Raw genomic sequence first — 111,917 nt, forward strand, 5'->3', positions numbered from 1 at the left:
TTCGCCCCCGACGGCCGCTTCCACCGCATCGAGGAGACCACCCTCATGCTCGAAGGCACCGCCGCCGACCGCGACCTCGGCAGCGCCCGCTGAACACCCACCCCGAACCGACCACCCCGAGGAGAAGCGCGTGTCCGTGTACCAGGAGATCGTCCGGCAGGACGCCGCGATCCCGGAGCTGCTCGGCGGTCTGCCCGCCGAACACAGCGTGACGTTCACCTCCCCCGACGAGACCGACCTGATGCGGCTCCAGGTCCAGGGCGCCCTGCCGCTGCCGGCCGTCGGCGACGTGATCGAACTGCACCGCAGCGAGGTCGTGGTCACGGACCTGACGACGCGCTACAGCCGCGACGGGACGACCGGCCGGCCCCTGGTGCACACCGCGGTCGCGGTCAGGGAACTCGACGTCCCCTGAAGCGCCGCCGGGGGCAGCCATGCTCAGCCGGCGCCCTCGGGCCGGGGCGGCGGGCGGTGGTCCAGGAGGGTGGCGACGGTGTCGCGGACGCCGACGGCGCGCCCGCTCCTGGGGACCAGGCGACCGGGGTCGGCGGGGTCGCGGGTGAACGCGTGCAGCTTCCCGTCCCGGGCGGCCAGGATCAGGTCGGTGGTCTCGCCGGCGATCTCCGCCGAGCCGACGGTCGTGTAGCGGACGGTGGTGAGCAGGGCGGAGCGCTCGGCCGCCTCGAGCACCGCGTCCGGGTCACCCGTCCGCTCGGAGGACGCCCATGGCCCTTGCGGCAGCCACTCGGCGACGATCCGCAGGGTCTCCTCCAGGGTGTGCAGCGACAGCTCGTGGACGCCCAGCGCGTCGATCCGGACGAGCAGGCAGGCCTCTTCCGGCTGCGGCAGGACGAGCGTGCGCCACGGTTCTCCGGGCCCGGCGCCGGTGATCCGCGCGTCCAGGACCGACCGGGCGCGCCGCTGGAAGGCCACCGCGATGCCGAGGTCGCCCCGGACCTGGATCCGGTCCGCGCCGGCGCCGGGCACCAGGAGCTGGCGGGCGGCCAGCGAGCGGACGGCCTCGGCCAGCACCTCGTCCGAGGGGCGGGCCTCCAGGAAGTCCACGACCGCGTCCACGACCGTCAGTTCGGCCACCGTGTACGCGCCGAGCGGCACCGCCCCGGTCCGGACCAGCTCGACCACGGTGTCCACCAGCCCCTCCGGGACGGACGCGGCCCCCGCCTCGGGCTGCGGAGCATCGCCTTCGCTCACCGGTCGTCCTCCGTCCATCGGGTCCCCGGCGGCGGGCCGCCGTCCGGGGCGGAGAGCACGCGGGCCGCGGGCGGCAGCGGTGCCTCGCTGATCCACACCTGGGAGTTGCCGAACAGTCCCCGCCCGGAGCGACCGGACAGCGTCCCGCCCAGCTCGTCGGACGGCTCGCCCCGCTCGGGCGGCGGGAAGCGCCCGGCGAGGTCGGCGGAGGCCGAGGTGGCGTCGTCGTCGGCCTCGATCCGCCCGAGCGCCTCGGCCAGCGAGCGGGAGACCGGCGCGCTCAGCGCGGTGGGCACGGCGACCGCGGGCGAGAGGTACATCGGCCGCCGCTCGGTGACCCGGGACAGCCCCCACGGGCCGACGTTGCTGCGGGTGATCCGGTAGACGACGTAGTCCATCAGATGGCGCAGGTCGTTCAGGCTGGGCAGCTTGCGGGCGCCGAACGCGGCCGGCGTCTTCTCCAGCTGCAGCCAGGTGCCGTTCGCGGTGCGGCCGTGCAGCTTCTCGCGCACCACCTGGCCGCGCATGCCGATGTCCGGGTAGCGGGACTTGTCGATGTCGCGGTGATGGCTCGACAGCCGGTGGTGGCTCACCTCGGGGAACCGCCACGCCTCGTAGAGCTGCGGTTCGTCGACCAGCACGTGCCCGCCGCACAGCACGTCGTGCAGCTGCGGGACCTGCAGCCCGTGCCGTTCCAGGTCGGCGAGGATCGCCGCCTCCTGCGGGCTGAGCCCCTTCACGGCGGCGAGCAGCCCTTTGCGGTAGGCCGCGTTGCGGGCGGTCAGCTCGATCAGCAGCTGCACCCGGGTGCGGGTCTCCTGCGCGGCACGTTCCTGCTCCGCCCGCGCCGCGCGCCGCCTGCGGCGGCGTGCCTGTCCACTGACCATACGCACCAGTACAGCACCGGACGCAGCAGGACAAAAGCGGACGGATCTCCGCCCCCGGTGAGCCTCCGGGCCGGCCTGCCCGCCGTCCCCTCCGGGACGCCCGGCTCAGTACTCGTTCTTGATGACGAAGTACGACCCGCGGATGGTCCCGGCGAGCTTCGACTTCTGCCGGGCGAACTTGAACCGGTCGGCCAGCTCCGCCGGGACCTCCATCCCGTCCGAGAGCTTGAACCCGACCGCCCGCTTCTTCGGGTCGTCGACCGTGTACATCACGTTGATCGACAGGCCGCTCTCGTAGAAGACGTACGCCATGCTGATGTTCTCGACCTGGAAGGCGGTGGCCTCGAGCGGCCGGGAGGCGATGACGAGGTCGCGTTCCTCCTTCAGGATCCGGTGCACCCGCTCGACGACCTCGGCCGCCTCGGCCGCCGGCTCCACCGTGAAGGTGTGGTCGTACTTGTTCTTGAGGTACCGGGCCTCGTTCGCCCGCAGCCCGGCGAGTGCCTCCGCCACGGGTGACGACTCGAGACCGACGGTCGAGACGGTCTGGAAATCCACGGTGTAGCTCATGGCCGATCCCCTTCTCGGTGACACGGAGTGAACGCCCGGCCCCGGGCCCGGGGTACCAGGCGATCCTATGTCCGGTCGCCGCCGCTGCGGGTGACGCCGTGGGCGTAACCGCCGCCGGACGGCGGGCGGCCGTGCGAGCCTGTGGTCGCCGGTCCGTTCCGGACGGTGGTGGCCGACGTGGAGGTGGCGATGAGGGTCGTGTTCGTGCACGGGGCGTGCGTGCGGGACGGCGCGTGGTGGTGGCGCCGCACCGCCGAGCTGCTGCGGGAGCGGGGCGTGGCGAGCGAGGCCCCGGCGCTGCCGAGCTGCGGCGAGGCGGGCCCGCCCGCTGGCGCCGACGGCCCGGGGCTGGCGGAGGACGTGGCCGCGGTGCGGCGGGTGCTGGAGGCAGGCGACGGGCCGACCGTCGTGGTCGCGCACAGTTACGGCGGCATCGTCACCGCGGAGGCCGCCGCGGGCGTCGGATCGGTGCGCCATCTGCTGCTGGTCTCCAGCTACCTGCCGGAGGTCGGGCAGAGCCTGTCGGACTTCGGCGACGGCGGCCCGGCCCCGTTCCTGGACGTCGACCCCGGCGCCGGTACCTTCGGCGTCCGCCCCGAGCTGCTCGTGGACACCTTCCTGCAGGACTGCGCCCCCGAGGACCAGGCGCAGGCGGCCGACCACCTCGCCCGGCAGAGCGTACGGGTGACCGGGCAGCCGGTCGGGGCGGCCGCCTGGCAGCAGGTGCCCTCGACGTACCTGGTCTGCGCGCAGGACCGGGGCACCCCGGCGCGGCTGCAGCGCGAATACGCCCGCCGGGCCGGCGCCGTCGTCGAACTCGACACCGGTCACCACCCGTTCCTGTCCCGGCCGGCGGCGGTCCGGGACCTGCTGACGAGCCTGTGAGGGCCGGGCCGGGAGCCTCGACCGGGTGCGGTTGAGGCCTGCCGGCGCCGGTCGGATACTTCCGGTATGAGCACCGCGTACCGGCGGCCGACCACCGGGGCCGCACCATGACCAGGGTCGTCGCGGACATCACGATCTCCCTCGACGGCTTCGTCACCGGCCCCGACCCCGGGCCGGACAGCGGCCTGGGGACCGGCGGCAAGGCGCTGCACACCTGGGCGTTCTCCGACGACCCCGAGGACCGCCGGGTGCTGCGGGAGGCGACCGGCCGCTCGGGCGCCGTCGTCCTCGGCCGCAGGCTCTTCGACGTGGTCGACGGGCCGAACGGCTGGGACGACGAGACCGGCTACGGCGCCGCCGAGGTCGGCCGGCCCGCCTTCGTCGTGGTGACGAGCGCGGAGCCGGAGTCGGTGCGGCTGGACGAACTCGACTGGACCTTCGTCACCACCGGCCTGCCCGACGCCGTCGCCGCCGCGCGCGAACGCGCCGAAGCGGCCTCGGCCCGCACCGGCACGGACCTGGACGCCGTCCTGATGGGCGGCGGCGCCCTGGTCCGCTCGGCACTGGACGCAGGCCTGGTCGACGCCCTCACACTGCACCTGTCCCCCGTCATCCTGGGAGCCGGCACCCCCCTGTTCACCGGCGCGGTACCACGCACCCTGGTCCAACGGAGCGTCATCGTGACCTCGACCGCGACACACCTCACCTACGACGTGCTCTGAGGGCCGCTCCGCGGACTGCCCCCGGGGGTTCAGGCCGCTCAGGCCGCGACGGAGCTGAGCGGGTGCAGTTCGCCGTGACCGTCCGCGACGTAGGCGTAGGAGGACTCGGGGACCTCGTGCCAGGCGCCCTCCAGGTCGCCGAGCGGCTCGGAGACCACGATCCGCGTCCCGTCGGCGACCTCCTTGAGGGCCGCCACCTCCGGGTGCAGGGTGCGCAGCGTACGCACGTCGGTGCTGAAGAACAGCGAGCGTGAGCGGTGCTCGGTGGAGTAGCGGAAGGCCCACAGCCGGCTCCCGTCGCTGACCGCCACCGTCATCTGCAGCGGGGCGGGGACGCCGTGGCGCTGCCCCGCCTCCTCGATCGTGCGGATCATGCGCTCGACGGCGCGCGGGGCGTCGTCCCGCAGCCCGAGGGAGAGCGCCAGGTAGAACATCAGCTCCGAGTCGGTGGACCCCTCGACGTACGGGTAGAGCGACGGGTCGATCAGCAGCGCCAGGTCGCGCTTGAGCTCCGGGAAGCCGTGGATCGCCCCGTTGTGCATCCACAGCCAGTGGCCGTACCGGAAGGGGTGGCAGTTGCTCTGCTGGACGGCGGTGCCGGTGGAGGCGCGGATGTGCGCCAGGAAGAGCGGCGAGCGGACGCAGCGGGCGAGTTCGAGCAGGTTGCGTTCGCTCCAGGCCGGGCCGGTGGCGCGGAATACCGCGGGCTCGGCCGGTGACGCGCGGTCGGCGAGGTCCGGGTACCAGCCGACGCCGCAGCCGTCACCGTTGGTGGTCTCGACGCCCATCCGGGCGTGCCGGCTCTGGTCGATCAGCGAGTGCTGCGGTTTGTAGAGCAGTTCCGCCAGCGCGATCGGCGACCCGGAGTAGGCCAGCCACCTGCACATGTCCTCACCGTCCCTGTCGGCGCACCGGGCAGCCGGGCGGACCGGCCGCGGACCCGTCACCGCTTTCCACCGTAGGCCGGGCCGGGTGACCGGGCCCACCGGACGGACGGGAGGACGACGCTCCCCGGACACCCTGCTGCTCTAGGGTGCGCCCGGAACCCGTGCCCGTGCTCGGGAGGAAGAAGGTGGATCGTGACGGTGTCCGCACCGCCGCCGGCGGGGCCGGACGCGCTGGAGCGACGGCTCGGTGTCTTCGACGCGGTGCTGATCGGGCTCGGGGCGATGGTCGGTGCGGGCATCTTCGCCGCGCTCGGCCCGGCCGCGGCGGCGGCCGGTTCCGGGCTGTTGCCGGGCCTGGCGGTGGCCGCCGTGGTGGCGTACTGCAACGCCACCTCCTCCGCCCGCCTCGCCGCCCGTCATCCGGCCTCCGGCGGGACCTACGTGTACGGCCGGGAGCGGCTCGGCGAGTTCTGGGGGTACCTCGCCGGCTGGGGCTTCGTGGTCGGCAAGACCGCGTCCTGCGCGGCGATGGCGCTGACCGCCGGGACCTACCTGTGGCCGGCCCGGGCGCACGCGGCGGCGGTCGCCGCCGTGGTGGCGCTGACCGCGCTGAACTACGCCGGGGTGCAGAAGGCGGCCCGGCTGACGCGGGCGATCGTCGCCGCCGTCCTGGCGGTGCTCGCCGCGGTGGTCGTCGCCTGCCTCACCGGCCCGGGCGCCGAGGCGGCGCGCTGGGCCGTCGGCGCGGACGCCGGCCCCCTCGGCATCCTCCGGGCGGCCGGCCTCCTGTTCTTCGCCTTCGCGGGCTACGCCCGGATCGCCACGCTCGGCGAGGAGGTCCGCGACCCCGGGCGCACCATCCCCCGCGCCGTCCCGACGGCGCTCGGCATCGCCCTGGTCGTGTACGCCGTGGTCGCGCTCGCCGTCCTGGCGGTGCTCGGCCCGGACCGGCTGGCGGGTGCGGCGGCTCCGCTGGTCGAGGCGGTGCGGGCGGCCGGGGTGCCCGGCCTGGCCCCGGTGGTGCGCGCCGGGGCGGCGGTCGCCGCGCTCGGCTCGCTGCTCGCGCTGATCCTGGGCGTCTCCCGCACCACGCTCGCGATGGCCCGCGACCGGCACCTGCCGCACGCCCTGGCCGCCGTGCACCCCCGCTACCGGGTGCCGCACCGGGCCGAGCTCGCGGTCGGGGCCGTGGTCGCGGTCCTCGCGGCCACCACGGACCTGCGCGGCGCGATCGGCTTCTCCTCGTTCGGCGCGATCGCCTACTACGCGGTGGCCAACGCCGCCGCCCTGACCCTGACCCCTGAGGAGGGGCGCCCGCCGCGCGTGCTGCCCGTCGTGGGGGTGGCCGGGTGCCTGGTCCTGGCGTTCACGCTGCCCGCCGCCTCGGTGCTCGCGGGGGCGGCGGTGCTCGCGCTGGGCGCGGGGCTGTACGGCGTCCGCAGGCTGCCGGCCCGCTCCTGACCACCGGTCACGGCGGCGCCGGGGCCCGCCGGGAGCCCGGCCGGCCCCGGCGGCGGCCCGGCTACGCGGGGAGCGTGGTGGCGCCGCCGTGCGCCTCGTACAGCTTCATCGCCTGGAGGCCGTGGGCGAGCGAGCCGCCGGCCCGGACCGCGGCGGCCACGAAGACGACCTCGGCGAGTTCCTGGGCGGTGACGCCGTGCCGGCGGGCCTGGCCGGTGTGGACGTCCAGGCAGTAGGAGCACTGCGTGGTGAGCGCGACCGCGATCGAGAGCAGTTCGCGGGTCCTGCGGTCCAGCGCGCCGTCGCCGCGGTCCACCGCCTCCTGGAACGAGCGCCAGGCCGCGAACTCCTCAGGGGCGAGCGCTCCGACCTCGCGGGCCCGGGCCAGGTCGGACGGGTCGTGGTACGGGTGGTGGTGGTCGTGCGGCATCGGTGCTCCCAGCTGGTCGGTTCCACCCGCCGATCGTCCGAGGCCGGCCGGCGGGCTCGGTGGATCAAGCTCACCAGCAGGCGACCGGGCCGGTCCAAGACCGTTTCGCTCCGGTGCCCAGCGTCTCGCTATCGTGCCTGCCATGGACCACCGCCGTCTGCGCTACTTCGTCGCCGTCGCCGAGGAGCAACACTTCGGCCGGGCCGCGGCGCGCCTGCACATGTCGCAGCCGCCGTTGAGCCAGCGGATCCGTGAGCTCGAGGACGAGTTGGACTGCCGGCTGTTCGAGCGCTCGGCGCGGGGCGTGCGGCTGACCGAGGCGGGTGCGGTGCTGCTGGTCGAGGCGCGGCGGCTGCTGGAGGCGGCCGAGCTGGTCGGCGAGCGGGTCCGCGCGGTGGGGCGGCGGCGTCCGGTCGTGGTGGGCACCGTCTCCGGTGCCGGGCTCGGATTCGGTCCGCGGATCGTCGCCGCGTTCCGGCGCACGCACCCGGACACCGAGGTGCGGCTGAGCGAGAGCGGGATCGACGATCCGACCGCCGGTCTGCGGTCCGGGCGCGTCGACCTGGCGCTGACCAGGCTCCCGTTCGACCTGGCGGGGCTGAGCGTCCGCCACCTCGGCGAGGAGTCCGTGGTGGCGGCCCTCGCGGTGGACGATCCGCTGGCGGGCCGGGGCACGGTCGCGGTCGGGGAGCTGCGCGACCGCCCGTGGATCCGGCTGCCCGAGGAGGCCGATCCCGCCTGGCGCGGTTACTGGTCGGCCGGTGCGGACGGCGCGGCGTCCGGTCCGGTGGTCCGCTCGGTGGCGGAGTGCCTGCACGCGGTGCTCTGGCAGGGTGCGGTCGGGGTCCTGCCCGCCGCGGCGGCGCACCGTCACCGTACCGAGGGCATCGCCTTCGTCCCGGTCACCGGCCACCCGCCGAGCCGGGTCGTCCTGGCCTGGCCGTCGGCCGACCCCGACCCGCTGGTACTCGCCTTCGCCGAGGCCGCCGCAACCGCCACCGCGACGGCGACGGTGACGGCGTCGGGTGGGCCGGACGGCTGCTGAGGCGGTACGGCGGGCGGGTGCGCGCCGGGCCGCTCAGCAGTGCTGCGGGGCCGTCGCCAGGGAGCGCAGGTGGACGTGGACGGTCGCGGGCTCGGTGCCGGTCACGGCCGCGACCGCGACCGGTGGAAGGTCGAGGACCAGGTGGAGCAGCAGGACGTCCTGCTGCGGGGCGGTGAGGTGGGCGACGGGGCCGAGCGGGCGGGGGCCGGCCAGCGCGCAGACCCGCCTGCGCAGTGCCTGCCAGGCACAGGCGGCCGGGCTGGCTGCGGCGAGGACGTCGTGCCAGTGTCCGGCGAGTTCGTGGAAGGCCTCGCGGACGACCCTGCTCGCGTCGTCGGGGGTGAGCAGCAGGGCGGCGTAGCGGAGGTAGTTCTCGCGGTGGAGGTCGTGCAGGGCCCACAGGTCGAGTTGGGGTGCGGGGCTGGGCGGTATGGGCATGGTGTTCCCGAGGTAGCCGGTGGGCGGATGGGACGGTCTGCGGACAGGGCCAGGGATGCGACCCTGTCCGCAGGACCTGGTCACCGCACGAGCGCCGGGGCCTCCCCGCTGCCGTCGCGACCCGGCGGGGCCTGGAGGTGCGGGTCGGCCTTGTCGGCGTTCACGCTGCTCTTCAGTGCGACCCACAGCCTGAACAGGGTCTCGGTCGGAATGCTGCCGGCGGAGGTCTTCATCGCGCGGGCGAATTCGCGCTGGTAGGTCTTGGCGGTCATCGGCACCCGGGTGCGGGCGTTGTGCGTCCGTTCCCAGGCCGCCGACCACAGGGCGCGACGGCTCTCCTTGACGCCGCAGGCCTCCATATAGGTCGTGAGCAGGGTCCGGTGCAGCGGGGCCTCGCCCTTGAGGACCAGTGCCAGGGTGCTGGACGGCAGGCGGTTGCCGCGTGCCCGCGCCCGGCGGTCCAGTTCCTCGAGGGAGGGCCAGTCCGCCTTGCGGCGCATCTCGTGCATCGCCCGGCGCAGGTCGGCGAAGGAGTCCACCTGCTCCGGGTTGAGCCGCCGTGGTGCACGACGGCGCTGCCCGCCGGAGGGTCTGGGCACGTGGGCCCAGTAGTTGGCCTGGGTCCACTTCCTGCGGGCGGTCCTGAGGTCGGCGTCGCAGGCGCGGGCCATGGCCTCGACGACCTCCCAACTCGGCAGCGAGCGACCGCTGGTGGCCCGTTGCAGGGTGGTCGGGTGGAAGTTCGTCCGATCGGCGAGCTGGCGGTAGGTCAATTCGGCCCGGTCACGTTGCTCGCGGAGCCAGCAGGCCAGGCGGCGCAGCGCCGGTTCGCCGGCCGCGACCGGGTTCTCTCTGCGTCCCATCGCGGGTGGGCCTCGTCGCTCAGACCCGCTCCGATCGCAGCCGCTGTCCCACCAGCCAGCCGCCGCCGGCCAGTTCGAGCGCCGCGCCGGCCGACATGCCCGCCATGACCAGGGCCGCCGCGACGGCGATGACGACCACGATCACGATCGCCTCGGCCCGGCCCGGCAGCCAGGACGGGACCGGGCGCGGCGGGCCGGCCTCGGCGCAGCGGGCGGGAGCAGGGGTGGACTTCACACGCTTCCTCGTCATCGAGGACACCTCCGATAGCACTGTCTACTCCAACGGGTCGAACCTTCGATGGTTGGCGTCACCGAAGCATTCGTTCGAGTGACACTCTGTCAGGCGGGCCCCCGATTCCCAATCCGTTCGGTGAACGCAGCGCGGATTGATGCGCCGTTGTCCAGGTCGGTGCCGGGACTTCGGGAACACTTCCGGTGGAGATCCGCAGGCCGAGCGGACGAAACCGAAAATTGATGCGCATTCGCGCAGCGTCCCCTTGTTCCTGCCATGTCCGGGTGTGACGATTGCTGCGGCGTCGTCCAGACCTCTCGGTCGGGTACCCGGGGCGCTGTTCACTCCAACGAATTCGGGAACAGCCGGAGTGGGCCGTGTTGGCGCATGGGCCCGCCCGGACAGCAGAGACCGCCCGGCCGTGAGGCCCGAGCGGTCTCTGTGCGTTCGCGGCGGGGCAGCAACGAGTACGGCCCGGCCCGGTCAGGGGTGCTGGGGTCCGCCGGACAGCCAGCGGCGCGCCGTCACGGCGAGCGCGAGGGCGAGGACGGTCGAGGTGGCCAGCCAGGCGACGCCCACCCCGGTCAGGCCGTGGCGGGGCATCAGCACCAGGACGAGCAGCAGGAGCAGCGCGGCGAAGGCCAGCTGGAGGCCGGTCAGGAAGACCAGGGCCTGCCGGACCCGGGCGACGTGGACGGCGACGCCGAACAGCACGTTGGGCAGCGCGGACAGGGCCATCAGCCGGAGCACGGTGGTGCCGTGCTCGGCGTAGTCGGCCCCGAACAGGCGCAGGATCCACGGCGCCGCCGCGACCGTGACCAGGGCGGCGGGGGTGATCAGCGCGGCGGTGTGCCGCAGCATCCGGCGGGCGTGCTCGGCGAGCCGGCCGGGTTCGGCGGCGCCCTCCACCGTGAGCGACTGGCCCATGCTGTACGCCGCCTGGTAGAGGGTGTCGGTGACCAGGTAGGCCAGCGAGTAGTAGGCGGTCTGCTCGGCGCCGAGGCGGGCGAGCACCAGGAGCGGGAGCGATTTGGCGACGGCGGTCTGCCCGAGCTGTCCGACGTAGTCCGCGGCCGCGTAGCGCGCCATCCGCTGCGGCTGGCCGCCGGGCCGGTCGTCGTCGCGGGCGGCTGTGCGGGTGGCGGCACGGTCGTCGTCGCGGGAGGGGCGGACGGGGCGGGCCTCGGGCAGGGCCCGGGCGAACAGCACCGAGTTCGCCAGCAGCACGGCGAGCACCAGGCCCACCGCCCAGGACAGCAGGATGCCCGAGGCGACCGCCAGGGCCGCGCACACCGCCAGCACCAGCACCTTCGCCACGGCGAACACGAAGTTCTCGGCCAGCACCCAACCCGGCCGGCGCAGGCCGGTCAACGCCCCGTCCTGGAGGACGAAGACCGCGTAGCCACCGGTCGCCACGATGAACAGCACCGCCGACCACGGCTCGCGCAGTTCGGTGAGGCCGGGTGAGATCCACTTGGCCAGCAGGACGAACCCGACCGCCACCGCGGCGCTGGTCCCGGCCGCGATGGCGTAGCAGCGCACCACCAGCCACCGGCCGCGCTCGCCGGCGGTCGGCAGGAACCGGATCAGCACGTCGCCCAGGTTCAGCGATCCGAGGGTGGCCAGCAGCATCGCCGCGGACAGCAGCGCGTAGCTGCGGCCGACCGTGGCGGCGGAGAACCACCGGGCCGCCAGCAGCCAGAACAGCGCGCCGAGCCCCGCGGCCAGCACCGCGCTCGCCGCCAGGATCCGGCCGTTGCGCAGCAGCGCCGAACCACCCGGGGGACGTTCGGCCGGGCGCAGCCGCTCCCGCCACCGCACCAGCGGCCCGGGCCCGCCCGTACCGCCGGTCACGCGGCGTCCCGGCACGGGACGACCAGGACCGGGGGCGGCGGCGCGAGGAGGGAAGGCATGCAACGAACCGTGCCAGACCCACCGCCCCGCATCTCGGAGCACACGCGGGCCCGGTCCTCCGCCCCCGAAACGACGGCACGTGCACCGAGCGCGGCCGGAACGTCGCCGGAGGCGGGCCCTACATCCCCAAACGGCGATCGAAATCCGCAGAGTTGGGGCCCAGTTCCGACCCGTCGGCGGGCTCGTTCCCGGCCGCATCCGCAAGCCCGTCCATGAACCCGGCGGCGTACATCATTGCTTCCGCCACGGCTTCCATGTCCGCCCTGTCAAGGTCCGGCAGAATATAGCGCAGAGAGGTTCTGGCGCCGGAAATGTTCGCCGCAACACAAATGACGGCGTATTCCGACCTGGTGAGCCCTGGAATCCCCTCGTGCCTGGCAATGCAGCCGTCCACATATTCCATCGCCCGATCGAGCAGAATAACTGCACACCGCCCGTCAGGCTTTTCGACGAGATCGACAAAACCATTTTCGATCATCCACTCCCGCACCCTCAAAGAGTTGAAGATGAGCCTGCGGGCGGCCTCCATCTGAGGCTTGAGCGCTGCCGAATTCATGAGCAGCTCGTACAGTTCGCCCTCCTCGACCTGACCCGCCCTCAAGGGAACGCCACGGCGCTCGATCACGGCGCCACCCCGCCTTCGACACCGAAGTCGAGTCGACCTCGCAACGGATCCGGCTCGACATTGCCAGGCTTGTCCTTCATGCAGCTCATTTCCTCCGAGGGGATGACACGGGGCCGTGGCCTTCCCGGGGCTTCGGCGTAGTCGCGTGGCGTCCGGCTTGTGGCGATCTGTCGGGTGGACGATTCATCGAGGCCCTGCACCAAGCGACCACTCCGAAGCCCCGACCGCGGAGGCCAGGGCTTCTCACCCAACGCCCCGGCCCGGAAAATCCTGACGGCGGACACGCACCGCAGCCCTCCGGTGTGTCGGAGCGCGCCTACGAAGCCCTCCCTCGACTCCGCAACCGCCGAGGCGTCGCGCCCGTCCTGTCGGTCGAGGATAGATCATCGATCGGGGAGCGGTTCGTGCGCAAGACAGTGTCGGGGTTCGCGGCGGCGGCCCTGTGGAGCGAGGCGCTGTACACGCTCTTCATCTGCGCCGGTATCACGATGGAGTGGGTGGTCGGAAGATCGGAGTTCGAGGGCCTGCACCTGCGGGAGTTCGCCCTCTGCATCGGCTGGACGGCCGTGTGCGTCCGGGTCGGGCGCAGCGCCGTACGGCTGCCCAGGAACCCCTCGGTCGCATCCCGGTGGGGCCTGCTCACGATGGCTGCGGTCCACCTCTTGCTGGCGGTACCTCTCTTCTCCTACCGGAACCCGCTGATCGCGTACGGGCTGATCGCGGTCGGAGCCCTGCTCGTGGTGGTCGGCGTGCAGCGGGCACCGCGAACGTAGTGGGCACGGGTCGGCCCGGCGGCAGACGCCCTCGACCCACGACGCCCGCTCGCCCTCCTCGACCTCGCGCGGGATTCGGCAACGAGCGTGGCCTGCTGTCCGGGCCGTCCGGACAGCAGGCCAACGAGAAACTCCCTCAGTGGACGAAGTGGTGGCGGTGTTCCTGCAGGAAGGCGTGCAGGGTGCGGGGTGGGCGGCCGAGGAGGTGGGCCACGGTGCCGGTGGGGTGTTCGGGGCGGGTCCGGGCGAGTTGCTGGATCTCGGTGACGTGGTCGGCGAGCCAGCCGGGCATCCGGGCCTGGCGGACGAGGTGGTCGCGCAGTGCCTCCGGGGGCAGGTCGACGTAGCGGACCGGGGTGCCGGTCAGAGCAGTCAGTCGGTCGGCCAGTTCGGGGTGGCTGACGGCTTCGGGGCCGGTCAGGGTGTAGGTGCCGCCGGCGAGGTCCGGCCGGGTGAGTACGGCTGCGGCGACGTCGCCGATGTCACGGCCGTCGATGTAGTTGCAGGGCGCGTCGCCCATCGCGCCGAGGAGCACCGATCCGGCCGCGACGCCCGGGGCCTGGCGCAGCAGGTTCTGCATGAAGGCGTACGGCCGCAGCACGGTGTGGGTGACCGGGGCGACCCGGAGGTGCTGTTCGACGGCGTGGTGCCCGCGGGAGACGGCGACCGGCGAATCGGCCTCGGCGGCCGGGGCGGAGATCTTGACGATGTGCCGCACACCGCTGTCCGCGGCGATGTCGATCACCCGGGTCTCGAGTTCGACCTGCTCGGGGCCGTTGGCCATGGCGAGGAACAGCTGACTGGTGCCCTCGAAGGCGGCGTGGAGGGAGGCGGGGCGGGCGGCGTCGGCGTGGCGGACCTCCAGGAGCGGTGTCCGCTCGTCCTGCTGAGGGGTCCGGGTCAGTGCGCGGGCCGGCACGCCGAGCGCGTGCAGGCTCCGGAGCAACGCCGTGCCGGTGGTTCCGGTGGCGCCGATGACGGTGATCATGTCGTTTCCTGTTCCTGAGGCTGTCGGGATCGGGTCGTCGGGAGCGGTTGTCAGGAGTGGGTCAGGCGTGCCGGGGGCGGACGGTGGCCCGCCAGCGCAGGGTCACGATGGTGGTGGCGAGGGCGGCGGAGAGCGGGAGGTCGATCCGCAGGCGCTCCAGCCACCCGGCGGCCGGGACGGCGGTGTGGGCGGGGAGCCAGTGGGCCGCGGACCAGCCCAGCAGGGCACCTGCGGTGGTCGTGGCGGCGACGAGCACGGCCGTCAGCACCACCCGAGGCAGCCTCGTGGTCCAGCGCCGCGGGCGTCCCCCGTGTCGCAGCCAGGCGCCGAGCAGGTACGCGACCACCGCGGAGGTGCCGGCGATGGAGGTGCACGCGGCGATCGCCAGGTCCCGCTGCCCGGTGGCGATTCCGGCCGCACCGGCGGTCAGCGCGGGAGCTGCGTACGCGGTCAGGACCTCGCGCCAGAGGATGAACGGGCGTGCGGGGGTGGCGACTTCCAGGGTTCTCGGCATGGTGGTCCTCTCGGGGTCGGGCAGCAGTGTAATTAGGTGGCTAACTATGTGGGCGAAAAACAGGCCCCGCCGCCGGGCGGGGCACGGTGCATCGCGACTCGGGTCAGTCGGCGGTCAGGGCCGCACTCCCCCGGACGACGCGCGCGAGCAGGTCGAGGAAGACCGTGCGCTCCTGGACGCTCAGGCCGCCCACCATCTCCTCGAGCCGCCCGAAGTGCTCGGGCGCCATGTCACGCAGCCGCTGCGCGCCACGGGCGGTCAGCACCACCACCGCGCCGCGCCCGTCATCGACGCTCGCGCGGCGGGCCACCAGGCCGTCCCGCTCGAGGCCGTCCACCAGGCCGGTGACCGTGGCCCGGGAGACGCCGAGGTCGGCGGCCAGCCCCGACGGCGACTTCTCCCCGCCGCAGCCCTCCAGGTCGGCGAGCAACCGGTAGCGCCCGGTCGACAGGCCGAACCGGGAGAAGTGCACCTCGGCCGCCCGGCCGACCCGCGCGCCGGCGGAGATCAGCCGCACCGCGACCAGCACCGCCTGCGGATCGACCGCGAGGCCGTAGCCCTCGACCTGCTGCCTGGCCTGCTCCAGCGTGGGAGCCTCGACGCCCTCCCCGTCCTTCGTCATGCAGATAATATGGCGCCTAATCAGATGCACCGTCAAGCCCGCTCCCGTACGGCGGGACGGACATCGGACCGCCGGAGCGCGATCCCGGCCGCCCGCCGGGCGATTCTCGGCCTCCTTCGGATACGCACCGGACCGGACCGGGAGGGCCGGGTACCGTGGCGGTTGACGGACCGCCGACATGCGCTCCGCTCAGCGTGCTCCCCGCCGGCCGCCGGGGATCATCGGGTCGGCCGGCGCGCGGTCGAACGTCGGGGAGGACGGCTGTGTCGGAGCTCGACGTACGGGGCGGCGCCTGGGCCGGCCCGGGGGTCACGGTCGCGCGGATCGGCGGTCGCCGGCGGGTGACCCGGCCCTGGCACCCCGGGCTGCGGCCCTACCTGCGCAGCTACGCCGGATACTGGGAGCCGGGGTCGTCGCCGTACCGGGTGCGGGTGGTGCCGACCGGACGCGCCGTCGTGGTGATCAACCTGGCGGCGCCCTTCAGCCAGGTCACCCGGCTGGGGCTGCCCGGGGCCGGCAGCGGGCGGATCGGCTCGCTGGTCGTCGGCCTGGAGGACCGACCGGCGCTGTGCGAGCACCCCGGCGGGCAGGAGGCGATCCGGCTGGAACTGACACCGCTCGGCGCCTACCGGCTGTTCGCCGTGCCGATGCGCGAGTTGACCAACCACACGGTCGAGCTGCAGGACGTGCTCGGCCCCGGCGCCGTGGCGCTGGTCGAGCAGCTCGCGGCCACCGGCGACTGGGCGGGCCGCTTCGACCTGCTCGACGCCGCCCTGCTGGCCCGGCTCGGACGCGGCCCGCAGCCGGCACCCGAGGTCGGCCGGGCCTGGCAGCTGCTGGCCGGCACCGGCGGTACCGTCCCGATCGCCCTGGTCGCCGCCGAAGTGGGCTGGAGCCAGGGGCACTTGATCCGCCGGTTCACCGAACAGGTCGGGCTGGCACCCAAGGCGTCCGCCCGGGTGCTGCGGTTCCACCGCGCGATCACCATGCTGGCACGGGACGGGAGCAGCCCCGCGGCGGTCGCCGCCGCCTGCGGCTTCTACGACCAGGCCCACCTGAACCGGGAGTTCCGGGCGCTGGCCGCCGCGACCCCGGGCCAGCTGGTGGCCGCGCGCCGGGTGGAAGGGGCGCTCCCGCAGTAGGGCCGCCTTCGCGGCGCACGGGCGGGGCCCACGGCGGGGCCCGCGGCGGCGGGCGAGCGCAAATTTGTCCAAGCCGGGTTCGGCGGGCGGGCGTTAGCTTCCTGGTGTCCGGGGCGCGCCCACGCCGCGCGTGCCGGACCTGTGGGGCGGGCCGGCGGAGGCTCGGGGGCCCGCCGGCCTGCGCGGGGGTGCCGGCGGTCGCCCCGGGCCCGCCGGCGGTTCGCTCCACGGCGATCGGTCGCAGCGCACCTGCTCGGGGAGTCGATCCGTCCGTGCGCCCGAACGCGCGCGGCACGGGCCAAGGGGGGACACCATGGCATTGGAACTACCGCCGGAACTGGCCGGCGTGCTCGGCCTGTTGGGCCTGGAATGGCCGCAGGTGGACGAGGACGAGGTGGTCAGGCTCGCGGACGAGCTCAGGAAGCTCGCGCTGACCCTCGACTCCGTACAGATGGACGCCGACAAGGCGCTGACCGCGCTGCAGGAGGCTTACCACGGCGCGTCCGCGGACCGGCTGGCCGAGGTGTGGGGCTCGGTCTCCGGGTACTCGCGCCTGGTGGTCGAGGCCTGCGGCGTCGCCGCGAACGCGCTCAACGCCGCGGCGCTGGTCATCGAGGGCTGCAAGGCTGCCACTCTCGCCCAACTCATCGTCACCCAGGGTGAGTTGGCGGCAGCCACGGCGACCGGGCCGTGGAGCACGGCGGCCATCGTCGCCGCCGCCGAGCAGATCGCCTCGACCATCCTGGACGAGGCGGTGTCGGCGCTCGGCCAAGCCCTGGCCCAGCCGGTGGGCGACCTGGTCGAGGCCGTGGTCGGCGGCCTGATCGGCGGCGGCCCGGGGTCGTCGCAGAGCACCGGATTCGGGGTGGATCTGGAGCAGTTGGCCTCCTGCGCAGCGCAGTTGCGCAAGCACGCCGACGGGATCGACGCGCACGGCAGCTCGTTCCGGCGGATCCTGGAGGGCCTGGACCTGGCCCGGCCGGGCGACGCGCTCGGCCGGCTGCTGCTCGCCGCCGCCGAGCAGATCGCCGTCGCGGTCGGCACCGAGGTGCTCGAGCGCCTGCTCGGCTGCTTCCGGGGCACCGCCGACCGGATGGACCAGGTGGCGCGGAACCTCACCGAGAACGAGGACGCCCACAGCCGCGAGATGCAGGGGATCCTGACCGCACCGGCGTCGCCCTCCGGGGCCGGTCCGCTGAAGCTGGCGGGCGGGGTCGGCGGCGGCTTCGGTACCACCCACCACGCGGGCCGGCGGACGACGGAGGACGGACCGGACCTGGTGACCGCCGCCGCCGCGCCGAGCGGGGGTGGCCCGCTCCCGTCGACGGTCGCCCAGCCCGTAGCGCGCTCCCCCCGGGCCGGTCGCCCGGCGGGCCCGTACGCGCCGGACCGGCACGCCGTATCGGCCGAGCGCGCCACCGTCGGCACCACGCCGCAGTCGAGGACCGCGGCGGCCGGCGAGCCGCAGCAGGCTTTCGGCCACCAGGGCGGCCAGGCCCCGGCGCGCACCGGGAGCGGTTCCGCCGGTGGGCACTCCACTGCGGCGCCGGGACCGTACGGCCGCTCCCGGCTCGCCCGTCAGCAGGGCCAGGACCGGACGCACGGGGAGGAGAGCCCCGCCGAGCCCGCCGAGCCGGCCGAGGCTGCGGAGGAGCGGGAGCCTGCGGCCACCGGCCGGGAGGTCCGCGCCGCCCAGGGTTCCTGACGCCCGACCGGCACCGGTGATCGGGCCCGTGCCCTCGCGCGGCCTCACCGTCGGCCCGCGTCCGCCATCGGGTGGACCGGCGGCGGTGGGGCCGCCCTCACCCGGGGTTCACCCGGCCGGGTAGGTCACCGTGGTGGTGGTGCCGCCCGGGCACCCGTCGCCAGCCGTTGGAGGCACCGGATGGACGAGGTCGAGCACGGGAGCGGGCTGCCGGACCGTCGGAGCGTGCTGCGGGCCGGGATGGCCGCCGGGGTGGTGGCCTCCTTCACGGAAGCGGCCGCGGCACCGGCGGCGCGGGCCGCCGACGGCGGGGCGCGGACCGTCGTCCTCACCGGCCATCTGGACACCGGCGCCCCCGACTTCGTCCTCCTGCCGGTCGAAGTCCCGTCCGGTGCAAGGGAGATCGCGGTCGCGTACTCCTATGACCGCCCACCCGTCCCGCCCGGCACGCCGGGCAACTCGTGCGACATCGGCATCTTCGACGAGCGCGGCACGGCGCTCGGCGGCCGCGGCTTCCGGGGCTGGTCGGGCGGCTTCCGGCAGGAGTTCGCGATCAGCCGGTCGGCAGCGACGCCCGGGTACCTGCCCGGTCCGGTCGGGCCCGGTACCTGGCACGTGGTGCTGGGCCCGTACCAGGTGGCGCCGGCGGGCATGGACTACCGGGTCGAGGTCACCCTGCGGTTCGGCGCGCCGGGCCCGGCGTTCGTGCCCGCGTACCCGCCGGAGCGGGCGCGCGGGCGGGGCCGGGCCTGGTACCGCGGTGACTGCCACCTGCACACGGTGCACTCGGACGGCCGCCGGCTGCCCGAGGAGGTGGCCGCGGGAGCGCGGGCCGCCGGCCTCGACTTCATCGTGTCGACCGACCACAACACGTCCTCCGCGCACGCGGTCTGGGGGCCGCTGGCCGGCCCCGACCTGCTGATCGTCCTCGGCGAGGAGGTCACCACCCGCAACGGGCACTGGCTGGCGCTCGGCCTGCCGCCCGGCGAGTTCGTCGACTGGCGGTACCGCGCCCGCGACGGCGCCTTCCCCCGGATGGCCCGCCAGGTCCAGGCGCACGGCGGCCTGGTGGTCCCGGCGCACCCGTTCTGCCCGTACGTCGCCTGCCTGTGGAAGTTCGGCTACGAGAACGCGGACGCGGTCGAGGTGTGGAACGGGCCGTGGACCTACGACGACGAGTCGGCCGTGGACGGCTGGGACGCCCGGCTGGTGGAGGCGGTGCGCGACGGCCGCCGGTGGCTGCCCGCGGTCGGCAACAGCGACGCGCACAGCGCCCCGCAGGTGATCGGCTCGCCGCACACGGTGGTGCTGGCCGAGGACCTGAGCCGGGCCGAGGTCCTGGCCGGGATCCGGGCCGGGCGCAGCTGGATCGCCGAATCCGCCTCCGTGCAGCTGGAGTTGACCGCGACCGGGGGTGGCCGGCAGGCCGGGATCGGCGAGGTGCTGACCGTCCGGGGACAGGCACCGGTGGACGTCCGGGTCACCGTGTCGGGCGTGCCGGGCGGGACCGTCCGGTTGATCACCGACGAGGGGCAGCTGCACCAGGAGTCGCTGCCGGCGGACGGCGCCGGCACGGTGGTGTGGCGGACCACCGCCTCGCTCGCCGCGTACGTCCGCGCCGAGGTGCGCCACCCGAAGGCCGACGGGACGCCCGGGAAGGGCAACAGCATGGGCCCCGACCTGCCGTGGGGGCCGATGGCCGCGCTCAGCAACCCGGTCTTCCTGCGGAGCCAGTGAGTCCCCGGGGTTTCAGCTGGTCTCGCGGCGCTGTTTCATCTCGGCCTCGGCGATGTGGTCGCGGTCGCCGGCCAGCGCCTCGCGGACCTGCCGCTCGACCTCGGTGAAGCGCCGGTGGTAGCCGTCGTCGTAGGTCTCGACGATCTCGAAGGTCCACATGCCCGGCAGTACGTCGGCGCCCCGGACCTCGCGCTCGACCAGGTCCGCCTGCTCGTGGTGGCCGGCCGCGCGCAGGGCCCGCACCGCCTCGCCGACCACCCGGTCCGCTCCGCCGGTCAGCTGGTGGAAGTCGTAGAGGCGGCCGCGGGCCCGCTCGGTCGTCTCCAACGCCTCGGACAGCAGGCCGAGCGCCTCGACGGTCGCGTCGTCCATGCCCGGCGGGCGGGTGTGCCGCCGCGGCCGCCCCGCGCGCTGCTCCTGATCGTCCATCCGTCCGCCTCTCGCCCGCGCCCGCCCTGCCGGGCGCGCCGCCGTTCCTGTCCCGGCCCGGTCGGTCACCGGGCGGGCCGGTCAGTCGCCGTCCGTCGCGGGATCCGGCAGCTGGCCGTGCGCGCCGAGCCACTCCCGCAGCGCGGCGAGGCGCCGGCGGCCCGCCTCGGCGACGGCGGGACCGGCGGACGTGGCCTCGGCCTCGACCGCCTCCCGCGCGGCGTTCTGCTCGGCGGCCGCCAGGATGTCCTGGACGGTCCGGCCGGGCAGTTCGCCGTTCTCCCGCCGGCGGGTCAGCCGGTCCTGGACCGCGCGCAGGACGGCCTGCGGCTGCGGCGCGTGGGTATCGATAGCGAGTTGCCGCCGGTGCTCGGCGCGGGCAGTCAGGTGCGCGTCGATCATCTCGCGGGCCACCGCAGCGGCCGGCTCGGCATCCGTACCGTGACGTCCGGTCATGCGTCACACCGTAGGCGCCGGGGTCGCCGCTGCGGCGGAGGCGGCCCGGCGCGCTCGCGGCCGGTATCGTGGACGACGGGGAGAGACGGCTCATGATCACGGCTGGTGGAGCGGGAGCTTGAACCCCTCGTGGCTGCGGGCGAAGCCGAGTGCGGCGTAGAAGCGGTGCGCGTCCTCGCGCTGCTTGTTGCTGGTCAGCTGGACCAGCGCGCAGCCGCGCGAGCGCGCCCTCGCGATCACCTGCGCCATCAGGCTCCGGCCGAGGCCGTCCCCCCGCCGGTCGGCGCGGATCCGTACCGCCTCGACCAGGGCGCGCTCGGCGCCGCCCCTGCCGAGCCCCGGGACGTAGGTCACCTGGACGCAGCCGACGACGGCGCTGCCGTCCACCAGGATCAGCATCTCGTTCCGCGGGTCCGTGTCGATCGCCTCGAAGGCGCGCTCGTACGCCTCGGTGACCACGACGGTCGCCGGGTCCACCACCCGGTCCTCGTCGGCGAGCAGCGCCAGGACCGCGGGCAGGTCGGCCCTGCTGGCGAGGCGGAGGGTACGAGCGGGCCGGGGCCCGGTGGCAGCAGGCATGAACCCGACCCTAACCAGGGCCGCACGGCCCGAGCACGGGTCCTATCGCCCCAGCAGGCCCTGGACGAGCCGGTGCGCGGCGCGCACCCTCCGGTGCTCCCGGCTCCTGACGGCCGAGGCGTCGTCCGGCACCTCGGCGAGGTGCTCGGCCGGGGTGCGGCGCGGCGGCCGGGCACCGTGGCGCGGCTGGGGAACGCTCGGGGCTGGACGGCGGCCGGGACTCCCGGCGGGCGAGTTGCTCACACCCCTTCAACGAGCGGACGGCCCATCCCGCACGGGTCGCACCGACAGTTGTGCGCCGGCCGCGGTGGCGTCCCGGAGCGGCGGCGGTGTCGGTGCCGGGCGCGACGGTGCCCGGGTCGGGCCGGACGGAGATCGTGAGGGACTCGCGGCCACGGGGGGTGGGTGGTAGGTCCCCGGCCGAGGCTCGGGACCGAGGTGTCCGGATCTCACCCCCCATCACCGCTCCCGCACCGGCACCGGGGCCGCAGGACCCCGCGATGGCGGGGGGTCGCTGCGGCCCGGGTGGTGCGGTGGTCGGTGAGGGGGTGCGGTCAGTGGCCGGCCGTGAGCTGTCCGGCCAGTCGGCCGTGCAGGTCGGCGCTCGGCTCGTTGAGGCCGGTGATCTCGACGGTCTTGCCGCGCTGGGCGTACTTGCTCTCGATCGCGTCGAGCGTGGCGACCGAGGAGGCGTCCCAGATGTGCGCCTTGCTGAGGTCGATGACGACCTTGTCGGGGTCGCCCGCGTAGTCGAACCGGGTGGTGAGGTCGTTGCTGGAGGCGAAGAAGAGCTCGCCGGTGACCGAGTAGACGACCTGGTCGCCGTCGGCGTCGGTGACGGCGGTGACATCGGCGAGGTGGGCCACCCGCTTGGCGAAGATGACCATGGCGATGACCGAGCCGACCACCACGCCGATCGCCAGGTTGGAGGTGGCGACGACCACGGCGACGGTGATCACCATGACGGCGATCTCGCCGGCGGGCAGCCGCTTGAGCGTCCTCGGGGCGATCGAGTGCCGGTCGAAGGTCGCGACGGACACCATCACCATCACGGCGACCAGGGCGGCCATCGGGATGTCGGAGACGACGGGCCCGAAGACGATGCAGAGCACCATCAGGAACGCCCCGGCCAGGAAGGTCGACAGGCGGGTGCGCGCGCCGGACACCTTCGTGTTGATCATGGTCTGGCCGATCATCGCGCAGCCGCCCATGCCGCCGAAGAACCCCGTGACGATGTTGGCGACGCCCTGGCCGATGGACTCGCGGGTCTTGTCGGAGCGGGTGTCGGTGAGCTCGTCGACCAGCTTGGCGGTCATCAGCGACTCCATCAGCCCCACCAGCGCCATCGCGAGCGCGTACGGGGCGATGATCCGCAGGGTGTCGAGGTCGAACGGGACGTCCGGCAGGCCCGGTACGGGCAGCGAGGACGGCAGCGTGCCCTTGTCACCGACCGTGGGCACCGCGATCCCCGCACCGAGGGTGATCGCGGTCAGGATCACGATCGACACCAGCGGCGCCGGGACGACGGTGGTGAGCCTCGGGAAGAACACCATCAGCGCGAGGCCGCCGGCGATCAGCGGGTAGACCGCCCACGGCACGTGCGTCAGCTCGGGCAGCTGGGCCAGGAAGATCAGGATCGCCAGCGCGTTGACGAATCCGACCATCACCGAGCGGGGCACGAAGCGCATCAGCTTCGCGACCCCGAGCGCGCCCAGCACGATCTGGAAGACACCGGCCAGGATCACCGCCGCGACCAGGTAGCCGAAGCCGTGCTCGCGGTTGAGCGGGCCGATCACCAGCGCGACGGCGCCGGTGGCGGCCGAGATCATCGCGCGCCGGCCGCCCACGATCGAGATGGTGACCGCCATGGTGAACGAGGCGAACAGCCCGATCTTCGGATCGACCCCGGCGATGACCGAGAACGAGATCGCCTCCGGGATCAGCGCGAGCGCGACGACCAGACCGGCCAGCACCTCGGTGCGCCAGACCTTCGGGTCGGACAGCCAGTCGGGCTTCAGACCGCGCAGGCGCGCGGCCGGGGACACAGCAGGAGCGGACAAGGAGCGGAACCCGTCGTGATCGGGCAGGCCCTGGCGGTGCACCGGGCATGCGGGGGGCGCACGGAGGCCGGGGCGGCATCCGTAGTCGGCCCGGCGGCGTGCCGGGGCCGGAAGCGTGGGGGTACGGGACCGCGGGGCCACGCGGCCACCGGCGTCACGTACCGGGGCGGAGGTTCGCGGCGGGCGGACGGTGGTGCCGGGCGCCGCGGGCTCACCCGTACGGCGGGCAGCCGCCTCGGCCGCCGGCAACTCTACCCTAACGTTAGGGTAGGGATCGGTGGCCGTCCCCGGCGGCACCGCACGGCATGCGAAGGGCGGACGAGGTAGGCCATGAACGGCGAGCACATGCAGATCGGCGAGGTCGCCGCCCGGACCGAGCTCTCGCTGCGCACCATCCGGCACTACGAGGAGACCGGCCTGGTCACCCCGTCCGCGCGCTCGCAGGGCGGCTTCCGGCTCTACACCGAGATCGATGTCGCCCGTCTGATGGTCATCCGCCGGATGAAGCCGCTCGGTTTCAGCCTCGACCGGATGCGCGACCTGCTGGCGGCCACCGACCGGCTCGACGCCGCCGATGCGCCGGCCGGCGCGGAGCCGGGCACCGGGACGCCGGGCACCGGGACGCTGGACCCCGAGGAGCGCCAGGCGCTGCTGGCCCGGATCCGCGACTACGAGGACGCCGCCGTCGAGCAGATCGCCAAGCTCCGCACCCAGCTCGCCCGCGCCGAGGACTTCGCGGCCACCCTGCATGAGCGGCTCGCCCGGGCGACGCCCGCAACGCGGCCCTGAGGCTCCGGCGAGCCTGCCGGCGCCCGCGCAGCCGCGCCCTGACGGAGGGACATATGCCATATTTCAGAGATGCTCCCGACGAAAGGCACATCATGAAGGTCGCAGTCTTCGGTGGCACCGGGCTGATCGGGTCGCAGGTCGTCGCGGATCTGAGGGCTGCCGGCCACGAGGCGGTGCCGCACTCCAGGTCCAGCGGGGTCGACCTGCTCGGGGGCGGCGGCGTGGACGAGGCGGTGGCGGGGGCCGACGTCGTCGTCGACGTGACGAACTCCCCCACCTTCGACGAAGCCTCCCTGGACTTCTTCCGCACCTCGATGGGCACCCTGCTGGCCGCCGCCGCGAAGGGCGGCGTCGGGCACGTCGTGGTCCTGTCGATCGTCGGCGTGGACCAGGTGCCGGAGCTCGACTACTACCGCGCGAAGGTGCTCCAGGAGGAGCTCCTGGCGGCCGGGCCGCTCCCCTGGTCGGTCGTCCGGGCCACCCAGTTCATGGAGTTCGTCGACGCGATCCTGTCCTGGACCTCCGACGGGGACACCGTCCGGCTGCCCGCCACGCCGATCCAGCCGATCGCCGCCGCGGACGTGGCCCGCGCGGTCGCCGAGGTCGCGGCCGGCGCGCCGCTGCGCGGCATCCGCAACGTGGCCGGCCCCGAGGTCTTCCCCCTGGACGAGCTGGGCCGCATCACCCTCTCCCACCGGGGCGACCGCCGCACGGTCGTCACCGACCCGACCGCCGGCATGTTCGCCGTCGTCCGGGGCGACGCCCTCACCGACCGGGCCGCCCAACTCGCTCCGACCCGCTACGCGGAATGGCTCGCCTGACCGGCGCTCCCCCACGATCCACGGACGGTCGGACGGTCGGACGGCGGCGCGAAGCCGTGCCGCACGATGATCGGCGCCTGCGCCGCAGCAGGGAACCGGGCCGGACCACCCGGCGTGCTGATGTGGTGTGACGAGTACGCAGGAGACGACCAGGGCCCGCAGGCGGTCGGGGTGCGGCGTGGCGGCGGGCGCGGTGCTGCTGGCGACCGTGGCGTGGGTGGTGGAGGCCTGGGTGGCGGCGGTGCCGGCGCCGTGCGAGCCGCAGGACCACGAGTTCACGCCCGACCCGTGGGCGTTCGTGCTGGTGCTGCTGCCGTGGCCGGTGCTGCTGGTGGCGCTGCTGTGGACCGGCAGGTGGGTGGGCCGCCGGTACCGGAACCCGTGGGCGACCGCGACGACGCTGCTCGTCGTCACGGTCGCCCTGACGGTCCCGCTCACGGGCGCCGAGCACCGCCTGCACTCCGCGCAGCGCGATCGCGCTGCCGCCGCCTGTCCGTGAGGCCGTGAGGCCGCCGCTGCGCCCGAGGGCCCGCTACGGCAGGGGGATCGCGAGCAGCAGGCCGCCGTCGAGGCGTTCCTGCATGTGGCGGCCGTGGGCGGCGCAGACGACGACCGTGCCGCCCTGCGCGTCCATCGCCAGGTAGGTCGCCGGTTCGCCGCAGGGGCCCTGGGAACGGTCGTAGCCCCAGCCGGTGCCGCACTCCGTGCACCAGGAGCGGCCGTCCTCCGTCCGCAGGGTCGGCCCGCAGCGCGGGCACAACCCCCACCAGGCCGAGCAGGATCCCGGCCCCTGGGCGGCCCGCACCCGGGCCAGCTTCTCGGCCGCGCCGCCGATCCGCTGCGCGGCCTGCGCGAGCGCGTCGTCCACCGCCCCCGGCAGTGCCCCCCGGACGCCGCGGGGCAGCCCCGGCTGGCGGCTGAGCCGCTCCCGCATCGCGATGACGTCCCGCGCCAGCGCGTCCGCGCGTGCCTGCAGGTCCCGCAGCTCCGCGGGTGTCGGCTCGGCACCGCTCGCGGCGCATTCCGTGTCCCTGAACAAACCCCTCACCCCCCACCATGCCGCCGGGAGGACCGCCGAACACGGTCCGGCACCCCGCCACCGGCGGCCGTCGACCGGAAATGTCGTGATCAAACCATGACAGTCACGTGTCGACAAGAGACGGAGGTCACGCCGCCGGGCGACTGCCCCGGCCGGCGCCGGGCCCACAGCCGGGGACGGTCGTGGCCCGGCCGGCCGGGCCCTCGCCGGACGGGTCAGTGCTGTTCCCGTGCGGCGGCGGCGAGTTCGAGCCGGCTGGTCAGCCCGAGCTTGGCGAGCGCGTGGGAGACGTGCGTCTGGACGGTGCGCGGCGAGATGTGCAGGCTGCGGGCGATGCCGGCGCCGGAGAGCCCGGCGGCGACCAGCTCGGCGACCTTGGCCTCGGTCGGGGTCAGCGCGGCCCAGCCGGTCACCGGACGGCGGCGGCCCGCCTTCGCGCCCAGTCGCACTCCCGCCGACCGCAGCCGGCCGGTGATCCGTCGGGCGGCGCCGCTCGCGCCGCACTCCTCCGCGCACCGCAGCGCCTCCCGGCCGTGCCGGCGCGCCTGGTCGGCCAGGCCGGCCTGCGCCGCGGCGACCGCCGCTTCCTCCCGGGCCGCCAGCTCGGTCAGCGCCTCACCGATCCGGGCCGCCTCCCGCGCCGCGGAGCAGGCCGCAGCCAGGGTTTCCTGCGGGTCCGCGCCGAGCATCCCGCGGGCCAGTTCGACGGCGGGGGCGAGGGCCGGGCTCAGCGGGGCCGGCAGCCGCGCCAGGTCGGCGGTGATCCGCGCCCGCAGGTCCCGGTCGCCCGCGCGCAGCGCGACCCGGGTCAGCTCGGGTGCCATCAGGGCCAGCCAGGTGAAGGCGTGGTGGTCCGCCGTGGCCTGCCAGACCCGGTCGGCCAGGCGGGCGGCCTCGCGGTGGCGCCGCCGGGCCTCCAGCAGGGCCACCTCCGCCCGGTCCGGCTGCGGCAGCCCGAACTGCAGCACCGTGGGCGCCGCCCGCCAGGCGCGTAGGCGGGTCTCGGCCTCGTCCAGCCGGTCGCGCAGCACGTCGACCATCACCCGGTTCCCGACGGCCGCCGAGATCCAGGCGAACTCCTCGCCGGCGGCCAGTTCGAGGCCGTCGTCGTAGGCCGCGGCGGCGTCGTCCAGCCGCCCGGCAGCGGTGTCGATCGCGGCGCGCAGCAGCTGGTGCGGGGCGCTCTGCCACGGGGCGGCGCGGTCCTCGCGCAGCTGCTGGACGTCGCGCAGGGCCTGCTCGGCGCTCCGGGGGCCGCCGGCCAGCAGTTCGACGAACGGCGGCCAGACGTCGCTGGACGCGCCCTCGTACGGGTCCACGGCCGTGGACATGTGCCGCCGCGAGGCCTCCCAGGCCAGCTCGACCGCCGGCTGCGGGTGGCCGGTGAGGCACAGGCGGACGGCCTCCGCGGTCAGGCCGGTCAGGGTCAGGGTGCGGGGGTCGCCGGCGGGCGGGTGCAGCGACAGCGGTTCCAGGCCGCCGAGTTGCACCAGCTGGCCGCGGTGCTGGCCGAGGATGTCGCGCACCCGTCCCGGGGGTTGGGCGGCGTGGGCCTCGTCCAGCAGGGCGATGGCCGCCCGGGTGTCGCCCTGGAGCGTCGTCACGAAGATCAGGATCCGGTGCAGCTCGGTGGTGAGGGCCGGGCTGCCGGCGTGCCGGAGCGCCTCCCGGGCGACGGACCGGGCCCGGTCCAGCTGCCCTGAGCGGGCCAGTGCCCGGGCGCGTCCGGTGGCCAGCTCGACCGCGGCCGCGGAGGGGCCGGTCCACGCCCCGGGGCCGGCGAGCAGGTCGGCCTCGACGGCCGGGGCGTGGGCCAGGTCCTGCTGGGCGGCGCGGACGGCGGCGAGCACCTCCTCGGCGGGGGCGCCGGAGGCGATCACGTGCCGGACCCGGTCGGTGGAGTCCTCGTTCCGGGCCGCGGCGGCGTGCAGCACGTGCAGCAGCGGGTCGGGGGTGGCGCGGTGGACCGCGTCCCGGTAGCTCTCGTGGGTGAAGGCGAGTCTGCCGTCCGGCCGGAACGTCCCGATCCTGCCGTCCAGCAGGGTCTGCACCGGCTCGACCAGGGTGACGGCCGGGCGCCCGGCGACGGCCGCGATCTCCTCGACGGTCGCCGGGCGGCCGATCACGGCCAGGATCCGGGCGACGTCGCGGGCCGGACCCCGGAGCTGCCCCACCACGGCCGCCGCGGCCTCCTCGATGCCGCCGCTCAGGGCGCCGGCCGCGGGCTCGCCGGGGAGCAGTTCGAGCCGGTGTCCCGCCGGGCCCAGGGCGCCGAGGTGCTGCAGGTCGTCCAGCAGGGTCAGCACGCGCAGGGCGTTGGCGCGGTGCGGCGACACCGCCGCCCGCAGCCGGTCGCCGGGCCACCGGCCGGTGTGCTGGTGCACCAGGGCGTCCAGGTCGAGGTCGTCCAGCGGCGGCAGCGGCACCTCGCGCACCCAGGGCGCCCGCAACAGGCGTGCCAGGGGCTCGCGTTCGGGGCGGGAGCGGCGGGCGACGAGCAGGGCGAGGGGCAGGTCGCGGGCGGCGGAGGCGACGGTGTTCAGTACGGCGAGCGAGGCGGCGTCGGCTTCCTGGGCGTCGTCGAGGACGAGCAGGGTGGGGCCGGCGGCGCAGAGGTCGTCCAGCCGCTCCAGCAGCAGGTCCGCCGCGTGCGCCGGCACCGGGCGGCCGAGGTCCACGCCGAGCAGTTCCGCCAGCACCGCGTACGGGCCCCGGCCGGCGGCCGCGGACCCCGCGACCTGCCGGACGGCGGCCGGCACGCCGTCCGGCACCGTGCGCAGCGTGTGGCTCTTGCCCGCCCCGGCCTCGCCGGTGACCACGAACGCCGAGGGCCCGTCCGCTCCGGGCACCAGCGCCCGTGCCAGCCCGCGCGACAGGTACGCCCCCAGGTCACGCCGGTCGGCCGGCGGCGCATCGCTCATGGTCGCCAGCCTAGAGCGGGCCCGGTCCGGAGCCGCTCGCGCGGGTGGCGGGGCGGCCTGATGACCTGGAACGCGCCCGGTGGCACGGAAATCTCTGTCGTGCGACGGATGGCCGCGCGGGCGGCGCGGCGCAGGCTGGGTGCTGTTCTGCTCCTTCGATGTCGGAGATACGCCGTGAAAGCCTCCACCCTCCTGCTCGGGCTGATCCCCTGGGTCCTGTTCTCGATGATCGCCGACCGGGTCGGCACCGGGGCGGTCGGATTCGCCGCCCTGGCGGCCTGCCTCGGCTCGCTGGTCCTCGCGGTGCGCGGGGCCGTCGGGGACGGGCTGAAGCTGATCGACGCGGCGGGCGTGGTGACCTTCGGCGCCCTCGCCGCCGTCGGTCTCACCAGCGGCCACCACGTCCAGCAGTGGCTGGTCGACTACGGCCGGGGCGGGGCCGCGCTGCTGCTGGCGGCGGTGATGCTGGTCTCGGCGTTCACCGTGCCGTTCACCGAGCAGTACGCGCGGGCCGGGATCGACCGCCGCTACTGGGGCAGCCCGGCGTTCCGCGCCGTCAACCGGCGGATCTCGCTGCTCTGGGCGGGTGTCCTGTTCGTGATGGCGCTCTGCCACCTGCTGGCCGGCGCGCTGGGCAGCGGCACCCTCCTGCTCAACTGGGTGGTGCCGGTGCTGGTGGTGCTCGCCGGTCTCAAGCGAACCGAGGCGATCGCGAACGCCAACGGGGTCGGGCACCGGGCCGAGGTGCGGTCGTGAGCGTCCTCGCCGGGCCCCGGACGGAGACCGGGCGGCCGCAGCGCGCGGCCTGGCTGGTGCTGGCCGCGATGACCGGCGGCCTGGCCATGATCATGCTCGACCAGACCGTGGTGACGGTGGCGCTGCCGACCATGGCCCGCGACCTGGGGCTCTCGGCGAGCGGCCAGCAGTGGGTGGTCAACGCCTACGTGCTGGCGATGGCCGCCTGCGTGGCGCTCGGCGGCCGGCTCGGCAGCAAGCTCGGCCCGGTCACCACCTTCCGCGCCGGCATCCTGGTCTTCTTCGTCGCCTCGGCGCTCTGCGGCCTGGCACCCACCGGCGCGGCCGGCGAGCCGTGGATCGTCGCGGCCCGGGCGGCGCAGGGCTGCGGCGCCGCCCTGATGATGCCCGTCAGCGCCAGCATCGTGATGGCCGCGTTCCCCGCCCCGGTCCGGGGCCGGGCGATGGGCCTGTACGTCGGGATCAGCCAACTCTTCCTCGCGCTCGGGCCGTTGGTCGGCGGCACGCTCACCGAGTGGGTGAGCTGGCGGGCGGTCTTCTGGATCAACATCCCGGTGGGCCTGGTCGCGCTGCTGCTGGTCCGCCGCGCCGCACCGGCCAACCCGGCCCGCCCGGGCCTCGGCGTCCCGGTACCGCACACCGTGCTCCTGATGTCCGGGATCGCCACCACCGTGTACGCGCTCCAGCAGTCCTCGCAGTGGGGCTGGACCTCGACCCGCACCCTGGCCGTGCTGGGCGCCGGGCTGCTGCTGACGGGCGTCTTCGTGGTCACCCAGCTGCGGTCGCGCGATCCGCTGGTCCAGCTCGGGCTGCTGCGCCACCGCGCCTTCAACGGCAGCCTGGTCGTGCTGCTCGCCACCCAGTTCAGCATGCTGGGCATCGTGCTGTTCTCGTCCCTGTACGCGCAGAACCTGCTGGGGTACGGCCCGGTGCGGGCGGGCTGCGCCTCGCTGGCGTTCATCCTCCCGCTGATGCTGGGTGCCCAGCTCGCCGGGCGCTGGTACGACCGGTCCGGGCCCCGGCCGCCGCTGCTGACCGGCCTGGCCGTGGCCACCGCGGGCACGGTGCTCTGGGCCGCGACGCTCCCCCGCGTCGACTACCTGGCGAACGTCCCGGGCATGGCCCTGGTCGGGCTCGGTCTCGGGCTGGTCTTCGCGCCCGTCAACACCGACGCACTGAGCCGGGTGCCGGCCGCGGACCGGCCGCAGGCCTCCGGAATCGTGCAGACCGTACGGCAGTTGGGCGGCACGCTCGGTGTCGCGGTGATCGGGTCGGTGATCCTCGCGCAGGAGCACGCCGTCGCGCCGACCGACCGGTTGCACGACGTGGCGCGGGCGATGCAGGCCGGCTTCCTGGTGGCCGCCGCCGTGTTCGCGGCCGGCTGGGCCGCGGGCGCCGTCCTGCTCGCCCGGGGCAGGCCCCGCACGACCGACTGACCGGCCGACCGCCGGTGTCAGACGCCGCCGGCGCGCCAGGAGCGCCGGTACGCCCCCGGGCTGGTCCCCTGCCAGCGGGTGAAGGCGTGGCCCAGCGCCGCCGCACCGCTGAGGCCCACCGCACGGGCGATCCGGTCGGTGGTCAGGTCCGTGCTCTCCAGGAGGTGCCGGGCCCGGGCGTGCCGGGCCTCGTCCAGCAGGGCGCGCCACGAGGTGCCGTCCTCGCGCAGCGCCCGGCGCAGCGCCCGCTCGCCCAGGCACAGCGCCGCCCGGACGTCGGCGGGGGTCACCTGGTCCAGCGGTGCGGCCGCCAGCCACCGCCGGACCTGGTCGGCGACCGTGACCGCGCCGATCAGGTCCGCCAGGAGCCCGTCCGCGTACCGGCGTTGGAGTGCGGTCAGGCCCGGATCGGGCACCGCGCGGCGGCGGTCCAGCTCGGCGGTCGGCACGATCAGCGCGTTCTCGGGTGCGCCGAACGCCACCGGGCAGCCGAGCACCCGCACGTACAGCGGCTCGTCGCCGCCGCAGGTGTGAGTGAACGAGACCCCCGCCGGCGCCCAGCCGGGGCCGGCCAGCCACCGTGCCGCGCTCACCATCCCCGCCACCACCGCCTCGACCTGCTGCGGGTGCATGCTCTGCGGCGCGACCACCGGCCGGTACACCAGCCGGGACAGCGCCGCGCCCCGCACCAGCGCGATCTCGCCCGCCTCGCTCACCAGCCGGTGGTAGCGCTCCGCCGCCTCGGCCGCCTCCCCCAGGCTCACGCTGCCGAGCACCAGGTGGCCCAGCACCTCCAGGGCGGCCGGCCGCAGGTCCGCGCCCATCCGCAGCCCGACCCCGGGGTCGGCGCCCTCCCCCAGTGCCAGGTCCCAGACACCGCGGACCTGCTCGAACGACAGCCGGCCGCCCGCCGCGTCGAGCAGCGCCGGATCGCCGCCACCGGCGCCCGCGGCGGCGCCGGCCACCGCCAGCGCGTAGCCGAGCGACACCGAGACGCCCGATCCGCCCGACGTGGGCGGGGTCGTCGCGGGCAGGGCTCCCGGCGACGCCGCATCGGCAGCGGCCCGGGTCGGCGAAACGTTCATGACCGCCAGTCAAGGCAACGCGCACCGCCACCGTCAACACCCGGGCCGGGCCCCGCGACCGTCCACGATCAACAATCCGGCCGCGCGGATCAACGACAGCGCCCCCGCCGCGCCCCTACGGTCGGTGCCACCCTGCCCGGAAGCGGCCCACCGCACCCGCCGGCCGTCCTGCCCCGTTCCACCGCCCCGGAGACCACGTGATCCTGTTCCTGCTGCCCGAAGCCGACTACGACCCCACCGAAGCCGCGCTCCCCTGGGCCGCACTGCACGACGCCGGGTTCGAGGTCCGCTTCGCCACCCCCGAGGGGCGCATCGCCCACGCCGACCAGCGCCTCACCGAGCTCGGCTTCTCGTGGCTCTCCCCCTGGCTGATGACCCGCCGGGGCCCGCTCGCCACCTACCGGCGGATGACCCGCGACCCGCACTTCGCCGCTCCGCTGTCCTACCGCGAGGTGGACCCCGAGGCGGTCACCGCCCTGTTCGTCCCCGGCGGCCACGCACCCCGGGTGCGCAGCCTGATCGACAGCGGCCCGGCCCAGCAGATCGCGGCCCGGGCGATGGCCCGGCAGATCCCGGTCGGCGCCGTCTGCCACGGCGTGCTGCTGCTGGCCCGCGCCCAGGACCCGGCGACCGGGCGACCGGTCCTGCACGGCCGGCGCACCACCGCCCTGACCTCCCGGATGGAGCTGACAGCCTGGCAGCTGACCCGACTGTGGCTCGGCCGCTACTACCGCACCTACCCGACCACCGTGCAGACCGAGGTCACCGCCGCGCTCGCCGACCGCTCGCACTTCGCGCCCGGACCGGTGCTGCCGCTGCGCGACCGGCCCGACCGGCTCGGGCGCGGATTCACCGTCCAGGACGGCACGTACCTCTCGGCCCGCTGGCCGGGCGACTGCCACCGCCTGGCCGACGAGTACCGCGCCCTGGTCGCGGCCACCCGCACGCCCGCGGACCTGATCGAGGCACCCTCGCCCACCCCGTCCCCGGAGATCCGATGACCGACCACGCCCGCGCCGCGCTCGAACACCTGCGGGACCCGAGTCAGTTCCGGTGGTACGTCATACCGCTGCTGCTCCTGGTGCTCCACGTGTACGCCGTCGAGGTCGAGCGGCGGAACTGGAACGCCGTGCTGGCCGGGCTCGCGCTGTGGGGCATGGACTGGTTCAACGAAATCTGGAACGCGCTCGTCCTGCACGCCACCGGCCGCGCCCCGGTCTGGGGCGCCACCGGCCCCACCGCGTACCAGATCCTGGTCGGGCTCAACATCGAGATCTGCCTGATGTTCGCCGTCATGGGGGTCGTCGCGGTCAAGCTCCTCCCCGCCGACCCGGCCCTGCGGATCGCCGGCATCCCCAACCGCTGGCTGTTCGCGGGCGTCAACTCCGCCCTCGCCGTCGGCATCGAGATCTTCCTCCACCGGGCCGGCGTCCTGACCTGGGACTGGCCCTGGTGGCAGGCGAGTTGCCCCGTCCTCATCTGGCTGCTCGGCTACCTCCCGTTCTTCCTGGTCGCCTTCCACGTCCACGACCAGCCCCGGATCCGCACCAAGGTCCGCACCGTCGCCACCATCCTCGCCGTCGACGCCGCGGCCCTCACCGTCTTCGGCACCCTCGGCTGGCTCTGATCCCGCGCGGCCCGACGGTGCTGGTCGTGATCTCGGCGGGTCGGCCCGTCACAGGAAGTGGCGGATGGGGGCGGTGGCCGCCTCCAGGGCGCGGCGGGTCGGGCCGCGGCGGCGCCAGCGGGTCCGGGTGATCCGTTCGCTGCGCGTCAGGTCCTCGTCGAAGTGGCGGTCGAGCCGGGCCGTGAACTCCTCGTCCACGGTGGCGAGGACGACCTCCTCGTCGTGGTCGAGGGAGCGGCGGTTGAAGTTCGCGGAGCCGATCACCGCGGCGACCCCGTCGACGGTCAGCACCTTGGCGTGCATCATGGTCGGCCCGTACCGCCATACCTTGATGCCGCAGGCCGCCATCCGCTCGAAGTACCGCTCGCCGGCCAGCTGGCAGACCCGCTTGTCGGTGTGCCGGCCGGGCACCAGTAGTTCGACCTCGACGCCGCGCCGGGCGGCCGCGCACAGCAGGTCGACGAAGTAGGCGTCCGGGGCGAAGTAGGCGGTGGCCAGCCGCAGCCGCTGCTCGGCCGAGGAGATGACCACCCGCATCAGTGTCTGGAGGTCCTGCCACCCCACGCTCGCGGAACCGCGGACCACCTGGACGACTGCTTGGCCGGGCTGTTCGTGCTCCTCGAAGCGGTCCGCCTCGTCGTACAGCGCGTCCGGCCGGCACTCCGCCCAGTTCTGGGCGAACGCCGCCGCGATGCCGTCCACCGCCGGCCCGCGCACCTGGACGTGGGTGTCCCGCCACTCGGCCGGGTTGCGGGCGTCGCCGCACCACTCCTCGGCGATTCCCACGCCGCCGGTGTAGGCCGTGCGGCCGTCGACGACCAGCACCTTGCGGTGGCAGCGGTGGTTCTGCTTGAGCGGCGACAGCCGGACCGGGCGCCGGAACCAGGCGACCTGCACACCGGAGGACGTCATCAGGTCGAGCAGTTCCGGCTCGATCAGCCGGCTGCCGAAGCCGTCCAGCAGCAGCCGCACCCGCAGGCCCTCCGCGGCCTTGCGGGCCAGCAGCAGCGCGAAGCGGCGGGCGATGTCGCCCCGCCAGTAGACGAAGGTCATCATGTCGACGGTGCGGCGGGCGTCCTCGATGGCCCCCAGCATGGCGGGGAAGATCTCGTCGCCGTTGCGCAGCGGCACGAGCTCGTTGCCCTCGGTCGCGGCGATCCCGATCAGGCCCTCCAGCCGGCGCCGCAGCGCCCGGCCACGGACGCCCGGGTCGGTCGGGTCGGCCCCGGCGGGCGCAGCAGGCACGGCGGGCGCGACGGGCACGGTCGGCGCGGACTTCGGTACGACGGACTCGGACAGCACGGTTCCCCCTCGGAACGCAGCGGTGGTCAGCGGCCGTCGGCTACCCCGTCCACGCCGTTCGACTCCCCCCGGTCCGTCGAACAGTGACCGCCCGCGCGGGGTCCGGGCCGACCGGGATCCGGAGTTCGACCGCGCTGTCGGCGCAGGCTGGCATCGTGTGCGCGGTACGTCCACCTGACAGAGACCGGAGTCCGAGGATGCTGCCCGCCATTTCCGACCGCGACGAGTACGCCGCGCTGATCATCAGAACCGACTTCGGCGACGAGGAAGGCTGGCAGGCCGTACTGGCGGAGCTGTCGGAACCGTGGCAGTTCCCCGACGGGGACATCGAGCCCCACCTGCACATTGTCGACGATCCGGCCTGGGCGGGGGCCGCGCCCGACGACGTGATCGCCGCTCTCGCCGGGGACGAGGACCTGAGCGTCGTCTACCTGGCGGACCGCCTGACGATGGACGGCCGCGACCACGCGCTGCTGGCGGTGGCCGTGCTGACCCGGGAGGAGTGCGGGAGCGACGAGGAGTTCGAGGCGTACCGCGGGGCGGTCCGGACGGTTCCCGCCGGTATCGGCGACATCCACGCGAACCTGTCGATCGCCAACCTGGACTTCGCGGACGTCGTCGACGCTGCCCGGGCCGACCCCGCCGGTGTCTTCCGGTCCTTCTGAAGCCCTTCGGTCTGCCGGGTCCCCTACCACCAGTACGCCGGGTAGGCGACGGAGCGCCGCAGCCGGGCGGCGAGGACGCCGGCGCCGACCAGCAGGACGGCGGCGGCGCCGAGGGTACCGAGGAAGCGGGCCGGGGCCGGGCCCTGGAGCACCGCGATCACGGCGGTGGCGCAGGCCGGGGAGTGCGGCGTGCGGGCGAGCATCGTCGTGCCGAGGGCGAGGCCGGCGGCCGCGGCGGCCGTCCACAGCGAGTTGCCGAACGCGGCGTGGACGGCCAGGCCCACCGCGGCGCAGAGCAGGTGGCCGCCGATGACGCTGCGGGGCTGCGCCAGCGGGAGCGCGGGCACGCTGTGGATGAGCGCGGCGCTGGCGGCGAGCGGGGGGATCAGCAGCGGTTCGTGGATCGCCGTGCCGATCGCGACCAGCAGGAGCAGCACGGAGGTCGCGGACGCCAGCGTGTGGGCCGCGGCGGCCGGGGTGGGACGGGCCGGCGCCCGGCTGGTGGTCAGTGCTTGGAGGCGGGAGACCGGTCGGGTCGGGGCGGGGCCGGGGGCCGCAGCAGGTGCGTGCTGCTGGTCGATGCTCACGATCACTTCTTCTCGCCGGCGCCGGGAGGGCGCGGCGGGCCGGGGACGGGGGCGGACGGGGACCTTCACCGGCGCAGGGAGCGGGTCACGCGAGCACGGCCGTACGTGGCGCCCCGATCGGGAGCGCCGCGATCCGATGATCACCCTAACCCCGGCCCAGCGGTGCCCGGTCTCGGCAGTCCGGTCGAAAACACGGCTCTGAACCGGGACGATCCTCCAGGCGACGCGCGGCCGGTGTGGGCGAGGTCACGGGTGGCGGGCGGGGCGCGCGGGGCCGGCGGGGGCGGAGAGGGCAGGATTCGAACCTGCGTGGGCGCCAGCAGCACCCGATCGGGACCCCGAAGGGTCACGGTCCCCGTTCAACCGCTCCGGGCACCTCTCCCAGCCGTGCCCGGCCCCGGTCGGGGGCGTTCCCCGGGGCCGTTCACGACCACCAGGCTGCCCGGGGCGGCTGACCCGGCACTGATCACGCCCTGACCCCGGGGCGGCACGCGCCGGGCGACGCACGGCCGGCCCCGGCAACAAACCCTTCGACCTGCGCCCCGACAGCCTCGTAGCATCGGGCACGCGACCTGCCTCGGATCGCAGTCGGCCCCGGCCGACCAGGGCGACAGCCTGGAGCGGGGCGGTTGGCTCGTAAGCTCAGTTGGCCAGAGCTCCCGGCTGCTCGTCGGGGCGCGCAGGTTCGAATCCTGCCGAGTCCACGAACTGCGAGGCGAATGCGCCCGGTGTCCACCTCCCACGGCGAGGCGCCCGGCAGCGTCCAGGCCCGCGGCCCGTGGGAGGTCAGCGGTCGTCGAGCCGGGGGAAGACGAACTCGTCGAGCGTGAGGCCGACCGCGACGGCGGCCGGGACGGCGACCAGGGCGCCGACGATGCCGAGCACGGCGCCGCCGACCAGGACCGCGACGATGGTGACGAACGGGTGCACGTCGACGGCGTAGGTCATCGCCCGGGGCATGATCAGGTAGTCCTCCAGCAGGCGGAACCCGATGTAGAAGGCCGCGGTGGCGGCGGCGATCGGCCAGGAGAGGGTCAGCGCGACCAGGCTGACCACGATGCCCGCGATGGTCGATCCGACCATCGGCACCAGGTCCATCAGGGCGACGAAGACGCCGAGCGCGGCCGCGTACGGCACCCCGACCGCGGCGCACCACACGAAGGTGGCCGCCCCGGCGATGGCGGAGGTCACCAGGTTGCCCAGCATGTAGCGGCCGGTCCGGCCGAGGATCTCCTCGGTCAGCCGCCGGGCGTCCGCGCGCCGGCTCGCCGGGACGAAGCGGTAGCAGAACGAGGTGATCGCGGGCAGCCCGGCCATCAGGTAGAGGGTGAGCGTGACCACCACGACCAGGGACGTCACCGTGCCGAGCAGGAGCCGGCCGGCGCCGAAGACCATGCCGGGGGCGGTGTCGCCGCCGAGCTGCTCCCTGGCCCGGGCCACCAGGTGGTAGTGGTCCTCGATCCGGCCGAGGGTGGACTGGTGGTCGTGGAGTTGCTGGAGCCAGCCCGGCACCGCGTCCACCAGGACGGTGACCTCGCGGCCGACCGGCGGGATGACCAGGGCGAGGAAGCCGGCGGCGAGGGCGACGAACCCCGCGAGCACCACTGCCACCGCCCACCCGCGCCGTAGCCGGCGGCGGGTCAGCGCCACCACGACCGGGTCGAGGCTGACCGCGATGAACAGCGCCAGCAGGCCGAGCGTCAACAGGTCGGCCAGGCGCACGAGTTGCTCGAAGATCAGCCAGCCGAGGAGGGCACCGAGCGAGAGCCGCAGGCCGATGGAGAACCACGGCCGGCCCGACGGGGGCGACTGCGGCGCACGGGGAGCGGGTGGGCCGGCCGCCCGTGTCCCGCCGTCCGCCGGTCCGGCCGTTCCGGTGGGGTCGGGTACCAGCAGTTGGCGCCGGACCCCGCCGGCGGCCGCCCGGGTGATCAGCTTCCACCGCGCCGGTGCGGTCATGCGCCCTCCCTCGATCGACCCGACCGGCTGGACCCCTCCGGTCGGCGGGCGGGCTCCGCGGCACACTCCGCGGGCCGGCCGGCACCCCGTCGGCTGCCCCCTGGCCGCCGGTCCATGCACGCCCGCAGGGCTCGATCTCCCGCGCTTCGCCGTACCGGCCGCCCGGCGCCGGGCGGGGCCTCAGCGGGGCTCGTTCACCAGGCCGGTCGGCCCGTCGTCGCCGGGCAGGGCGGTGAACACGCAGTCCCAGCGCGCCCCCAGGTCGCGCAGCGCGCTGACGCTCGGACGGCCGCCGGTGGCGGCGTTCAGGTCGGCCAGCTCGGCGAAGAAGCCGTCCAGCGCGGGCGAGGTGATGAACAGGAACCGGACCTCCGCCGTCCCCGTGTTGTAGGGGCGGTGCACGGCGCCGCGGGGCACCACCGCGTACTCGCCCGGGCCGAGCGTGACGGTCCGTCCGTCGATGTCCAGCGTCAGTTCGCCCGCGAGCACCCGGAACGCCTCCTCGTGCCGGCGGTGCACGTGCGGCGGTGGACCCTCGGCGCCCGGGGCGTGCGAGTACTCGATCAGCGAGTAGGCCCCGCCGGTCGCCGCGCCGTCGATCTTCACCGTCATCGCGGGCCCCGTCGGACCGGGGAACCGCCGCCCCTGCCCCGCCGCGACCACCACGGGATCGCTCACGTCCACCACCTCCGCTCGGGCCCGCCCCTCCCCCACGCCATGGTCCCGCCGGGCCGCCGCAGGCGCACGACGAACCGCCCCCGCCGGGGCGCGGGCCCGACGGGTGATGTTCGCGCGGGTCGGAGGGCCGCGCGGCCGGTGACCGGGCGCCGCCTGCCGATACTGCGGGCATGACACTCCCCGGCAAGAAGGCGCTGCTGCGCCTCGTGGCGGTCGCCGCCCTCCTCACCCTCGGCCTTCCGGCCGCCGGCGCGAACGGGTCGGTGAGCGGCGCCGGCGGGCACGGCCACCGCTGCGTCGCCTCCGCACGGCCGGACGGCGGGCCGGCGCTCGACGTCCTGCGGATCGCCGAGCAGGCCAGGACGGAGCTGGACCTCGGGTCGGTGATCCTGCGGGTCACCGTCGACGGCCACGAGCTGGTCACCGGCGCGCTCGGCGAATCGATGACGGGGGTCCCGGCCGAGCCCGCCATGCACTTCCGCAACGGCAACATCGCGATCAGCTACCTGGGTACGGCGCTGCTGCGCCTGGTCGACCGGGGCACGGTGGCGCTGGACGACCCCGTCACCCGCTGGCTGCCCGACCTGCCGCACGGGGACGGCATCACCCTGCGCATGCTCGGCGCGTCCAGCAGCGGTCTGGTCGACTACGTCAAGTCGCCCGGGTTCGTGCAGGCCGTCGGCGCGGACCCGTTCCGCCGGTGGACGGCCGACGAGCTGGTGGCGATCTCGACCGACCAGGACCGGCTGTACGACCCGGGCACCAACTGGAACTACTCGCACGCCAACTTCGTCATCCTCGGCGCCGCCCTGGAGAAGATCACCGGCACCCGGCTGGACGAGCTGCTCCAGCGCGAGGTGCTGGACCCCCTGGGGCTGGCCGAGACCCGCAACAGCTTCACGCCCGACATCCCGACGCCGGTGCTGCACGCCTTCACCACCGACCGCGGGACGTACGAGGAGTCGACCTTCTGGAACCCCTCGTGGACCACCGCGCCCGGCGCCGTGGAGACCACCGACATCTGCGACCTGGCCCGCTCGGCCGCCGGCATCGGCTCCGGCGAGCTGCTCTCCGCGTCGGCCCGCCAGGAACTCCTGAACCCGCGGACGGTGGGCCTCGGCACGCCGACCGCGACCTGCCCGGCGACGCTGTGCCTCGCGAACACCGAGGCCACCCACTACGGCATGGGTGTCCTGGCGCTGGGTGACTGGATCGGCCAACACCCCTTGTTCTTCGGCTACTCCGCCGCCCAGGCCTACCTCCCGTGCGAGCACCTGGCGATCGCCGTGTCGACCACCCGGGGCCGCAACGCGCCGGACGGCCACACCGCCCAGCTCGTGACCCAGCGGATCGCGGCGGCGCTCGCCCCCGACCACCCGATCCCCGACTTCGGCTGAACCCGGCGCCCGGCCCGGCCCCGGGGCCCGGCGGGACGGGCCGCCGGGGTCAGAGGCGGCGCCAGCGGGCGGACGCGAACGAGAACACGCCGAACAGCACCAGCCCCACGGCCACCGCGACCAGCAGCCACGGCCCGGCGGCGCTGCCCGCGAACGACCGGAGGGTGTCGTCCATGCCCTTGGCCTGCCCCGGGTCGAACCGCACCGCCGCCACCAGGACGAAGACTCCCGCGCCCGCGAACACCGCACCGCGCGCCACGTTCCCGGACACGCCGGAGGCGGTCACCGCGCTCCGGGTCCGCCGCCCCATCGCCCCGGTGTCCAGCTTCCGCAGGAAGCGCCGCTGCACCGCGCGCACCGCGACGCCGATGCCCACGCCCAGCAGCACCAGGCCGCCCGCGCCCACCAGGAACCGCCCCGCGGGGAGCCCGAGCGCGGAGGCCGTCCAGTCCCGTGACGCGGCGTCACTGTCCGAACCGCCGCCGCTGCCGGCCGCGTAGGCGGCCGTGCCCCAGCACACCGAGGCGTAGAACACGGCGCGCGCCGCGCAGAGCAGCCGGTGGCCGGTCTTCTTGCTCCCCGCCTCGCCGAACACCGCGGTGGACGCCCGCCACAGCGTCATCCCGGCGAAGCCCGCGGCCAGCACCCACAGCAGCACGGAACCGAACGGCTGCGCCGCGATCCGGTGCAGCGCGCCCTGCCGGTCCGCCTCCTCCCCGCCGTCGCCGAACGCGATCCGCAGGGCGAGCACCCCGACCAGGACGTACACCACACCGCGCGCCGTGAACCCCGAACGGCCGGCCGCACGCAGGACGCCGGCGCCCGTACCGTGCGGGGCCCGACCGTCGACGGACGTCGTCACCATCGCCTCCACCCTTCACCCGCCCGGCCCGCACGGCCCGGCCCCGAACCCTGCCGCTCCCCGCCTGCCCCGCCGCGCCGCCGCCATGCGCAGCCGTACCCGGCAAGGCCGGTGGGCCCCGGGGAACGGCCTGGACGGCAGGTGGGGCGGTTCGGGAGAATGCCCGTCATGACGACGTGAAGAGCACCGGCCGGCCGATCGAGGTGGCGGAACCGGGGCAACGGCTGGGCGGTTCGCGACGGCGAGCGCTGGTCGACGTGCTCGACCGGCGGGGGCTCGGCCGAGGGTGAACGGACTGCCGGTGGACCCGGTGCCGCCGTCGGTGTGCCCAGCGTCGGCGGCGACCGGGCGGGCCCGGGGTCTAGGCGGTGACCACGTTGGCGGCCGGGTAGATCTTGGGCGGTACGTCGGGCATGCCGGCCTCGGCGAGGGCAGGCATCAGCTGCTCGGCGAAGCTGCGGAAGGCCTCCTCGGACTCCCACACGTCGACCACGATCCACCCGTCGTCGGTGGGCCCGGCGGCGTGCGAGATCAGGCCCGGCACCGGCCAGTCGGCGCGCGAGCGCACCATCCCCTTGCCACCGCTGAGCACATCGGTGACCCGCTCGTACTGCTCCCGGGTCACGCCCGGCGTCTCGTGCACGATGATGACCGCCATCGGGGCGACACCTCCTCGTTCGGCTGCCGCCAGTTCACGCCGGTCGCGGTCCGGCCGCCCACCGGGTGGGCCGAATGCGGCAGCGCGGGCCGCCGGCCGACGCCTCGGTCACGGGCGGCTGCGGGCCTTGCAGGCGGGCTCGTGCCAGGTCGTCCGGACGACCGAGCCGCTGAGCGACAGGTGCTCGCTGGACCAGGTACGGCAGCAGCCCGCGCCGCCGCGCGGCCGGGACGGCGCCGGGCCGCGGGCGCCGCGGGCCGGCACGGTGGGGAGGGGAACGGCGGGGGCGGCGGGGCGGCGGCCGCGGCGGCGCGTGGTGGGAGTGGTCACCCCTCCGCTCTGCCCGCCCGAGCGCCCCGCCGAACCTCGCCACCCCCCGGACGGAGCAGCCGGCCCACGGGCCGGGCCGGTACGGTGGGCCCGCGCGTGCGGTGCGACGGCCGAGATCGAAGAGGACCGGTGGGACCGGCATGGTCGAGTTCAGCTACCGGGAGGTCGGCGCCACGGCGGAGGGCGGCGAGCTGCCGGCCGGCTACCGCCACCTGCGGCACCGGACCCGGCTCGGGGCCGGGCGGGAGGTGTTCGCGGCGGCGGGCAGGACCGTGCTGACCTGGCGGATGCACCGAGCGGTCGGGGTCGGGATACGGGCGGACGCGGAGCGGGCCGCGCCCGGGGTGGTGGTGCGGGTGGTGCTCGGCGCCGGGCGGTTCGCGCTGGTCGCGCCGTGCGCGGTGGTGTGGGCGGTCGAGGAGCCGGCCCGGGCCGGCTTCGCGTACGGGACGCTGCCCGGGCACCCGGAGTGCGGCGAGGAGGCGTTCGTGGTGGAGCTGGCCCCGGACGGGCAGGTCTGGTTCACCGTCACCGCCTTCAGCCGCCCGGCCCGCTGGTACACCCGCCTCGGCCTCCCGCTGGCGCTGGCGTTCCAGCACCTCTACGCCCGGCGCTGCGGCCGGGTGCTGCGCCGGGCGGCCGTCCGCGGCGCGGCGTAGCGGGCGTATCGAGCCGACCCGGCGGCGCGGTCCCGGCCGGGAGGCCGGGGCGGTGACCCAGCAGGTCCGGGGCACGATCACGGTCGCGGCGGGTCAGGGCGGGACGGCCGGCGTCAGGCCGCTTCGAGGGCGTCCGCGCGGTGGCGCAGGTCTGCCGCGATGTCGTCCCGGTCCGGTCCGAACAGCTCGAGGCAGTCCGCGGCCTCCCGCATCAGCACCAGCTCGTCGGGGCGTTGCAGCAGCACCAGGCGGTAGGCCAGGTGCCGGATCCAGACCGGAAGGTGGCCGCTGACCGGGGGCGGGCACAGCTCGTGCAGCATGGCGAGGATCGTGTCCGGGCCCGCGAAGGTGAGCTCCTGGACGAAGTGGTGCTCGCGGTGCGGCAGGTCGCAGGGCGGCGTCGGCCGGAACTCGTCGCCGTAGAGGCACCGGGCTTGCTCCGTCAGGGTGCTGTGCATGCGGAGAGCCTAGGACGGCTCCGGGGCTGGCCGGAAGTCCTGGCGGGCGCCGAGGAAGTAGTCCACGCCGGCCTCGAACCGGGCCGACGCGACCACCTGCTGCAGCCGGCTGCGGGCCGCGAGGGGCAAGGGGTGGTCGCCGACGATCATCCACTCGTCGGCGCTGAGGTCGAACACGTCCCGGATCGCCAGGAACTGGTCCCGTGTCAGCTCTACGACCGAGTGGAGCCGGTCGTCGGCGCCGAACCCCTCCAGCACCCAGCACATGTTCCGGCCGTCGGCGAACGGATCCTCCTCGCCGGCCGCACCCCGGGCCGCGGCGGCCGTCTCGTGGCCGAAGGGCAGGGCGCGGGCCCTGGTGCGGTGGGCGAGGCGGCCGTCGAGGAGCCGGACCAGGCCGAACTGCATGGTGACGAGGTCGCGCTCGAGCAGGGCGCGGAGGGTGGAGCGGGCGCCGCGGGTGCTCCACCCGGCGACTCGGAGGCCGTCGAGGATGGTGGCGCCGGCCGGCCCGTCCGGTGCCGGGTCGAGGGAGAACAGCATCCAGCCGCCGTCCCCGGCCGGGAGCCGGGCCTCGACGACGGCGAGCAGGAACGCCTGCTGGCGCGCGTTGAGCCCGCGCCACACCGTGGCCGCGCTCCGGCGGCCCGCCGTCGACCTGCCCATTCATCTACCCCGTTCCGTGCGACGCGGCGAAACCTAGCACCGGCCACCGACACCCAGGCGGGCGGAGGGGTCAGCCGGTGAGGACGGCCGGGGCGAACGCGGCCAGCCAGACCAGGACGAACGCCGCCGTCGTCATCAGCGGGACCAGGAAGCGGGTCTCCACCCGGTTGCCGGTGCGCCGGATCAGCACGAGTTCGTAGCGCCGCCGGTGCGGCCACAGCAGTGGCGCCCCCTGCTTGGTCAGGCAGTCGCCGAGGAGGTGGGCCAGTGCCCCGAGGGTCACCGTGTACGGGAGCAGGTCGGCGGTGGCCGGGACCCAGGTGTCCAGCCCGGCCGTGCCGACCGCCGCCAGCCCGAGGGTGGTGAGCCGGCCGGTCGGCCCGGCGCCGCCCGGGTGCAGGTGCAGGGCCTGGACGGCCAGCGCGATCAGGACGAAGCCCAGGCCGAGCGCGAAGCCGCGCCCCCAGCGGGCCAGCGCCGCCCAGGTGCCCCAGCCCGCCAGGGCGACGAACAGCAGGGAGTGGGTGGCGTGGCGGTGGCCGCCGGAGATCCGGGCGACCAGACGGCAGAGCGTCCGGGTGACCGGGCCGAGGAGGTGCGCCACCGTGCCGTCGTGGTGGTCGAGGTCGGGCAGCAGCGCCGCGCCGGCGCACAGCACCGTCCCCATCAGCACCTCGCCGGGCGACAGCGGCCGGCCGAACAGCGCCTGCGGCAGGAAGGGGGCGGCGGCCGCGTACAGCAGGGCCCCGCTCACCGCGTGGGAGTGGCCCATCATGGCGTGCTCGACATGGAGTTGTTCGGTCCTCCTGCTCCGGGGCGGCGTCGCGACCGGGCGACGCCCGACGGCCGGTCGGCTACCCGGGGGCGGCCGATCCACGCCTCCGGGCGCGGCGGCCCGCGGGCGGTCCGGAGCGAGAGGCGGCCGAAGCCGAGCTGCTGGTGGGCCTGATGACCCGCATCTCGGGCGCCGAGGCCTGAGCCCGGTGGTCGCCGGTCAGGGCAACGGGACCTCGCCGTAGGGAGGTTCACGCCCGGCCGGCCCGGCGCCGCCGGCCGCCGCGGAGCCGTTGAGCGGAGCGGTGAACAGGGCGGTCGTCTCGGTGAGGCTGAGCAGTTTGGCCAGCTGCGGACCGGCGTGGACGATGACCAGCGTGCGCCCGCTGCGCAGCGCGCTCAGGCGCAGCCGCAGCAGCGTGTTGAGGCCGAAGCTGTCGCAGAAGGTGACGCCCGACATGTCGAGGTCCAGGCCCGTACCGGCGTCCGCCAGGGCCCGCTCCAGGGTCTCCCGCAGGTCGGCGGCCACGTCCATGTCGATCTCGCCGACCAGCCGGGCCAGGTGCCGCGAGAGTCCCGGGACCACCGCGACGGACAGGCGGCCCGCCGGGCCGGACGGGTGCGAGGGGCCGGGCGGGGTGGTGGACGGATCCTCGGTCATGGCCAGGTCCTTGAACGTGGGAGGTGGCGGACGGAAGGCACTTCCCATGGTGGTACGAACACGTTTTCACGTCAAGATATACCGGAACCGCGATTCACATGTAGCGAAGAGGGAATCGCTCGTCCTACGGTGGAGGCATGGCGATCGACGAACCCGCGAGGACGAACTGGACCTTCGTCACCAATCACGCCCGCGTCCTGGCCGCGATCGCACGCGACCCCGGCGTCCGGCTGCGCGACGTGGCCCAGGAGGCCCAGCTGACCGAACGCGCCGTGCAGGCGATCGTGACCGACCTCGAACAGGCCGGGTACCTCGCCCGCACCCGCACCGGACGCCGCAACCACTACGAGATCGCCACCGGTACCTGGCTCAGACATCCGGCCGAGGCCGGTCTGAGCGTCAGTGCGCTGCTCGACCTGCTCGCACCCTCGCGCGAACCCGACGGCACCGAAAGCGCCGTCGGATCCCAGGAGCACCCCGGCTCGGGCCACGCGATGCCCGACCACCGACTGCCCGAGCACCCTCTGCCCGACCACCCGCTGCCCGAGCAGCCCGGCGCGCCCAGCGACGAGTCCTGACACCCGCCGCGCCCGGGGCACCGGTCAGCCGGGCGGCTCCGGTACCGGCTCGGCCGGGTCGCACAGCCCCATGGCCCGGTCCTGCGCGTGCGGGTCGTTCTCGCCCGGCGGATGGAAGCAGGCGCTGACCGTCTTCCCCCGCTGCTGGCGGCGCACCTCCCACTCGTCGGCGAGGGCGGCCACGATGGCCATCCCCCGCCCGCCGAGCGCCTCGCCGTCCGCGGCGCGGGGCACCGGCAGCGTGGCGCTGGCGTCGTGCACGGACACGTGCAGGCACCGCCCGTCCCACACCAGCACCAGTTCCGCGTTGCTGTGCGCGTGCACGTGGGCGTTGGTCAGCAGCTCGGAGACGGTGATCAGGACCGCGTCCACGGTGTCCGGCGCGCTCGCCGTCCAGCCGAGGGAGTCCAGGTGGATCCGGGTCCACCGCCGCCCCGCCCTGATGCCTCCCGCGATCGGGAACGAGCGGGCCCACCCGGTGGCCCGCACCGACGCCTCACCCATGTCCGGGCCTCCGTTCCTGGTCCATGACGGACACCTGCCCCGGACGGACGCCCGCATTCCGCCCGGTTCGCGGCCGGCCGCGAAGCGAGCACCTCGCGGCGGCCCACCGGGCGGCCCCGCGCGGCTCACCAGCGGATGCGCCGGTGGGGAGGCACCCGGCAGGCTGGGGGGGTGGGATCCGCAGCACCGCGAGAGGAGCCGACCATGGCCAGGCCGGTATGGACCGGAGTCCTCACCTTCGGGCTGGTGACCGTGCCGGTGTCGCTGTACACCGCCACCGACAGCCACACGGTCCGCTTCCACCAACTGGAGCGCGGCACCTCCGACCGGGTGCGCAACAAGCGGTTCAACGAGCGCACCGGCGAGGAGGTGGAGTTCGGCAACATCGTGAAGGGCTTCGACACCGGCGCCGGCGAGTACGTCGTGGTCGAGCCCGAGGAGCTGGACCAGATCTCCCCCGGACGCTCCCGCACCATCGACGTCTCCGGGTTCGTCGACCTGACCCAGGTCGACCCGATCTACTTCGACAAGACGTACTACCTCGGTCCCAAGGGCAAGGAGTACGCCAAGGTCTACCAGCTGCTCACCGACGCCCTGGCCCGGAGCAACCGGGCCGGGCTCGCGATGTTCTCCATGCGCGGCAAGGAGTACCTGACGGCGGTCCGCGCCGAGAACGGCCTGCTGGAGCTGCACACCATGCACTTCGCCGACGAGGTCCGCGACCCCCGCCAGGAGGTCGGCGACCTCCCCAGCGGCGAGGCCGCCTACAGCACGCAGGAGTTGAAGACCGCCGAGCAACTCATCGACATGCTCGCGGTGGACTGGAAGCCCGAGGACTACCACGACACCTTCGAGGAGCAGGTCCGCAAGCTGATCGAGGACAAGGCGGCCGGCCGCGAGATCGTCATCTCCGAGGGCCCGCCGCAGGAGGCCACCAACGTGGTGGACCTGATGGACGTCCTGCGGCGCAGCCTCGCCGACGCGCACGGCGGGAAGGCGGGGGCGGCCGACGAGGCGAAGGACGAGCCCCGCGGCCGCCGCGCCGGGCCGAAGGCCGCCGCCGCCCCCAAGGCTGCGGGCGGGAAGAAGAGCACCGCGGGCAAGCCGGCGGCCGGCACCGACAGGCCGGCCTCCAAGAAGCGGGTCTCCGCCGCCGGCGCGCAGGAGGACCTGTCCGCGCTGACCAAGGCCCAGCTGTACGAGAAGGCGACAGAGCTCGGGATCGCGCACCGCTCGACCATGACCCGCGACGAACTGCAGCAGGCCGTCCGGAAGGCCACGACCGGGCGGGGCCGCCTGCGCTCGGTCTCCTGAGGGCTCAGGGCAGGAGCCGGCCCACGGTGCCCTGGCCCGCGGCGCGGCCGTGGTGGCGGTACGCGAAGCGCCGGCCCGGTTCGAGGGCGACGGGGGATTCGAGCGCGATCGTCACCGTGCCCTGGTGCACGGGGTGCAGGACGTCGGTTCCCTCCGGGAGGGTCACGGTGCCGAGGACGACGGCCGTGAGGACGTGGAACCGGAGGACCGTGCCGGTGCGGATCTCGGCGCCGCCGTGTTCCTCGGGCATCGGCGTCAGGTCCGCCGTGAAGCCGGTGCAGGAGCGGACGGAGCCGGGCGCCGCGAGCACCTGACCCCGCGCAACCGATCCGGACACCGAGGCCGGCAGCTGCACCGCCACGTTCGTGCCCGCACCCGCCTCACGGACGGGCACCCGGCCCACCTCGACGGCGACGACCGCGACGGTCGCCCCACCACCGGCTCCGACGAGCTGCACCTCGTCGCCCGGGCGGACGCGGCCGCGCTCGACGCACCCGGTCGCCAGGACCTGCCGGCCGGGCTTGCGCGGGAAGACGTCCTCGACCGCCATCAGGAACGGCTCCGGCACCGGATCAGGCTTCCTGGCCGGTGAGGAACGGGCCGAGCACCGCGGCGAGTTCGGCAGGTGCGTCCAGGGCGATGAGGTGGGCGGCGTCGGCGAACTCGACCAGGGTGGCGCCGGGGATCCCGGTGGCGTAGCGGCGGGCGATGGCCTGGAAGTCGGGGACGTCGAGGGTGCCGACGCCGACCAGGGTGGGGACGGCGATGGCGGTGATGTCGGCGGGGGTCGCGCCCTGCGCGTGCTCCCCCACCACGCCCTGGTTCACCAGTGAGGTGCGCAGCGGGTCACGGAGCCGGTCGGCCGCGCCGGACGCGACCTCGTCCCACTCCCGGGCGGGCCCGCGCAGCCACATGTCCAGGTTGACCTCGACCGCGGCGTCCAGATCGCCCGCCGCCAGGGCCGCCGTCTCCGCCTCGTCGTAGGCGATCATGTCGGCGGACCACTCGTACCGCGGCCAGGGCGCCGCGAGCAGGGTCAGCGACCGCACCCGGCCCGGGTGGGCGAGGGTGAACTCGGCCGCCACCCGGCCGCCCCAGGACGCGCCGACCAGATGGACGGCGTCGAGGCCGAGGTGGTCCAGCAGGCGCAGCAGGTCGTCGGTCTCGCCGAACGGTCCGGTGGGCACCGCGGAGGCGCCGAAGCCCCGCAGGTCGTACCGGATGACGGTGTGTCGCTCTGCGAGGACGGGCGCGACCTGGTCCCACATGCGGTGGTCGGCGACGCCGGCGTGCACGAGGACCACCGGCGGGCCGTCGCCGGTGACGAGGTAGGAGAGGTGGCCGCGATCATCACTGAGGGTGAGCATGCGCCGATGATCGCAGGTGACGGTACGTCTGCCAACCGGATTCCGGGGTCTCGTCGCAGGTCACCCGAGGGCGAGCAGGGTGACGGCCGCGGCAGCGGTGGCCAGGCCCAGGATCTGGGTGCGGTGGATGCGTTCGCCGAGCACGGTGCGGGCGAGCAGCACGGTGCCGGCGGGGTAGAGGGCGGTGATGACGGCGACCGCGGTGAGGCTGCCGCTGCGGGCGGCGAGCAGGAAGAGCAGGTTCGCCACCGAGTCCAGGACGCCCGCGGCGGCGGACATCGCGTAGGCGGGCCGCTCGGAGCCCAGCCGGTGGCGGAGCAGACCGGCCGCGGCCAGGGTGACCGCCGAGGAGACCGCGCGGCCGACGATCAGGGGGGCCACGCCGCTGTCGTTCGGGGCCTGGTGCAGGAAGACCAGCTGGAGGGCGATCGCGGCGCCCGCGCCGAAGGCGAGCAGCAGGGCCGTGCGGGAGGGCCGCGCCGCGCCGGTGCCGGGCCCGGCGCTGACCAGCACCACCGCGGCCAGCGCGAGCGGCAGGCCGAGCACCGCGGCGGTGCCCAGGTGCTCGCCCTGGAGCAGCCCGACCGCGACCGGCAGGGCGGCCGACACCAGGGCGGTGACCGGCGACAGGACGTTCATCGGCCCGATCGCCAGGGTGCGGTAGAGCAGCACGAACGCCACCGCGGAGGCGGCGCCCGAGGCGGCGCCCCAGCCGACGGCGCCGGCACTGAACGAGGCGCCGAGCACCGGCCACAGCAGCAGTTCGACCGCGAGGCTGGCCGGGGCGGCGATCAGCACGGTGCGCAGCACGTGGGCCTTGCGGGAGCCGAGGCCGCCGAGGAAGTCGGCGCACCCGTAGGCGAGAGAACTGCCCAGGGCCAGCAGCAGAGCGGTCACGGCACATCCCCTACCATGTCAGTGGAACGACCGCACGGTACAACGGATCGACCGACGGATGCCAACGGACCGACCGCGTGGCCCCGTCGACCGGTCGAAGCAGGAGGAGGGTGGTCAGGTGACCGAGACGGCCGCGGCCCTGCGGACGGTCGCGCACAACGTCCGGGCGGCCCGCACCCGCGCCGGCCTGTCCCTGGAGGAGCTGAGCCGGCGCGCCCAGGTCAGCAAGGGCGCGCTGGTGGGGCTGGAGAAGGCGCAGGGCAACCCGAACCTGGCCACCCTGGTCCGGCTGGCCGACACGCTGGGCATCTCGGTGTCCGCCCTGATGCAGGGGCCGGCCGAGGGCCGGGTCCGGGTGGTGGCCGCCGACGCGGTGGAACCGCTGTGGACCGGGCCGCACGGCGGCGAGGCCCGGCTGATGCTGACCACGGCGGGCCCGGCGCCGGTGGAGGTCTGGCGCTGGCGGCTGGAGCCCGGCGAGGAGTACCCCAGCCACCCCCACCGGCCCGGGGTGGTGGAGACCGTCAGCGTGACGGCCGGCCGGATGACGCTGGTCGTGGACGGCGCCGAGCACGCCCTCGACGCCGGGCGCACCGCCACCTTCGAGGGCGACGTGGCCCACAGCTACCGCGGGGCGGGCACCGGCACCTGCCACCTGATCATGACCGTCCACCTACCGCCCGGCCCGGCCACGGGGGCCTGACCGCAGGACGGGGCCCGATCACCGCACCGGCGGCGAGCAGCCGGGCGGTCCGACCGGACCCCGAACGCGACCCACGACGGCGCGGTGATCAGCAGGGGCCGGAGATCAGCGTCCCGGTCGGCTGGGTGACGGTCACGTAGACGGTGTCGCTCAGGCCGCCGAGAGCCGTGGTGGTGATGGCGTACTCGACGGTCTGGTACTCCACTCCGAGCGCCCAGGTGCCGTGCGGCGGGATCTCCACGGAGACCTCGGTGGATGCGGTGTCCACGGTGTTGAGCTCGTGCCCGACGGTGAGCTTCAGCGCGTTCATGGCCTCCAGCCCGAGCTGCATGCTCACCTTGTACGACACGGAGTAGGTGGCCGTGGACTTGATCGTGGCCGGGTGGTCGTACGGGTTCAGCAGGCAGTCCTTGCGGATCACCTTCTTGTTGACGAGCCGCACCGGGGTGGCCCGGGTGCCGGGGGCCGAGGCGCTGGAACCGCCGCCGACCGGGAACCACTCCGGCTGGATCGGCTCCGGGTCCGGCTGCGGGTGCCCGATCACCCGGATCACGTCGTCGTCGGGCAGTGGCGTGCCGTCCGCCGGGACGGTGTCGAGGTCGAGCACGAAGTCGTCGCCGGAGTAGTCGTAGTCCCAGGGGTCGCACGAGGTGTAGCAGTCGGCCGCGGACGCGGCCTGCGGCAGGACGGCCGCGGGAACGGCGGTCAGGACGGTGACGCCGAGCGCGACGGCACTCAGGGCGGTCCGGAGCTTCACGAGGGTCTCCACAGGGGCGGATCGGGGAAGGACGGAGGATCGCGACGGCCGGGCGCGTGCGGTCGCGGCGCGCGGGCGGCGGCCGGCCGTCCGGCGTCGAGTCTGGCCGGGCCGGCCTGGGCGGACATCGGTAGATCTACGCAACTCGGCTACCGGGACGCAGCCGGGGTCGCGGCGGACCGACCGAGGGGGCAACCGGGCCTCCCCGCCGGTTGTCGGCGTCGATTCAGCCCTTCGATCCCCGTCGGACCTTCGATTAACAGGAGGTGAACCGCAATCGGGCCTTTAATGGAAGGCGTTCACCCGCGTCTTGGTGTAGAATCAGAAGCGTCAGGGCGGCCGTGGAACGGGCATCAGGTCGATGCCGACGGCACCCGTCACGCAGGGGGAGATCCACCATGAGTTACCACTTCGACGCCATCCGGGCGACCATCGACGAGCGCCTGCGGACCGCCGAGCAGGACCGCCTGGTCCGCGCACTGCGGCTCAAGAACCGCGCCGAGCGCGTGCAGAAGCGGGCGCGCCAGGCCCTCGACAGCCTGGCCGCGTGAGCACCCCGCTCGGAACGGGCCGTCACCGAACCATCGGTGACGGCCCGTTCCGCTTTCCCGGCGCACCGGCCTGAACGACCGGCCACCGGGCCCGCGTGGTGCCGCACCGGCGGGGACGCCGCTCCAGCAGACTGGGGCCATGACGCCACCCAGTGACCCGGTCGACCTCCTCGCACGCGCCCTCAACCAGGCCGGATCGGCCGTCGCGGACGTGCGGGACGACGAGTTGGGCAACCCGACACCGTGCCGGTCCTGGACCGCCACCGAGCTGATCGACCATCTGCTCGACGACCTGCGGCAGTTCACCGCCCGGGCCACCGGCGCCACCCCGGGCGACGGGCCCGCGTCCGGGCCCGCGGACGACGACCGGGCCGAGGCCTTCCGCAGCGGGGCCGACGCGCTGGTGGCGGCCTGGCGGCAGGCCGGCGACCTCGGCGGGACGGTCGAACTCCCGGGGATGGGCACCCTGCCCGCACGCTTCCCCGTGGACCAGCAGATCGCCGAATTCGCCGTCCACGCCTGGGACCTGGCCCGCGCCACCGGCCGCACCCCCGCGTTCGACCAGGAGGTCGGGCGCTCCTCGCTCGACTGGGCCCGGACGGCACTGCGGCCCGAGTTCCGGGGCGACGAGAGCGCCGGCAAGGCTTTCGGCCCGGAGGTCCCGGCCGGGCCGGACGCACCGCTGTACGACCAGCTGGCGGCCTTCCTCGGGCGGGACCCGGCCTGACCGTCGGACGGGCCGGACGGCACGGGGTGGCGCACAGCCGCGGCCGGCCCGGCTGGTGGATGCCGGGCCGGCCGCGGGTCGCGGGAGCGGGCCGGGTCAGCCGGTGTCGATGCCGGTGACCGCCGGGGTGCCGATGGCCGCCGTGTCCCCGTCGTACCCGGCCGCCGCGAGTGCCCGCCGGGCCAGGTCGGAGGCGGCCTCCCCGGCGGCGCCGCGGTCGGCCGCTTCCACCTCCAGCCGGAGCACGAAGGTCCCCTCGGGTTCATCAAGGGTCAGCACATCCAGGTCGGGCACCTCGGCGCCGACCTCCTCCGGGTCCGCCCCGTGCACCACGGCGAGCAGCGCGCGGCGCGCCCGCTCGTCCATCGGCCGCCGGACCGTCCCGGGAACAGTGATCACATAGTTGCCCATGCTCCGCGTCTCACCCGGTCGGGGCGCCGGAAAACCTCGGCGGGCCGCATCGGGCCCGGTCGGGTGACGGGACGACGCCTGGCGGCGGCATCGGATCCGGGCGGGGCGCGGTGGCGCCCGGGGGCCGGACCGGGCTTGACGCGGCAGGGCCGCGCCGCGAAGGTGAGCGCGAACAATGCCATGTCACGCATGCCATGGCACCAGGTCGACGGCGGCCGCTCGGCGCAACCGGCGGGGAGAGCACGCCGCCGGTTGAGGAGGGGCCCATGGAGTTGGAGCTTCGGCACCTGCGGGTGCTGTGCGCGATCGCCGACACCGGCAGCGTCGGCCGCGCGGCGGCGCTGCTCGGGGCCTCGCAGCCGGCGACCAGCACGCAACTGCGCCGGATCGAGCGGTACTTGGGAGCCCCGCTGTTCGAACGCGCGGCCTCGGGCGTGCTGCCGACCTGCTTCGGCCTCGAGGTGCTCGCGGACGCGCGCGAGGTGCTGGCCCGCGCCGACCGGCTGGGCCGCCGGGGCTCGGCGGGAGACGCCCCCGCCCCCCGGATGCTGCGGCTGGCGGCCACCCTCTCCCCCGTCCTGCCCGGCCTGCTCACCCGGGCCCGGCGCCAGCGGCCGGCCCTGCGGCTCTCGGTGAGCAGCGTCTACCGGTCCTCGGACATCCTCGACCTGCTGGAACAGGGCGGGGCGGACGCCGGTCTGGCGGTGGACTACCCCGGGCGCGAGGTGCGGCACTCCCCCGCGGTCGCGCACCGCAGCATCGCCACCGAGCCGACCTTCGTGGCGTTGCCGGCCGGGCACCGGCTCCGCCACCGGACCGAGATCGCCCTGGCCGATCTGGCGGCCGAGACCTGGCTGCTGACGCCGGACGACGGGGCGGGGTGGCACGCGGTGTTCCACGGCGCCTGTGCGGCGGCCGGTTTCGCGCCCACGACGGTGCACGAATTCCTGGGCGGGCGGCTGGAGTTGCAGGAGCTGATCGCGACCGGTCTGGGCATCTCGGTCGTCCAGGCGACCACCCGCCCGCTGCTCGACGTGGTGGTGAAGCCGCTGGCGGGAACGCCGATCTGGTTCCGCCAACTGCTGGTCTGGCGCCGGGAGGCGGTGGACGAGGAGGAGGTGGAGACGCTGTTCGGCTCCGCCGCCTCCGCCTACCGGGCCCTGGTGGCCGTGTCGCCGCACTACCGGGCCTGGGCCGCCCGCACCTACCGGCCGGGCCCCGGCGGCGCCTGAGCGCAGGCGGCCGGCCGGGTGCGCTCGGGCGCAGGGAACGGGTGCGCCATGGCGCCGTGAGCGGGTGCGCCATGGCGCCGTAAAGGTGTTATGCCGCGCCGACACGATGTCATATGACCTGTGACATTGTTCTGATGCCCGACCCGGTGCCAGGATTCACGTCGTCACCCCCCAGGCTTCATCTCCGACGCCCGGTGAGCTCCCCCCACAGGAGAAGGTCCCGCAGTGCGCATACGCATACCGCTCCCCACCCTCGTGGCCGGCGTCGTCGCCGGCTGTGCGACCGCCGCCACCCTGATGCCGGCCACGGCCGTGGCCGCCCCTTCCCCCGTCCGGGCCGGTGGCGCCCCCGCCGCCGTGGCACCCGCCACCGCGTCGAGCGCCGTCCCCGAGCCGCTCGGCCAGCTGGTCGCGACCGACGACGACGAGCACGCGCCGGCCGCCGCCCCGCTGCCGCCCGCCCTGCTCGGCCAGGCGGTGATGGGCCAGCCGGCCGGCACCGCGTACCAGACCGCGCCCCGCCCGGGCCGCTCGGACGCCGCCCCGGTCAAGCCCTCGGCCGGTGCCCCCGCCGCGGCCCCGGGCGCCAGGTCGGCGCTCGCCGCGCAGACCTGCACCCCGGCCGACTTCGGCAGCCGCAGCGGCGCCGACCTGGTCGCCTTCCTCAAGTCCTCGACCACCGACTGCGTCAACACGCTGTTCAACGTCACCGGCACCGACGCGGGTGCCATCTTCAAGCAGGCCAAGATGGTGACCGTCGCCAACGCCTTCCAGAGCCTGGCGGGCGGCTACGGCGGGGACAACTCGTCCTCGATCCTGCAGCTGGTGCTGTTCCTGCGGGCCGGCTACTACGTCCAGTCCAACAACAGCGGCGCGGTCGGCGGGTACGACTCCACCCTCACCAACGCCACCAAGGCCGCGCTGGACGCGTTCTTCGCCGGCGGCCACTGGCGCGACGTCACGGACGCCAACGGCACGGTGCTCAAGGAGGTGCTGATCCTCACCGACAGCGCCAACCTGCAGGGCCAGTACCTGAAGGTCTACCAGCAGGTGCTGAGCGGCTACGACAACTCGTACAACGCCTTCCCCAAGATGGTGAACGCGGTCAACTCGGTGCTGTCCGCGCCGCTGTGGCGGGCCAACTGGAACCCGGACTTCGTCGCCGCGGTCGGCGCCGACCCGGCCATCGTCGGCGTGCTCGGCAAGTTCGCGCTCGACCACCAGGACCTGCTCGGCGGCCCGAACGCCTTCCTGGACACCAACGCGGGCAACGACCTGGCCCGGATGGCCGGCGACGGCGCCACCGTCGAGGCGGTGGCCAAACCGCTGGTCAAGCAGATCCTGGACGCCACCCAGATCCTCGGCCGGACCGGGCCGCTGTACGTCCACACCGCCTACCAGGCCAACGCCTACGACCCCGGGCAGTGTTCGTACTACAAGACCTGCGACCTGACCGCCAAGCTCACCGCGACCGTGCTGCCCAACCAACTGGTCTGCGACAACCGCACCATCGTGACCGAGGCGCTCTCCCCCGCCGACCTGGCCGCCGTCTGCACCAGCCTGCGCGGTGAGGACACCTTCTTCCACAACCTGGTCAAGGACAGCGGCCCGGTCAATCCGTACAACAAGACCATCACGCTGGCCGTCTTCGCCAACCAGGCCGACTACCTCACCTACTCCTGGGCGATCTACGGCAACTCCACCGACAACGGCGGCCAGACCGTGATGGACCCGACCGACCCCAACAACCAGGCCGTGTCGGTGATGTACCAGAAGTCCTGGAACGACAGCTTCCCCGCCAACGTGTGGAACCTCAACCACGAGTACACCCACTACCTCGACGGCATCTACGACATGAAGGGCAACTTCGGCACCGAGATCTCCGTCCCGGACATCTGGTGGATCGAAGGGGTCGCCGAGTACGAGTCCTACGCCTACCGGGGTCTGACCGACACCCAGGCGATGACCGAGGCGGGCAACCACACCTACAAGCTCAGCACCATCTTCCAGAACACGTACGGCAACTCCGACTCGACCCGGGTCTACCCGTGGGGCTACCTCGCCGTCCGGTACATGGTCGAGAAGCACCCGGCCGACGTCCAGGCCATGCTGGGCCACTTCCGCACCGGTGACTACGCCGGCGGCTACGCGGTCTACAACTCCCTCGGCACCCGCTACGACGCCGACTTCGACAGCTGGCTGACCGCCTGCGCCGGGGGCGCCTGCTTCGCCGCCGGCCCCACCGCCCTGTTCAACCAGTCGGTGAGCGGCGGCACCGTCACGCTGTCCGACACCTCGGTGCAGACCGGCCCCGGCCGGATCACCTCCTGGCACTGGACCTTCGGCGACGGCAGCTCCTCCGACCTGCGCAACCCGAGCCACACCTACGCGGCCGCCGGCACCTACACCGTCGCCCTGACCGTCACCGACGACACCGGCCGCAGCGCCTCCACCCCGACCTCGGTCACCGTCACCACCGCCGGCCCGGTCACCCTGCCGACCTGCACCGACCAGCGCGCCGACGCGATGGGCCAGAACTGCTCCCGCAGCGGCCGGGCCGCCACCGCCGGCAACCTCGACTACCTGTACATCTACCTGCCGGCCGGCACCAGCACGCTGAAGGTCACCGCCTCCGGCGGCACCGGCACCGCGTACCTGTACTACAACGCGGACAACTGGGCCTCGCCGAAGGCCTTCACCGCCTCCTCGACCGCCGCCGGCACCACCCAGTCCCTCACCGTCACCAACCCGACCGCCGGCTACCGCTACCTCAGCCTGTACGCGGTCACCGACTTCAGCGGAGTCACCCTCAGCACCCAGTTCTGAGCCGGCCCCCGCTCCACCCGGGCGGTCCCCGGGGCGATCCCTCGCCCCGGGGACCGCCCGTCCGCCGTTCCCGGCTCAGCGGCGCGACGGCGGGGCCTGGTCCGCAGGGGGGAGGGTGACGGTGAAGGCGGCGCCGCCCTCCGGGCCGTGGGCGCGGGCGGTGATGGTGCCGCCGAGGCGGGTGGTGAGGCGGTGGGCGATGGCAAGTCCGATGCCGCTGCCGACGGGGCGGGTGGTGCGGTAGCGCTCGTGCAGGGCGCCGCTGTCGAAGGCGACCAGGAGGTCGTCCTCGTCCAGGCCGGGGCCACTGTCGCGGACCTCGAGTTCGGCGCCGCCAGCCGGGGTCGTACGCACGGCCAGCACCACCGTCCCGCCGTCCGGGGCGGCCCGCAGCGCGTTGCGGATCAGGCCGTCGACCAGCTGGCGGACCCGGAAGGCGTCGGTACGGGCCGGCGCCGTACCGGGTGGCCGCTCGGTGCGCAGCTCGACCCCCGCGCGCTCGCAGGGTTCGGCCCAGAAGGCGGCCGCGTCGGCGGTGAGCGCGGCGAGGTCGGTGGTGGCGAGGTCGAGGCGGAAGTCCTCGGCCTCCAGCCGGGCGAGGGCGAGCAGGTCCTCCAGGAAGCGGTCCAGCCGGCGGGTCTCCTCGGCCAGGGTGCGCCCGACCTCGGGCAGCCGGTCCGGTTCGACCATCCCGTCGGCGAGCGCCTCGGCGTACCCCTGGAGCGCCGTGAGCGGGGTGCGCAGCTCGTGCGAGACGGAGAGCAGGAACCGGTGCCGCTGCTGCTCGCCGCGGGCGAGGGCGGTGTCGAGGACGACCAGCGCGCGGCCGATCTCGGCGGCCTCGCGCGGCCCGTCGGCGGGGGCCGGCACACCGCGCTCGCCCTCGGCGAGGCGGTGCGCCGCGGCGGCGGCCGCGCCCAGCGGCCGGGCGATCCGGCGGGCCAGCACGGCGCCGGCGAGGGCGGCGCCGAGCATGCCGGCGATCAGCGGCAGCAGGGTGTTGCGGCGGATCCGGTCGGTGTTGCGGGCGACCACGGCGGCCGGCTCGGTGAGCACCACGGCGCCGCCGCGCACGTCGGGCCGCCCGATCAGCAGCACCTCCTGGCCGCCGAGGACACTGTCGGTGGAGACCGGCCGGCCGGCCAGCAGCGCGGCCTTGGAGGCGGTGTCGACGGCCGGGGTGGCGGTGCCGCGGACGGCGCCGTCGGGGGTGATGACGGCGAGTTGCACGCCGTTGGGGCCGGAGAGCTCCTGGGCCCGGTCGAAGACCAGCTCGGAGAGGCCGGGCAGGTGGCTGAGCCCGGTGGCCTGGCGGGCCAGGGACTCCCGTTCGCGCTGCTCGGCGCCGTCGGCGGCGGTCTGCCAGGCGATCAGGCCGGTGAGGGCGACCGCCAGGGCGGCGACGGCGGTGGTGAGCAGGACCAGGCTGCGGGCCAGCGGGCCGGGCCGGCGGGGCGGGTGCGGGCGGCTCACCGGGCCGGGTCCGTGGCGCTGTAGCCGACCCCGCGGACGGTGCGGATGCAGCCGGCCTCGCCGAGTTTGGCGCGCAGCTGGGAGACGAACACGTCGACCATCCGGGTGTCGCGGTAGCGGGGGTAGCCCCAGACCTGGGCGAGCAGTTGCTCGCGGGTGAAGACCTGGCCGGGGTGGCGCAGCAGGTGGGCGAGGAGGTTGAACTCGGTGGCGGTGAGGTCGACCGGCACGCCGTCGCATCGCACGGTCCGGGTGGCGGGGTCGAGGGCGATCCGGCCGTGGCCGCCGACCGCCCGGCGGGGCGGCCCGTAGGCGCGGCGCAGCACGGTCCTGACCCGGGCGACCAGTTCGCGCGGGGAGAACGGTTTGGTGAGGTAGTCGTCGGCGCCGAGTTCCAGGCCGAGGATCCGGTCGGCCTCCTCGCCGCGGGCGGTGACCAGCAGGACGGGGGTCCAGTCGTCGGCCTCGCGCAGGGCCCGGCAGAACGCGATGCCGTCCAGGCCCGGGAGCCCGATGTCCAGCACGATGGCGACCGGGCTCATCCGCCGGGCGGCGGCGAGGCCCGCGGCGCCGTCGCTCTCCACGTGCACGCCGAAGCCTTCGCGGGTCAGGTAGAGCCGCTGGACGTCGGCGATGTGCCGTTCGTCCTCGACGATCAGGACCAGGCCCTTGGCTTCGGTCACCGCTGCTCCTCGGGTCTCGACATCCGTGCGTGTGCGTCCGGTGCGGGCCGGGCCCGGGCGGCCGGGTCGGGCGGGTCGGCCGGCGGCCACGGAGCGGGTTCGATGCTAACCGGGCCGCGGGGTCGGGCCGGGCGGGGGCCGCCGGCCCGTACATTCCCCGAACACGGCGCCGACACCGCCCTTACCGGGGTGGCGGACGGTGGGGCCATGACTTCGCCTTCGAACACCGGGACCCGCGCCGCGGACCCGGACCTCCCCGTGGCCGGCCCGCCCGGTCTGCTGCACCGGGCCGGCCGCTGGTGCGCCCGGCGTGCCTGGTACGTCGTGCTCCTCTGGGTCGCCCTGCTGGCTGCCGTGGGGGTGGCCGACGCCCGCTGGGGCGGCACCTTCGCGGACAGCTTCTCGCTGCCGGGGACCAGCTCCGCCACCGGCGCCGACCTGCTGGCGGCGCACGGCGGCCCGGGCGGCGCCGGGGTGGCCGCACCGGTGGTGCTGCGCACGCAGCCGGGGCAGGCGCCGCTGGTGGCCCACCGGGCCGAGGTCGCGGCCGCCGTCGAGGGCCTCGGCCGGCTGCCGGCGGTGCTGTCGGTCGCGGAGCCGTTCGGGACGCCGGGCGCGGTGTCGGCGGACGGGGCGACCGCCACCGTGACCGTACGGTTCGACGGGAACCCGGCCGGGTTCGACCGCGGCTACCTGGCCGGGGTGGACGCCGCGGTGGCGCCGCTGCGGGCGGCCGGGGTCCAGGTCGAGTACGGCAATCCGCTGGGGCAGCTCGCCTTGGCAGGGTCGGCGGACCGGGTGTCGGAGGCGATCGGGCTGGCGGTCGCCGTGCTGGTGCTGCTGGTGGGATTCGGCAGCGTCGCCGCGACGGGATTGCCGCTGCTGACGGCGGTGGCCGGGCTGGCGGTCGGCCTGGGCGGGCTCGGCCTGCTGGCGGCGGGGGTCGACTTCGGGCAGGCCGCGCCGACGCTGGCGGCGATGATGGGCCTGGGGGTCGGCATCGACTACGCGCTCTTCCTGACCACCCGGTACCGGGCACTGCTGGCGGCGGGGTCGGCGCCGGCGGAGGCGGTGGGGCGGGCGGTGGCGACCAGTGGCCGTGCGGTGATCGTCGCGGCCGTCACGGTGGCCATCGCGCTGGCCGGGCTGGCCGCCTCCGGGGTCGGTCTCATCGGGTCGCTGGGCGCGGCGGCGGCGCTCACCGTGCTGGTCGCGGCCGCCGCCTCGCTCACCCTGGCCCCCGCCCTGCTCGGGCTGCTGGGCCACCGGATCGACCGGCTGCGGGTGCGCCGGCCGGTGGCCGAGCCGACCGGGGAGGCGGATCTGTGGCACCGCTGGGCAGGAACGGTCGGGCGGCGCCCGTGGGTGTTCCTCACCGGTGGGCTGCTGGTGCTGGGCCTGCTCACCGTCCCGGTCGCCTCGCTGCGGCTCGGCCACCTGGACGGCGGTTCGCAGCCGCCGACCAACACCGCCCGGCGGGCGCACGACCTGGTCGCGGCCGCGTTCGGGCCCGGCGCCAACGGCCCGCTGACCGTGGTGACCCAGCTCGACAGCGGGCAGATCGCGGACCCGGCCCGGCAGCAGGCGCTCGCCGGGGCGCTGCGCGATCGGCTGGCCGCCGTGCCCGGGGTCGCCTCGGTGGGCGGGCCGGTGCCGAGCGAGGACCGTGCGCTGCTGGTCACCACCGTCACCCCGGCGTCCGAGCCGCGGAGCGGCGCCACCGCCGATCTGGTCCACCGGCTCCAGGACGACGTGCTGCCCGAGGCGCTGGCCGGGACCGGCGCGACCGGCTACCTGACCGGGCCGACCGCCACCGGGCAGGCGTTCACCGACACCCTGTCCGCCCGGCTGCCGCTGGTCATGGGCGTGGTGGTGGCGGCGGCCTTCCTGCTGCTGCTCACCGTCTTCCGCAGCGTCCTGGTCGCGGTGCAGGCCGCGGCGCTGAACCTGCTCTCGATCACCGCCTCGTACGGCGTCGTGGTGGCGGTGTTCCAGTGGGGCTGGGGCGCGGGGCTGCTGGGCGTCGCCGAGCGGGGGCCGGTCGAGTCGTACGTCCCGACGATGATGTTCGCGATCGTGTTCGGGCTGTCGATGGACTACGAGGTCTTCCTGCTCTCCCGGATCCGCGAGAACTGGCTGCGCGGCGGGGACAACCGGTCGGCCGTCGCCTCCGGACTGGCCGCCACGGCCCGGGTGATCACCTGCGCGGCCGTCATCATGACCAGCGTCTTCCTCGCCTTCCTGCTGTCCACCAACACGGTGGTCAAGATGCTCGCGCTCGGGCTGGGCGTCAGCGTGGTGATCGACGCCACGGTGGTGCGGCTGCTGCTGGTGCCCTCGGCGATGTACCTGTTCGGGCGGGCCAACTGGTGGATCCCCGCCCGGCTGGACCGGCTGCTGCCGCACCTGGATCCGGAGGGCCCGGCGGACGCTGCGGTGGCGGACGCCGCGGCGGCGGAGGTGGAGCGGTGACGGCGGCGCTGCTGCGGCGGGCACCCGGACGCCGTACCGGTCCGCGCCGTACGGGCCCGCGCCGGCGGCGCGCCGTGCTGGCCGCGGCGGTGGCCGGACTGCTGCTGGTGGCAGCCTGCGGGATCGGGGAGTTGACGGCCCGCCGGGTGCTGCGCGGTCGGGTGCTCGCGGCGGCCCCGGCACTCGGTGACGGCGCCACGGTCGGTACCGGCGGCGGTCCGGTGCTCTGGGACGTGGTGCGGCGCCGGATCCCGCACCTGGACATCGGCAGCGACCGGGCGCGGTTCGGCCGGCTGGCCGGGCTGTCGGTCCGGGCCCGGCTGGACGACGTCCGGCTCGGTGCGGTGACCGGCGTGGGCGGCATCCGGGCCGAGGTGACCGTGCCGCTGGCCTCGATCGGCGCGGCGGTGCAGGCGGCGGTGCCCTCGCTGCCGGTCGGGCAGGTCACGGCCGACCCCGGGAGCGGCGTGATCGAGGTCCCGCTGGGCCGCGGCGGGCTGGGGACGGTGACACTGCGTCCGGAGCTGACCGCCGGCAAGGTCACGCTGCCGGTCGTCTCGACGACCGTCCTCGGACGCCCGGTCTCGCCCGAGGCGCTCGGCGGCCTCGGCGGCGCCGGCGGCGGGACCGGTGGCGGGGTCGGTGGCGCGGCCGGTTTCGGCGAGGAGAGCGCGAAGGCCGAACGCCTCGGGTTGACCGCCACCGCCCTGCGCCTGGACCCGGACGCGCTCCGGATCACCCTGACCGGCGGGCCCACCACGCTGCCGGGGCACTGAGCCCGGCGCCCCTGAGCCCGGCCGGGGCCGGGCTCAGGGGCGCCAGTAGCCCTGGGCGTGCACCTGCGACCTGGGGACGGCGAGGTCCCGGCGGACGAACTGGGCCAAGGTGCGGGTGGTGGCGGTGTCGCAGGCGATCCAGACGTAGGCGGTCGCCGGGTCGCCGAGGAGGGCGGGCAGGTCGGCGCGGACCCGGGCGGCGAGGTGCGCGCCGCCGTCCTGGCGGGGCAGGCGGTGCACCTGGTGGCGGGCCGGGCGGATCCGGAGGGGCAGCTGCCGGTCGCTGTCGTGCTGGGTCTCCAGCCAGACGGTGGCCGGCACCTCGGGCGCGGCGGTCAGCAGGGAGTTGATCGCCGGGGCGGAGGCGCGGTCGCCGATCAGGAACATCCGCCCGGGCGCCGGCTCGGGGAGCGCGAAGGCGGAGCCCTGCACGGTGGCCGCGACGGTGTCACCGGGCTTCGCCGCGCTCGCCCACCGGCTGGCCGGGCCTTCGTGGAGGGCGAACTCCAGGGCGAAGGTCCCGGCGGCCGGGTCCGGGTCGACCAGGGTGTAGGCGCGCTGGTGCGGGCGGCCCGCGTCCGGGAACCACACCCGCACCCACATGGTGGGGTGGGCCCCGGTGGCCGCGAGCATGCCCCCGTCCGTGAAGTGCACCCGCCGGCAGTGCGCGGTGACGTCCTGCGCACCGGTGACGGTGAACACGAAGTCCTTCCCGCGCATCAGCTTGAGGACGACTCCCTCCCAGCCATGCCCCACAACAGCCCCCACTCATAGAAGTTAGGGCAGCCTAACCTATGTTCAGGGGTGCGTCGACCCGCTGCCGGACGGGGTGTCAGCCGGCGGCGAGCAGCTCCAGGGTGTCGATCACCCGGTTGGAGAAGCCCCACTCGTTGTCGTACCAGGCGACCACCTTGACGTGGCGGCCGTCGACCCGGGTGAGCTCCGAGTCGAAGATCGAGGAGGCCGGGTTGCCGACGATGTCGGCCGACACCAGCGGGTCCTCCGAGTACTCCAGCACGCCGGCCAGCGGGCCCTGCGCGGCGGCGCGGTAGGCGGCCAGCACGTCCTCGCGCGACACCTCGCGGGCGACCGTGGCGTTGAGCTCGACGATCGAGCCCACCGGCACCGGCACCCGGATCGAGTCGCCCGACAGCTTGCCCGCCAGGTTCGGCAGCACCAGGCCGATGGCCTTGGCGGCGCCCGTGCTGGTCGGCACGATGTTGACCGCGGCGGCGCGGGCGCGGCGCGGGTCGCGGTGCGGACCGTCCTGGAGGTTCTGCTCCTGGGTGTAGGCGTGCACCGTGGTCATGAAGCCGTGCTCGATCCCGGCGAGGTCGTCCAGCACCGCGGCCAGCGGGGCCAGCGCGTTGGTGGTGCAGGAGGCGTTCGAGACGACGGTGTGCAGCGCCGGGTCGTATTCGCCGGTGTTGACCCCGAACGCGAGCGTGACGTCGGCGCCGTCCGAGGGCGCGCTGACCAGCACCCGGGCGGCGCCCGCGGCGAGGTGGGCGCGGGCGTCCTTGGCCGAGGTGAACCGGCCGGTCGCCTCCAGCACGATGTCGACGCCCAGCTCGGCCCAGGGCAGCTGCGCGGGATCGCGCTCGGCGAGCACGGTGATCCGGCGGCCGTCGACCACCAGCACGTCGCCGTCCACGGTGACCGGACGGCCGAGCCGGCCCCCCGTGGTGTCGTAGGCGAGCAGCCGCGCGAGGGTGGCGGGCTCGGTGAGGTCGTTGACGGCGACCACCTCGAGGGCGCTGTCGCGCTCCAGCAGCGCGCGCAGCACGTTGCGTCCGATGCGGCCGAATCCGTTGATGGCGATGCGAGTCATGAAGGCGTCCTTTCGGGTTCGCCACCAGGTTCGCGCGCGCCGCCCGCCGGTGACAGCGGGGTGATCGCCACGGTCCGAAAGGATCGCGCCACGCCCGGCCGGGGAGCGCCACCGGCCGGTCTCGGCTCACTCGCCCTGGGCGAAGGTGCGCCGGTACTCGCTCGGGGTGGTGTCCAGGATGCGCTGGAAGTGCAGCCGCAGGTTGGTGCCGGTGCCGAGGCCGACATCGGCGGCGATCTGCTCGACACTGCGCTGCGAGCGCTCCAGCAGCTCGCGGGCCAGGTCGATCCGGGCCCGCATCACCCACTGCATCGGGGTGTACCCCGTGTCCTCCACGAACCGGCGGGAGAACGTGCGCGGCGACACCGCCGCGTGCCGCGCGAGCGCCTCCAGGGTGAGCGGCTCGGCGAGCCGGTGCAGCGCCCACTCCCGGGTGGCGGCGAACCGCTCGCCGAGCGGCTCGGGCACGCTGCGCGGCACGTACTGGGCCTGGCCGCCGCTGCGGTACGGCGCCGCGACCAGCCGCCGGGCCGCGTGGTTGGAGGCCGCCACCCCGAGGTCGCCGCGCAGGATGTGCAGGCACAGGTCGATGCCGGAGGCCGCACCCGCCGAGGTGAGCACGCTGCCCTCGTCCACGAACAGCACGTTCTCGTCGACCCGCACCAGCGGGCGCTGCGCCGCGAGCGCGCGGGTGTAGTGCCAGTGCGTGGTGGCGCGCTTGCCGTCGAGCAGACCGGTGGCGGCCAGCGCGAAGGCGCCCGTGGAGATGGCGGCGAGCCGCGCGCCCCGCGCGTGCGCGGCGATCAGCGCCTCGACCACCGCCGGCGGCGGATCCTCGCGGTCCGGGTGGCGGTAGCCGGGCACGAAGACGATGTCGGCCCACGCCAGCGCCTCCAGCCCGTGCGCGACGGCGTACGACAGCCCGTCCCCGCCCGCCACCAGGCCGGGCGCCGCACCGCAGACCCGGACCTCGTACGGCATGCTCGCGCGGGTGGTGAACACCTGCGCGGGGATCCCGACGTCGAGGGGTTTCGCCCCCTCCAGCACGAGGACGGCGACGCGGTGCAGGGGCGAGGCGGACACGGGAACGAGGGTACGCGGAAGATCGGCGGGCGGGCGCCCGGCTCAGCCCAGGTCGGGGAAGCCCACGCCGGTGAGCCGCTCGGACGCCTCCCACAGCCGGCGGGCCCGCCCGTCGTCCTGGGCGTGCGGGCTCAGCCGCGCGGGCGCCGGGTACCCGCGCAGCTCGCCGCGGCCGCCGGGGCCGGTGTAGCTGCCGCCCGGAAGGGGCTGGGTCACCGCGTACAGGGTGGGCAGCGCCCCCATCGCGTCGGACTGGGCGACCAGCCGGTTGGCCACCGCCATCATCGCCCGCTGCGCGGCGCCGGCGGAGCCGCTCTGCAGGTTGGTGGCGGCGTAGCCCGGGTGGGCGGCGTGCGCGGTGACCGGTGACCCGGCCTCGGTGAGCCTGCGCTGCAGCTCGCGGACGAACAGCAGGTCGGCCAGTTTGGACTGCTGGTAGGCCCGCCACGGGCGGTAGTCGCGCTCGGAGTTGAGGTCCTCGAAGTCGATGTCCACGCCCGGACGCCGGTGTGCGTTGGAGGCGACGCTGACGACCCGGTCGGTGATCCGCGGGAGCAGCAGGTTGGTGAGGGCGAACGGCCCGAGGTGGTTGGTGGCGAGCTGCATCTCGAAGCCGTCGGCGGTGCGCCGCTCGGGGATGGCCATCACGCCGGCGTTGTTGACCAGGACGTCCAGCGGGCCGTCCCATCCCGCGGCGAACGCCCGGACCGAGGACAGGTCCGCCAGGTCGAGGTGGCGCACCTCGGTGCTGCCCGGCAGGCTGCGCGCCAGGCGCTCGCCGCGCGCGGTGTCGCGCACCGCCAGCACCACGTGGGCGCCCGCCCCGGCGAGTTCGCGGGCGGTGATCGCGCCCAGGCCGCTGGTGGCGCCGGTGACCACGATCGTGCGGCCGGCCTGCGGGGGAAGGTCGGCGGCGGTCCACTTCCGGTTCGGTGTGTTCATGGGACCAGGGTGGCGCGCCGAAACGATGTTGTCAACGACAACATCGGGGCGACTATCCTTCGATCATGCAGGAACGGACCTATCACCACGGCAGCCTTCGGACGGCACTGCTGGACGCGGCCGAGGAGGCGGTGCTGGCCGGCGGAGCGCACTCACTCTCGCTGCGCGAGCTGGCCCGCGCGGTCGGCGTCAGCCACGCCGCACCGCGGCGGCACTTCGCCGACCGGGCGGCGCTGCTCGACGCGCTCGGCCGACGCGGCTTCGACCTGCTGGCGCACCGCCTGGACGAGGCGATCCGCGCGGCGCCCGAGGAGTTCGGCGCCCGGCTGCGGGCGATCACGCACGCCTACGTCGACTTCGCGGACGAGCGGATGCCCCTGCTGGAACTGATGTACGCCCGGAAGCACCGCGAGGGTGCGGACGACACCCTGACGGCAGCCCGGGCCGCCTACGCCGTGCCGTTCGCCGTCGTCGAATCCGCTTGCCGCAGCGGGGAGTTAGCGCAGCAGGACACCGAGGCCGCGGGCCGGCTGGTGTTCGCCACCGTGCACGGGCTGGCCGTCCTGCTGAACAGCGGCATGATCGCGCGGGCGGACCTGGACGGCACGGTGGACGCCGTGGTGGACGGCCTGCTCGCGGGGGTCGCGGCGCGCGGGTAACCGCGGATGCGGCGCCCCCGGACCGACCGCCGCAGCAGTCCGCTCCGGACGCGCGGCCCGGGCCCCGGCCTCGGGAGGCCCCCGCCGCCCGGCGGCTGCCCTGCGCCAGGGCGTGTTGGCACAGTCGCGTCGGATCAGGCCGCGGCTCCCCCAGCCTCCGGCCGGGCGTCCGCCCGGATCGCCCTCGTACCGGTTCGTACTCGGGTGATTCGGGCATGCGTCCAGGTGGGGGCACCTCCCGACCGAAGGGCTGGGGGAGCGTCGCGGACCCGGCGGACTTCGTAGACCCCGCCCGAGGGCTGACGGCGCGTCGGGCACTCGCGCGGCGCCGGGTCGAGCGGTCCGCCTGCGGGGCGCGCCGGGCCGCCGTAGCCTGGCGGCATGCCGGCCACCACAGCGCAGGACCTGCTGACCGTCGCCCTCGACCCCGGATCGGGTCCGTCCCCGGAGCAGGGCGAGCTGTCGCTCGCGCTCGCGGGGGCCGAACTGATCGACCTGCTCGGCCTGGAGGCCGCCGGGCTGGACGAGCAGGACCGGATCCTGCCACGCCTGCGGCCGACCGTCGCCGATCCGCTGCTGGACCGGGCCGCCGCCGACCTCCGCCCCGAGCCGCCGTACGAATCGGTCGAGGACTGGCTGTGGCGCCGGGGCCGTGGTCTGGCGGCGGCCTACCGGGCGGCGCGCGATCCCGGTGACGCGCCCGGTCACCGCCACCGTCCGGGCCGCAGGGCTCCGGCCGGCTCACCCGCCCGGCCCGACCCGGCGGGCCGTTGGGCCACCCGGGAGCCGGTCCTCACCACCCTCGCCGCCGCCGCGGGCATCGCGACCCCCGACGGGCCCGGCGACCTCCCCGACATCGCCGACGACGCCGTGGCCACCGTCCTCGCGGCCGTCCACGACGCGGTCCGGGAGCTGGACGCCGTCCGCCGGCGCCGCTCGATCGAGGGCGCGGCGTTCGACAACATCTGGCGCGGCGGCGGGCTCTGACACCGGGGCCCCGTGCCCGCGCGCCGCCGCCCCTCAGCGTCCGCGCGTCGTCCCGTCGACCACCACCCCGGCAGCCCCGAGCCCGGTACGGCGGCTGCGGGCCGCGCCGGCCAGCAGGTGGGCGCCGGCGAGCAGGAGGCCGAGCAGGAGGACGCCGAACCACAGGGCACTCGTCCCGAGGTACTGGGTGACCAGGCCGCCCAGGGTCGGGCCGAGGAACATCGCGCCGGTCAGGCCGGAGCCGAACACGCCCTGGTAGCGGCCGCGGGCAGCAGGGGGCGAGAGGGCGACGGTGAGGGTGGAGTTGGCGAGGGTCATCAGCATCTCGCCGACCGTCCAGACGGCGACCGTCAGCGCGTACGCCCACAGGGTGTCCGCGAGCGCGGCGAGCCCGAAGCCGGCCCCGGCGAACAGGGCCGAGACGGCGAGCACCCGGTCGGGACGGAACCGGGCCAGCAGGTTGGGAAGGAAGAGCTGGCCGGCCACGATCAGCGCCATGTTGACGACGATCACCTGCCCGTAGGAGGTGACGTCCAGCCCGTCGGCGACGAGCGCGGCCGGCAGCATCTTGTTGGTCTCGATCATGGTCCAGCCGAGCAGGGTGAGGCCGACGAAGACCATGAAGGTACGGTCCCGCAGGACCAGGCCGAGCCCTCCGCCGCCGGCTGTGCCCGGCACGCGCCCGGGCCCGGTCTCCGGGACCTTCAGGGCCAGCAGCAGCGTCGAGCCGAGCAGCACGGCGGCGTTGGTCGCGAACAGCAGCATCGGTGCGATCCGGGCCAGCAGGCCGGCGAGCAGGGCCGCCGCGGCCGAACCCAGGTTGAAGGCCCAGTAGTTCAGGTTGAGCGCCCGGATCCGGTCGGGCCCGGCGACCACGTCGATGATGGCCGCGGTGAGTGCGGGCCGGACCGCGCCCAGGAACACCCCGAGCAGCAGCGAGAGCAGCAGCACGGCCGCCGGGCCGCCGGCCCCGCCGAGGAGCAGCATGGTCAGCGCGGCGGGCGGGGCCGCGCCGAGCAGGACCGGGCGCCGCCCCCACCGGTCGGCGGCGATCCCGCCGGGCAGCGCGCCCAGGGCGGTCCCGATGCCGCCGACGCCGATCACCAGGCCGACGTAGGAGGCGTCGAAGTGGCGGACCGACAGCAGGTAGACGCCGAGGTAGAGCTGCGCGACCGCGCCGGCGCGGTTGATCAGCGACGCCGTCCACAGGTACCAGAAGACCGGCGGCAGGCCCCCGGCCGTGGCCCGCCACCAGCGGCCCGCCGGGCCACCCACCGCGGGGCCCTGGTCGCGAGCGCGATCCTGGGCGGCGGCTGCCAAGGCCTCGGGGCGCGGCGCAGCGGGACGGGTGACAGGCGGACGGTGCACGGTCGGCTCCTCGACGTGGCCCGGGGACGGCGTCCCGGACGGTGTGCCCGGACGCTACGCGGCGCCCGCCCGTGAGGTCCTGGTCCACTTGTGGCAAAGTGGACCGGTGACCTCGACCCGTCCCCCCGGGATCGCCGCCGCCCTCGGCGAGTGGCGGCAGGAGCCCGGGCCGCTCGCGCGGACCCTCGCCACGGCGGTCCGGGACGCCGTGATCGACGGACGGCTGCCGCCCGGCTCCCGGCTGCCCTCGGAGCGCGCCCTCGCCGCCGCCCTCGGGATCAGCCGGGGCACCGTGGTCACCGCGCTGGCCGCGCTCCGCGACACCGGCTGGCTGCGCACCCGGCACGGCAGCGGCAGCGTCCTGCGGCTGCCGCCGGCGGTCACCGAGCGCACGGCCCCCTGGTCCACCGACCACGGCGACGGCATCGACCTCACCCGGGCGGTGCCCGCCGCCCCGCACCACGCCTACCTGGCGGCCTCCCGCCGGGCGGTGGAGCGGTCCGCCTCGCTGCTGGTCGACGGGGCCGAGCCGGACGCGGGGCTGCCGCAGCTGCGCGAGCTGTTGGCCGACCGCTACACCCGCGAGGGGCTGCCGACCCGGCCGGACCAGATCCTGGTCACCGCCGGCGCCCGGGCCGCGCTCACCCTGCTGGCGGACCACCTGCACGACCGCGGCCGCCCGGTCCTGATGGAGAGCCCCACCTACCAGGGGGTGCTGGCCGTGCTGCGCCGCCGCCGCGCCCGCCTCGCCACCGTGCCGGTCGGCGCCGACGGCTGGGACCTCGCCCACCTCGCCCGCACCCTGGCCACCGCGCGGCCGGCGCTGGCCTTCCTGACGCCCGACTTCCACAACCCCACCGGCGCCCTGATGTCGCCGGACCAGCGCCGCCTGGTCGCCGAGGCGGCCACCGCGCACGACCTCACGGTGATCGCCGACGAGACGCTGCGCGATCTGGATCTGCGCACGCCGCCCGGACCCGTGCCGCACCTGGCGGGCCGCGGGGTGGTCTCGGTCGGTTCGGCCTCGAAGCTGGTCTGGGGCGGGCTGCGGGTCGGCTGGCTGCGCACCGACGCCGCCCGGATCCGCGAGCTGCTGCTCAACCCGCTCCAGGCCCGACTGTCCCCGCCGCCGCTGGAACAGCTCATCGCCTGCGAGCTGCTGGCCGACCCGGCGGACCTGCTGCACGAGCGGCGCGAGCGGCTGCGGGCGCAGCGCGACCACCTCGCGGGGCTGCTCGACGGCGCCGGCCCGTGGAGCTTCACGCTCCCCGCGGGCGGTCTCACGCTCTGGCTGCGCCTGCACGGGACGACCGCCGCCGCGCTGGCCGGGTACGCGGCCCGCCACGGTCTGAAGCTCTCGCCCGGTCCGGACTTCGCCGCCGACCGGACCCTGACGCGCCACCTCCGGCTGCCCTTCACGGCCACCCCGGAGACCCTGGGCCGCGCGGCGGCCGTGCTCACCGCACCGGGGGCGCCGGGCAGCTGACCGGGTGCCCCGTGCCGGGGTCGGCCCGGCACGTGGGTCGACCGCACGCGGGTGTCGGCGGACGCCCGGCCGGGATCGTCAGACGAGCCCGAACAGCGCGGCGGCCGCCAGCACGACACCGCCGACGACGGTCAGGACGGTCACCCGGCGGCGGCGCACGGGCCGGGGCTGCTCGTACTGGCGCGGAAAGGTCATCGGGTACCTCCGGGGTCCAGGGGACGGGACGGCCGCGCAGCGCCGCAGGCTCGGAACCGCTCGCTCCTGCCGGCCGGTGGCCGTTCGCTGCGCGGGCAACAGCCCTGAGCCTAGGAGGAGTTGCCGGCCGGGGTGCAATCCGGCCCCCTCCCTAAAGGAGCCCTAAGGTTCTCCTGAGCCTCCCTTCGGATCGCCGGGCCGGGTTCGACGGCTCCCCAGCCCGAGGGACGGCCGGGCACCAACGGCCGGTCAACACCGGGTCAGCGGCGGGTCAGTCGTGGGTCAGCGGCCGGTCAGCGGCGGGTCAGGGCGGCCGGGCACCATGGAGTCATCGCCCGGGGGAACGGCAAACACCCCGGGAGGATGGAGAGGTGCCCGGAGCGGTTCATCGGGTGCCAGGCCGGCAACGGCCAGCAGGGTCCTCGCGGCCCGCGCAGGTTCGAATCCTGCCCTCTCCGCCTCTTCGGCACGGTCTGCGTAGCGTCCCGGTAGCGCGGCGCTCGCGGCCTCGTACCGCCGGTCCCCCTTCCCATCAGCGGCATCTCCCCCGGTCGGCCGGGTCCCACGCCGGTCGGCCCCGCGCGGCGCGACGCCGTGCCGACGGATCCGTCGCGGTCCGCGATACGGCGTCCTGACAGTCTCTGGCCGCCCACCCAGGGCCGCCCGCGCCTCGTCTGTGCGGGCGGGCGCCGGCGGGCCGCAGCAGACCATCACGACGGTTCGGCATGGCCGGCGCCCGCACCCCGGGCCGCGGCCATGGCTTCACGAGGGGGAGTACCAGGTGTCCAATCGATCAGGCCGACAGGACGGCAACGGATCCGGCCGCGAGGCCGCACGGCCCGGCCGGCGGGCGCTGCTCGCCGGGGTCACCGGGGTCGGCGCGCTCGCCGGCGGGCTGGCCCTCGGGGGCCGTAGCGCGATGGCCGCCACGCCGGCCCTCACCGGGCCGGACGCGTACGTGGTCGACGTGATCGCGAAGGGGGCCGACCCGACCGGTGCCACGCCGAGCGACGCCGCGTTCCGCGCCGCCGCGGCCGAGCTGCTGGGCTCCTTCCAGCCCGGCCCGATCTCGGGCGCGATCCCGAAGAAGACCCTGCTGATCCCCCCGGGCACCTACCTGCTCACCCAGCCCGACTCGCTGCTCCCCGGCGAGGACGGCGTCGGCAACGGCGGCATCGTCGACGGCATCGCGATCGCGGGGTACGGCAAGCGGCTGTCCCGGATCACGTACGCGCCGACCGCCCGCAACACCACGCTGTGGACCAACCGGCAGCGCTACAAGAACATCCGGATCAGCGGCCTGAGCTTCGAGAGCAAGGACGCCACCGCGAGCTTCAACTACGCCTACTCCTCGGACGCGGGCGGCGTGCAGGACACCTGGTACACCGACGTCGAATGGCGCGGCACCTGGAAGGTAGGCATCGGCCTCGACGGGCCGGCCACCACCTCCGACCTCAACAGCGAAATGGGTTGGGACCACTGCCAGATCGGCGGTTCCTACGCGGACGCCTTCCTGGTGATCGGCATGACCCCGGCCGAGTCCCAGCAGGACCAGTTCCTCAACTACTGGTTCCGGGACTGCAAAGTCGAGTTCAAGTCCGGGGCTTTCGTGCGCAACGAGCGCGGCGGTTCGATGAACTTCATCGGCGGTTCGTACATCCTCACGGACGCCGCCTCGACCGGCACCTTCTTCCAGCTGGGCGCGCAGGCGGCCACCCGCGCGGACTCGGTGATGCGGCTGTACGCCCAGGGCATCCGGTTCGAGCTGCGCGGTGTCGGGCACAAGGTCATCGACTCGGCCTGGTACAAGGGCAGCATCACCTTCGTGTCCTGCGACGACACCGCCCTGTCGTTCCAGTCCTGGGCCCCCAACGCCGTGCCGCACAGCTACCGCTTCGACGCCGTCAACCCCTCGCGAGGTCCGATGGTCCGGTACCAGGACTGCGCGCTGATGGGCTCCCACCACGTCACCTCCGCCACCGCGACCACCGCGGGCAAGGTGCTCTACGACGGCAGCCGATTCATCGACATGACGACCGGCATCGGCAGCACCGGTTTCCTGCGCTGGTCCGGGCCCGCGCCGTCCTACGAGTTCCGCGACTGCCTGGCCGGCAGCGCCCGGCTCGCCGACGCGAAGGCCTGATCCTTCCCGGACCGCCCGCCCACCGCCCCCGTGCCCGGGGCGGTGGGCGCCATTCGTGTGCCCGCCGGGGCGCCGCCCCCCGCGTGGCGGTCGGATCGCCTACCCTGCGGGAACTGACGCCTCGCCACGAAGGGGACCGGCATGCCTTCCCGACTCAATCCGTACATCAGCTTCGACGGCAACGCCCGCCAGGCCATGGAGTTCTACCGGGAGGTGTTCGGTGGCACGCTGGCGCTGAGCACCTTCGGCGATTTCGGCTCGAAGGACGCCCCCAACGCCGACAAGATCATGCACGGCATGCTCGAGACGCCGTCGGGATTCACGCTGATGGGGGCCGACAACCCGCCCGGAACGACGAACGGACCGGGGACCAACATCTCGGTGAGCCTGAGCGGGGACGACGACGGCGACCTGCGCGGCTGGTGGGCGAAGCTGTCGGCCGACGGCACGGTCACCGTGCCGCTGGAGAAGCAGATGTGGGGCGACGTGTTCGGCATGTGCGCGGACCGGTTCGGCATCATCTGGCTGGTCAACATCTCCGCAGCGCAGGGCTGAGCGCCCCGCCCGGACGGGCGGCGGTGCATCGAGCGGCGGCGGGTGATCCGGGTCGGCCCGGCCCACCCGCCGCCGCTCCGTCGTGCCGCCCGGCGACCGGCCCGCGTCACTCCGTTCCGGGCGGGATGCTACCGCCCCATTGACATGGACCTGCAACCAGGACTTAACCTGGCGTGCGCTACCGATCGGTAGCTTCTGTTCCGCACCGGAACGAGGCACGGTACGGCCCTCTCCACACCCCAGCGGAGGGCAGGTCGTCGCGCCCCGCGCCGGGAGTCGCACATGCCCCCAACTGCGTCGTGACTCAACCACGGAGAGCCCATGAGGCGCACAGTGCCGGTCGACCTCGTCGTCGGGATCACCCCCTTCCATGAACCCGACGCCGCCCTCACGGAGGCCGTCTGCCGGGCCGGTGCGCTCGGCGTGCTGGACCTCGGCACCGGCGACCGCCGGGCCCGCGAGGAGCTGGCCGCACTCCGGGAGAGAGCGCCCGGCCGGTTCGGGCTCCGGATCGGACCCGATTGCCGGCTCTCCCCCGAGGACCTGCACTCCCCCGACCCGCAGGCCCGACCGCACACCCTGGTCCTGCCGCCCGACGTGCCCGGCTGGGACCTCGCGGCATTATCCGCCGACCACCGCGTGCTGGCGGAGGTCACCGACCTGGACCAGGCACTGGCCGCGGTCCGGGCCGGCGCCCACGGGCTGATCGCCCGCGGCGCCGAGAGCGGCGGCCCGGTCGGCGAGTTGAGCACCTTCGTACTGCTGCAGCTACTGCTGTCGGATCCGGCGATCCGGGTGCCGGTGTGGGCCTGCGGCGGGATCGGGCCCTTCACCGCGGCGGCGGCCGTCGCGGCCGGAGCCGCCGGCGTGGTGCTGGACAGCCAGCTCGCCCTGCTGGCCGAGGCCTCGACGCCGGAGGAGGCCGCGGCCGCCGTCCGCGGCATGGACGGCTCCGAGACCGCGGTGGTCGACGGGCAGCGGGTGCTGCGCCGCAGCGGGCCCGCGGGCGTCGCCGCCGTGGCATTGACGGTCGGTCAGGACGGCTCGCTCGCAGCATTGTTCGCCGAGCGGTGGGGCACCGTCCCGCGCGCCGTGCGGGGCATCCGGCAGGCGGTGCTGGACGGCGTACGGGCGGCGAGCGACGTGCAGCGCCAGCTCGTCCCGGGGTCCGCGCTCGGTGTCGCACTCGGGACCGAACTCCCGCTCGCGCAGGGGCCGATGACCAGGGTCAGCGACCAGCCCGGCTTCGCGGCGGCGGTGGCCTCCGCCGGCGGCCTTCCGTTCGTGGCCCTGGCGCTGGCCGGCCCCGAGCAGACCCGCGAGCTGCTCGCCCGCAGCGCGGCCGCCGTCGAGGGGCGTCCGTGGGGCGTGGGCGTGCTGGGCTTCGCCCCGGAGGAGGTGCGCGGGGCCCAGCTGGCGGAGGTGCTGGCCGCCCGGCCCACCCACGCCGTGATCGCCGGCGGCCGCCCGTCGCAGGCGCGGGTGCTGGAGGAGGCGGGGATCCGCACCTTCCTGCACGTGCCCTCCCCGGGGCTGCTGCGGCAGTTCCTGCAGGACGGGGCGCGCCGGTTCGTCTTCGAGGGCTCCGAGTGCGGCGGGCACGTCGGGCCCCGGCACAGCTTCCCGCTCTGGGAGGCCCAACTGGGCGTGCTGGCCGAGTTCCTGGACCGCACGCCGGACCGACCGGCGGTGGAGGTGCTGTTCGCCGGCGGCGTGCACGACGAACGCTCGGCGGCCGCGGTGGCCGTGCTCGCGGCGCCGCTGGCGGCCCGGGGGGTGGCGGCGGGCGTGCTGATGGGCACGGCGTACCTGTTCACCGAGGAGGCGGTGGCGCACGGGGCGGTCCGCCCGGCGTTCCAGCGTCAGGTGGTGGCCGCGCGCGGCACCGAACTGCTGCTGACCGCACCGGGGCACGCCACCCGGTGCGTCCCGAGCCCGTTCACCGCCGAGTTCCTGGCCGAGCGGCAGCGCCTGCGGGACGAGGGGGTGCCGCAGCGCGAGGTCTGGGAGCGGCTGGAGCGGCTGAACGTCGGCCGGCTGCGGATCGCCAGCAAGGGCGTCGACCGGGTGGCCGGCGAGCTGACCGAGGTGGACGAGCCGGGGCAGCTGGCCCAGGGGATGTTCATGGCCGGGCAGGTCGCCGTGCTGCGGTCGGCCACCATCACGCTGGCCGCCCTGCACGCCTCGGTCAGCACCGGCGCGGCGGCCTTCCTGGCGGCCCGGGCGACGGAGCTGACGGAGCGCCTCGGGCTGGCCCCGGCGGCCGAGGAGCCGGCGCCCGAACCGCTGCGGATCGCGGTGATCGGCATGGCCGGCATGTTCCCGCAGGCGCCCGACCTGCCGACGTTCTGGGCGAACGTGCTGGCGGGGGTGGACGCGGTGACCGAGGTGCCCGCCGAGCGGTGGGACCCGGCGCTCTACCACTCCGAGAAGGGCGGGCCCGGCACCACCCCGTCCAAGTGGGGCGGCTTCCTGCCGCCGATCCCCTTCGACGCGCTGAGCTACGGCATCCCGCCGGCCGCGCTGGGCAGCATCGAGCCGGTCCAGCTGCTGGCCCTGGAGGCGGCCCGGCGGGCACTGACCGACGCCGGGTACGACGGCGGCGGACCGGACGGCGGGCGGCCCTTCGACCGCGCCCGCACCAGCGTGGTGTTCGGCGCGGAGGCGGGCAGCGACCTGTCCAACGCGGGCGTGCTCGGCGCGGTGCTGCCGGCCTACCTCGGCTCGGTGCCGGAGGCCATCGCCGAGCAACTGCCCGCGCTCACCGAGGACTCCTTCCCCGGGATGCTGGCCAACGTGATCTCCGGGCGGATCGCCAACCGCCTCGACCTGGGCGGCGCCAACTTCACCGTGGACGCGGCCTGCGCCTCCTCGCTGGCCGCGCTGGACGTGGCCTGCAAGGAGCTGGCGGCGGGCACCGCCGACCTGGCCCTGTGCGGCGGCGCCGACCTGCACAACGGCATCAACGACTACCTGCTCTTCGCCTCGGTGCACGCGCTGTCGCCGACCGGCCGCTCCCGCCCGTTCGATGCGGCGGCGGACGGCATCGCGCTCGGCGAGGGCGTCGGCTGCCTGGTGCTCAAGCGCCTCGCGGACGCCGAGCGCGACGGCGACCGGGTGTACGCCGTGGTGCAGGGCGTCGGCAGCGCCAGCGACGGCCGCTCGCTCGGCCTGACCGCACCCCGGCCGGAGGGCCAGCGGGCAGCGCTGGAGCGGGCCTACCGGGGCGCCGGGGTCGCCCCGGCCGCGGTCGGCCTGGTGGAGGCGCACGGTACCGGCACGGTGGTCGGTGACCGGACCGAACTGGCCACGCTGAACGCGGTGTTCACCGAGGCCGGGGCGGCGCCGGGGAGCTGCGCGCTGGGGTCGGTGAAGTCGCAGATCGGCCACACCAAGTGCGCGGCCGGACTGGCCGGGCTGATCAAGGCCTCGCTGGCGCTGCACACCGGGGTCAAGCCGCCCACCCTGCACCTGACCGAGCCGAACCCCGCCTGGCAGGCCGGGCAGAGCCCGTTCGCCTTCCACACCGAGGCCCGGCCGTGGGCCGCTCCGGCGGCCGAACGGGTGGCCGGGGTCAGCGCGTTCGGCTTCGGCGGCACCAACTTCCATGCCGTGCTGACCGGTTACGACGGACCGGCGCCCGTGCACGGGCTGCAGGAGTGGCCGGCCGAACTCCTCACCTTCCGCGGCGCCGACCGCGAACGGGCGCTGCGCGGGGTGGCCGAACTCCTGCGGCTGGCAGAGGCACCGGGTGCGCCGTGGCGGCTGCGCGACCTCGCGCTGGCGGCCTCCCGGCGGGCGGAGACCGGCCACGGGCCGGTCCAGGTCGCGGTGGTGGCCTCCGACCTCGCCGGGCTGACCGAGGCGCTGCGGCGGGCGCTGGCGGGCGAGCACGATCCGGCGGCCGGGGTGCACCTGGCCGCCGAGGACGGCGTGCCGGGCGGCCAGGTGGCGTTCCTCTTCCCCGGTCAGGGCAGTCAACGGCCGGGCATGTTCGCCGAGTTGTTCACGGCCTTCCCAGGCGTGCAGCGGCACCTGCGGCTCGGTCGCGGCTACGCGGACGTGCTCTACCCGCCGGCCGCGTTCACCGAGGAGGCGCGCAGCCGGCAGCGCACGGCGGTGACCGACACCAGGGTGGCGCAGCCCGTCCTGGGGATGGCCGGGCTGGCCGCCCACGAGCTGCTCGCGCTGGCCGGGGTGCGTCCGCAGCTGGCGGCGGGCCACAGCTACGGCGAGCTGGTGGCGCTCTGCGCGGCGGGCGCGCTGGCGGCCCACGACCTGCCGGCGATCAGCGCGCAGCGGGCGCTGGCGATCCTGGACGCGGTCGGCGAGGGCACCGACCCGGGGTCGATGGCGGCCGTGGCGGCCGGCGCCGAGCAGGTCGAACAGGTGCTGGTGGCGGCCAGGTTGGCCGGCCGGGTGGTCGCGGCCAACCACAACGCGCCCGAGCAGACCGTGATCTCCGGGGCCACGCCCGAGGTGGCCGCCGCGACCGAGCGACTGCGCGAGGCCGGGTACGGGGTGAAGCGGCTGCCGGTCGCCTGCGCCTTCCACAGCCCGCTGGTCGCGGGCGCCGGCGAGCGGTTCGCCGAGGCGCTGGCCGGCTGGACGGTCCGGGAGCCGGAGTTCCCGGTCTACTCGAACCGGACGGCGGCCGCCTACCCCGCCGATCCGGCCGCGGTCCGGGCCGCGCTGGCGGCGCAGATCGGCGCCCCGGTGCGGTTCGTGGCCCAGATCGAGGCGATGTACGAGGCCGGCGCCCGGGTGTTCGTCGAGGCCGGGCCGGGTTCGGTGCTGACCGGGCTGGTGTCGGCGGTGCTCGGCGAGCGCCCGCACCGGGCGGTGCCGGTCGAGGGCCGGCGCCGGGGCCTGCCCGGCTTCCTGGACGCGCTGGCGGAACTGGCCGTCGCCGGGGTGCCGGTGCGCACCGGGCGGCTGCTGCGCGGCCGGGACGCGGTGGAGGCGGGCCGGGCGCCCGCACCCCGGCGGGCCGGCTGGCTGGTGGACGGGCAGCTGGTCCGTACGGCTGCCGGAGAACTGCTGCCCGGCGCGCTCGCGCCGGCCAGACCCGTACCGGAGGCACTGGTGGCGGCACCGCACGGACCGGCAGGGCACGGACAGGCACGACACGGACAGGCACCGTACGGGCAGGACGGGTCGGCGCAGGGTGCGCGGTCGGCCGCGGACGCGCTGGTGGCGGATTTCCTGAGCAGCAGCCGGGAGATGATCGCGGCGCAGCGTGACGTGCTGCTGAGCTACTTCGGCACGGCGGGGGCCGTCCCGCCCCCGGCGCTCGCGGCACCGCCTACGCCCGTCGCGGTGTCCGCGGTGTCCGCGGCGGCGCTGCCGGCCGCGGCGGCGCGCGAGCCCGAGCCCGAGGCCGGTCCGGGCGGGGCGGTCGATCTGACGGCCGCCGTGATCGAGGTGATCGCCGAACGCACCGGCTACCCCGCCGACATGATCGAACCCGACCTCGACCTCGAAGCCGACCTCAGCATCGACTCCATCAAACGCACCGAGATCATCGGCCAGCTCGCCCGCCGCCTCGCCACCGGCACCGACCTCACCACCCTCACCGACCACGAACTCGAAGAACTCTCCGGCGCCCGCACCGCCACCGCCATCACCACCTGGCTCACCACCCGCCTGACCACCACCACACAACCGGCGGACACGGAGGAAGCCGTCGAGGCCGTCGATCTGATGGCCACCGTCATCGAGGTGATCGCCGAACGCACCGGCTACCCCGCCGACATGATCGAACCCGACCTCGACCTCGAGGCCGACCTCAGCATCGACTCCATCAAACGCACCGAGATCATCGGCCAACTCGCCCGCCGCCTCGCCACCGGCACCGACCTCACCACCCTCACCGACCACGAACTCGAAGAACTCTCCGGCGCCCGCACCGCCACCGCCATCACCACCTGGCTCACCACCCGCCTCACCACCACCACACAACCGACCGACGACGAAGCACCCGTCGACCCGGCGACCGTCCCGGTGCAAGGCCACGAGCCCGCGCGGCTGCGGCTGCTGCCCGTCGGGCTGGCGGAGGCCACCGGGTCGGCGCAGTTGCTGGCCGGCCGCCGGTTCGCACTGCTCGGCTCGGACGGCGGCGGCGTCGCCGAGGAGCTGGCCGGGCGACTGACCGGGCACGGCGCCCAGGTGCTGGCGCTCGACGCGGAGCACCTGCTGTCCGCCGCGGACGGCCCGGTGGACGGCGTGCTGCTGCTCGACCCGCTGACCGGCGGCGGTACGCCGGTGCTGCCGGGCGCGGTCCCGGCGCTGCAGGCCGCGCTGGCCGCCGGGCCCCGGTGGCTGCTGGCCGCGCGCCCGACGCCCGACGGCGGCTCCGACGCGGCCTCCGGCTCCGGCTCCGGCTCCGGACGGGCGGACGGGTTGCGCGGGCTGTTCCGCACCCTGGCCCGCGAGTACCCCGAAGCCACCTGCCGGGTGGTGGAGTTCGAGCCCGGCGCGGAGCCCGCCGAGGTGGCCGGCGCGCTGCTCGGCGAGCTGCTGGCCGAGGACCGTGAGCCGGTGGTGCTGCGTGGCCCGGCCGGCCGGCAGGGGCTCGCCCTGACGGAGTCCGGGCTCGGCGTGCTCGGCAGCACCGGCGCCGGACCGGCCGGTGACGGCGTGGCCGAGGCCGCCGCGCTGGGCCTGGACCGGGACGCGGTGGTGCTGCTGGTCGGCGGGGCGCGCGGGATCACCGCGCGCTTCGCGGCGGCGCTCGCGGCGGCCTCCCGGTGCCGGATCGAGCTGCTGGGCCGCACCGCACCGCCGGAGGGCCCGGAGGACCCGGTGACCGCCGGTGCCCCCGACCGTGCCGCGCTGCGGGCGGCGCTGGCCCGCCAGGGCGTACCGCTGCCCGAGGTGGACCGCGCGGCCGCCCGGCTGCTGGCCGGACGCGAGGTCGCGGCGACCCTCGCCGAGCTCGCCGCGCTGGGCTCGCCCGCCCGCTACCAGGCCGTGGACGCGGCCGACCCGGCGGCCGTCCGGCAGGCCGTCAAGGAGGTGTACGCGGCGTACGGACGGTTGGACGGCGTGGTGTACGCGGCGGGCGTGATCGAGGACAAGGTGCTGGCGCAGAAGGACCCGGAGTCCTTCCGGCGGGTGTACGCCACCAAGGCGGACGGCGCCCGGGTGCTGCTCGACGCGCTGGCCGAACTGCCGGGCGGCCCGGGGTTCACCGTGCTGTTCGGCAGCATCGCCGCCGCGCTGGGCAACCGCGGCCAGGCCGACTACGCGGCGGCCAACGACGCGCTGGAGGAGCTCGGCGCGCGCTGGGCCGCCGCCACCGGACGACGGGCGCTGACCGTGCACTGGGGCCCGTGGGCGCCGTCCGGCCCGCACGGCGGGATGGTCTCGCCGGAGCTGGCACGGGACTACGCCCGGCGGGGCGTGCGGCTGATCGACCCGGACGCGGGCACCCTGGCGCTGCTGCGCGAGCTGGCCTGGGGCGAGGAGTCGGTCCGGTCCGTGGTCTACACGGCCTCGGGCTGGTGACGGCCGTGACGGCCGTCACCCCGGCGGGCAGGGCGGGGACGGCGACGGCGGTGCCGGTGGCGGTGGTCGGCATGGCGGTGCTGCTGCCCGGCGCTCCGGACCTGGCCACGTACTGGCGCAACCTGCGCGGCGGCGTCGACGCCATCACGGAGGTCCCCGACGGGCGGTGGGACGCCGGCTTCTACGATCCGGCGGCAGCCTCCGGGCCCGCCGCCCCGGACCGGCTGTACTGCCGGCGCGGCGGGTTCGTGGACGAGCTGGCCGAGGTGCGGCCCACCCGGTTCGGCATCATGCCGACCTCGGTGGCCGGCGCCGAGCCGGACCAGCTGATCGCGCTCCAGGTCGCGGCCGACGCGATCGCGGACGCCGGCGGGATGGAGCGGCTGCCCGACCGGGACCGGATCGGGGTCGTGCTGGGCCGGGGCGGGTACCTGACGCCGGGCCTGGTCCGGCTCGACCAGCGGGTCCGGACCGCGCACCAGCTGGTGCGCACCCTCGGTGAGCTGCTGCCGGACCTCACGGCCGGGCAGCTCGCCCGGGTGCGCGAGGCGTTCACCGACCGGCTCGGCCCGGACCGGCCGGAGTCGGCGATCGGGCTGGTGCCCAACCTGGCCGCCTCCCGGGTGGCCAACCGCCTCGACCTGCGCGGCCCGGCGTACACGGTGGACGCGGCCTGCGCCTCCTCGCTGGTCGCCGTCGACCAGGCGGTCGGCGAACTGGCGGGCGGGCGCTGCGACCTGATGCTCGCCGGCGGGGTGCACCACTGCCACGACATCACGCTGTGGAGCGTGTTCGCCCAGCTGCGGGCGCTCTCCACGAGCGAGCGGATCCGCCCGTTCCACCGGGGCGCCGACGGCCTCCTGATCGGCGAGGGCACCGGCGTGGTGGTGCTGAAGCGGCTGGCCGACGCGCAGCGCGACGGCGACCGGGTGTACGCGGTGATCCGCGGCACCGGCGTGGCCGGCGACGGGCGGACGGCCGCGCTGGCCAACCCCGACCCGGGCGGCCAGGCCCGGGCGGTGCGGGCCGCCTGGCGGGCGGCCGGGCTCGACCCGGCGGCGCCCGGCGCGCTCGGCCTGCTGGAGGCCCACGGCACCGCCACCCCGGTCGGGGACGCGGCCGAACTGGCCACCCTGGCCGAGGTGTTCGGCCCGCCGTCGGCGGACGGCGAGCGGGCGGTGCTCGGTTCGGTGAAGTCGATGATCGGCCACCTGATGCCGGCGGCCGGGATCGCCGGTCTGGTCAAGGCGGCGCTGGCGGTGCACCACGGGGTGCTGCTGCCGACCCTGCACTGCGACGATCCGCACCCGGCGCTGGGCGCCACCCGGTTCCGGACCGTCGCCGCCGAGGAGCCCTGGGAGGGCGCCGGCCCGCGCCGGGCCGCGGTGAACGCCTTCGGCTTCGGCGGGATCAACGCGCACGTGGTGCTGGAGCAGGCCCCTTCCGCCATGGCTCCCGCTGCTGCCGTTCCGGCCGCCGCGGCTCCCGGGCGGCTGAGCGTGGCGGAGCCCGAGCGGGTGCTGCGGCTCGCCACCGACGGCCCGGAGCAGCTGGCCCGGCTGCTGGCCGGCGAGGACGGCGCGGTGCTCGCCGCCGGCCTGCCCGAGCGCGGCGCACCCGCGCCGGGCTGCCGGCTGGCCATCGTCGACCCGACCGCCAAGCGGCTGGCGCTGGCCCGCCGCGCGGTGGCCCACGGGCGCGCCTGGCGCGGGCGCAACGACCTCTGGTACGCGCCCCGGCCGCTGCTCGGGACGGGCCGGCTGGCCTTCCTGTTCCCGGGCCTGGAGGGCGAGTTCCTCCCCCGGGTGGACGAGGTCGCCGACCACTTCGGCCTGCCTAGCCCCGCTGCGGCCACCGGCCCGGCCGGTCCCGACGGCCCGGCGGCCAGCCTCGGACGGCACGGCGTCGGCGTGGTCGCGGTCGGACGGCTGCTGGACACGGCGCTGCGCCGGCTCGGTATCCGCCCGGACGCGGTGGCCGGGCACAGCGTCGGCGAGTGGACCGCGATGGTCAGCGCCGGCCTGTACTCCGGGGCCTCGGTGGACGCCTTCCTGGAGTCCTTCGACCCGGACGAGCTGCTCGTCCCCGGCCTGTCCTTCGCCGCGCTGGGCGCGCCCGCCGAGCGGGTGACCGAGGCGCTGGCCGGCCGCGCCGACCTGGCGCAGGTGGTGCTCTCGCACGACAACGCCCCTCAGCAGTCGGTGGTCTGCGGGCCCGCGGAGCCGGTCGCGGAGCTGGTCCGGCTGTTCCGCGCGCAGGGGGTGCTGGGCCAGGTGCTGCCGTTCCGGTCCGGCTTCCACACCCCGATGCTGGGCCCCTACCTGGGGCCGATCCGGCGGGCCTCCGAGCGGTTCGAACTGCACCGGCCGCAGGTGCCGGTCTGGTCCGGGACGACGGCCGCGCCGTTCCCGGCGGCCGAGGCGGACGTCCGGGCGCTGTTCCTGCGCCACCTGCTGGAGCCGGTCCGGTTCCGGCCGCTGGTGGAGACCATGTACGCGGCCGGGTTCCGGGCGTTCGTGCAGGTCGGCACCGGGCAGATCGGCTCGCTGGTCGGCGACACGCTCGGCTCCCGGGAGCACCTGGTGGTCGCGGCCAACTCGCCGCACCGCGACGGGCTGGCCCAGCTCCGCCGGGTCGCCGCGGCGCTCTGGGCGGAGGGCGCGGAGCCCGACACGGCGGCGCTGCGGCCCGCCCGCACCCCGCGGGCTGCCGGGGCCCACCCGGCGGTACGGCTGGACCTCGGCGGGGCGCTGGTCTCGCTGGCGCCGGCCGCCCTGGCCGGGCTGCGGGCCGAGCTCGCGCCGCGCCGGGCCGTCCCCGTCGGCGCGGAACCCGATCCGGCGGCGCTCGCCGGCGCGGAGCCCGACCTGGCCGCGCTCGCGGCCGACCACCCGCTGGCGGCCGAACTCGACGCCCTGCTGCGGGAGACCGGGCGGACCGCGGCCGAACTCATCCACGCCGGTCGCAACGCCCCGCCCCCACCAGCGCCGTTGCCGCCGCGGCCACCGGCGCCCGTACCCGTGCCCGTCCCGGTGGTCCCGGACACCGTGCGGCTGCGGGTCTCGACCGCCGCCATGCCGTACCTGCTCGACCACTGCTTCTTCCGGCAGCGCCCCGGCTGGCCCGACCTGACCGACCGCTGGCCGGTGGTCCCGGCGACCACGATCGTCCAGCACCTGATGGACGCGGCGGAGCAGGCCCGGCCGGGGCAGGTCGCGGTCGGTGCGCACGATCTGCGGTTCGGGCAGTGGGTGCCGGCCGCCACACCGCTGGACGTCGAGCTGAAGCTGCGCGAGGCCGGCCCGGGCCGGCTGGCCGCCGAGTTCGGCGGCTACGCGCGGGGCACCGTCGAACTGGCCGACCGGCACCCCGCCCCGCCCGCCGCCTGGCGGCCCGACCGGGCCACCGAGCGCCCGCCCGCCCTCACCGCGGCCGACCTCTACGCCGAGCGGTGGATGTTCCACGGCCCGGCCTTCCAGGGCCTGAGCGAGCTGACCGCGCTCGGCGAGTCGCACGTCCGCGGCGTGATCACCGCGCCCGCCGCGCCCGGGGCGCTGCTGGACAACGTCGGCCAGCTGCTCGGCTACTGGATCATGGCCACCCGCACCGAGCGGACGGTCGTCTTCCCGGTCGGGATGCGCCGGCTCACCCTGTACGGGCCGCCGCCCCCGCCCGGCACCCGGCTGGAGACGCACATCCGGATCACCGGCCTGACCGACACCGTCCTGGAGGCGGACGTCCAACTGGTCGCCGGCGGCGCCGTCCGGGCCGAGATCCGCGGCTGGCAGGACCGGCGCTTCGACAGCCACCCGGACACGCGCCCGGTCGAGCGGTTCGTCGAGCGTCACACCCTCTCGCAGCCACGGCCCGGCGGCTGGGTGGTGGTGCACGAGCGCTGGCCGGACCTCGCCTCGCGCGACCTGATCATGCGCAACCACCTGGGCTCCGAGGAGCGTTCCCGCTACGAGCGGCAGCCGCCGCGCGGGCGGCGGGCCTGGCTGCTGGGCCGGATCGCGGCCAAGGACGCCGTCCGGCGGGCGCTCTGGGAGCAGGGCGAGGGCCCGCTCTACCCGGCCGAGATCGCGGTGCTCAACGACCCGCCGCCGGACGCCGGGCCCGGCCACCCCTCCGGGCGCCCCCGGGTGGTCGGCCTGCACGGCCGGACCTTGCCGGAGCTGGAGGTGTCGCTCGCGCACCACGCCGAGGCGGCGGTCGCCCTGGCCCGGCCCCGGCGCCCCGGCGGCGGCCCCGGGGTGGGCATCGACCTGGCGGAGGTCACCGGCCGCCCGGACGACCTCCGGGTCGCGCTCGGCCCGGCCGAGGCGCGCCTGCTGGCGGCCTGCCGCGACGAGCACGGCGGCTCCGAGGCGCTCTGGCTGACCAGGTTCTGGGCCGCGAAGGAGGCCGTCGCCAAGGCGGAGGGCACCGGACTGCGCGGCCGGCCACGGGACTTCGCGGTGCTCGCCGCCGAGCCGTCCGAGCTGCTGGTCGCCGTCGCCGGCACCGCAGGACCACGGACCCACCGGGTGCGCTGCACCCCGCACGCCAACCCGCCCGGGCTGCCGCCGCGCAGCTACGTGGTGGCCTGGACCACCAGCACGGACGACACCGAGACCCCTGAAGGGACGGCCACCACGTGACCGGCAGCGCACAGACCGCCCACCTCCGCCCGCCCACCGAGCCGGAGGTCCTCGCGGAGATCACCGGCATGCTGGCCGTCGTGCTCGACGAGTACGGCCTGGACGAGGCCGAGGTGACCATGGACGCCCGGTTCACCGAGGACCTCGGCCTGGAGAGCATCGACCTGGTGACCCTGGCCGGGCAGCTCCAGGAGCGCTGGGGCGACCGGATCAACTTCGCCGAGTTCCTGGCCGCGATGGAACTCGACGAGATCATCGGCCTGACCGTGGGCCGGCTGGTCGAGCACGTGGTGGCCCGGCTGCAGCCCGCCGAACGGGGCTGACATGGCCTTCGTCGAGCTCGACGGGCTGCGCTTCCACGTGCAGCGGCTCGGCCCGACGGACGGCCGCCCGCCCGCGGCGACCGCCGTCCTGCTGCACGGTCTGCTGACCGACAGCCTGGCCAGCTACTACTTCACCCTGGCACCCGCCCTCGCCGCCGCCGGGGTGGAGGTGCTGATGTACGACCAGCGCGGGCACGGGCGCAGCGGCCGCCCGCCCAGCGGCTACCGGCTGGAGCGGTTCGTCGAGGACGCGGTCGGGCTGCTGGACCGGCTGACCGGGGACGGCCCGGTGCACCTGGTCGGCAACTCCTTCGGCGGCACGGTGGCGTTCGGCCTCGCGCTGCGGCGCCCGTCCCGGATCGCCGGGATCCTCGCCATCGAGTCCGAGCCCGCCTCGGCGGGCTGGGCCACCAAGCTGGACGGCATCCTGCGGCGGGCCGAGACCGAGCTGTCCGACGAGACCACGCTGGCCTGGGTCACCGCCCGGCGCGGCGCGCACACCGCCCGGCTGGCCCGCGCGGCCGGGCGGCTGCTGGACACCACCACGGTCGCCCGCGACATCCCCGCCAGCCTGCTGCCCGCCGAGGCGCAACTGCGCACCGTCCGCTGCCCGGTGCTGGCGGTGTACGGCAGCGAGTCCGACCTCGCCGACCAGGCCACCTGGCTGGAGGAGCTGCTCCCCGACTGCCGCAGCACCTTCGTACCGGGGCAGGAGCACTCGGTGCTGATCGAGGCGCCGGACACCGTGCTCGGCCTCACCCTGGCCTGGCTGCGCCGGCACGGCGCGGCGCTGCGCGGTCCCGGTGCCCGGGCCGGGCGGGACCTGGTCGAGGAGGGCCTGCGGTGAGCCGGTTCCTGTTCGTGGTGCCGCCGCTGGTCGGCCACGTCAACCCGGCCGTCGGGGTGGCGGCCGAGCTCGCGGCCCGCGGCCACACCATCGCCTGGGCCGGGCTGCCGGAGGTGGTCGGACCGCTGGCCGGGCCCGGTGCGCGGGTGTACCGCTGCGAGGTCGCCGCCGAGGGCGCGGCCGTCCCCCGGCCCGCGGAGCTGCGCGGGCCGGCCGCGCTGAAGTTCCTCTGGCAGGAGTTCCTGGTCCCGCTCGCCGAGGCGATGGTGCCGGGGGTGGCGCAGGCCGTGGACCGGTTCGGGCCCGACGTGCTGGTGGTGGACCAGCAGGCCCTGGCCGGGGCGCTGGTCGCGGAGCGGCTCGGACTGCCGTGGGCCACCACCGCCACCACCTCCGCCGAGTTCACCGGCGCCCTGGACGGGATGCCGCTGGTGGACGCCTGGATCAGCGGACTGCTCGCCGACCTGCGCGCGCGGCTCGGGAGCCCGGACGCGGCCGGGGACCTCCGGTTCTCCCCGCACCTGGTGCTCGCGTTCACCACCCCGGAACTGACCGGGCCGATCGCGCGGCCGGGCCCGGTGCGGTTCGTCGGCCCGTCCCTGACGGCACGTCCGGGCGCCGCCTTCCCGTGGGAGTGGCTGGACCGGGACCGCCGCTGCGTCCTGGTCACGCTGGGGACGGCCAACCCGGACGCCGGCCGGGAGTTCCTGACGGCCTGCCGGGACGCGCTCCGGGCGCGCTCCGGGTGGCTCCAGACGGTGATCGTCGACCCGGGCGGCGTGCTCGGCGACCCGGCGCCCGACGCCGACCTGCGGGTGGCGCGCTCGGTCCCGCAGCTGGAGCTGCTGGCGCGCACCGCCGCCGTGGTCTGCCACGCCGGCCACAACACCGTCTGCGAGTCGCTGTGGCACGGCGTGCCGCTGGTGGTCGCCCCGATCCGGGACGACCAGCCGGTGGTGGCCGCGCAGGTGACGGCGGCCGGCGCCGGGGTGCGGGTCCGGTTCGGGCGCAGCGCCGCGGAGCGGGTCGGCCGCGCCGTGGACACCGTCCTGGACGACCCCGCGCACCGCGCCGCGGCCGGCCGGATCGGCGCCGCCTTCCGCTCGGCCGGCGGAGCGACCGCCGCCGCCGACGCGCTCGACCACCTCCTCACCACCGCCGCGAGGGAGCCCCGATGACCACCGATCACCCCACCGGCGGCGGGACGGACACCGGTACCGCACGGGCGCGGCGGATCGCCGCGCTGCGCCCCGGCTACCGGGCCGACCTCGCCGCCGGGACCGCCCGGTTCTTCGAGCCGCGCCGCGCCACCTGCCCGTGGTGCGGCTCCACCGGGCTGCGCCCGCGGCTGCGCACCACCGACCTGCTCCAGCACAAGCCCGGACGGTTCGAGCTGGACGAGTGCCGGGACTGCGGGCACGTCTTCCAGAACCCCCGATTGACCGGCGCCGGGCTGGAGTTCTACTACCGGGACTTCTACGACGGCCTCGGCGAGCAGCGGTTGGCCGGGATGTTCGGCACCCGCAGCGCGGTCTACCGCGGCCGGGCCCGCTCGGTGGCCCCGTACGAGGCCGCGCCCGGCACCTGGCTGGACGTCGGCACCGGGCACGGCCACTTCTGCGAGAGCGCCCGCGCGGTCTTCCCGCGGACCGTCTTCGACGGCCTCGACCTCAGCGAGGGCGTCGAACTGGCCGAGCAGCAGGGCCGGTTGGCCCAGGGCTACCGCGGCTCCTTCCCGGAACTCGCGGGCAGGCTGGCCGGCCGCTACGACGTGGTCAGCATGTTCCACTACCTGGAGCACAGCACCGACCCGGCGCGCGAACTGGAGGCGGCCCGGGAAGCGCTGCGCCCCGGCGGCCTGCTGCTGATCGAGGTCCCCGACCCGCGGTGCCGCTACGCCCGGCTGCTCGGGCGCTGGTGGCTGCCGTGGCTCCAGCCCCAGCACCTGAACCTGGTGCCCGCCGCCAACCTCCGGCGTCGGCTCGGCGAACTCGGCTTCACCGTGCTGCGGGAGCAGCACGGCGAGGCCCACGACCCGGTGGACCTGATCGCCGCCTGCTGGCTGCTGCTCGACGCGTTCGCCCCGCGCGAGGACGCCCCCTGGCTCCCGGGCACGCCGCCCGGCCGGCTGCGCCGTGCGCTGCGCGGCGCGCTGTTCCTGGCCGCCGCACCGGCCCTGCTGCTGGCCTTCCTGCTCGACCGCCTGATCGCCCCCGTCGCGGGCCGGACGGGCCTGTCCAACGCCTACCGCCTGGTCGCCCGCCGCACCCCCGAGGCCCCGGAGCGGGAGGCCTCCACGTCGGGCTGAGTCGCCCCGCCCGCCCCGGTCGCACCGCCGCGTACGGACGGCTGTCGGCATCCGATCCGCACCGCAGCTGCCCCGGCGCAGTGCCTCGGCGCCGCCGCTGCCCTGCACGACGACCTGGTCATCACGGACACCCGGCGGCACACCGACACCCGGCGGGCCGGGGAGGCCGTTCACCCGGCGGCCCGGAGGCCGTGGTGCCCGGCCCGAGCCGAGCGGGGCACCACGGCGGCGGGTGTTCGGCGATCAGGCGAAGTTCAGGGCGTAGACGTTGGAGGCGGTCCACTTGATCCGGACCTCGCCGGTGATGCCCTCGTACACCCTCGTGCCGCCGGTGACGACGCCGACGAAGCCCCCCTCGCCGCTGACCGGAGGCACGGCGCCGGCGCTGAGCGGCAGGCGGGTGGTGAAGGAGACCATGCCCTTGTTGTCGCCGCTCGCGATGTCGACGAAGCCGGAGCAGACCGCGACGGCAGAGTCGGAGGGCTCCTTGGCGCAGGCGACCTGGACGTCGCCGACCACCTCGTTGTCGGTGTTCTTGAGCTTCGCGGAGCCGCCGAAGGTGTCCGGGAACGAGTCCGGGAGACCGCCACCGCTGAAGTCCAGGACGAGCACCTGGACCGGGGCCGCCCGGTGGGTGGCCGGGCTACTGGCGAGGGCCGGAAGGCTGAACGCACCGATCGAGCCGGCGACCACGCCGGCGATCGACCAGGCAATGACACGGGGAGAGGAAAGACGTCGCACGACAGCTCCGAAGGGACGGCCGGGCCCGTCGCCCGGTTCGGCACCAAGCCGATCACAGTCCGCTCCGGGGTGAGGCCCTCGACGGCGCCGGCCGAAGCCCCTCATCCTGCCTTCAACTTCCCACCCTTATAAGCTACTTGGTCTCTGTCCCAACGACGGTCGAGGCCATGAACAGCACCGGGGAATCACCGGCATGGCGCAGCGGGACGCCCCCTCCGGTCACCCGACCGGCCGGTGGTACCACGCCTGGACGCTCGCGCCCTCCCGGACGGATCGACCACGAGCGTCGAACCCCCGACGCCAACGGGCCGGACGGGCCCTGCAAAACCGTCGTCGGACCGGTGAGCACGGCCCTCTCCAAGGTCCCCGACAGTCAGCCGCTCAGCGCGCCGTTCGCTGCCGGCCGTCCGCGCCCGCGGTCCGTCAGCCCCCGGTGTCCGTCACCGCCTGCCGTGCTCGCCCGCGGGCGGTGGCGAACGCCACCGTCACCAGGAGGGTGGGCAGCAGCGGGGCCACCGGGTGCAGCCAGCGGAAGGTGGCGCCGCCGGCGGCCGCGCCCGCGATGAAGAGCAGCACCACGCCCGAGTCGCGCGCGGCTCCCCGGCCGCGGGTCACCAGTGCGGCGACCGCGGAGGTGACCGCGCCCGTCAGGAAGGACGTGGTGACGCCGGTGCCCGCCGCCACTCGGACGCTGCCGTTCTGGCAGCCCATCGCGGCCGCCGTGAGCAGGAGCAGGGCCGCGCGCCGGCCGGCGTCGGGGTGGGCGTCCCAGGCCAGCCAGCCGGCCGTCACCAGCCACAGCGCCAGCGCCTCGACCGCCAGGCCGCCGGGCAGGCCGCGTGCCGGGAGCCGGCCCCGGCCGGCCGTCACCGCACTGCCCGTGACGGCCCCCAGCAGGTAGCCCAGCAGGGCGAGTCCGGCCAGCCGCGCGGCGCCGAGGTGGGCGGTGCCCAGACTCAGGCCCAGCACGGCGGAGTTCGCGGTGACGACGCTGGTGAAGACGCCGCCGAGGGCGAGGAAGCCGAAGGCGTTGGCGGCGCCGGCGGCGAGCACCAGCAGGGCCCGGGTCACGGCGCCCCCGGCCGTACCGGCGGGCCGCCGCTGTGCCGACCGGCGGTCACGGACGCCATCCGGACACCTCAGCCCTCCCGGCTACCCTCGCGGACCTGTCCGCCAGCCTCCCACCTCGTCCCCGGTCCCGCATCCGTTGAGCCCCGTGGCCGGGCGGCCGGGCGGCCGGGGGGTCGCCGGACCCACGGGGCGAGCCGCTGCCCGGCCGTCAGGTCCTCCCGCCAGTACCGGAGCACCAGGCCCTCGACCACGTCGAGCCGCTCGGCGGCGCGATCACGGGTCCAGCCCCCGTACCCCGGCGGCCTGCCGGTCCGCGCCGTCCAGCAGCTCCGGCAGCGTGCCGGGGAACCGCAGGATCAGCGGGTGCAGCGCGGCCCACCGTTCGGCCGACACCTCGCCCGCGGCCCGGCGCGCCGGCAGCTCGGCGCCGCTCGACACCTGCGGCCCACCCATGCCGTCCCCTCCCCGTCCGCGTCCCCCGGTCGCCCGCAGTGTACGGAGTGCGGCGGCGCCCGGGCGTCCGGATTCCGCCGGTGCCGACCGTCCCGCAGGGCGGCGCCGCCCGGTTGCCCGCCGCCGTGGGGTGGCCGATGCTCGGTCCGTGGCCGCAAGGCCCGCGCGTGGACCGCCGAGGCGGCCGCCGTCGAGCCAGGAGGAGGCGAGCAGGTCATGGAGATGAAGCTCGAGGTCGTGGTGGTGCCGGTGACCGATGTCGACCGGGCCAAGGGCTTCTACCAGGGGCTGGGCTGGCGGCTGGACGCCGATGTCGCCTCCGGCGAGGACTTCCGCGTGGTCCAGCTGACCCCGCCGGGCTCGGCCTGTTCGGTGATCTTCGGGACCGGGCTCAGCTCGGCCCGGCCCGGTTCCGCCGAGGGGCTGCACCTGGTGGTGACGGACATCGAGGCGGCGCGGGCGGAGCTGGTCGGGCGCGGGGTCGAGGTCGGCGAGGTGTTCCACGACGCCGGCGGGGTCTTCCACCGGGCCGGGACGGCGGGCCGGGTGCCGGGCCCCGACCCGGAGCGCAGCAGCTACGGGTCGTTCGCCTCGTTCGCCGACCCGGACGGCAACGGCTGGGTGCTGCAGGAGATCACCGAGCGGCTGCCCGGCCGCTGACCACGGGCGGCCCACCGAACGCCACCGAGAGCGACCGATCATCGACCGAGGAGCAGTCCTGTGCGCGCTGACATCGTGCCCGGCGGGGTCTTTCCCGACTACCAGCTGACCGACCACACCAAGACCCGCCGCACGCTGAGCGAGCTGCAGGGGATCGATCCGATGATCCTGATCCTCTCGCGCGGTCACTACTGCCCGAAGGACCACCAGCAGCACCTGGAACTGGCTGCGCACCAGGCGGAGGTCGCGGTGGCGTACACCCGGATCGTGACCATCGCGACCGACAACATCCTGACCGTCGGCGAGTTCCGGGCCGCCGTGGGCGCGCAGTGGACCTTCCTGTCCGACCCGGGCCGCAAGGTGCAGAAGGACCTGGACATCCAGGAGTACACCGACCCGCACCACGACCCGATGATCCCGCACACCCTGGTGCTCGCACCGGGCCTGGTGATCCACAGCGTCTACAACGGCTACTGGTTCTGGGGCCGCCCGTCCGTCGCCGACCTCTGGCGCGACCTGCGCGAGGTCACCCGCACCTGCCGCCCGGACTGGGACCTCGCCGCCCCCGGCCTGCGCGAGGCCTGGGAAGCCGGCGACCACTCCCACCACCACCCCTACCCGACCGGCGGCACCGGCACCTGACCAGTGGGTCCGATCGGCCGGAGCGCGTGTCCGATCCGGCCACGACACGACCCGCTGCACGGGAGCGCCATCGCCCTCGTACTCCGCCGCCTCACCCGCACCGCCGGCGCCGCGGCAAACCCCGGGACAGCACCCACCGCGTAGGGCTGGAATGTCCCCCGTCGGCCTTGGCAGCGATGAGCTACCTCGCCATCCCTGCGGCACTGTTGAGTTCGGTGGCCGGGAACGGCGCCCACTTGGTCTCGGACAGCAGTCGACGGTGGAACTTGTCCAGGAGAACAGTGGTTCGGGCATGGCGCTCGATGATCGCGGCGATCCCAGGCTGAACGCCGTCAGGGCGGCGGCCTTCGATCCATTCCCGCAGGAGCGTGTCCGGGTCCGTACCGCCCGGGAGGCGGTGGACAAGACTGTGGACCAGGTGGCCGGCGGTGTAGTGGCGGTCGTAGGCGAGGTGGTCCGAGAGGAACTGCCGCTCGGCTGCTGCGAGCTCGAAGTCCGAGCTCAGAGCCAGCCCGAAATCTGCGAAGTAGACCAGCCGGCCGTCGGTCAGGAGGTTGCGGAAGTGGGCGTCGAAATGCACCAGCCCGCGAGAGCGCATGAACGCCGTTCCACGCGCCAGGGCAGCCTCCACCCACGAGTACGAGCAGTCGGTGTCGGCCGACGGCACGGTCTGCGGACACCCGTGCAGCCATTCACCGAGCGTCTGCGGAATGTGCTCCAGGAACAGCACCAGGCTGCAGGAAGACCGGCCGATGGCCTCCAGCCGTGCACGGACGGCCGGTGAGCCCTCCCAGTACGCGACCGCTCCGTCGATGCCCCCGAACTCGTCCGCGAAGCCCTCGGGAGGAGAATCGGGCAGGACGCGCCAGTGGTACATCAGCGGGAAACCCTCGTACTCCCCGGTCAGAACCCAGCTGGTGGTCATGGTGTGTGCGGCCAGTTCCCGCCAGGCACCGAAACCGGCCGAGCCTACCCCGTACTGGTAGAACAGCGGCAGGCCGAAGAGGTTCGCCGTCGACCGGACACCCGACGGCCGCGTCTCGATGTCTGTCAGCGGCACCCGCTTGACGAAGATCCGTGTACCGCCGAGGTCCAGCTCCGCACACCTGCCGCCGATGCCGGCCCCGATCGCCGAGGCCGACGCCAGGATTTCGCCGGCCTGGCTGTCACTCAGCCGGGACAGGCGGGCAGCCACGCTCCGGTGGGAGGTGAGCCGAGCGGCGTACACGGAATCAGCGTGGCGCATCCAGTGCTCCTCGAAAGACTCGAACCAGGACACCACCGATCATAGGAACGCCAACACACGGTCTCGGGCGCCCCGGAGGACAGGAGCCTCAGACGGCCGGAGCAGCTTGTCGACCGGTTCGCCCGATCCTTGATGACTGGCCGGCGGTGACCTGCTGGACCATGGCGATGGCGAGGATGCACGCGAGGACCTGGACCGCGGCGATCCAGGGCTGGTTCGGGCTGCCTTCCAGGTCGACCGCCATGTAGAGCGGAATCGCGACGGACTTCGCGATCCAGGCTGCCCACCAGGCGTTGACGAGCCAGGTCGAGCCGTCCGGGCGGCTTGCCCGTGCGATGTCGAGGACGGCTCTGCGCGGTGCCCACCACATCACGACCGGTACGAACCACACACCGAGCGCGCGTCCCGGCGCGTAGGTGTGAGTCTTCGGGGCGAAGAGCTCGGCGTTCAGCCGGCACCGCCGGAACCAGCCGAGGAACACCACGACGGTCCCGAGGAACAAGGGCATGGTCCACATCCCCGTCGCCATGTAGACCTGGGACCCGCTCCCGTCGGTCACCCCGAGCACGGCCTGCTCGACGGCCTGTGCGAACAGCAACACCTGCGTGCCCGTCGCCAGCAGCCTCGGATCGCAGGCGCTCGGGACCTTGGACGACGGCTTCACGCGCAGATCTCCCCGGAGGTTCGCACGCGGCAGGGTTCGCCACATGATCGCTCAGACGATAGACGAGGGTTCCACAGCCCGCGTCCGCGCCTCCCCCGCCGCACGCTGCGGAGCCGTCGACGAGGCCGGCCGTCCCCGCGGCTCGGGGCGCACGGGCGACGATGGGCCGGCACCGGTTGTCCCGGTACCGGCCCATCGGTGGGTCGCGCGTGGTGGGGCCGACCGTTCAGCGCGGGCCGGCCTGCCTCAACGGGTCAGCGGACGCCCTCCGGCGTTCCGGTCTCGCGGCGCGGGAGCTTCCAGCCGGGGCGCACGAAGTGGCAGGTGTAGCCGTCCGGGTAGCGCTCCAGGTAGTCCTGGTGCTCGGGCTCGGCCTCCCAGAACGGGCCCACGGGGGCCACTTCGGTGACGACCTTGCCGGGCCAGATGCCGGAGGCGTCCACGTCCGCGATGGTGTCCTCGGCGATCCGCTTCTGCTCGTCGTCCTGGTAGAAGATCGCGGACCGGTAGCTGGTGCCGACGTCGTTGCCCTGCCGGTTCACCGTGCTCGGGTCGTGGATCTGGAAGAAGAACTCCAGGATGGTTCGGAAATCCGTCACCGCGGGGTCGAAGGTGATCTCGATCGCCTCGGCGTGGGTGCCGTGGTTGCGGTACGTGGCGTTCGGGACGTCACCGCCGCTGTAGCCCACCCTCGTCGCGATCACTCCGGGCTGCCGCCGGACGAGCGCCTGAACGCCCCAAAAACACCCACCCGCCAGGACAGCCTTCTGAGTCTGCACGGCCACCAGGTCCTCCCTACATCGTGTCTGGTAGCGCCAACGTGCAGGCGGCGGAGATCATTCCTTCCCACCGGTCCGGCCCGGCGCCGACCGGCCCGTTCACAGGTCCAGGGTGATCTCCGAGTCCGGCCGGGCGCAGCAGATCAGCGCGATGCCCCCGGCCGGCGGGTCCAGCGGCGCCGGCTCGTGGCGGACGCGGCCCGCCAGCAGCGCGGTCTCGCAGGTGTGGCAGACGCCGGTCCGGCAGGACCAGCGCACGGGTACGTCGCAGGCCTCCGCGAGGTCGAGCAGGCTCGCCCACCGCGGGTCCCAGGCGGCGGTGACCCCGCTGCGGGCGAAGGAGACGGCGGGCCCCGGGCCGGGGTCGCCGGGCGGCGGGTGCGGCGGCCGGGCGGCCGCGGGGGCGATGCCGGGGGTCAGCGCCGCCGCCGCGCCGAAGGTCTCGGCGTGGATCCGCTCGGGGCGCAGCCCGTACCCGGTGAGGGCGGCGGTCAGTTCGAGCTGGAAGGCGGCCGGTCCGCACAGGTAGGCGTCGGCGTCGGCGGGCAGGGTGAGGCGGCCGAGCAGATCCGCGGAGAGCCGGCCGGGGTCGGTGTAGTCGTTGCCCGGCCGGTCCTCGGGCCGGGCACGGCTGTAGCAGATCCGGGCGTGCCCGTCGGGGAGCCGAGCCAGCAGCGCCCGGGCCTCGGCGGCAAAGGCGTGGTCCGCGCCGTCGCGCGCGCCGTGCAGCCACCACACCGGCCGGGCGGACCGGGCCTCGGCGAGCGCGTGCAGCATCGCCAGGACCGGGGTGACCCCGACGCCCGCCGAGAGCAGCACCACCGGCCCCGGGCCGTCGGCCAGCGTGAAGCTGCCGCGCGGGGCGGCGACCTCGAGGCTGCCGCCCGGCGCGGCGTGGGCGTGCAGCCAGCCGCTGGCGGCGCCCGAGGGTTCGCGTTTGACGGCGATCCGGTACGTCGGGGCGCCCGGTGGGCCGGACAGCGAGTAGCTGCGGGCCAGCGGCGGGCCGTCCGGGCCCGGGTGCAGCCGGAGGGTGAGGTACTGGCCCGGGAGGGCGGCGGGCAGCGGGGTCCCGTCGGGGGCGGCCAGCCGGAGCGAGAAGATGCTCCGGCTCTCCTGGCGCACCCGGGTGACGGTCAGCGGGCGGTAGCCGGGCCAGGCGGGCGGCGGTTCGGGGGGCGGGCCCAGCCCCGCGTTGCCCGCACGCCCGGTGCCGTCCTTCCCCTCCTGATCCCGCAGGGCCCGGAACGAGCCCTGCCACCCGGGGCTGAGCGCGGGCACCTCCAGGGCCCGGACCAGGCGCTCGCGGGGGTGGCCGGGCAGGTACAGCAGCGCGTCGACCTCGGCCACGGTCATCCCGTCCGGGCCGGAGCGCAGCTTGACGATCTCGTCGCCCGCCTCGACCTCGCCCTCGGTGAGCACCCGCAGGTAGAAGCCGGGGCGCCGGTGGGAGACCAGCAGGGCCGGCATCGCGGGCTCGTCCAGCCGCAGGCCGACCCGGTAGCAGGTCACCCGGGGCGCGCTGACCTCGAACTCGGCCCGGCCGATCCGGTAGCGGTCACCGATCCGGACCTCGTCGTCCGCCAGCCCGTCCACGGTGAAGTTCTCGCCGAACCCACCCGGTTCGAGGTCGGTGCGGCCGAGCACCCGCTCCCAGTACCGGTAGGACTGGGTCTGGTAGACCATGACGGCGCGGTGCTCGCCGCCGTGGCCCCCCAGGTCGCCCTGCCCGTCCCCGTCGACGTTCAGCCGCCGGACCATCCGGGGGCCGGTGACCGGGCGCTTCCAGATGCCGGTGCGCACGGTCCGGCCCCGCCAGGAGACCTCGGCGGGCAGACCCACGTTGACGGAGACGAGCGTGGCCACGGCGGGTACCTCGCGACTGGGCACCGGACGGCTCAGCCGGTGGTGACGACCATCCGGAAGCGGGCGGCGCCGGCCATCATCCGGTCGTACGCCTCCCCGGTCTGCGCCAGCGGCACCGTCTCCACCATCGGACGGATCCCCTTCAGGACGCTGAACGCCAGCGTGTCCTGGACGTCCTGGGCGGTGCCCGAGGGGTGGCCGCGGATGACCCGGGCGCTGAACAGCAGCTGGTTCGGGGCGATCCCGAGCGGGGTGGCGTCGGCGCCGATGACCACCACCTCGCCGCGCGGGCGCAGGCCCTCCACGGTGGCCGTGATGGCGTCCGAGTTGGCGGCGGTGGCCAGCACGACCCGGGCGCCGCCGAGCGACTGCAGGGCGTCCGCGACGGGCGTGCCGGCCGTGCTGTCGATGTAGTGGTGCGCGCCGAGCCGCTCGGCGAGCTCGGCCTTCGCGCCGCCGCGGGCGATCGCCACGGTCTCGAAGCCCATCGCGTTCGCGAACTGCACCCCGAGGTGGCCGAGTCCGCCGAGGCCGAGCACGGCGACCAGGTCGCCGGGCCGGGCGGGGCTGCGCCGCAGGCCGTTGTACGTGGTCACGCCCGCGCAGCCCATCGGCGCCGCCTCGACGGACGACAGCGCCTCGGGGATCCGGGCCAGCGCGTCGGCGGGTGCGATCATCTGCTCGGCGTAGCCGCCGTCGTAGGCCCAGCCGGGGACCTTGAGGTTCTGGCAGACCACGAAGTCGCCCTGCCGGCAGGGCGGGCAGTGGCCGCAGCTCCCGCCGAACCAGCCCACCGCCACCCGGTCGCCCACCTGCCAGCCGCGCTGGGCGGCGCCCTCGCCCAGCTCCTCGATCCGCCCGGCCGCCTCGTGCCCGGCGACCAGCGGGAACCGGACGCCGGGCAGCAGGGCGCCCACGAAGGCCGCGTCGCTGTGGCAGACGCCGCAGGCCTCCACCGCGATCCGCACATGGCCGGGCCCCGGTCGCGGGACCTCCCGCTCGACGATCTCGAACGGACTGCCCAGTGCGGCGATCTGCGCCGCTCGATAGGTGCTCATCAGCAACTCTCCCGGATACGCGACGGATACGCGGTCGATCACGCCCCCGCCCACCAGCACACCAGCTCCCGCCGGATCACGCGCGCCGAGCGGGCCGGGCCTTCATGATCCCTTGCGGCTGGCCGAGTTGGGCCGGACGGGCGGCCTCAGGCGACCTCGCCCGCAGCCTGCCGGACGGCCTTGTCCAGGTCACCCGTGCTCACGTCGAGCTCCTTGGCGATCCGCTTCGCGGCCTTGAGCTCGGCCTTCTCCACCGCCTGGGCGATCGTGCTCGCCCCGACCACGACCAGGGCGGCCTGGCCGTCGTCGATGATCTCGCCGAACTCCTTGACGTCCGCCCGCGACATCCCGCGCCACAGGTGACCGCCCAGGCCGCCGACCGCGGCACCCACGGCGGCCGTCCCGATCAGCGCCGGCGGGAACAGCAGGCCGACCACCGCACCCGCCGCCGCGCCGCCCCACGCGCCGTGCCGGGTGGCCGTCTCGTCCTTGTCGACGTGCACCTTCCCGGTGTCGTCCTTGGTGACCACGGCGGCGTCGTAGCTCCCGACGGCACCGGCGGCGTGCAGGTCCTTCAGCACGCCGTAGTCGGCTCGCGCCGCGGCCTCGCTCGGGTAGGTGCCGATGAAGACGAAGACTGCGTCGGGCTTGGCCATCGGAGCTCTCCTGACTCACACGCTCGTACGGGTGCGGTGCGCCGCGCTCCCGCGGTACGGGGCGGCGCAGTGCCAGGATGCGGGCGGCCGGCGCGCCCCGCACCCCGGCGCCGGGCGAGCGCCCGACCGGCGCCGGCCTCCGCCCGCGGGTCCCGGGCGGCCACCGGCGGCCCGGTACGCGAAGCTGGGAGCAGGCACGGGGCAGGCGGGATTGCGGGAGGTGGGACAGGGTGGCACCCGGCATCGCTGCGCGGATCAGGCGGTCGGGCCGGTGGCGGCAGCCCTGGTTCCAGGTGGCGGCGATGGCCGCGCTGCCGGTCGCGCTGCTGGTGGTCGACGAGCTGACCCCGCCGAACATCCGGTTCGGGCCGCTGATGGTGGCCGCGCCGCCGCTGTCGGCCGCCTTCTGCAGCCCGGCCGGGGTGGCCGTGGTGATCGCCGTGATGTTCCCGTGCGTGATCCTCTCCGGGCACGCCAACGGGCAGCTGGGGTCGCCGAACTTCCCCGTCCAGCTCGCCACCATCCTGCTGATCAGCGTCGCCTCGCTGGTCGCCGCCGCGGTCCGGCAGCGGCGGGAGCGGCAGCTGGCCCGCTCCCGGTCGGCGGTCGGGGTGCTCCAGCACACCCTGCTGCGCCCGCCGCCGGACCGGATCGGCCCGCTCGACCTGGCCAGCCTCTACCTGACCGCCGACGAGGAGTCCTCGGTCGGCGGAGACCTCTACGCCGCCACCGTCGCCCACGGCAAGGTCCGGCTCCTGCTCGGCGACGCCCAGGGCAAGGGCCTGGCGGCGGTGGAGACCGCCGGGCAGGTGCTGGGCGCCTTCCGCCGGGCCGCCCGGCACCAGGTGCACCTGGCCAACCTGGTCACCGAGGTCGAGGAGAGCCTGCGCCAGGACCTCCTGGAGCGGGCCGCCGAGGCCGGGCGGGGCGCCGACCTCGGCGACTTCGTCACCGCCGTGCTGCTCGACCTGCCGGCCGAGGACGGCCGGGAGGTGCTGGTGGCCAACCTCGGCCACCCGCCGCCGCTGCTGCTGCACGCCGGCGCGGTGCGCCCGCTCGACCCGGCCACCGCCGCCCCGCCGCTCGGCCTCGGCGACCTGACCGGTGCCCGGCCCCCGGCCGACGCCTTCGACTTCCCGCCCGGCAGCACCCTGCTGCTCTACACCGACGGTGTCGTCGAGGCCCGCGACCGCACCGGCCGGTTCTACCCGCTCACCGAACGCCTGGGCCGCTGGCACGCGCTGGCGCCCGCCGAACTGCTCGACGCCGTCCACACCGATCTGCGCCGCCACGTCGGCGCCCGCCTCGCCGACGACGTCGCGATGGTCGCCGTCCGCCGCACCGCACCGGCGCCGGACACCCCCGGCGGCAGGCCCTGATCCCCGGCCCCGGCTGCCGGCCGCGCATGCACGAACACCGGGCAGAAAGAATTTCGGTCCCGGTCCGTCCTCCGTGTCGATCCCTGGCCGCGCCGTTCGACCTGGGATAGAGAGGGTCGGGAAGCGACCCCCCGAACGAGGAGACCGGTGATGGCGAAGTACATGCTGATCATGCGTGGCACGGACGAGTCGATGGCGAAGATGATGGAGACCCCCTTCGAGGAGATGCTCGAGACCATCGGCCGCTTCAACGACGAGCTGATCCGCGCCGGGGTGCTGGTGGCCGCCGAGGGCCTGGACGACCCGTCCAAGGGCGTCGTGGTGGACTACGGTTCCGAGCAGCCGGTGGTCACCGACGGGCCGTACGGCGAGACCAAGGAGCTGTTCGGCGGCTTCTACCTGATCGACGTGGCCTCGAAGGAGGAGGCGATCGAGTGGGCCAAGCGGCTGCCGGCGATCAGCGGGTCGAAGTGCGAGGTCCGGCGGGTGCCGGGGATCGACGAGTTCCCCCAGGACAACGAGTGGATCATCAAGGAGCGGGCGTGGCGCGAGCGGACGGGCCAGCTCTGACCGCCCCCGGCGGCAGCGACGGCCCGGCGGGCGCCGAGCAGGCGCGCCGGGCCGTCGAGGCCGTCTGGCGGATCGAGTCGGCCCGGATCGTCGGCGCGCTGGCCCGCTACACCGGGGACTTCGCCCTCGCCGAGGACGTGGCCCAGGAGGCGGTGGCCGAGGCGCTGGTCGCCTGGGCCCGGGACGGCGCCCCGGCCAGCCCGGTGGGCTGGCTGCTGTCGACCGCCCGGCGGCGGGCGATCGACCAGTTCCGCCGCCGGTCCGCGCTGGACGAGCGGTACGCCCAGCTGGCCGGCCGCCTCACCGAGGGCGGGGCCAGCTCGGGCGCGGCCGAGCCGCCGGAGCGCGCGAACGACCTCCCGTGGGACCCGGACCGGGTGGAGGACGACGTCCTGGCGCTGATGTTCGTGGCCTGCCACCCGGTACTCTCCCCCGAGGCCCGGGTGGCGCTCACGCTGCGCGCCGTCGGCGGCCTGTCCAGCGAGGAGATCGCCCGCGCGTTCCTGGTGCCGGTGCCGACGGTGCAGGCCCGGATCACCCGGGCGAAGAAGACCATCGCGGCCGCCGGGGTGCCGTTCGAGCTGCCACCGGCCGACCAGCGCCGCGAGCGGCTCGGCGGTGTCCTGAGCGTGCTCTACGTGATCTTCACCGAGGGCGCGACGGCCACCACCGGGGAGCAGCTGCTCCGGGCCGACCTCGGGTACGAGGCGATCCGGCTGGCCCGGATGCTCTCCGCGCTGCTGCCCGACGAGCCGGAGGTGTACGGGCTGCTCGCGCTGTGCGAGCTGACCGCGGCGCGCTTCCCCGCCCGGACCGGGCCGGACGGCGAGCCGGTGCTGCTGGAGGACCAGGACCGGCGCCGCTGGGACCGGTCGGCGATCCGCCGCGGGCTGGCCGCGCTCGGCCGGGCCGCCGCGCTCGGGCGGGGTCTCGGCCCGTACGGCCTGCAGGCCGCGATCGCCGCCTGCCACGCCGGCGCGCCCTCGGTGCCGGAGACCGACTGGGAGCGGATCGTGCTGCTGTACGAGGCGCTCGGCCGGGTGGCTCCCTCGCCGGTGGTGGAGCTCAACCGCGCGGTGGCGGTGGCGATGGCGGGCGATCCGCTGGAGGCGCTCGCGCTGGTGGACGAACTGGCCGTCGGCGGACGCCTGTCGGGCTCGCACCTGCTGCCGACCGTGCGCGGGGAGCTGCTGGTCCGGCTCGGCCGGACGGTCGAGGCGCGGGCCGAGCTGGAGCTCGCCGCCCGGCTCTGCCGCAACCTGCCCGAGCGCTCGGTGCTGCTGCGCAAGGCAGCCGCCCTGGCCTGACCCAAGCGGGCCAGGCCAGGGCGGGTCAGGCCAGGGCAGGCCGTCGAGGGCCGCTACCGCTGGGGCGAACTGCCGCGCAGGACCGGCTCGGCGGGCAGCAGCAGCCCGCTCGCCGGGGCGGCGGCCGGGTCCTCGACGGCGGTGATCAGCCGGTCGACCAGGTGGTGGGCGATGGCGGCGAGCGGCAGCCGCACGCTGGTCAGCGCGGGTTGCAGCAGGGTGCACAGCGGGATGTCGTTGAAGCCGGTGACGGCGACGTCGTCGCCGACCACCAGCCCGGCGGCGCGCACCGCCTGGTACGCGGTCAGGGCGAGCCAGTCGCTGGCGCAGACCAGGGCGGTCGGGCGGTCGGGGCCGGTGAGCAGGCGCCGGACGGCCCGGGTGAGGGCGGCCGGGTCGTCGTCGGGGACGCCGACCTCGAACCCGCCGTCGGGCACCCCGGCCACCGCCCGCAGGAAGCCCGCCCGGCGGTCGGCGAGCCAGGGCAGCGAGGCCGCGGAGTTGAGGTAGCAGATCCGGCGGTGGCCCTGCCCGACCAGGAGGTCGACCAGCGCGGCGGTGGCGGCGGTGGAGTCGATGTCCACCCAGTTCTGCGGGCGGCCGGGGGCGGTGCGGCCGAAGGCGGCGAACGGGAATCCGGCCTCGGTGAGCACGTCCACCCGGGGGTCGTCGTGCACCACGTCGGAGAGCACGAAGCCGTCCACCTGGCGGCCCGCGATGAGGCCGTGGAAGGAGCGGGCGACGGCGGCGGCGCCCTGTCCCGGGTCCGAGCGGAACAGCAGGACCCGGTGGCCGACCGCGTCGGCGGCGGTGACCAGGGCCTGCAGGAAGCCCCCCATCAGCGGGTTGGGGTCGGCGGGGTTGTCCGCCGGGGCGGGGTAGCCGATCACCTTCCGGGTGCCGGTGCGCAGGCTGCGCGCGGACTGGTCGGGCTGGTAGCCGAGTTCGTCGATGGCGGCGGTGACCCGGGCGAGGGTGCTGGCGCGCAGCCGCTGGGGTGCGTTGAGGGCGTTCGAGACGGTCTGCCGGGAGACCCCGGCGGCGCGGGCGACGTCCTCGATGGTCACCTGTCGAGCGGTCATCGTTCCTCTGCTGGCGGTGGTCGGCGGGCCGGGGGCGGCGGGCGGCCGCCCCCGCCCCCGGGGTCAGTGCTCGCGGGTGAGGGTCAGCAGGCCGCCGGTGGGGACGGTCACCGGGTTCACCCCGGCCGCGAGGTCGAGCACGGTCTCGGACAGGATCTCACCACGGCAGTCCTGGACGCGGGCGAGGGCCCGTTCCGGTCGGGCTGCGGTGAGCAGCACCAGCGGGTCGCGGTCCGCGTTGGCGACCAGCAGGGTCTGCGGGCCGCCGGCGGTGTCCCGCGCGGGCAGCTCGACGGGCAGCGGCGCGTAGCGGGCGACCACGGTGGTGCGGCCGTCGTGGGCGCGGACCAGCGGGTAGCCGAGGTCCGGCCGGGCGGGTTCGAGCGCCCCGAGCTGGAGCACCTCGGCGTGGCGCCGGAAGACGCCGAGCCAGAACCGCAGGACGGCGAGCTGCCCCGGGTCCAGGGCGCCGAGGTCGACGGAGATCTGCGGCACCGAGAACAGCGCGTTGATCAGGTGGACGGCGACCGCCTCGGGCGTCTCGGCGGCGTGCCACATGATCATGTCGGCGTGCACGGCGATCGGGCCGGCGGTGAGCCGGCAGTCGACCGTGCGCTGGCGGTTCTCGGCCGGGCTGAGCGGGCAGTCGGTGGCCCGGACCATGGTCGCGTACGGCCACAGGCCCGGCCCGACGTACGGCTGGCGGTGCTCGACGATCACGTCCGGCCGGGTGCGGCGCAGGCGGGCGTCGAGGTCGGCGAGCAGCCGGCGCAGGCCCTCGTGGACGGTGGCGTGGTCGGCGCCGGCCGGGGCGGGCGGCGGGTCGGCGACGGCGAACCGGTCGATGAAGTCGAGCTTGACGCCGTCCATCCCCCACTGCTCGACGGACCGGGAAACCTGGTCGATCAGGTAGGCGCGGACCTCCGGGTGGCGGGGGTCGAGCACGGCCGCGTCCAGGTGCGGCTCCTCACGCAGGATCAGCTTCTCGAAGCGGCTCCAGGCCGCGTTGTGCCGGCCGATGAACGGCAGCGCGTACCAGAGCAGGTAGGCCAGGCCGTGCCGGTGGACCTCGGCGACGTGCGCCGCCGGGTCGGGGAAGGCGGCCGGGTTGGCGTCCCAGTCGCCGCAGTGGCCGTAGCCCCGGGTGCGGTCGGTGGTCTGCCACCCGTCGTCGACGATGATGCTCGCGCAGCCGAGGTCGGCGGCGAGCGCGGCCTGGCGTTCGACGGCGACCGCGTCCACGTTCTGGTGCAGGCTGTACCAGGTGGAGTAGGCGGGCAGCCGGGCGGCGGGTGCGATGCCGGGGTGGCTCAGGCCCTCGGCCCACCAGGCGGTCACGTCCCGCAGGGTGGTGGCGAAGTGGCCGCCGCCGAGGTCGATCCGCAGCCGCAGCGGCGGGCCGTCCGGGGTGAGGTCCTGCTCGACGGTGAAGGCGAACTCCCCGCTCTCCTCGACCACCCCGGCGCCGACCCGCACCGGCTCGCCGCTGCCGCCGGCCGCGGCGGTGCACAGCGCGCGGTCGTCCGGGCCGACCAGGCTGGCGACGGGGGCACCGAAGGCGAGCGAGACGGTGCGGGGGGCGATCCAGGACGGCGGCAGCCAGCGGGAGGCGTTGGTGTCCGGGGTCCAGTAGGCGGTGGCCCCGGCGCACGGGACCCGCCACTCGGCGCGGACGGTCGCCGCGACCGGCACCCGGACCTCGACCAGCACGACACCGTCCCCGGCCGCCGTGACCTCGGTGTCCGCGCGGTCGGCGCCGAGCACGGTGAGGTGAACGGTGAGCGGGGCGCCGGTGCGGTGCACCAGGCCGGTGGCGAGCCGGAGGTGGCGGACGGTGGCGGGGGCGGGGCCGGCGGGTGTGTTGGGCCGCCAGGCCGGGACGGGCTGTGCCTCGGTGGCGTCCGGCTCGTCGGGCCGCTCGTCGGGCCGCTCGTCGGGCCGCTCGTCGGCGGGGTGTGCTGCGGTGGTCACGGCGGTCACTCCTTGGTGGCCCCGGCCAGCAGGCCGGAGATGAACTGGCGTTGCAGGACGAGGAAGAGGGCCATCACGGGGACGGCCGCGATCGCGCCGGCGAGCAGGACCTGCGCGTAGTTGGTGGTGGACAGGCCCTGGAGGGTCGCGGTGGCGACCGGCAGGGTGTACATCTCGGGGCTGCGCAGGGCGATCAGCGGCCAGACGAACTGGTTCCAGCCGCCGAGGAAGACGAACAGCGCGAGCGCCGCGATCACCGGCCGGTTCACCGGGATGACGATCTGCCGCAGCACCCGCAGCTCGCCGGCGCCGTCCACCCGGGCGGCGTCCAGCAGTTCGTCGGGCATCGAGCGCAGCGACTGCCGCATCAGGAAGATGCCGAACGGGGTGACCAGGCCGGGCAGGATGACGGACTGGTAGGAGTCGATCAGCCCGAACGTCATCATCATCTTGAAGATCGGGATCAGCATCACGGTGTCCGGGACCACCAGGGTGCTGAGCAGCAGGACGAAGAACAGGTTGCGCCCGCGGAACTCGAACTTGGCGAAGGCGTACCCGGCCAGGACCGACACGGTGACCGCGCCGACGGTCTGCACGCCGGCCACCACCAGCGTGTTGAGCAGCACCCGGGTCAGGCCGACGGACTCCTGGAGGCCGCGCAGGTTCTCCATCAGGTGGCCGCCGGGCAGCAGGGCGGGCGGCCAGGAGAACACGTCCTTGTCGTCCTGGGTGGCCGCCACGGCGAGCCAGTAGAACGGGCCGACGCAGAGCCCGAAGGCGCCGGCGAGCAGCAGGGTCAGCAGCGGGCCGCGGGCCTTCACCGGCGCTCTCCCATCAGGCGGACCTGCACGATGCCGAGCACGGACACCAGGAGCGCGAGCGCGTAGGCGAGGGCGGAGGCGTAGCCGAAGTCGAAGTACTTGAAGCCGTTGTCGTACAGGTACATGGTGACCGTCAGGGTGGCGTTGTCGGGGCCGCCGCCGGTGAGCACGTACGGCTCGTCGAAGAGCTGGAGCGTGCCGATGGTGGAGAGCACCACGGTCAGCAGCAGGATCGGCCGCAGCTGGGGCAGGGTGATCGCGGTGAACCGGCGGACCGGGCCCGCGCCGTCGACCATGGCGGCCTCGTACAGCTCGGTGGGGATGCCCTGCAGGCCGGCCAGGTACATCACCGCGTTGTAGCCGGTGTAGTGCCAGGTGATCACCAGGACCACGCCGACCCGGGCCCAGACCGGGCTGCCGAGCCAGTTCACCCGGTCGACGCCGAACAGGGACAGGACCCAGTTCAGCAGTCCGGCGTCGCGGTTGAGGATCACCGAGAACATCACGCCGGCGGCGACCAGGCCGGTGAGCGAGGGGACGAAGACGCCGAGCCGCCACAGCGCGCGCAGCCGGACCTTGGTGGAGTTCAGGCCGAGCGCGACCAGCAGGGCGAGGCCGAGCATCAGCGGCACCTGGACGGCCAGGATCAGGCCGGTGTTCCTGAGCGCGGTCCAGAAGAGTGGATCGGCCAGCAGGCGACGGTAGTTGGCGAGGCCGGCGAAGTGGCTGTCGGCGTCGTTGCCGGTGGTGAAGCTGATCAGGAGCGAGTCGGCGACGGGGTAGGCCTTGAACACGGCGAAGCCGAGGACGGCGGGCATGATCAGCAGGTAGGGGACGGAGTGCCGGGTCAACTGCCGGCGCCGGGCGGGGCGGCGCCGGCCGGCCGGCGGCACGGCGGCCGGTGCGGCGGCGCCGGCGGCGCCGGCGGCGCGGGTGGGGCCGGGAGGAGGGGCGAGGGCCATCGTGGTCAGGCCGCCAGCTGCCGGCCGGTCTGCTGGGCGAGTTGCCGGGCGGCGTCCTTGAGGGCGGAGGCCGGGTCGGCGCCCTTGAGCAGCACCTGGCTCTGCGCGTCGCTGGCCAGCTTGAGGGCGCGGGCGTAGTCGCCGGTGAAGTTGGTCGCGCCGGATCCGGCGCCGAGCGAGTCGACGAACGACTTGAGCGCGCTCTGGCCGCCGTAGAAGGCGTTGGGCGCGGCGAACATGGGGTCGGCGTAGGCGGCGGTGAGGGCCGGGAACACGCCGCCCGAGGTGAACATCCGGTTGATCTCGGCGGGCTTGGTGAGCGCGTACTCGACGAACCGCCAGGCGGCCCGGCGGCGCTTGCTCGCGGCGGCCACGGCCAGGTAGGTGGAGTTGACGATGGCGCTGCGGCCGCCGCCCGGGACGGCGGCCGGCGGCTGCATCACCCGCCACTTGCCGCTCTGGTCGGGGAACTTGGTGGCCAGGTACTCGACGGCCCAGGCCGGGTACGGCGCGGTGGCGAGCTTGCCCTCGCCGACCAGGCGCTTCCAGGTGCCCTGGCCGGCGGTGTCGGCCAGCAGGCCGGCGTCGTTCAGCCGCTTGATCACGGTGAGGGCCTGGACGGCGGCCGGCCCGGCGAGCGTGATCCGGCCGTCGTGGTCGAAGTAGAAGGCGTCCTGGAGCTGCATCAGGTTCTGGAAGAAGTCCATGTCCTGGGTGGTGCCGGGCTTGTCGAGCCCGAGCAGCTGGGCGCCGGTGGCGGCGAGCACCTTCGGACCGGCGGCGATCAGGTCGTCCCAGCTGGTGAGGGCGGTGGGGTCGACCCCGGCCCGTTCGAAGTGGTCCTGCCGGTAGAACAGTCCGAGCGGGTTGACCTCCCAGGGCAGGGCGTGGACGGCCTTGTCCTTGCCGACCACGGTCGGCCACAGGCCCTGGGCGAAGGCGTCCTGGTACCGGTCGGCGCCGTACCGGGAGAGGTCGGCCAGCCCGTTCGGGAACTTCTCCAGGTAGCCGGGCAGGTAGTCGACGCCGATGTGCAGCACGTCGGCCAGGCCCTTGCCGCCGGAGGCCAGGCCGACGGTGATCTTGTCCCAGATGGCCGGGTTGCCGACGTCCTGGATGTCGACCTGGATGCCGGGGTTGTCGCGCTCGAAGGACGGGACGACCCCGCGCAGCGCCTCGGCGGCGGTGGTCCAGCTCCAGACGGTGATCCGGCCGCTGTCACCGTCACCGCCGGCGGCGTCGCCGCTCGACCCGCCGGCGCCGCAGGCGCTCAGGCCCAGTCCGGCGGCGGAGGCGGCGGTCAGCTGGAGGAGTTGGCGGCGGCTCAGGGGGTGGGGCATGTCGGCTCCTGGGGGTGCGTGCGGGTGTGGGGGCTGGTGGGGATCGTGCGGGAGCTGGCGGTGCGGGTGAGGGTGCCCAGTGCGTCGGTGAGCAGGTCCGCCGCGGCGCCGGGGGTGGTGGCGTGCGGGGACAGGCGGATCCACTGCGCGCGGCGGGTGGTGGTGAGACCGGCCGCGGCGAGGGTGCGGTGGACGGTGGCGGGGTCGTGGCCGGGCAGCCGGAAGGTGCCGATCCCGGCGCGCTCGCCGGGATCCAGCCCGTCCGAGAGCACCTCGGCGCCCGCCCGGCGGGCCCGCTCCAGCAGGTCGGCCAGGGTGGCGCGGATCCGGGCGCCCTCGGCGGCGGGCCCGCCGCGGGCGAGCAGGTCGTCGACGGCCGCACCGAGGGCGACGGCGGCCGGGAAGTCCGGGTTGGTGGCGAGGTGGGCGGCCGCGCCCGGCAGCGGCGGCGCCGGATGGTGCGCGGCGAACGGGTCGGTGACGGCGGCCCAGCCGCCCAGCCCCGGCCGCAGGAGGTCGGCGCAGCGGTCGCGGATCAGCAGCACGGCCGCGCCCCAGCCGGCGCGCAGCCACTTCTGGCCGCCGCCGACCAGCACGTCGGCGGCCTCCGTCTCCAGCGGGACGGCGCCCAGCCCTTGGATGGCGTCCACGATCAGCAACCGGTCGGGGCCGAGCGCCTCCTTCAGCGCGGCGAGCGGTGCGAGGTGGCCGGTGAGCGAGTCGACGGCGCTGACGGCGAGCGCGGTCACCTCCGGGGTGAGGTGGTGGCGCAGCAGGTCCGCGGTGATGTGCCGGCCGCCGGCCGGGTCGACCAGCCGGACGGCCGGGCCGCCGCGCCCGGCGAACCGGAGCCAGGGGTAGAGGTTGGCGGGGAACTCGCCGCGCGGCACCAGGACGGTGCCGGGGCCGGGCAGCGCGGCCGCCACCGTGAACAGGCCGTTGCTGGTGGAGGGGGCGAGCGCGACCTCGTCCGGCCGGGCACCGAGCAGCCGGGCCGCCGAGCCCCGGGCGGCCTCGGCGCCGGCGAACAGCCGGTCGAGGTCACCGGGTGCGACCCGGGCGGCGAGCGCGGTCGCCCCCGCGATCGCTGCGGCGGCCGGGCGCGAGATCGGGCCGACCCGGGCGAAGTCCAGGTAGCCCGGCGCGGGCCCGACGAAAATTTGATCGTTCAAAGTCATACCCCAACGGGATACCAGCGCTCACTGCCCTGGATTTGAAGGTTCACATTAGAGAGCCGACACCTCCCCAGCAAGGGGTTGCGCGCAACTCCCACCGCTCGGACACCAACGGTCGGTCAGTGGTGGGTCAGTGCTGGGTCAGGGCAGCCGGGCACCATGGAGTCATCGCCCGGGGGAACGGCCAACACCCCGGGAGGATGGAGAGGTGCCCGGAGCGGTTCATCGGGTGCCAGGCCGGCAACGGCCAGCAGGGTCCTCGCGGCCCGCGCAGGTTCGAATCCTGCCCTCTCCGCCCCCTCATCGCCGACCGGCGTCGGCGCCCTCGCGCCCCGGCGCTCAGGCGGGTTGGACCTGGTCGAACAGGGCGAGGGCTTCGGCGGGGTCCGCGCTCACCAGGCGTTCCAGGCCGGCCCCGGTGATCTTCGCCCACCGGGCGGCCCGTGCCCACATCCGTTCCTCGAAGGCGCGGACGGCCTCGTCCAGGTCCTCGGGGCCGGCGGCGACGGCCTCGGCGAGTTCGGCACCCTCCAGCATCGCCAGGTTCGCGCCCGCCCCCAGCGGGGGCATCAGGTGGGCGGCGTCACCGAGCAGCGTCACGCCGGGGACGTGGGGCCAGGTGTGCGCCACGGGCAGGACGTGGAGCGGGCGGTGGACGAACGCCGCACCGTGGCGCAGGAGGTCGAGGACGGGAGCGGCCCAACCGTCGAACCGGGCCAGCAGGTGCGCGCGCACCGCCTCGGCGTCGGCCAGGTCGAGGCCTGCGTGCCAGTCCAGCGGCGCGCGGAACTGGGCGTACACCTTGGCGTGACCGCCGCCGTTTCGCTGGGCGACGACCGCGCGGTTCACGCCGTACACGGCCACGGCACCGTCGCCGATCAGCCGGGCCAGGTCGGGGTGACGGGTGTCGACCCGGTCGAGGGAGGTCTCGACCGCGGTGACGCCGGTGTAGTGCGGCGTCACGGGCGAGACGGCCGGGCGGGTCCGCGACCAGGCGCCGTCCGCGCCGACCACGAGGTCGAACAGCTCCGGCCGGCCGTCCTCGAAGTGGACCGCGACGCCGTCACGGGATCCCGGCACCACCTCGGTGACCCCCTTGCCCCACCGGACGTCCAGCGGACCGAGCAGCAGATCACGCAGCTGCCCCCGGTCGATCTCGGGATTGGCCTGCTCGTCGGGGCGGGGCCGCCAGTCGCGCAGGACGGTCCCGTCGGTGTCGAGGATGCGCATGGCCTGCCCCTCGGGACGGGACAGTGCGGCGAACTCCGCCAGCAACCCCGCCTTTTCCAGGGCGAGTTGGCCCATCCCTTCGTGCAGGTCCAGCGTGCCGCCCGGGGGCCGCGCGTCGGGGGACGGATCGCGTTCGAGGACGGTGACCGGATGGCCGTGGCGGTGCAGGACCCGGGCGAGGGTGAGGCCGCCGGGGCCGGCCCCGATCACGGCAATACGCTGTCTCATGTCGATACACTGTATTTCCCCGATACGATGCATCGCAAGGCCGACGGAAGACCGACAGGAAGGTGTGCCATGGGTGTCTGGGACCGGCCGGAGCCGCCGGCTCGCCCCGTCCCGCTCGACCGGGAGCGGATCGTCGTCGCCGCCGTAGCACTGGCCGACGAGGGCGGGCTCGAGGCGGTGTCGCTGCGCAAGGTCGCCGCCCGGCTCGACGCCGGCCCGATGCGGCTGTACGGATTCATCGCCACCAAGGAGGAGCTGCTCGACCTCATGGTGGACGAGGTCCAGGCCGAGATCGTCCCCGAGGAGCGGCCCGACGGCTGGCGGGCCGCGCTGCACGGCCTCGCCCATCGCACCAGGCGGGCCGCGCTCCGGCACGAATGGCTGGCCGACCTGCTCGGCGGCCGCCCGACGCTCGGCCCGAACGGCCTCGCCGTGACCGAGGCAACGCTGACCGCCCTCGACGGCCTCGCCGACATCGACACCGTGATGCGCGCCGTGGAGACCGTCGGCGCCTACACCACCGGCGCGATCCGGCGGGAGATCGCCCACCTGCGGGCCGAGCG

105 protein-coding genes, 4 tRNA genes and 1 pseudogene (1 of these 110 running past the window's edge) are annotated in these 111,917 nt (G+C 75.2%); 49 read left to right on the plus strand and 61 right to left on the minus strand.

Annotated elements, in window-relative coordinates; all coding sequences use genetic code 11:
* Together ABT014_RS14870 and ABT014_RS14875 are read left to right on the plus strand one after the other, a co-directional pair.
* Positions 1 to 93 (plus strand): annotated as a pseudogene (locus ABT014_RS14870) (nuclear transport factor 2 family protein); the annotation flags it as partial.
* Between the two features lie 37 nt (positions 94 to 130).
* Positions 131 to 415 (plus strand): hypothetical protein, encoded by a 285-nt coding sequence (locus ABT014_RS14875; RefSeq protein WP_350639136.1) that lies wholly within the window; start codon positions 131 to 133, stop codon positions 413 to 415.
* Between the two features lie 23 nt (positions 416 to 438).
* Here the strand turns inward: ABT014_RS14875 and ABT014_RS14880 are convergent, their stop codons facing one another.
* The 3 genes from ABT014_RS14880 to ABT014_RS14890 form a co-directional block, all read right to left on the minus strand.
* Complete coding sequence (locus ABT014_RS14880) at positions 439 to 1,212, minus strand: hypothetical protein (RefSeq protein WP_350639137.1); 774 nt, start codon at positions 1,210 to 1,212, stop codon at positions 439 to 441.
* Positions 1,209 to 2,099 carry a hypothetical protein gene (locus ABT014_RS14885; RefSeq protein WP_350639138.1) on the minus strand — a complete coding sequence of 297 codons (891 nt, stop codon included), beginning with the start codon at positions 2,097 to 2,099 and terminating at the stop codon, positions 1,209 to 1,211. Before ABT014_RS14885 ends, ABT014_RS14880 begins: the two co-directional genes overlap by 4 nt.
* Before the next feature lie 105 nt (positions 2,100 to 2,204).
* Complete coding sequence (locus tag ABT014_RS14890; protein WP_350639139.1) at positions 2,205 to 2,669, minus strand: DUF8821 family protein; 465 nt, start codon at positions 2,667 to 2,669, stop codon at positions 2,205 to 2,207.
* A 189-nt stretch (positions 2,670 to 2,858) separates the two neighbouring features.
* Here ABT014_RS14890 and ABT014_RS14895 point away from each other — a divergent pair, with 189 nt between their 5' ends.
* Both ABT014_RS14895 and ABT014_RS14900 read left to right on the plus strand, forming a co-directional pair.
* Positions 2,859 to 3,554: an alpha/beta fold hydrolase gene (locus ABT014_RS14895; RefSeq protein ID WP_350639140.1), complete on the plus strand. Its 696-nt coding sequence runs from the start codon at positions 2,859 to 2,861 to the stop codon at positions 3,552 to 3,554.
* Between the two features lie 107 nt (positions 3,555 to 3,661).
* Entirely contained in the window at positions 3,662 to 4,276 is a 615-nt protein-coding gene (locus ABT014_RS14900; protein WP_350639141.1) for a dihydrofolate reductase family protein, read from the plus strand.
* 38 nt (positions 4,277 to 4,314) lie between these two features.
* On the opposite strand, the gene ABT014_RS14905 is transcribed toward ABT014_RS14900, so the two are convergent.
* Entirely contained in the window at positions 4,315 to 5,163 is an 849-nt protein-coding gene (locus ABT014_RS14905; RefSeq protein ID WP_350639142.1) for a class II glutamine amidotransferase, read from the minus strand.
* Between the two features lie 198 nt (positions 5,164 to 5,361).
* On the opposite strand from ABT014_RS14905, the gene ABT014_RS14910 reads away from it, so the two are divergent.
* The gene (locus ABT014_RS14910) at positions 5,362 to 6,624 is read left to right on the plus strand and encodes an APC family permease (protein WP_350639337.1); all 1,263 of its coding nucleotides are present in this window, start codon (positions 5,362 to 5,364) and stop codon (positions 6,622 to 6,624) included.
* A gap of 61 nt (positions 6,625 to 6,685) precedes the next feature.
* On the opposite strand, the gene ABT014_RS14915 is transcribed toward ABT014_RS14910, so the two are convergent.
* Positions 6,686 to 7,054 (minus strand): carboxymuconolactone decarboxylase family protein, encoded by a 369-nt coding sequence (locus ABT014_RS14915; RefSeq protein WP_350639143.1) that lies wholly within the window; start codon positions 7,052 to 7,054, stop codon positions 6,686 to 6,688.
* 142 nt (positions 7,055 to 7,196) lie between these two features.
* Here ABT014_RS14915 and ABT014_RS14920 point away from each other — a divergent pair, with 142 nt between their 5' ends.
* Positions 7,197 to 8,099, plus strand: a complete 903-nt coding sequence (locus ABT014_RS14920; RefSeq protein WP_350639144.1) for a LysR family transcriptional regulator — start codon at positions 7,197 to 7,199, stop codon at positions 8,097 to 8,099.
* Positions 8,100 to 8,132: 33 nt separating this feature from the next.
* Here ABT014_RS14920 and ABT014_RS14925 read toward each other — a convergent pair whose 3' ends face one another.
* From ABT014_RS14925 to ABT014_RS14945, 5 genes are all read right to left on the minus strand, one after another.
* The gene (locus ABT014_RS14925; protein ID WP_350639145.1) at positions 8,133 to 8,537 is read right to left on the minus strand and encodes a hypothetical protein; all 405 of its coding nucleotides are present in this window, start codon (positions 8,535 to 8,537) and stop codon (positions 8,133 to 8,135) included.
* An 80-nt stretch (positions 8,538 to 8,617) separates the two neighbouring features.
* Positions 8,618 to 9,400: a helix-turn-helix domain-containing protein gene (locus ABT014_RS14930; RefSeq protein WP_350639146.1), complete on the minus strand. Its 783-nt coding sequence runs from the start codon at positions 9,398 to 9,400 to the stop codon at positions 8,618 to 8,620.
* Positions 9,401 to 9,419: 19 nt separating this feature from the next.
* A complete protein-coding gene (locus ABT014_RS14935; protein WP_350639147.1) occupies positions 9,420 to 9,650 on the minus strand; it encodes a hypothetical protein in 231 nt (76 codons plus the stop codon).
* A gap of 465 nt (positions 9,651 to 10,115) precedes the next feature.
* Entirely contained in the window at positions 10,116 to 11,486 is a 1,371-nt protein-coding gene (locus tag ABT014_RS14940) for a lipopolysaccharide biosynthesis protein (protein WP_350639148.1), read from the minus strand.
* 178 nt (positions 11,487 to 11,664) lie between these two features.
* Positions 11,665 to 12,171: a hypothetical protein gene (locus ABT014_RS14945; RefSeq protein ID WP_350639149.1), complete on the minus strand. Its 507-nt coding sequence runs from the start codon at positions 12,169 to 12,171 to the stop codon at positions 11,665 to 11,667.
* Between the two features lie 404 nt (positions 12,172 to 12,575).
* On the opposite strand from ABT014_RS14945, the gene ABT014_RS14950 reads away from it, so the two are divergent.
* Positions 12,576 to 12,944, plus strand: a complete 369-nt coding sequence (locus ABT014_RS14950; RefSeq protein WP_350639150.1) for a hypothetical protein — start codon at positions 12,576 to 12,578, stop codon at positions 12,942 to 12,944.
* A 136-nt stretch (positions 12,945 to 13,080) separates the two neighbouring features.
* On the opposite strand, the gene ABT014_RS14955 is transcribed toward ABT014_RS14950, so the two are convergent.
* The 3 genes from ABT014_RS14955 to ABT014_RS14965 all read right to left on the minus strand — a co-directional run bounded on the left by ABT014_RS14955 (position 13,081) and on the right by ABT014_RS14965 (position 15,068).
* Positions 13,081 to 13,932, minus strand: coding sequence for an NmrA family NAD(P)-binding protein (locus ABT014_RS14955; RefSeq protein ID WP_350639151.1), 852 nt, complete (start codon positions 13,930 to 13,932; stop codon positions 13,081 to 13,083).
* 61 nt (positions 13,933 to 13,993) lie between these two features.
* The gene (locus ABT014_RS14960; RefSeq protein ID WP_350639152.1) at positions 13,994 to 14,446 is read right to left on the minus strand and encodes a hypothetical protein; all 453 of its coding nucleotides are present in this window, start codon (positions 14,444 to 14,446) and stop codon (positions 13,994 to 13,996) included.
* Between the two features lie 103 nt (positions 14,447 to 14,549).
* Complete coding sequence (locus tag ABT014_RS14965) at positions 14,550 to 15,068, minus strand: MarR family winged helix-turn-helix transcriptional regulator (RefSeq protein ID WP_350639153.1); 519 nt, start codon at positions 15,066 to 15,068, stop codon at positions 14,550 to 14,552.
* 263 nt (positions 15,069 to 15,331) lie between these two features.
* On the opposite strand from ABT014_RS14965, the gene ABT014_RS14970 reads away from it, so the two are divergent.
* From ABT014_RS14970 to ABT014_RS14980, 3 genes are all read left to right on the plus strand, one after another.
* Entirely contained in the window at positions 15,332 to 16,210 is an 879-nt protein-coding gene (locus ABT014_RS14970) for a helix-turn-helix domain-containing protein (protein ID WP_350639154.1), read from the plus strand.
* A gap of 313 nt (positions 16,211 to 16,523) precedes the next feature.
* Positions 16,524 to 17,915 (plus strand): WXG100-like domain-containing protein, encoded by a 1,392-nt coding sequence (locus tag ABT014_RS14975; protein WP_350639155.1) that lies wholly within the window; start codon positions 16,524 to 16,526, stop codon positions 17,913 to 17,915.
* A 180-nt stretch (positions 17,916 to 18,095) separates the two neighbouring features.
* Positions 18,096 to 19,652: a CehA/McbA family metallohydrolase gene (locus tag ABT014_RS14980; RefSeq protein WP_350639156.1), complete on the plus strand. Its 1,557-nt coding sequence runs from the start codon at positions 18,096 to 18,098 to the stop codon at positions 19,650 to 19,652.
* A gap of 12 nt (positions 19,653 to 19,664) precedes the next feature.
* Here ABT014_RS14980 and ABT014_RS14985 read toward each other — a convergent pair whose 3' ends face one another.
* From ABT014_RS14985 to ABT014_RS15000, 4 genes are all read right to left on the minus strand, one after another.
* Complete coding sequence (locus ABT014_RS14985; RefSeq protein ID WP_350639157.1) at positions 19,665 to 20,081, minus strand: hypothetical protein; 417 nt, start codon at positions 20,079 to 20,081, stop codon at positions 19,665 to 19,667.
* An 81-nt stretch (positions 20,082 to 20,162) separates the two neighbouring features.
* Positions 20,163 to 20,537 (minus strand): hypothetical protein, encoded by a 375-nt coding sequence (locus ABT014_RS14990; RefSeq protein ID WP_350639158.1) that lies wholly within the window; start codon positions 20,535 to 20,537, stop codon positions 20,163 to 20,165.
* A gap of 96 nt (positions 20,538 to 20,633) precedes the next feature.
* Positions 20,634 to 21,116, minus strand: a complete 483-nt coding sequence (locus ABT014_RS14995) for a GNAT family N-acetyltransferase (protein WP_350639159.1) — start codon at positions 21,114 to 21,116, stop codon at positions 20,634 to 20,636.
* Positions 21,117 to 21,670: 554 nt separating this feature from the next.
* Positions 21,671 to 23,161, minus strand: a complete 1,491-nt coding sequence (locus ABT014_RS15000; protein ID WP_350639160.1) for a SulP family inorganic anion transporter — start codon at positions 23,159 to 23,161, stop codon at positions 21,671 to 21,673.
* A gap of 345 nt (positions 23,162 to 23,506) precedes the next feature.
* Between ABT014_RS15000 and ABT014_RS15005 the strand changes: the two genes are divergently transcribed.
* The 3 genes from ABT014_RS15005 to ABT014_RS15015 all read left to right on the plus strand — a co-directional run bounded on the left by ABT014_RS15005 (position 23,507) and on the right by ABT014_RS15015 (position 25,285).
* Positions 23,507 to 23,965: a MerR family transcriptional regulator gene (locus ABT014_RS15005; RefSeq protein WP_350639161.1), complete on the plus strand. Its 459-nt coding sequence runs from the start codon at positions 23,507 to 23,509 to the stop codon at positions 23,963 to 23,965.
* 92 nt (positions 23,966 to 24,057) lie between these two features.
* A complete protein-coding gene (locus ABT014_RS15010; protein ID WP_350639162.1) occupies positions 24,058 to 24,786 on the plus strand; it encodes an SDR family oxidoreductase in 729 nt (242 codons plus the stop codon).
* Between the two features lie 127 nt (positions 24,787 to 24,913).
* Complete coding sequence (locus tag ABT014_RS15015) at positions 24,914 to 25,285, plus strand: hypothetical protein (protein ID WP_350639163.1); 372 nt, start codon at positions 24,914 to 24,916, stop codon at positions 25,283 to 25,285.
* 33 nt (positions 25,286 to 25,318) lie between these two features.
* Here the strand turns inward: ABT014_RS15015 and ABT014_RS15020 are convergent, their stop codons facing one another.
* Positions 25,319 to 25,825, minus strand: coding sequence for a hypothetical protein (locus tag ABT014_RS15020; RefSeq protein ID WP_350639164.1), 507 nt, complete (start codon positions 25,823 to 25,825; stop codon positions 25,319 to 25,321).
* 215 nt (positions 25,826 to 26,040) lie between these two features.
* Positions 26,041 to 28,746 (minus strand): helix-turn-helix transcriptional regulator, encoded by a 2,706-nt coding sequence (locus ABT014_RS15025; RefSeq protein WP_350639165.1) that lies wholly within the window; start codon positions 28,744 to 28,746, stop codon positions 26,041 to 26,043.
* Between the two features lie 174 nt (positions 28,747 to 28,920).
* On the opposite strand from ABT014_RS15025, the gene ABT014_RS15030 reads away from it, so the two are divergent.
* Together ABT014_RS15030 and ABT014_RS15035 are read left to right on the plus strand one after the other, a co-directional pair.
* Positions 28,921 to 29,502 (plus strand): hypothetical protein, encoded by a 582-nt coding sequence (locus ABT014_RS15030; protein WP_350639166.1) that lies wholly within the window; start codon positions 28,921 to 28,923, stop codon positions 29,500 to 29,502.
* Positions 29,499 to 30,938 carry an MFS transporter gene (locus ABT014_RS15035; protein WP_350639167.1) on the plus strand — a complete coding sequence of 480 codons (1,440 nt, stop codon included), beginning with the start codon at positions 29,499 to 29,501 and terminating at the stop codon, positions 30,936 to 30,938. The genes ABT014_RS15030 and ABT014_RS15035 overlap by 4 nt, the downstream gene beginning before the upstream one ends.
* 17 nt (positions 30,939 to 30,955) lie before the next feature.
* On the opposite strand, the gene ABT014_RS15040 is transcribed toward ABT014_RS15035, so the two are convergent.
* Positions 30,956 to 32,023, minus strand: a complete 1,068-nt coding sequence (locus tag ABT014_RS15040; RefSeq protein WP_350639168.1) for an AraC family transcriptional regulator — start codon at positions 32,021 to 32,023, stop codon at positions 30,956 to 30,958.
* A 197-nt stretch (positions 32,024 to 32,220) separates the two neighbouring features.
* On the opposite strand from ABT014_RS15040, the gene ABT014_RS15045 reads away from it, so the two are divergent.
* Entirely contained in the window at positions 32,221 to 33,024 is an 804-nt protein-coding gene (locus tag ABT014_RS15045; RefSeq protein WP_350639169.1) for a type 1 glutamine amidotransferase domain-containing protein, read from the plus strand.
* Positions 33,021 to 33,650 carry an AF_1327 family membrane protein gene (locus ABT014_RS15050; protein WP_350639170.1) on the plus strand — a complete coding sequence of 210 codons (630 nt, stop codon included), beginning with the start codon at positions 33,021 to 33,023 and terminating at the stop codon, positions 33,648 to 33,650. Before ABT014_RS15045 ends, ABT014_RS15050 begins: the two co-directional genes overlap by 4 nt.
* A 48-nt stretch (positions 33,651 to 33,698) precedes the next feature.
* Here the strand turns inward: ABT014_RS15050 and ABT014_RS15055 are convergent, their stop codons facing one another.
* The gene (locus ABT014_RS15055) at positions 33,699 to 34,895 is read right to left on the minus strand and encodes a phospholipase D-like domain-containing protein (RefSeq protein ID WP_350639338.1); all 1,197 of its coding nucleotides are present in this window, start codon (positions 34,893 to 34,895) and stop codon (positions 33,699 to 33,701) included.
* Positions 34,896 to 35,149: 254 nt separating this feature from the next.
* Here ABT014_RS15055 and ABT014_RS15060 point away from each other — a divergent pair, with 254 nt between their 5' ends.
* Complete coding sequence (locus tag ABT014_RS15060) at positions 35,150 to 35,617, plus strand: DUF6924 domain-containing protein (RefSeq protein ID WP_350639171.1); 468 nt, start codon at positions 35,150 to 35,152, stop codon at positions 35,615 to 35,617.
* Between the two features lie 23 nt (positions 35,618 to 35,640).
* Here the strand turns inward: ABT014_RS15060 and ABT014_RS15065 are convergent, their stop codons facing one another.
* Positions 35,641 to 36,204, minus strand: a complete 564-nt coding sequence (locus ABT014_RS15065) for an HPP family protein (protein ID WP_350639172.1) — start codon at positions 36,202 to 36,204, stop codon at positions 35,641 to 35,643.
* Positions 36,205 to 36,488: 284 nt separating this feature from the next.
* A tRNA-OTHER gene (locus ABT014_RS15070) sits at positions 36,489 to 36,586 on the minus strand.
* Between the two features lie 249 nt (positions 36,587 to 36,835).
* Between ABT014_RS15070 and ABT014_RS15075 the strand changes: the two genes are divergently transcribed.
* Positions 36,836 to 36,908, plus strand: a tRNA-Ser gene (locus ABT014_RS15075).
* An 82-nt stretch (positions 36,909 to 36,990) separates the two neighbouring features.
* On the opposite strand, the gene ABT014_RS15080 is transcribed toward ABT014_RS15075, so the two are convergent.
* The gene (locus tag ABT014_RS15080; protein ID WP_350639173.1) at positions 36,991 to 38,163 is read right to left on the minus strand and encodes an AI-2E family transporter; all 1,173 of its coding nucleotides are present in this window, start codon (positions 38,161 to 38,163) and stop codon (positions 36,991 to 36,993) included.
* A gap of 180 nt (positions 38,164 to 38,343) precedes the next feature.
* On the minus strand, positions 38,344 to 38,841 hold the full coding sequence (locus ABT014_RS15085) for a cupin domain-containing protein (RefSeq protein WP_350639174.1): 498 nt from the start codon (positions 38,839 to 38,841) through the stop codon (positions 38,344 to 38,346).
* Positions 38,842 to 39,011: 170 nt separating this feature from the next.
* Between ABT014_RS15085 and ABT014_RS15090 the strand changes: the two genes are divergently transcribed.
* Positions 39,012 to 40,238, plus strand: coding sequence for a serine hydrolase domain-containing protein (locus tag ABT014_RS15090; RefSeq protein ID WP_350639175.1), 1,227 nt, complete (start codon positions 39,012 to 39,014; stop codon positions 40,236 to 40,238).
* Between the two features lie 49 nt (positions 40,239 to 40,287).
* Here the strand turns inward: ABT014_RS15090 and ABT014_RS15095 are convergent, their stop codons facing one another.
* From ABT014_RS15095 to ABT014_RS15105, 3 genes are all read right to left on the minus strand, one after another.
* Positions 40,288 to 41,103: a DUF1206 domain-containing protein gene (locus ABT014_RS15095; RefSeq protein WP_350639176.1), complete on the minus strand. Its 816-nt coding sequence runs from the start codon at positions 41,101 to 41,103 to the stop codon at positions 40,288 to 40,290.
* 358 nt (positions 41,104 to 41,461) lie between these two features.
* On the minus strand, positions 41,462 to 41,758 hold the full coding sequence (locus ABT014_RS15100; protein ID WP_350639177.1) for a hypothetical protein: 297 nt from the start codon (positions 41,756 to 41,758) through the stop codon (positions 41,462 to 41,464).
* Positions 41,759 to 41,866: 108 nt separating this feature from the next.
* Complete coding sequence (locus ABT014_RS15105) at positions 41,867 to 42,088, minus strand: hypothetical protein (protein WP_350639178.1); 222 nt, start codon at positions 42,086 to 42,088, stop codon at positions 41,867 to 41,869.
* A gap of 140 nt (positions 42,089 to 42,228) precedes the next feature.
* Here ABT014_RS15105 and ABT014_RS15110 point away from each other — a divergent pair, with 140 nt between their 5' ends.
* Positions 42,229 to 42,747: a DUF1990 domain-containing protein gene (locus tag ABT014_RS15110; protein WP_350639179.1), complete on the plus strand. Its 519-nt coding sequence runs from the start codon at positions 42,229 to 42,231 to the stop codon at positions 42,745 to 42,747.
* A gap of 113 nt (positions 42,748 to 42,860) precedes the next feature.
* On the opposite strand, the gene ABT014_RS15115 is transcribed toward ABT014_RS15110, so the two are convergent.
* From ABT014_RS15115 to ABT014_RS15130, 4 genes are all read right to left on the minus strand, one after another.
* On the minus strand, positions 42,861 to 43,205 hold the full coding sequence (locus tag ABT014_RS15115; protein WP_350639180.1) for a hypothetical protein: 345 nt from the start codon (positions 43,203 to 43,205) through the stop codon (positions 42,861 to 42,863).
* 9 nt (positions 43,206 to 43,214) lie between these two features.
* On the minus strand, positions 43,215 to 43,871 hold the full coding sequence (locus tag ABT014_RS15120) for a hypothetical protein (RefSeq protein ID WP_350639181.1): 657 nt from the start codon (positions 43,869 to 43,871) through the stop codon (positions 43,215 to 43,217).
* A gap of 70 nt (positions 43,872 to 43,941) precedes the next feature.
* Positions 43,942 to 44,646, minus strand: a complete 705-nt coding sequence (locus tag ABT014_RS15125; RefSeq protein ID WP_350639182.1) for a metal-dependent hydrolase — start codon at positions 44,644 to 44,646, stop codon at positions 43,942 to 43,944.
* Positions 44,647 to 44,865: 219 nt separating this feature from the next.
* Positions 44,866 to 45,306, minus strand: a complete 441-nt coding sequence (locus ABT014_RS15130; protein WP_350639183.1) for an STAS domain-containing protein — start codon at positions 45,304 to 45,306, stop codon at positions 44,866 to 44,868.
* Positions 45,307 to 45,443: 137 nt separating this feature from the next.
* Between ABT014_RS15130 and ABT014_RS15135 the strand changes: the two genes are divergently transcribed.
* Positions 45,444 to 45,884: a helix-turn-helix transcriptional regulator gene (locus ABT014_RS15135; RefSeq protein ID WP_350639184.1), complete on the plus strand. Its 441-nt coding sequence runs from the start codon at positions 45,444 to 45,446 to the stop codon at positions 45,882 to 45,884.
* A 24-nt stretch (positions 45,885 to 45,908) separates the two neighbouring features.
* On the opposite strand, the gene ABT014_RS15140 is transcribed toward ABT014_RS15135, so the two are convergent.
* Positions 45,909 to 46,388 (minus strand): ATP-binding protein, encoded by a 480-nt coding sequence (locus ABT014_RS15140; RefSeq protein ID WP_350639185.1) that lies wholly within the window; start codon positions 46,386 to 46,388, stop codon positions 45,909 to 45,911.
* 204 nt (positions 46,389 to 46,592) lie between these two features.
* Between ABT014_RS15140 and ku the strand changes: the two genes are divergently transcribed.
* Positions 46,593 to 47,702 (plus strand): non-homologous end joining protein Ku, encoded by a 1,110-nt coding sequence (gene ku, locus ABT014_RS15145; RefSeq protein ID WP_350639186.1) that lies wholly within the window; start codon positions 46,593 to 46,595, stop codon positions 47,700 to 47,702.
* Between the two features lie 4 nt (positions 47,703 to 47,706).
* Here the strand turns inward: ku and ABT014_RS15150 are convergent, their stop codons facing one another.
* From ABT014_RS15150 to ABT014_RS15160, 3 genes are read right to left on the minus strand one after another with little or no spacing between them, the layout of a single operon-like run.
* A complete protein-coding gene (locus ABT014_RS15150) occupies positions 47,707 to 48,270 on the minus strand; it encodes an EF-Tu C-terminal domain-related protein (protein ID WP_350639187.1) in 564 nt (187 codons plus the stop codon).
* Positions 48,271 to 48,274: 4 nt separating this feature from the next.
* The gene (locus tag ABT014_RS15155; protein WP_350639188.1) at positions 48,275 to 49,069 is read right to left on the minus strand and encodes an alpha/beta fold hydrolase; all 795 of its coding nucleotides are present in this window, start codon (positions 49,067 to 49,069) and stop codon (positions 48,275 to 48,277) included.
* Between the two features lie 60 nt (positions 49,070 to 49,129).
* A complete protein-coding gene (locus ABT014_RS15160; RefSeq protein WP_350639189.1) occupies positions 49,130 to 49,966 on the minus strand; it encodes an EamA family transporter in 837 nt (278 codons plus the stop codon).
* 118 nt (positions 49,967 to 50,084) lie between these two features.
* On the opposite strand from ABT014_RS15160, the gene ABT014_RS15165 reads away from it, so the two are divergent.
* The gene (locus ABT014_RS15165) at positions 50,085 to 50,669 is read left to right on the plus strand and encodes a helix-turn-helix domain-containing protein (RefSeq protein ID WP_350639190.1); all 585 of its coding nucleotides are present in this window, start codon (positions 50,085 to 50,087) and stop codon (positions 50,667 to 50,669) included.
* Positions 50,670 to 50,757: 88 nt separating this feature from the next.
* On the opposite strand, the gene ABT014_RS15170 is transcribed toward ABT014_RS15165, so the two are convergent.
* Positions 50,758 to 51,426 (minus strand): DUF6426 family protein, encoded by a 669-nt coding sequence (locus ABT014_RS15170; protein ID WP_350639191.1) that lies wholly within the window; start codon positions 51,424 to 51,426, stop codon positions 50,758 to 50,760.
* 398 nt (positions 51,427 to 51,824) lie between these two features.
* Here ABT014_RS15170 and ABT014_RS15175 point away from each other — a divergent pair, with 398 nt between their 5' ends.
* Both ABT014_RS15175 and ABT014_RS15180 read left to right on the plus strand, forming a co-directional pair.
* The gene (locus tag ABT014_RS15175) at positions 51,825 to 51,977 is read left to right on the plus strand and encodes a hypothetical protein (protein ID WP_350639192.1); all 153 of its coding nucleotides are present in this window, start codon (positions 51,825 to 51,827) and stop codon (positions 51,975 to 51,977) included.
* Between the two features lie 139 nt (positions 51,978 to 52,116).
* Positions 52,117 to 52,704 carry a TIGR03086 family metal-binding protein gene (locus tag ABT014_RS15180; RefSeq protein WP_350639193.1) on the plus strand — a complete coding sequence of 196 codons (588 nt, stop codon included), beginning with the start codon at positions 52,117 to 52,119 and terminating at the stop codon, positions 52,702 to 52,704.
* Between the two features lie 96 nt (positions 52,705 to 52,800).
* Here ABT014_RS15180 and ABT014_RS15185 read toward each other — a convergent pair whose 3' ends face one another.
* Positions 52,801 to 53,115, minus strand: coding sequence for a hypothetical protein (locus ABT014_RS15185; RefSeq protein WP_350639194.1), 315 nt, complete (start codon positions 53,113 to 53,115; stop codon positions 52,801 to 52,803).
* A 266-nt stretch (positions 53,116 to 53,381) separates the two neighbouring features.
* On the opposite strand from ABT014_RS15185, the gene ABT014_RS15190 reads away from it, so the two are divergent.
* Entirely contained in the window at positions 53,382 to 54,347 is a 966-nt protein-coding gene (locus ABT014_RS15190; protein WP_350639195.1) for a LysR family transcriptional regulator, read from the plus strand.
* A 225-nt stretch (positions 54,348 to 54,572) separates the two neighbouring features.
* Positions 54,573 to 57,173 (plus strand): collagenase, encoded by a 2,601-nt coding sequence (locus tag ABT014_RS15195; protein ID WP_350639196.1) that lies wholly within the window; start codon positions 54,573 to 54,575, stop codon positions 57,171 to 57,173.
* 75 nt (positions 57,174 to 57,248) lie between these two features.
* Here the strand turns inward: ABT014_RS15195 and ABT014_RS15200 are convergent, their stop codons facing one another.
* Together ABT014_RS15200 and ABT014_RS15205 are read right to left on the minus strand one after the other, a co-directional pair.
* Positions 57,249 to 58,646 (minus strand): sensor histidine kinase, encoded by a 1,398-nt coding sequence (locus ABT014_RS15200; protein WP_350639197.1) that lies wholly within the window; start codon positions 58,644 to 58,646, stop codon positions 57,249 to 57,251.
* Complete coding sequence (locus ABT014_RS15205; RefSeq protein WP_350639198.1) at positions 58,643 to 59,329, minus strand: response regulator transcription factor; 687 nt, start codon at positions 59,327 to 59,329, stop codon at positions 58,643 to 58,645. The genes ABT014_RS15200 and ABT014_RS15205 overlap by 4 nt, the downstream gene beginning before the upstream one ends.
* A 207-nt stretch (positions 59,330 to 59,536) precedes the next feature.
* Here ABT014_RS15205 and ABT014_RS15210 point away from each other — a divergent pair, with 207 nt between their 5' ends.
* Both ABT014_RS15210 and ABT014_RS15215 read left to right on the plus strand, forming a co-directional pair.
* Positions 59,537 to 61,801, plus strand: a complete 2,265-nt coding sequence (locus ABT014_RS15210; protein WP_350639199.1) for an MMPL family transporter — start codon at positions 59,537 to 59,539, stop codon at positions 61,799 to 61,801.
* On the plus strand, positions 61,798 to 62,577 hold the full coding sequence (locus tag ABT014_RS15215; RefSeq protein ID WP_350639200.1) for an LmeA family phospholipid-binding protein: 780 nt from the start codon (positions 61,798 to 61,800) through the stop codon (positions 62,575 to 62,577). Before ABT014_RS15210 ends, ABT014_RS15215 begins: the two co-directional genes overlap by 4 nt.
* 33 nt (positions 62,578 to 62,610) lie before the next feature.
* Here the strand turns inward: ABT014_RS15215 and ABT014_RS15220 are convergent, their stop codons facing one another.
* The 4 genes from ABT014_RS15220 to ABT014_RS15235 form a co-directional block, all read right to left on the minus strand.
* A complete protein-coding gene (locus ABT014_RS15220) occupies positions 62,611 to 63,333 on the minus strand; it encodes a siderophore-interacting protein (RefSeq protein WP_350639339.1) in 723 nt (240 codons plus the stop codon).
* A gap of 76 nt (positions 63,334 to 63,409) precedes the next feature.
* Positions 63,410 to 64,408 (minus strand): type I glyceraldehyde-3-phosphate dehydrogenase, encoded by a 999-nt coding sequence (gene gap / locus ABT014_RS15225; protein ID WP_350639201.1) that lies wholly within the window; start codon positions 64,406 to 64,408, stop codon positions 63,410 to 63,412.
* A 126-nt stretch (positions 64,409 to 64,534) separates the two neighbouring features.
* Entirely contained in the window at positions 64,535 to 65,491 is a 957-nt protein-coding gene (locus ABT014_RS15230; RefSeq protein WP_350639202.1) for a GlxA family transcriptional regulator, read from the minus strand.
* A gap of 42 nt (positions 65,492 to 65,533) precedes the next feature.
* Positions 65,534 to 66,433, minus strand: a complete 900-nt coding sequence (locus ABT014_RS15235; RefSeq protein ID WP_350639203.1) for an oxidoreductase — start codon at positions 66,431 to 66,433, stop codon at positions 65,534 to 65,536.
* A gap of 65 nt (positions 66,434 to 66,498) precedes the next feature.
* Here ABT014_RS15235 and ABT014_RS15240 point away from each other — a divergent pair, with 65 nt between their 5' ends.
* Both ABT014_RS15240 and ABT014_RS15245 read left to right on the plus strand, forming a co-directional pair.
* Positions 66,499 to 67,092 carry a TetR/AcrR family transcriptional regulator gene (locus tag ABT014_RS15240; protein WP_350639204.1) on the plus strand — a complete coding sequence of 198 codons (594 nt, stop codon included), beginning with the start codon at positions 66,499 to 66,501 and terminating at the stop codon, positions 67,090 to 67,092.
* A gap of 381 nt (positions 67,093 to 67,473) precedes the next feature.
* Positions 67,474 to 68,079: a GPP34 family phosphoprotein gene (locus tag ABT014_RS15245; protein ID WP_350639205.1), complete on the plus strand. Its 606-nt coding sequence runs from the start codon at positions 67,474 to 67,476 to the stop codon at positions 68,077 to 68,079.
* 33 nt (positions 68,080 to 68,112) lie between these two features.
* Here ABT014_RS15245 and ABT014_RS15250 read toward each other — a convergent pair whose 3' ends face one another.
* Positions 68,113 to 69,447, minus strand: a complete 1,335-nt coding sequence (locus tag ABT014_RS15250) for an MFS transporter (protein ID WP_350639206.1) — start codon at positions 69,445 to 69,447, stop codon at positions 68,113 to 68,115.
* A gap of 106 nt (positions 69,448 to 69,553) precedes the next feature.
* On the opposite strand from ABT014_RS15250, the gene ABT014_RS15255 reads away from it, so the two are divergent.
* The 10 genes from ABT014_RS15255 (at position 69,554) to ABT014_RS15300 (ending at position 89,453) form a co-directional block, all read left to right on the plus strand.
* Entirely contained in the window at positions 69,554 to 70,933 is a 1,380-nt protein-coding gene (locus tag ABT014_RS15255; protein ID WP_350639207.1) for an aminotransferase-like domain-containing protein, read from the plus strand.
* 560 nt (positions 70,934 to 71,493) lie between these two features.
* Positions 71,494 to 71,586, plus strand: a tRNA-Cys gene (locus ABT014_RS15260).
* 323 nt (positions 71,587 to 71,909) lie between these two features.
* Positions 71,910 to 73,271: a hypothetical protein gene (locus tag ABT014_RS15265; protein ID WP_350639208.1), complete on the plus strand. Its 1,362-nt coding sequence runs from the start codon at positions 71,910 to 71,912 to the stop codon at positions 73,269 to 73,271.
* Between the two features lie 141 nt (positions 73,272 to 73,412).
* Entirely contained in the window at positions 73,413 to 73,826 is a 414-nt protein-coding gene (locus ABT014_RS15270) for a VOC family protein (RefSeq protein ID WP_350639209.1), read from the plus strand.
* Between the two features lie 321 nt (positions 73,827 to 74,147).
* The gene (locus ABT014_RS15275; RefSeq protein ID WP_350639210.1) at positions 74,148 to 81,335 is read left to right on the plus strand and encodes an SDR family NAD(P)-dependent oxidoreductase; all 7,188 of its coding nucleotides are present in this window, start codon (positions 74,148 to 74,150) and stop codon (positions 81,333 to 81,335) included.
* Positions 81,332 to 85,975, plus strand: coding sequence for a beta-ketoacyl synthase N-terminal-like domain-containing protein (locus tag ABT014_RS15280; RefSeq protein WP_350639211.1), 4,644 nt, complete (start codon positions 81,332 to 81,334; stop codon positions 85,973 to 85,975). The genes ABT014_RS15275 and ABT014_RS15280 overlap by 4 nt, the downstream gene beginning before the upstream one ends.
* Before the next feature lie 68 nt (positions 85,976 to 86,043).
* Positions 86,044 to 86,298 (plus strand): phosphopantetheine-binding protein, encoded by a 255-nt coding sequence (locus tag ABT014_RS15285; RefSeq protein ID WP_350639340.1) that lies wholly within the window; start codon positions 86,044 to 86,046, stop codon positions 86,296 to 86,298.
* 1 nt (position 86,299) lies between these two features.
* A complete protein-coding gene (locus tag ABT014_RS15290) occupies positions 86,300 to 87,145 on the plus strand; it encodes an alpha/beta fold hydrolase (RefSeq protein ID WP_350639212.1) in 846 nt (281 codons plus the stop codon).
* Positions 87,142 to 88,323, plus strand: coding sequence for a glycosyltransferase (locus tag ABT014_RS15295; RefSeq protein ID WP_350639213.1), 1,182 nt, complete (start codon positions 87,142 to 87,144; stop codon positions 88,321 to 88,323). The genes ABT014_RS15290 and ABT014_RS15295 overlap by 4 nt, the downstream gene beginning before the upstream one ends.
* Positions 88,320 to 89,453 (plus strand): class I SAM-dependent methyltransferase, encoded by a 1,134-nt coding sequence (locus tag ABT014_RS15300; RefSeq protein ID WP_350639214.1) that lies wholly within the window; start codon positions 88,320 to 88,322, stop codon positions 89,451 to 89,453. The genes ABT014_RS15295 and ABT014_RS15300 overlap by 4 nt, the downstream gene beginning before the upstream one ends.
* Before the next feature lie 243 nt (positions 89,454 to 89,696).
* Here the strand turns inward: ABT014_RS15300 and ABT014_RS15305 are convergent, their stop codons facing one another.
* From ABT014_RS15305 to ABT014_RS15315, 3 genes are all read right to left on the minus strand, one after another.
* Positions 89,697 to 90,194: a hypothetical protein gene (locus ABT014_RS15305; RefSeq protein ID WP_350639215.1), complete on the minus strand. Its 498-nt coding sequence runs from the start codon at positions 90,192 to 90,194 to the stop codon at positions 89,697 to 89,699.
* A 423-nt stretch (positions 90,195 to 90,617) separates the two neighbouring features.
* Positions 90,618 to 91,265: a DUF1275 family protein gene (locus tag ABT014_RS15310; RefSeq protein ID WP_350639216.1), complete on the minus strand. Its 648-nt coding sequence runs from the start codon at positions 91,263 to 91,265 to the stop codon at positions 90,618 to 90,620.
* Between the two features lie 273 nt (positions 91,266 to 91,538).
* Positions 91,539 to 91,718 carry a hypothetical protein gene (locus ABT014_RS15315; RefSeq protein ID WP_350639217.1) on the minus strand — a complete coding sequence of 60 codons (180 nt, stop codon included), beginning with the start codon at positions 91,716 to 91,718 and terminating at the stop codon, positions 91,539 to 91,541.
* 216 nt (positions 91,719 to 91,934) lie between these two features.
* Between ABT014_RS15315 and ABT014_RS15320 the strand changes: the two genes are divergently transcribed.
* Both ABT014_RS15320 and ABT014_RS15325 read left to right on the plus strand, forming a co-directional pair.
* Positions 91,935 to 92,378 (plus strand): VOC family protein, encoded by a 444-nt coding sequence (locus ABT014_RS15320; protein WP_350639218.1) that lies wholly within the window; start codon positions 91,935 to 91,937, stop codon positions 92,376 to 92,378.
* A gap of 60 nt (positions 92,379 to 92,438) precedes the next feature.
* Complete coding sequence (locus ABT014_RS15325) at positions 92,439 to 93,020, plus strand: redoxin domain-containing protein (RefSeq protein ID WP_350639219.1); 582 nt, start codon at positions 92,439 to 92,441, stop codon at positions 93,018 to 93,020.
* 181 nt (positions 93,021 to 93,201) lie between these two features.
* Here the strand turns inward: ABT014_RS15325 and ABT014_RS15330 are convergent, their stop codons facing one another.
* From ABT014_RS15330 to ABT014_RS15355, 6 genes are all read right to left on the minus strand, one after another.
* Complete coding sequence (locus tag ABT014_RS15330) at positions 93,202 to 94,266, minus strand: protein kinase family protein (RefSeq protein WP_350639341.1); 1,065 nt, start codon at positions 94,264 to 94,266, stop codon at positions 93,202 to 93,204.
* 88 nt (positions 94,267 to 94,354) lie between these two features.
* Positions 94,355 to 94,975 carry a DUF4328 domain-containing protein gene (locus ABT014_RS15335; protein ID WP_350639220.1) on the minus strand — a complete coding sequence of 207 codons (621 nt, stop codon included), beginning with the start codon at positions 94,973 to 94,975 and terminating at the stop codon, positions 94,355 to 94,357.
* A gap of 209 nt (positions 94,976 to 95,184) precedes the next feature.
* Positions 95,185 to 95,715: a peptide-methionine (S)-S-oxide reductase MsrA gene (gene msrA, locus ABT014_RS15340; protein ID WP_350639221.1), complete on the minus strand. Its 531-nt coding sequence runs from the start codon at positions 95,713 to 95,715 to the stop codon at positions 95,185 to 95,187.
* 93 nt (positions 95,716 to 95,808) lie between these two features.
* Complete coding sequence (locus ABT014_RS15345; RefSeq protein WP_350639222.1) at positions 95,809 to 97,575, minus strand: MOSC domain-containing protein; 1,767 nt, start codon at positions 97,573 to 97,575, stop codon at positions 95,809 to 95,811.
* A gap of 32 nt (positions 97,576 to 97,607) precedes the next feature.
* Complete coding sequence (locus ABT014_RS15350; protein ID WP_350639223.1) at positions 97,608 to 98,633, minus strand: alcohol dehydrogenase catalytic domain-containing protein; 1,026 nt, start codon at positions 98,631 to 98,633, stop codon at positions 97,608 to 97,610.
* 146 nt (positions 98,634 to 98,779) lie between these two features.
* Positions 98,780 to 99,289, minus strand: a complete 510-nt coding sequence (locus ABT014_RS15355) for a DUF1269 domain-containing protein (RefSeq protein WP_350639224.1) — start codon at positions 99,287 to 99,289, stop codon at positions 98,780 to 98,782.
* A gap of 230 nt (positions 99,290 to 99,519) precedes the next feature.
* Here ABT014_RS15355 and ABT014_RS15360 point away from each other — a divergent pair, with 230 nt between their 5' ends.
* From ABT014_RS15360 to ABT014_RS15370, 3 genes are all read left to right on the plus strand, one after another.
* Positions 99,520 to 100,668: a PP2C family protein-serine/threonine phosphatase gene (locus ABT014_RS15360; RefSeq protein ID WP_350639225.1), complete on the plus strand. Its 1,149-nt coding sequence runs from the start codon at positions 99,520 to 99,522 to the stop codon at positions 100,666 to 100,668.
* Between the two features lie 150 nt (positions 100,669 to 100,818).
* Entirely contained in the window at positions 100,819 to 101,238 is a 420-nt protein-coding gene (locus tag ABT014_RS15365) for a YciI family protein (protein WP_350639226.1), read from the plus strand.
* A complete protein-coding gene (locus tag ABT014_RS15370; RefSeq protein ID WP_350639227.1) occupies positions 101,211 to 102,545 on the plus strand; it encodes an RNA polymerase sigma factor in 1,335 nt (444 codons plus the stop codon). The genes ABT014_RS15365 and ABT014_RS15370 overlap by 28 nt, the downstream gene beginning before the upstream one ends.
* 53 nt (positions 102,546 to 102,598) lie before the next feature.
* Here the strand turns inward: ABT014_RS15370 and ABT014_RS15375 are convergent, their stop codons facing one another.
* The 6 genes from ABT014_RS15375 to ABT014_RS15400 form a co-directional block, all read right to left on the minus strand.
* Entirely contained in the window at positions 102,599 to 103,627 is a 1,029-nt protein-coding gene (locus tag ABT014_RS15375; protein WP_350639228.1) for a LacI family DNA-binding transcriptional regulator, read from the minus strand.
* A 63-nt stretch (positions 103,628 to 103,690) separates the two neighbouring features.
* Positions 103,691 to 105,598, minus strand: a complete 1,908-nt coding sequence (locus ABT014_RS15380; protein WP_350639229.1) for a glycoside hydrolase family 36 protein — start codon at positions 105,596 to 105,598, stop codon at positions 103,691 to 103,693.
* A 5-nt stretch (positions 105,599 to 105,603) separates the two neighbouring features.
* Positions 105,604 to 106,419, minus strand: coding sequence for a carbohydrate ABC transporter permease (locus ABT014_RS15385; RefSeq protein WP_350639230.1), 816 nt, complete (start codon positions 106,417 to 106,419; stop codon positions 105,604 to 105,606).
* The gene (locus ABT014_RS15390; protein ID WP_350639231.1) at positions 106,416 to 107,381 is read right to left on the minus strand and encodes a carbohydrate ABC transporter permease; all 966 of its coding nucleotides are present in this window, start codon (positions 107,379 to 107,381) and stop codon (positions 106,416 to 106,418) included. Before ABT014_RS15390 ends, ABT014_RS15385 begins: the two co-directional genes overlap by 4 nt.
* A 5-nt stretch (positions 107,382 to 107,386) precedes the next feature.
* The gene (locus tag ABT014_RS15395) at positions 107,387 to 108,721 is read right to left on the minus strand and encodes an ABC transporter substrate-binding protein (protein ID WP_350639232.1); all 1,335 of its coding nucleotides are present in this window, start codon (positions 108,719 to 108,721) and stop codon (positions 107,387 to 107,389) included.
* On the minus strand, positions 108,706 to 109,899 hold the full coding sequence (locus ABT014_RS15400) for an aminotransferase class V-fold PLP-dependent enzyme (protein WP_350639233.1): 1,194 nt from the start codon (positions 109,897 to 109,899) through the stop codon (positions 108,706 to 108,708). The genes ABT014_RS15395 and ABT014_RS15400 overlap by 16 nt, the downstream gene beginning before the upstream one ends.
* A 199-nt stretch (positions 109,900 to 110,098) precedes the next feature.
* On the opposite strand from ABT014_RS15400, the gene ABT014_RS15405 reads away from it, so the two are divergent.
* Positions 110,099 to 110,191: transfer RNA gene (locus ABT014_RS15405), tRNA-Cys, on the plus strand.
* Between the two features lie 44 nt (positions 110,192 to 110,235).
* On the opposite strand, the gene ABT014_RS15410 is transcribed toward ABT014_RS15405, so the two are convergent.
* Positions 110,236 to 111,354 (minus strand): FAD-dependent oxidoreductase, encoded by a 1,119-nt coding sequence (locus ABT014_RS15410; RefSeq protein ID WP_350639234.1) that lies wholly within the window; start codon positions 111,352 to 111,354, stop codon positions 110,236 to 110,238.
* 69 nt (positions 111,355 to 111,423) lie between these two features.
* Here ABT014_RS15410 and ABT014_RS15415 point away from each other — a divergent pair, with 69 nt between their 5' ends.
* Positions 111,424 to 111,917, plus strand: the 5' portion of a protein-coding gene (locus tag ABT014_RS15415) for a TetR/AcrR family transcriptional regulator (protein WP_350639235.1). It continues 199 nt past the right edge of the window; only the first 494 of its 693 coding nucleotides appear in the window; its start codon is at positions 111,424 to 111,426; the stop codon falls past the right edge of the window.

It is taken from the genome of Kitasatospora sp. NPDC094015, from assembly GCF_040304075.1.
In the GTDB taxonomy this organism is placed as follows: domain Bacteria; phylum Actinomycetota; class Actinomycetes; order Streptomycetales; family Streptomycetaceae; genus Kitasatospora.

Coding starts and splice junctions, on each gene's coding strand:
- ABT014_RS15140 (WP_350639185.1), bottom strand. CDS start 46,388: ATGGGTGAGGCGTCGGTGCGGGCCACCGGGTGGGCCCGCTCGTTCCCG.
- ABT014_RS15005 (WP_350639161.1), top strand. CDS start 23,507: ATGAACGGCGAGCACATGCAGATCGGCGAGGTCGCCGCCCGGACCGAG.
- ABT014_RS15285 (WP_350639340.1), top strand. CDS start 86,044: ATGCTGGCCGTCGTGCTCGACGAGTACGGCCTGGACGAGGCCGAGGTG.
- ABT014_RS15110 (WP_350639179.1), top strand. CDS start 42,229: ATGGTCGAGTTCAGCTACCGGGAGGTCGGCGCCACGGCGGAGGGCGGC.
- ABT014_RS15395 (WP_350639232.1), bottom strand. CDS start 108,721: ATGCCCCACCCCCTGAGCCGCCGCCAACTCCTCCAGCTGACCGCCGCC.
- ABT014_RS15270 (WP_350639209.1), top strand. CDS start 73,413: ATGCCTTCCCGACTCAATCCGTACATCAGCTTCGACGGCAACGCCCGC.
- ABT014_RS15120 (WP_350639181.1), bottom strand. CDS start 43,871: ATGGGCAGGTCGACGGCGGGCCGCCGGAGCGCGGCCACGGTGTGGCGC.
- ABT014_RS14915 (WP_350639143.1), bottom strand. CDS start 7,054: ATGCCGCACGACCACCACCACCCGTACCACGACCCGTCCGACCTGGCC.
- ABT014_RS14980 (WP_350639156.1), top strand. CDS start 18,096: ATGGACGAGGTCGAGCACGGGAGCGGGCTGCCGGACCGTCGGAGCGTG.
- ABT014_RS15235 (WP_350639203.1), bottom strand. CDS start 66,433: ATGAACACACCGAACCGGAAGTGGACCGCCGCCGACCTTCCCCCGCAG.
- ABT014_RS14890 (WP_350639139.1), bottom strand. CDS start 2,669: ATGAGCTACACCGTGGATTTCCAGACCGTCTCGACCGTCGGTCTCGAG.
- ABT014_RS15410 (WP_350639234.1), bottom strand. CDS start 111,354: ATGAGACAGCGTATTGCCGTGATCGGGGCCGGCCCCGGCGGCCTCACC.
- ABT014_RS15315 (WP_350639217.1), bottom strand. CDS start 91,718: ATGGGTGGGCCGCAGGTGTCGAGCGGCGCCGAGCTGCCGGCGCGCCGG.
- ABT014_RS15365 (WP_350639226.1), top strand. CDS start 100,819: ATGGCGAAGTACATGCTGATCATGCGTGGCACGGACGAGTCGATGGCG.
- ABT014_RS15320 (WP_350639218.1), top strand. CDS start 91,935: ATGGAGATGAAGCTCGAGGTCGTGGTGGTGCCGGTGACCGATGTCGAC.
- ABT014_RS14900 (WP_350639141.1), top strand. CDS start 3,662: ATGACCAGGGTCGTCGCGGACATCACGATCTCCCTCGACGGCTTCGTC.
- ABT014_RS15400 (WP_350639233.1), bottom strand. CDS start 109,899: ATGACTTTGAACGATCAAATTTTCGTCGGGCCCGCGCCGGGCTACCTG.
- ABT014_RS14965 (WP_350639153.1), bottom strand. CDS start 15,068: ATGACGAAGGACGGGGAGGGCGTCGAGGCTCCCACGCTGGAGCAGGCC.
- ABT014_RS14995 (WP_350639159.1), bottom strand. CDS start 21,116: ATGCCTGCTGCCACCGGGCCCCGGCCCGCTCGTACCCTCCGCCTCGCC.
- ABT014_RS15115 (WP_350639180.1), bottom strand. CDS start 43,205: ATGCACAGCACCCTGACGGAGCAAGCCCGGTGCCTCTACGGCGACGAG.
- ABT014_RS15130 (WP_350639183.1), bottom strand. CDS start 45,306: ATGACCGAGGATCCGTCCACCACCCCGCCCGGCCCCTCGCACCCGTCC.
- ABT014_RS15080 (WP_350639173.1), bottom strand. CDS start 38,163: ATGACCGCACCGGCGCGGTGGAAGCTGATCACCCGGGCGGCCGCCGGC.
- ABT014_RS15355 (WP_350639224.1), bottom strand. CDS start 99,289: ATGGCCAAGCCCGACGCAGTCTTCGTCTTCATCGGCACCTACCCGAGC.
- ABT014_RS14930 (WP_350639146.1), bottom strand. CDS start 9,400: ATGGGACGCAGAGAGAACCCGGTCGCGGCCGGCGAACCGGCGCTGCGC.
- gap (WP_350639201.1), bottom strand. CDS start 64,408: ATGACTCGCATCGCCATCAACGGATTCGGCCGCATCGGACGCAACGTG.
- ABT014_RS15290 (WP_350639212.1), top strand. CDS start 86,300: ATGGCCTTCGTCGAGCTCGACGGGCTGCGCTTCCACGTGCAGCGGCTC.
- ABT014_RS14920 (WP_350639144.1), top strand. CDS start 7,197: ATGGACCACCGCCGTCTGCGCTACTTCGTCGCCGTCGCCGAGGAGCAA.
- ABT014_RS14985 (WP_350639157.1), bottom strand. CDS start 20,081: ATGGACGATCAGGAGCAGCGCGCGGGGCGGCCGCGGCGGCACACCCGC.
- ABT014_RS15025 (WP_350639165.1), bottom strand. CDS start 28,746: ATGAGCGATGCGCCGCCGGCCGACCGGCGTGACCTGGGGGCGTACCTG.
- ABT014_RS14955 (WP_350639151.1), bottom strand. CDS start 13,932: ATGATCACCGTCATCGGCGCCACCGGAACCACCGGCACGGCGTTGCTC.
- ABT014_RS15375 (WP_350639228.1), bottom strand. CDS start 103,627: ATGACCGCTCGACAGGTGACCATCGAGGACGTCGCCCGCGCCGCCGGG.
- ABT014_RS15300 (WP_350639214.1), top strand. CDS start 88,320: ATGACCACCGATCACCCCACCGGCGGCGGGACGGACACCGGTACCGCA.
- ABT014_RS15060 (WP_350639171.1), top strand. CDS start 35,150: ATGCTGCCCGCCATTTCCGACCGCGACGAGTACGCCGCGCTGATCATC.
- ABT014_RS15125 (WP_350639182.1), bottom strand. CDS start 44,646: ATGATGGGCCACTCCCACGCGGTGAGCGGGGCCCTGCTGTACGCGGCC.
- ABT014_RS15330 (WP_350639341.1), bottom strand. CDS start 94,266: ATGCGCCACGCTGATTCCGTGTACGCCGCTCGGCTCACCTCCCACCGG.
- ABT014_RS15275 (WP_350639210.1), top strand. CDS start 74,148: ATGAGGCGCACAGTGCCGGTCGACCTCGTCGTCGGGATCACCCCCTTC.
- ABT014_RS15210 (WP_350639199.1), top strand. CDS start 59,537: ATGACTTCGCCTTCGAACACCGGGACCCGCGCCGCGGACCCGGACCTC.
- ABT014_RS14895 (WP_350639140.1), top strand. CDS start 2,859: ATGAGGGTCGTGTTCGTGCACGGGGCGTGCGTGCGGGACGGCGCGTGG.
- ABT014_RS15100 (WP_350639177.1), bottom strand. CDS start 41,758: ATGGCGGTCATCATCGTGCACGAGACGCCGGGCGTGACCCGGGAGCAG.
- ABT014_RS15095 (WP_350639176.1), bottom strand. CDS start 41,103: ATGGTGACGACGTCCGTCGACGGTCGGGCCCCGCACGGTACGGGCGCC.
- ABT014_RS15390 (WP_350639231.1), bottom strand. CDS start 107,381: ATGGCCCTCGCCCCTCCTCCCGGCCCCACCCGCGCCGCCGGCGCCGCC.
- ABT014_RS15245 (WP_350639205.1), top strand. CDS start 67,474: ATGCCGGCCACCACAGCGCAGGACCTGCTGACCGTCGCCCTCGACCCC.
- ABT014_RS15050 (WP_350639170.1), top strand. CDS start 33,021: ATGACCGACCACGCCCGCGCCGCGCTCGAACACCTGCGGGACCCGAGT.
- ABT014_RS15010 (WP_350639162.1), top strand. CDS start 24,058: ATGAAGGTCGCAGTCTTCGGTGGCACCGGGCTGATCGGGTCGCAGGTC.
- ABT014_RS14885 (WP_350639138.1), bottom strand. CDS start 2,099: ATGGTCAGTGGACAGGCACGCCGCCGCAGGCGGCGCGCGGCGCGGGCG.
- ABT014_RS14975 (WP_350639155.1), top strand. CDS start 16,524: ATGGCATTGGAACTACCGCCGGAACTGGCCGGCGTGCTCGGCCTGTTG.
- ABT014_RS14905 (WP_350639142.1), bottom strand. CDS start 5,163: ATGTGCAGGTGGCTGGCCTACTCCGGGTCGCCGATCGCGCTGGCGGAA.
- ku (WP_350639186.1), top strand. CDS start 46,593: ATGGCCAGGCCGGTATGGACCGGAGTCCTCACCTTCGGGCTGGTGACC.
- ABT014_RS14935 (WP_350639147.1), bottom strand. CDS start 9,650: ATGACGAGGAAGCGTGTGAAGTCCACCCCTGCTCCCGCCCGCTGCGCC.
- ABT014_RS15180 (WP_350639193.1), top strand. CDS start 52,117: ATGACGCCACCCAGTGACCCGGTCGACCTCCTCGCACGCGCCCTCAAC.
- ABT014_RS14990 (WP_350639158.1), bottom strand. CDS start 20,537: ATGACCGGACGTCACGGTACGGATGCCGAGCCGGCCGCTGCGGTGGCC.
- ABT014_RS14925 (WP_350639145.1), bottom strand. CDS start 8,537: ATGCCCATACCGCCCAGCCCCGCACCCCAACTCGACCTGTGGGCCCTG.
- ABT014_RS15335 (WP_350639220.1), bottom strand. CDS start 94,975: ATGTGGCGAACCCTGCCGCGTGCGAACCTCCGGGGAGATCTGCGCGTG.
- ABT014_RS15155 (WP_350639188.1), bottom strand. CDS start 49,069: ATGCTCACCCTCAGTGATGATCGCGGCCACCTCTCCTACCTCGTCACC.
- ABT014_RS14960 (WP_350639152.1), bottom strand. CDS start 14,446: ATGCCGAGAACCCTGGAAGTCGCCACCCCCGCACGCCCGTTCATCCTC.
- ABT014_RS15175 (WP_350639192.1), top strand. CDS start 51,825: ATGAGTTACCACTTCGACGCCATCCGGGCGACCATCGACGAGCGCCTG.
- ABT014_RS15240 (WP_350639204.1), top strand. CDS start 66,499: ATGCAGGAACGGACCTATCACCACGGCAGCCTTCGGACGGCACTGCTG.
- ABT014_RS15185 (WP_350639194.1), bottom strand. CDS start 53,115: ATGGGCAACTATGTGATCACTGTTCCCGGGACGGTCCGGCGGCCGATG.
- ABT014_RS15190 (WP_350639195.1), top strand. CDS start 53,382: ATGGAGTTGGAGCTTCGGCACCTGCGGGTGCTGTGCGCGATCGCCGAC.
- ABT014_RS15350 (WP_350639223.1), bottom strand. CDS start 98,633: ATGAGCACCTATCGAGCGGCGCAGATCGCCGCACTGGGCAGTCCGTTC.
- ABT014_RS15040 (WP_350639168.1), bottom strand. CDS start 32,023: ATGAACGTTTCGCCGACCCGGGCCGCTGCCGATGCGGCGTCGCCGGGA.
- ABT014_RS15135 (WP_350639184.1), top strand. CDS start 45,444: ATGGCGATCGACGAACCCGCGAGGACGAACTGGACCTTCGTCACCAAT.
- ABT014_RS15090 (WP_350639175.1), top strand. CDS start 39,012: ATGACACTCCCCGGCAAGAAGGCGCTGCTGCGCCTCGTGGCGGTCGCC.